This is a genomic window from Bacillus sp. NTK074B (assembly GCF_017303375.1).
GTDB lineage: Bacteria > Bacillota > Bacilli > Bacillales > Bacillaceae_B > Rossellomorea.
On sequence record NZ_JAFKOH010000009.1, the window covers coordinates 1 to 115,343 of the forward strand.

Consider the following 115,343-nt stretch of genomic DNA (forward strand, 5'->3'; position numbering starts at 1 on the left):
GAATAGCTCTTTAAAAATAAATCTAGAATTAACGTTGACGTATTGTCTTGTTTTGTTCAGTTTTCAAGGTTCAATGTTTGTCCACTCCTTAAAGAAGCGACTTTATTAATTTAACACATCATTCACTCTCGCGTCAATAGCTTATTTCATTTATTTTTTCAAGATGTAATTTGCTGTATCAGCGACGTTTATTAATATAACACGCTGTTAATGCTATTGCAATATATTTTTAAGGAAAACTTTAAAAAATTAATAAAGTATCGTCATGTTCTGTGAAACGGTCCCACTTCATATATATAGGATTACTACGCATATCTGAGAGGAGATCCCACTACATGCTTCCAGACGTTGCATTATTTCTATCTTTCATTATGGCTGTGTATCTATTTGCGTATTCCTATGTACAAGCCCTCATCATCTGTGAAAGCACAACTCCTGTAAGGGGAATGACTTTTATCATGTCAGTTGTCATGGCATTTGTATTTTCCGGTTTTACATACGTATTTTCATGAATATCCTGATGTATTAAAAAAAGAGTAAGGAGCGCGACTCCTTACTCTTTTTCCTTCAGGTTCAGTAGCAAACCTTCTTCCTGATGAAGTTCATTTCCTATCTTTAATTTCTCTTCTTTCACCAATTCAGGTTTGTATCTGTAATAAAAATGCTTTGAGGGGTTTTCTTTCAGCACCCATATCCACATAGAATTGAATCCCTGCTTTTTCAGCTCTCTGATGGCTATTTCAAATAATTTCTCTCCAATCCCTTTGCCTTGATATTCCTTTAAAAGGTAGATCGCATACAACTCGCCTTCGTATTCACCTGAACGCTCTTTCCCGATTGAAACAAAACCGGCGATTTTATTGTCTTCGATCACACAGACATACGTGTCGTGAGCTCCTGAGAGAATTCGCCCCCACTTTTCTTCTTTTTCTTCAATGGATAGGGATTGGAGATATGATTCGGAAACGATTCCTTGATAGGTCGTTCTCCAACTATGAACACGGACGAACGCCAACCCCTTCGCGTCATGCAACTCAGCCTTTCTAAAGTGCATCTGTATTCACCTTACCGACATGTTGAACCATCTTCTTAAGTCTCCTTTCTTCTATTAGGAAGAGAGTGACACCGATGATGATCACGATCCCTCCTATTACTTGAGTCACGAGTACTTTTTCCCCTAAGAGCCAGTAAGCAAGGATGGAAGCACCAATTGGCTCAAATAGGATGGCCATTGATATGGTTGAAGTGCTTAACCATTTTAACGACCAGTTGAATAATGAATGCCCCAGAAGGGTTGGGATGATGGCAAGAAGGAGGAAATAGATCCAATCCTCTTTAGGGTATGGACCTAGGCTTTCCGAGCGGGCAAGGGCATAAATGAATAAGACGATTGAGCTGATGACATATACCAGATAAGTATACGTAATAAGGGACAACCGCTTTCTGATTGCCTGACCGAATAAAAGGTATCCCGTCACGAGGGCACATGCCGCCAATGCTAATATATCACCCCAAAGGGCACTCCCGCTGATCCGGAAGTCCCCCCAGCTGATAATGAAGCTGCCAACCACGGCTAAGACAGCAGATAGAAGAGCTTTCCCTGTCAACTTCTCCTGAAAGAATAAGTAAGCTCCGATAAATGCAAATAACGGCTGTAACGTGACCAGTACAGTGGAACTAGCCACCGAAGTGTATTGCAAAGACTCGAACCACAGTATAAAGTGAAAAGCCAGAAATACTCCCGCCAGAATTGAAAACATCCAATCCTTCAGAGTAATAAGTTTCAATTCCTTCACATACTTTAAGAAAAATACCGGGGACATTAAAAGAACTGTGAAAAACAGTCGATAAAATGCCAATACGCCTGCCGGTGCACTCGATACCTTCACTAAAATGGCAGACGTAGAAACGGAGATGACTCCAATAGCAAGTATGAGGTAAGGGTTAATCTTTGTTTCTGTCATGGTAGACCTCCTGATCTGTGGTACTCATTGCTCTTATTTTATAATCAGTCAGGTCTAATTACTACAGTTTTTTCCGGGAGAAGGCTTAGAGGACTGGAGGGGAACGGATGGAGCTATTGGATACGACCTTTATGATAAAACTTGGCGTGTCGGCCGTTTTAGGATTGATCATCGGCCTCGAGAGAGAATTAAAAAGAAAGCCTGTGGGTCTGAAGACCTCACTGGTCATTTGTATAGTGAGCTGTTTGTTGACCATTGTGTCCATCGAATCGGCCTACTTGGCTGAGGGATCTGACAAAGTGAATATAACCATGGATCCACTTCGTTTGGCCGCCCAGATTGTTTCAGGAATTGGATTCCTAGGAGCGGGTGTCATTCTCAGGAGGGGGAACGACAGTATTTCCGGATTGACTACAGCAGCCATGATCTGGGGAGCCGCCGGTATTGGGATTGCCGTCGGTGCGGGCTTTTATATCGAAGCAACTGCCGGGGTTATCCTCTTGATCGTTTCGGTGGAAGTGGTACCAATTATCATCACCTATTTGGGGCCAAAACGCCTGAGAGAGAAAGAATTATCCCTAAGAGCCACCATTTTAGAAAAACGGGAAATCAAATCCATCATTGAAAGAATCAAAGCCGAAGAGATTGCCATTGAAAACATTAGAATTAAAGACTTAAAAAATCAGCAGCACCTATTGGAGTTAAAAATCATTGTCGACTTTAGGAAAAAGACGGTGGACATCTACTATACCATTTCTGATATTGAAGGAATAATAGATGTGGAGATTGAAAGTCTATAGCTTGAAAACGGGAGGGCCTTTATCCTCCCGTTTTTCATTTTTCAGTAAGACTCTGCCTCTCCAAGTATCTCACTAAACATAGAAGAATCAGGTAAACATAGGTTCACCTGGTTCTTTGCGTGCTTATTTAATCGGTTTCTTTAAAAGCCCGACCATAAGTGCTGTGATCAATGACCCGACCAGCACCGCCAGAAGATATAAGAAAGGATTTCCTTCTACAACCGGAAAGACGAATAATCCGCCATGTGGTGCAGGCAGCCCGATCCCAAAGAACATGGTCAAGGCCCCGACAATCGCTGAACCTGTTACAATGGATGGAATTACCCGGAATGGATCGGCTGCAGCGAATGGAATCGCTCCTTCGGTAATGAAAGATGCCCCCATAAAGTAAGCCGCAATACCTGCTTTTCGCTCACTATCATTGAATTTATTCTTGAATATTGTCGTAGCCATTGCCAAGCCTAAGGGAGGAACCATCCCTCCTGCCATGATCGCTGCATGGGGAGCAAGGTTTCCACCTTCAATCATGGCAATACCAAAGGTAAATGCCGCTTTATTGATCGGTCCTCCCATATCGACGGCCATCATTCCACCAAGAATTAATCCAAGCAAGATCAGATTCCCTGTTCCGAGACCGTCCAGCCAGTTCTGTATGCCGGTATTGACGGCACTTAAGGGTTCCACGAGGAATTGGAGCATGATGAATCCAGTGATGAAGATACCGAGTAAAGGGTAAATCAATACGGGCTTGATCCCTTCCAGTGCCGGAGGGAAATTATGCGTCAACCGCTTGATTCCAAGTACCACATAACCCGCCAAGAAACCGGCGATGATTCCACCTAAAAACCCACTTTGACCTGTGGCTGCAATTAACCCGCCAACCATACCAGGAGCGAATCCGGGCCTGTCAGCAATACTCATGGCGATGAATCCTGCAAGGACAGGAACCATCAGGTAAAAGGCATTACCTCCCCCGATTGTATTCAAGATAGCAGCAAATTCATTGTATTCCGAAGAATCGGGATTGGCTGACTGTATTCCGAATAGGAATGAGATCGCAATCAGTATCCCTCCCCCGACAACGAAGGGAAGCATATTGGATACACCATTCATCAGATGCCTATAAAATCCGGACTTTTGCTTCTTCTCAGGCCCCTCATTGGTTTCTTTCCCTTGATTCCCCCCGTTATATAGAGGAGCATCCTTATTCACCGCTTTATTCAATAGTTCTTCAGGACGTCTGATCGCTTCTGCCACCGGTACTTCTATGACGTGTTTTCCTTTGAACCGGTTCATTTCCACTTTTGTATCAGCTGCGACAATGATGGCTGTAGCCCTTTCAATTTCCTGTGAAGTAAGGACACTCTTTGCCCCACCTGAACCATTGGTCTCTACCTTTAGTTTCAAGCCAAGCGTTTTTGCCTTGGCCTTTAGGGCATCTGCTGCCATATAGGTATGGGCAATACCAGTGGGACAGGCGGTTACCGCAAGGATCATTTCTCCAGTGTCTGCCTGTTCAAGTGGAGCTTCTTCTTCATCTTCATCGTGACGGTTAATGATCTCCAGGATTTCTTCTTTCGATTTTGCCTTAAGAAGTCCTTGACGGACGTTCATATCCATCAGCATGGATGAGAGCCGGCTTAATGCTTCAAGATGGGTTTGATTCGCTCCCTCTGTCGCTGCAATCATGAAGAATAGATGGGCAGGTGCACCATCAAGGGATTCGTAGTCTACTCCCTCCTCTGATTTACCGAACGCAATGGCCGGAGACTTAACAGCAGATGTCTTCGCATGAGGAATGGCGATTCCTTCCCCGATACCTGTCGTGCTTTGGGCTTCACGATTCAAAATTGCTTTTTTAAATTCTTTATGGTCTTGCAGTTTACCACTCTTATCTAAAACGGATACCAAATCATCGATGACGCCATCTTTCGTCCGAGATGATAGATCAAGCTGAATCGTCTCCTCCGTCAGCAAATCAGTAATTCTCATCTGTGATTCCCCCTCTATATTTTCGTAATCTGAATTTCTTCAAATAAGCTTTCCACTTTATCAGCTGAACAAAGCCCAATGGAATAAGCGGTCGCTGATCCGGCTGACGTTCCTAATCGGAAAGATTCTTCAACACTCCAGCCCCTCGACAGGCCGGCAAGGAATCCTGCAACGGTTGAATCCCCAGCACCTACTGAACTTTTCAATTCTCCTTTTGGTACAGAAGAATAAAATACTTCGTTCTCCGTTAGTAAGAGCGCACCTTTTTCAGCCATGGAGATCATGACATTTTCCACCCCATATTCCCTAAGTTTCTTACCGTAATGAACCGCCTTATCAATGGTAGCGATTTCAGTGTCAAACATCTCTCCAAGTTCATGATGATTGGGCTTAATGAGAAATGGCTTCAAGCCAAGAACCGGTTGAATCAAGTTTTTTTCAGCATCGATGACCACTCTCGTCCCTTGCTTTTGACATTGAGCGGCAATCTCCTGATAAAATGTTTTAGGTACTGATCCTGGAATGCTTCCTGCCAGTACTACCATGTCATCCGATGTTAAGGATGATATCTGATCGAGAAGCCGTCCGATATGCTCCTTGGTAATGGAAGGCCCCCTGCCGTTGATTTCCGTCTCATCGTCCGCTTTCACCTTTACATTGATGCGTGATGCTTCGTCTACCTCCACAAAATCGGTGCGTACGTCATCCTTGTCTAAAAATCGTTTAATATACTCACCGGTAAATCCTCCTGCAAACCCTAGAGCCACGCTACTGACATTTAATACGTTCAAGACACGTGAGACATTGATTCCCTTCCCCCCTGGAAGGGCACTTTCCATCCTACTCCGGTTCAGACCACCTTTTTGAAAGGAGTCCAGTTCCATAATATAATCCACAGATGGATTTAGCGTTAATGTATAAATCATGGTGTCACAACCTTTATCGTCGTTTGTTTCATCATCGTTGTGCGGTGCTCGTCATCCATTCCGTTTGTGATGATCATCGCTCTATCGAGATTCACAATCTTGCTGAAAGCAATTTCTCCAAATTTTGTCCCGTCTGTAAGAAACATGGCTTCCCTCGCCAACTCAACCGCCACGCGCTTCACCTGTGCCTCTTCCGGGTCAGGTGTTGTAAAGCCATATTGTTCATGGACGCCATTCGCCCCCATAAAGGCTTTATCAAACCTGTATTGACGAAGAGCATCGATGGCTCCACTTCCAACCATCGCTTTTGTTACCGGCTTAATGCATCCTCCGATCATATAGGTTTTAAAGCCTTTTTGGATTAAGGCTTCCCCATGGGTCAACCCATTTGTGACCACAACAATATCACTTTCAGGTAGATGGTCGATGAGAGTCAGCGTTGTTGTTCCAGCGTCCAGATAAATGCAGTCTCCTTCTTCCACCAGAGAGGCTGCGTATTGACCGATTACCTGCTTTTCATGAAAGTTTCTGGATGATTTTTCAGAGACGCTCAATTCTTTCAGCTTTCCTTGAAGCCTGGATGCACCACCGTGGACCCGTTTAAGGAATTTCCCCTCCTCCAGCTGAGTTAAGTCCCTGCGAATCGTTGACTCGGAAGCATTTGTAGCATCCACGATATCCTGAATCTTAATGGCTTCCTTCTCTTTCAACAAATCTAAAATGATTCGATACCGTTCCTCGGTTAACATGGTATTTTCCCTCTTTCTCCGCTTGTTGTTATCCTTATTATAATGATAACGCTTGCAAAAATCAACCAAAAATAATCATTTTCGGTCAATATCTGTTAAATAACAGTCATAAGTGATCATCGTATCTTGCGTGTCCTTTGTGTACCTGCTGTTTTTGAAGGATATTCAGCTGGTGAATTCCGTGGTGTATGTAGCAGGTGAGATGGCCTTAGAAATTCGGCAGTCTCACTTCCTCTATATTTCAGCAGCTGATTCCCCACAAATAGTCAGCAGCTGAACCCCCAGCCTCATTAAGCCCACAACAAAAAAGCCAGCCCTCCGCCATCATGGCGAAAAGGGCTGGCTTGTGATTGCCAAAATTACTCGTGAGAGCCTTCCTGATTTGCCTCAGGATTCTCTGTGCTCTTCGGATTCGGGTTTATATATTGATAATCTGAACGATCGATTTGTTTATAACCTTCAGGCTTGTAGAAGCGTAACAGGTCTTCATATACGACCTTGTCTGATAGTTCCAGACGCTTATTAGCTTCCTTCGTCACATCTTCACATGCGTTGCTTCCTTCTTCAACAGGTTGACCTGTTTCGTTATCATAACATACTCCTTTAATTTCAGAGTATTCAGGTGTAATGACGTCACCGTTACGGAACGGTACAATCTGCTTACGTTCTTTTGACAATAAGTCTTGACCGAAGCTGATGTAGTCTTTGTTATCCACACCAAGAAGGTTGAATAACGTTTCACGGACGTCGACTTGACCACCATATGTGTGGTTGACTTCACCCTTCACTCCAGGAGCGATGATGAATAAAGGAACACGTTGAAGCTGGGCATTTTTAAAATCTGTGATTTCTTCGCCTGTGACTTGTTCCATTGCTTTGTTATGATTTTCGGAGATACCATAGTGGTCACCATAAAGGACGATGACGGTATCATCATATAAACCACTTTCTTTTAAATCATTAAAGAATTGCTCCAAAGCGGAATCCATATAATTGGCCGTTTGGAAATAACGGTTCACAACTCCATCTCCATATTGCCCTGGTTCGAAGTCCGTATCATTTTCATGACGGTCGAACGGGAAGTGATTGGAAAGTGAGATGAATTTTGTATAGAAGGGCTCTGGTAATTTCTCAAGCATCGGCATGGACTCTTCGAAGAAAGGCTTATCCTTCAGTCCATACGGAAGCTGTTCTTCAGGTTTACTCATATCATAATACGTTGCATCGTAGAACTCATCATATCCCATCGTGCGATACATTTCAGAACGGTTCCAGAAAGTCTTATAGTTTCCGTGGAACGCCGCTGACGTATATCCTTCACCTTTTAAGATCCCAGGCGCTGATTGCAATGTGTTATTGGCATTCGTCATGTAAACGGCACCTTGAGGTAAACCGAATAATCCATTTTCCATGATGAATTCAGCATCCGATGTTTTCCCTTGACCCGTCTGGTGGAAGAAGTTATCGAAGTAGATCGCATCTTCTTTTTCCACTAATGAATTAAGGAATGGCGTTACTTCTTGACCATTGACTTCTTTCCCAATGACAAAGTTCTGAAGGGATTCCATTGAAACATAAATGACGTTTTTCCCTTTTGCTTTACCGAAGTATTCAGGATTTGGTTCCACTTTGTTTGCTTTTACATAGTTTTCTACTTCTGAAACTTCATTACTGTCTGCAAGGGCACGCTTAGCAGACGTCTTGGAGTTCTGGATGACATCGTAGATCGTAAAGTTGTGAGTACCAAGATACTTCACAAGATAGTTACGGTCAAAGCTTCGTGTCAATAGTTCTGGACGGTCGATTTCCGCAAGGCCAAGGTTCAGCAGGAACACCAGGACTGCCGATGTCATAACCGCAAATACTGAACGGAAGCGCAGCTTTTCCTGCGGTTTAACTTTCTTCAGGACCATCAGTCCGATGATTATGAACAGGTCAGAGAAATACAGGATGTCGACAGGATTCAAGAGTTCAAGTGCACTGCCGCCAAGTCCGTTATTCGTCTTCGCCTGAAGTAATACCGGTACTGTAATAAAGTCATTAAAGAAACGATAGTATACGACGTTTGCATACAGGACAAAGGACATCAGGAAGTTAATGACGATGAATGCGATATACCGCCCCTTGCCTTTCCAGAATAATGCGATGGCAAAGAATAAAAGTGCCGAACTTAACGGGTTTAGAAATAAAAGAAAATGCTGAAGCGCATTTTGTATTCCCAGGTTGAATTCAGCTAAATATACTGCATAGGTCTTAATCCAAAATAATACTACGACTGTAAAGAAGAACGATAACTTCCCAGTGCGCATATCTTCAAATTGTCTTTTAAAGAAGTTCATACTTCATCACCTTTTTACTTTTGTATTTAAGTTAGAGCATCTATGAATGTAAATTCATTAAGAAAATGTTCAGCAAATGTAAATTCATTTGAATCAACAACGAGTATTATAACAAAAATTAATTTCATGTGTATAACAATTTGCAGTAAATGTAACAAAAATATTTCATGGAGATTCGACAATCCCTGCCGTTAATGACGCAGATACCTTGTCCTGAAAGGATTATCAGGATATTTAAAAATTGAACAACGAGTGAACTGTCCAACTATTCCCATTTTCGGGGGCTGAACATGAAAACCGGCGCTTTGTTTACTCAGTGTAAACTTATTCCCCATATCCATTTACATGAAACATTTAGAGTGAATGAATTTTTTACCAATATCTTACGTTGCACCCATCCTTTATTATGCTCCATTCTTTCACATATTTATCTTCTGAAAATCAGACTTATTCAATTGTCTCATCTCCTTTTCCTTCACGGGGCGATAAGCCGCTTTGAATTTCTCTCTGTAATGAGACCGCCCGTTCGTTGTCTGTACATACCCTTCAATCATGAGGGAAACGGATAACATAGTAGCTGAAAAAAACAGGATCGGCGTCAGGGGGATCCATGGTGCCCCTTGAAGGTAGCGGAAGGAGTCCCCTATGAGACCGGACCATTCATACGTAATCGACCTGGGTGGGTCGGGAACCAACTGATAGTCCACATCGGTACCGCCAAGGAACAATGTGAGTAACCCCAGATGAATCAAAATAATGAGTGTCTGCATGAATTGTTGTCCTAACAATAGGAAAAGCTTCTCTTTCATTGAGGGCAGGATATGTTTGAAAATGATTCTCCATTTTCCGGCACCAAGGGTTTTGGCGCTCATAATGAATTCCTGTTTATACAATAGTGACACTTCATTCCCTAGAAGAGTAGACAGAATCGGTACGATAAGTAGGGTCAGAATGAGAATTTCGATGACGAAACGCTCCGCGATGGAATTGGAAAACCCGTCAAATGGCTCCCAAAGGACCGGGAACAGCAGGAAATAAGCGAGAATCGTTAACGGAATGTAATGGAAGGAATCAATCCAACCGTTGATATATTTTTTATATCTCATCAGGTACGTTCCCAGTATCACCCCTAATGGAATCGCCAAGAATACCCGTAAGAAGGCAATGACGAATGCCGTAAGAATCGTATACTTCGCACCGATGATGATTTTGCCGAACATATCCAGTCCCTGGGCATCGGTCCCGAATGGAAATAGCCACTTAGGGGAAATCGGGGAAGACTCCACGACAGATCCTTCTACAGAAATGAAATACAGCCTGCGAACCTCGTTGCCCCATACCATGGAATAAACGATGCTTGACACGATCATTACGGCAATGAAGGTGAATCCAATAAGAAAGAACGGATTTCTCCAGACACTTTTCTTCATACTAAATCTCCTCCCCTTTATTGGCTTTTTTCGAGAGTACCCTTTCTCCCACCGTATAAAATATAAATAGAGGAATGAAGATTGAAAGGATGGCGATCGTAAACATTTTCGGCTGCAGTGTCGACTTCAGGAAGCGGGTAATCCCGGCAATATTAAACAGCAGTTCCAGAACGAATAAGTTCGACAGCATGAACCACACCGTTTTCTTCGATTGAAAAAAGACAGATATGATGGCATTTCTTAATATGTGGAAAGTTAAGATCGTGAGTTTCCCCAATCCGATTGATTGAGCCAGCGTCACATAGTCTTTTCTTTCTTCATTTTCAAATGAAAGAATCGAAACCCTGAATAGCTGAACCGTCGGTATAACCGCCAACACTATGATAGGAAGGAGATAGATTTTTTCCGTCGCGACAGACGCAATTTCAAAAAATAGGATCCCTGTCTTTTTGTACAGGGTTAGGATGAGGATCTGGGAAAGTAAAATCACCAGAACATCTGGAATCGATTCAAAAAGGTAAAAGCAGAACTTGATCCGGTTTCGGATCTTTTGGGAAAACAACATGGTGAGGATCGTGAAGAGAATACTTAAGAAGCTTGCGAGAAGAAACGCGGAAAATAGAATGATCAGTGAATAAATGATCGGTTCCCACAAATACGGAAATAAATCTCTTTCCTTTTGTCCACCAATCACCATATAGGTCAAATCCCCTGTATGAAACAAGGCATAGACGATTTCCATTATGGACTGCCAGTACTCACTTATTCTTAATTCACGGTCTCCGATACCCGAGAGCAGCACGGGCAATCCCCCTATAAAGATGATCCCTATCACGGAAAATAAAAATGTAAGCAGTATTCCTCCTATAACTTTCAATAGCCTGTCCTCCACTTAATGGTTTCTATTAATAGTATCATAGATCGGATCATTATATACATTTTTTCCCTTTTATTACACAGCAGACAAAAAAAGACCGGAATCCCCCAAAAGGGTTCCCGGTCACCAACTCATCATCAAACTCTGGATAATTGATTCAGAACAAATTTTTCAACGACTTCCGCTACGCCATCTTCCATATTTGAAGTTGTGACATAGTCCGCCTTTTCTTTAATATCCTGCGGTGCATTTCCCATTGCGACCCCGAGGCCGGCAAATTCAATCATCGTGAGATCGTTATAGCTGTCCCCTATGGCTATTACTTCTTCTGAAGCAATCCCCATAGGCTTGATCAGGTAATCGAGGCTTGCTCCTTTTGTTACACCAAGCTGGGTGAATTCAAGGAAGAACGGCTTCGATCGCATCACACTCAGTTCACCGTCAAGTTCGGTTTGAAGTTTTTTCTCCACATCCACCAAGCGGTCCGCTTCTTTTAGCATAAGGGCTTTAACAACCGGTCCTGTGATGGCTTCCTTAAAATCAGGGACGATCTTCACCGGAAGTCCTGTAAGATCACTTTCTATAGAAGCAAATGGATTGGTTTCTTCTACTATAATGGCGTCTTCTGCATAAGTCAGAATACCTACATTTTCACGCTTACTTATATCGTATAAGCGATGTACCGTTTCAGGTGAAAGTGTGCGACTGTATTTTTCCCCGTTTGTCTTGCAATCTATGATTTTTGATCCGTTAAAGGAAAGGATATAGCTGCCATATTGATTCAGTTTCAATTCTTCCGCTACCCACCGCATTCCATAGGTAGGACGGCCGGATGCCAGGACGACCTTCACCCCTGCTTCCTGAGCTTGAAGGAGAGCATCCTTTGTACGATCTGAAATCGTTTGGTCATCTCTCAATAATGTATCATCTAAATCCAGTACGATCATTTTATAGGTCATGATGAAAAAATCCTTTCATGAAATCCGTTTTATATTATCTTACTATACCATCTATCATGACTGATGAAAAAGGAAATAGACTGCCAGAGCGGCAGTCTACTATTAGTTTACATGTTTCAAATTCCATTTTCGAATGGTAAAAACAGCCTTATGTGACGCTTCAAATCGAACCGTATCATTGTTAGGTGATGGGTAGAACCTGGCTGTGAAGGTTTCCTCTCCTTCATTGACGAATACTTCAATGGAAGACGTGTCGACAAACACCCTTAGTGAATGCAAATTCTTCACTGAACATTGACGCTTCTCGACCACTCCATTCACATAACTTTTGCGCTCAAGTGTCACAATCCGCTCCCCGGCAGAAAAAACAAGCCTGATCCCACCTCCAATAGTAATATCAAACCAACCTTCAGTAATAGACAGATCCGTCATTTCCAATTCTAACGCTTTTCCCTTCACTCCAATGAGTTCCCGGGTTTCTTGATACAATTCTACCTTGTGCTCGATCACTGTTCCGACTCTTAAATCCTGCATTTCTTTAAGGGGTACCTGCCTCACCTTCCCCTCGACAAGTTTCAACTCACGGGGGATCGTCATCGTATGAAGCCATTTATGTGCAATGGTGGGATGATCCTGTTCATTCTGATCAGGTACACTCATCCAGGCGAACAGGATACGGCGTCCCTGACCGTCGACTGTCGTCTGTGGGGCATAGAAGTCAAAGCCCCGGTCCAATTCTTCGAAATCCCCGTGTTCAAAGGTTCCGGCAGCTGAATCAAAGCGTCCGGCAACATAGCCTGCCTGATACACATTTTGATACTTCATTCCGGCAGGTTCTATTCCCTGGGGTGAGAAAACAAGGATATCTTGATCTCCCAGCTTAAAAAGGTCAGGACACTCAAACATATAACCGAAGTCGGCAAGCCTGCCTTCCCCTCCGCCTGCAAGGACACCCCGGTATTCCCAAGCCATTAGATCCTCAGAGCTCAGCAATGCGACGGCTCCTTTTACCTCTTTCGTCTGTGCACCTACCACCATATGAAATGCCCCATCCTGCTCCCACACCTTCGGATCGCGGAAATGAGCGGTAAATCCTTCAGGAAGGTGAACGACGGGACCTTTTTTGTCAAAATGAATGCTGTCTTCTGAAAGGGCCAAACACTGGTAGGTTTCACGATTCCCTTCCGCATCCTTCACGTTCCCAGTATAGTACGCATAGATCTTCCCGTCATGTTCGATGGCGCTGCCGGAATAACAACCGTTTTTCTCAAACCATTCTGATGGAGTAAGGGCGATTTCTTCATGTGTCCAGTTCACTAAGTCCCTTGACGAATAATGGCCCCAGAATTTCGCACCATGTCCCGTTTTAAAAGGCATCCACTGGTAATAAAGATGATAGACCCCTTGGAATTGGATGAATCCGTTCGGGTCATTCAATAATCCAACAGGCGGCATCATGTGATAATGAAGACGGTAGGGATCCTGTTCCACCATTCCCTTGTGCTTCTTCATCTCTTCATAGGCTTGTCTGCGGAGCTGTTCATCATTTGTCATCGTCTCTCACCTTTCTCAAGATGATGGTTTACTTCTTCTAAGGAAGGAAGAGCGGTCATCGCCCCTTTGGTGGAGGCCGCAAGCGCTCCTGATACGGCTGCAAACCGGGCCATGCTCGCTGCTTCTTCGATTGATAAGGATTCAATGCTCCCTTTGTATTCGTGAATGGAATGGAGGATACCGGATACAAAGGCATCCCCTGCACCTGTTGTATCCACCGCTTTCACCTTCATGGCCGGTACATACTCACGGTCTCCACCAACATACACATAGCTTCCTTCTGAGCCCATCGTGACAATCAAGAAAGGGATATTATACGTTTTTAGTTTCACCACACCCGCTCCAATTTCTTTTTCACCGGTGATGAATTCGAGTTCTTCTTCAGAGATCTTCACCACATCCGCTTGAGAGAGCATGCTCTTGATCGTTTCCCGGGCCTTCTCCTCGGAATCCCATAATCCCAAGCGTAAATTGGGATCATACGACACCAATAAACCATTCTCTTTGGCTACCTTCACCGCATGATGTGTCGCTTCCTTCGCAGGGGAGCTGATCATGGAGATAGAACCGAAGTGAAGGATCCTATGGGAAATGAAATCTTCTTCATCTATATCACTCTCTTGGAGGAACCGGTCGGCACTCGGGTCGATATAAAAGTCGAAGCTGCGCTCCCCGTCTTCTCCATTTGTTACGAATACGGCACCTGTACGAACGTCAGGAATCAGCAGCATTTGATTGGTCCGGACACCATATTCCTGAAGAGTATTCTTCAGGAACTCCCCTAATACGTCCTCTCCCACTTTCCCTAAAAAGGTAGACCTCGCGCCCAGTCTGGCCAGGCCGACAGCCACATTGGCAGGAGCTCCGCCAGGACTTTTTTGATAAGTCATATTTTGATTGTCCAACGGGATGAAATCGATCAGCGCTTCACCCAGTGAAATAATACCTTGTTTCATGTGTGTTCCTCCTCTTCCCATGAGAGTTTCTTTAAATATAGCAAATCCTTACCAGAGGGGGGCGCTGGTAAGGATAAAGATATCTATTTTGCTTCTTCTTTCCAGCCCAGCAATAAGGTTGCTGTAAAGGCACCTGCTACAGCAATGATAAATCCGATTCCATAATTCAGCGGATCTTGAGCAATCGCAAACATCGGGATGCCCGTCAGTCCGATGCCATTGGCCGTCACATGTGTGAATACCACGTATGCACCTCCAAGTGCTCCCCCGATGGCTGCCCCGATAAACGGACGGCGGTGCTTTAAGTTAACCCCGAAAATGGCCGGTTCTGTAATGCCCAGGAAAGCAGAGACAGCTGCAGGTACTGCAATTTCTTTCGTTTTCTTGTTTTTCGTTCTAAAGAAGACAGCAAGTGTGGCCCCGCCTTGTGCAACATTGGCCATGGCCCATATTGGAAGCAAATAGTTTCCTCCTATATTCGATAACAGCTCAGCCTCAATGGCGTGGAAACTGTGATGCACGCCCGTTAATACAATGGTGGAATACAATCCACCGAAGATGAGTCCGGCAATTGGTCCGGCCGTATTGTAGACAACATCCAGAACCGTGGTGATACCGTTACCGAGGACTCTTCCAAGTGGTCCCACAATAAGTAAGGCTGTAAACCCTGTAAAGATGACAGTCAAGAAAGGTGTCACCAATAAATCTATGGCATTCGGTACTATTTTCCGTAATCCCTTTTCAACCTTTGCCATCACAAAAACCGTTAATAATACTGGGATGACCGTTCCCTGATAACCAAGCATTTCAACACTGAATCCGAAGAAATCCAGTGTGGATGGCTGTGCATCTGCAAGCCCCCAAGGGTTCAGTAATGCAGGATGTGTCATGATTCCGCCGATCACCGCACCTAAGTAACCATTCGCGCCAAATTCCTTCGCCGCACTCATCCCGATAAGGATCGGTAATATGATAAAGGCTGCAGAAGAGAACATATCGAGCATGACGAATAGACCGCTTTCAGGATCGACCCATTCATACGTTTTCATCAGGCCAAGTAATCCCATCAACATACCAGCCGCTACGATGGCCGGGATGATCGGAACAAATATGTTGGAGAGTGTACGGGCAAAGCGGGCAAACGGGTTCATCTTCCGTTTCGCTGCATCACTGTGTGTCTCACCTGTTGGTGACTTATCATCAATCGTTGCTCCGACAAGCGGTGCAAAATGTTCAAATACTTTGTTTACATTCCCAGTCCCGAAGATGATCTGGAACTGTCCGGAGCTTGAGAATGCCCCTTTCACACCATCCAATTCCTCGATGGCGCCCTTTTCTATCTGACTTTCGTCGTCGATGACAAGACGCAGACGTGTCGCACAGTGAGTGGCACTTACCACATTACTCTTACCGCCCAATAACGGGACAAGCTGTTCTGCAACTTCACGATAGTTCATCATGAATTCCTCCTGTTTTAAAAATTTCAATAAAAAAAGACCTAGTATCCCTAAAAAGATAGAGGTAGGTCAAAGTGAGACGCTTACCAGTATCGTCTTAAAGATTCTAGGTCTTGCCTGCATAATCAGTAACAATCCTACTGTATGAAATGGATGAGTTCATTCTACAAGATGAAAGCGATACCGTCAACCCATTCACTTTAACAAACGCTGAATATGGAGAGCGATATACGCGACCTCTGATGGCGGGAACTGAATACCGTATTCTTTTTCCAGGTACCCGGCGATTTGTTCAGAACATTCATATGCCCGTACATACTTCACCTGAATGAGATCAAGCATATCCTCATCAATGGGGTCAAACTGGTCCCCCTGTTCGATCCTGTTCAAGGCAAAACGAAGGTGGGTGATCAAGCGTTGATAGTTAATGCTCGACTCCTCGACCTCTATGGACAAGATGGACTCTACCTGTTCCACAAAGTCTCTCAGGATCGTCGCCTGCTTCAATGATTCACTCATGGACGATGCATCCATCTTCGCCGTATGGATGTGGAGGGCGATGTGAGCAGCCTCATCATCGGGTATTTCGATGCCCAGTTTCTCCTTGATTTCCGTCTTTGCCCATAAGCCCACTTCATACTCTTTCTTATAAAGCAGCTTGATTTCGTTTAACAGCTTATTTTGAATGGGTATTCCTTGCTGAAGTCTTTCCAGAGCAAATGAAAGGTGATCCGTAAGGGCTATATGAATATGATCACTTAAAGGGGCATTCAGATGACCTTCTGCGTGGCTGATGATGTTTTCAGCGATCTCAATATGTTCTTCAGGCAATGTGGCCAGGAGCTGCTGGAATTTCTCGGATGAATGCTCATGAAGGACAAAGATTTTCTCAATTTTATTCTTTGGAATAATATCGTTCCTCTTTTTCCGGAAAGCGATCCCGCTTCCCATCACGATCTTCTCCTGAGGTCCGTCCACCACTACGACAGCATTATTGTTCAATATTCTAAAAATGCGCATACATATCCTCCGTACTATTCATTACCTATTATGTTACCACGAGTTGTTGGAAAGTGAACCAGTTAAGTGTGTGGATTCAGGATTTTCATGTTACATATGATATGCTGAGAGAAAACAAGGAAAGCGGGACCATCATGATTTCTACCTATTTTGAAAAAGTCCAGGAAAAGCTGAACATTGTACAAACAGAAGAAGCTGACAAATTGGTGATACTCGCCCAAAAAATTTCTTCTTGCATTCAAGAAGATGGCATCATCCACCTCTTCGGGTGCGGTCACTCTCACATCCTCTCTGAAGAGGTTTTCTACAGAGCAGGTGGACTCGTTCCAATCAACCCGATCCTGATTGAGCCCCTCATGCTTCATGAAGGAGCCGTACGATCCTCACAATTAGAAAAATCGAAAGAATATGCGGGTACATTCATGGAAGGACAGGATATTCAGCAACATGATATGGTGATTGTCATCTCCACTTCCGGGAAAAATCCTGTTCCCATCGACGTGGCTCTTCACGTTAAAGATATCGGTGCTTATGTGGTATCCATCAGTTCCTTTGCCTACGTTGAAAGTGAAGCATCAAGACATGGAAGCGGAAAATTTTTGAGTGAAATAGCGGATCTTGCCATTAATAACCACTCCATTGTGGGTGATGCTGTCCTGGAAGATGAACGGGTGGCCGTTCCATTCTCCTCTTCATCGACCGTCATTGGAGCTGCGATTTTGAATAGCGTCATGGCCGGCGCCATCGAACATATGGCGGAAGTAGGATTTGCCCCCCCTATCTTCAAGAGCGGAAATGTAGATGGGGCAGAGGATCATAACGAACGGTTGATTGAAAAGTACCGCAGGAGAATCCCACTGCTAACCAAAGGGCTATAAAGACTAAAAAGAGCAGGAGCCCTTATAAAACGGGTTCGCTAGCCTCCTGCTCTTTTTTTACAGTCTATTCAAATTGATTTTAAACTTATATTTATCTGCACGGTAAACGGAGCGTACCAATTCAAAAGGGGTACCGTCTTCGAGGAATGAGTCCCGTTGAATGAAAAGGACCGGTTCCCCGCTCTTCACCTTCAGATGCTTCGTGTCGGCATCCGACACAGTCGCCGCTTCCACTGATTGGGTGGCATGGCTGATATGAAGATTCAGTTCGCTTTCGATGTAATGATACAGTGATTTCCCGAGTATTTCCTGATTCAACCCAGGAAGCAGTCTCACAGGTATATAACTCGTTTCCAGAGCCATCGGTTCCCCATTGGCAAGGCGGATCCGCTTCATAGTATACACAAGTTCATCTTCCTCTAATGAAAGAAGTTCCCGGATCTCATCTTCTGCTGGCGAAACCTCAAAGTGCAATAATTTATTCCCAGGTTCAAGCCCCCGACTCTTCATATCTTCACTGAAGCTTGTCAATCCTTGAAGACTTTGTTCAATCTTTCGATGGGAGACGAATGTCCCCCGTCCTTTTTCTCTATATAAAACATTTTTATTAACAAGATTGGTAATCGCCTGTCTCACGGTCATCCTGCTGATCTTAAACGATTCTGCAAGCTCTCTCTCAGACGGCAAGGCATCTCCTGGCTTAAGCTCTTCAGACTGTATTAATTGTTTAAGATGTTCTTCCAACTGATAATACAAGGGAAGAGGAGAATTTTTATTAACCACGAACTGTTCTCCTTTCGATATAACGGATGTATGTTCTATTTTATTATATTCCCACTGTTTATAACAGACTATTATACGGTGTCTATAGAAAAAGTCCGACGGGTCTTCCCCCCGTCCTCTTCATTCAGTGTAATTTCCTCATCTCATCTGCGACAAATTCTACATCCGTTCCTACGATGACCTGAAGGTTTTTATCATTCACCTTCATCACACCTTTTGCTCCGTGAGCCTTTAATGCCTTTTGATCTACAAGGGTGACATCATGAATCTTCAAACGTAAACGTGTGGCACAGTTATCGATCGCTGCCAAGTTCTCTTTTCCGCCGAGATCTTGAAGAAAATGGGAAGCCATGGTTTCGTATTTACTATCTCCCCTTAAATTCTCTGCTGGAACCCCTTCTTCATCCTCTTCACGGCCAGGGGTCCTTAAATCGAATTTTCTAATTAAGAACGTGAATAAGAGGAAGTAGGTGATTCCATACAGGATCCCTACTCCTAATAATATCCAAGGTTTTGACTTATACTGAAGTTCAAGAAGTAGTCAATGGCACCTGCCGAGAAACCGAAGCCATGATGAATGCCGAGCACGTAGGTAATGACCATGGCACTCGCCGTCAGAACCGCATGGATTCCATAAAGGACAGGAGATAAGAACATGAAGCTGAATTCAATCGGCTCGGTGATCCCTGTTAAGAAGGAAGTAACGGCGAGTCCGATTAACATACCCGCTACATTGGCACGCATATGTTTTTTTGCTGTCACGATCATGGCAAGACAAGCAGCAGGAAGACCAAACATCATGATTGGGAAGAATCCCGTTTGAAACGTCCCTGCTGTTGGGTCTCCTGAGAAGAATCGAGGAATATCCCCCTTCACAACTTCCCCTGCCGCATCTTTGAAAGTCCCGAATTCAAACCAAACAAGTGTATTCAATACATGGTGTAACCCAACCGGAATCAGAAGGCGGTTCAATAGTCCGAACACACCGACTCCCGTCGCCCCGGCACCGATGATCCATTCACCGATGGAATTGATTCCGCTCTGGATCGGCGGCCAGACAATCCCGAATATACCTGCAAGAATAACCATGAAAGCAGCCGTCACGATGGGAACGAAACGTCTTCCCCCAAAGAAGCCGAGCCATGACGGAAGCTTAATATCATTGAAGCGGTTGTATAATAGCCCCGCAACGACCCCTGAAATGATTCCGCCGAATATCGCCATACTGGCATCAGGGTCCAGAGCCTTTAATCCTCCCGTTAATACGAGATAACCGATGGCACCGGCTAACCCGGCTGTACCATTTCCATCTTTTGAAAACCCGATGGCCACCCCGATGGCAAAGATTAAGGGTAAATTTTTAAATATGGCATCTCCTGCTTCAGACATGAACGCGATTCCCATTAGATCATCCTGACCCAGGCGCAACAATAAGGCTGCTGCCGGAAGGACCGCGATGGGAAGCATGAGTGATTTACCGATTCGTTGCAAAAAACCTAACATACTATTCTCTCCTTAGTTTCAATTGAAAGCGCTTAGGCAGAATCATATCATTAAAAAGGAATAGATGTCTATACCAATTTTATGCATAAATTTTTACTCTCACAAGCACATTATCGCTTATTACACTAAAAATATATATCCCCATCCCCGAATTGGTATAGACAACTATACTCTCTGGTGGTATTGTTAGAAGAGTAATGTACTCGAAGGAGTGATATCAGTGACCTTATATACAGAAAAGCTGCTTATTCTAGGCGGAGACATCTATGCAGAAGATGACGTCTATGAAAACGGATTTATTAAAATAGAAAATGGACTGATCACCGAAATCGGTGACCTCTCCCAGTTAACACATTCAGATAAGTATAGAGAGCTAAACCTCCCACATGGATATAGTGTGATCCCGGGAATGATCGATATACACATTCACGGAGTAAATGGAGCCGACACTATGGATGCATCAGAGGAAGCACTTGATACAATGACAAAGACGCTTCCGAAAGAAGGAACCACAAGCTTTCTCGCTACGACCATGACAGAAGAATCCGGTGCAATCGAAAAAGCATTGAAGGCTACTGCAGACTATATGTCATCGCGGCAAAAAGATGGTCAGGCAGAAATTCTTGGCATCCATCTAGAAGGCCCTTTCATCCATCCTGGCAAAGCAGGGGCACAGCCCCTCAACCAGATCCAAAGGCCCAGTGTCGATACATTTAAACATTGGCAGGCCATATCCCAAGACCAAATAAAGGTAGTCACATTGGCTCCTGAACTGGATGATGAATATGAATTGATCCAATACTTAAAGGAACATGGGATTATTTCTTCAGTCGGACATTCAAGCGCAACCTTTGATGAAGTCGGGGAAGCCATCAATGCCGGATTGTCTCATGTGACCCACCTGTTCAATCAGATGTCGGGGTTACACCATCGTGAGCCCGGTATTGTCGGTGCCTCCTTCTTACGAGAGGAATTAATGGTGGAATTGATTTCAGACGGCATCCACGTCCGACCGGAAGTGATTCAGCTCGCATTCAATCAAATTTCAGATGAACGCTTAATCCTGATTACCGATTCTATGAGAGCAAAATGCTTGAAGAACGGTCAGTATGATCTCGGCGGTCAGATGGTGACGGTCAAGGACGGAAAGGCTTTATTGGATGAGGACACATTGGCAGGAAGCGTCCTGAAAATGAAAGATGCCTTTACAAACATTCAAGAATTCACAAAGGCCGATATGAAGAGTGCCATCAAAATGACCTCAAAAAATCCGGCCAGGCAATTACATGTCTATGACCGAAAAGGAAGCCTTGCTCCCCTTAAAGATGCAGACATCGTGATACTGGACGAAAACAAAGATGTGTATACAACGCTCTGCAAAGGAAAAACAGCCTATCTTCGAGAGGATGATACTCATGAAACTAATTGAAGTAAAAGACTACCAGGAAATGAGTCATGTCGCGGCAGACTATCTGTTATCCAAAGTGAAGAAAAATAATAAAATTACACTGGGATTAGCCACAGGTGGCACACCACAGGGTCTTTATCAAGCATTGATCAATGACCATCAGGAAAATAAGACGTCCTATCAGCATGTGTCTTCCTTTAATCTGGATGAATACATCGGGCTGTCCGGCAACCATCCCAACAGCTATTGTCATTATATGAAAGTGAAACTGTTCAATCATATTGATATCCCTTTAGAAAACACCCATATTCCTTCAGGAAAAGCCGCTGACCTCGACGGGGAATGCGAAGCGTATGATGTGAAAATCCAATCAGAGGGAGGAATCGACCTTCAGGTACTCGGAATTGGAAGCAATGGACATATCGGATTTAATGAGCCGGGGACTTCTTTTGATTCACCCACTCATATTGTAGAGCTTACACCATCCACACGTGAGGCCAATGCCCGTTATTTCAATTCCATTGACGAAGTTCCGACACATGCCATTACGATGGGTATCGCAACTATTTTGAAAAGTAAAGAAATCCTTCTTCTCGTCTCGGGTCATTCTAAGCAGGAGGCTATGAAAAAGTTAGTGGAAGGAACCATTTCAGAGGACTTTCCCGCTTCTGTCCTGAACCGTCATTCCAATGTGACGGTGATTGCCGATGAAGAAGCGGTGACTTTGGTGAAGAATCATAAATTATTGGCTAGATGAAAGGGTTAGAATGTAAAATAGAGCATAAAGAAAAAGCGGTGAACAATCCAATGTTCTCCGCTTTTTTTCTTCATGCAAACACCATTTGTACCCAATAGAATAACAGAAATAGAGAAACCACCGTTGCAGCTGGGATAACGATCAAGGATACACTTAAGTAATCCTTCCAACTGACTTTAATATGGTTTTGTCTGAGGATATGCATCCAAATAAGTGATGCCAGGGTGCCGATCGGTAACAGTAGGGAACCGATGTCACTGCCGATGACATTGGCAAGATAAATCGTCTTGAGCGTAATGGGATCCAGCCCCATTTCCGTCAGTGTAATCGTTCCGACCATGAGTGCCGGGTGATTATTAAAGACATTCGAAAGAATTGAAACCAATCCCCCCATGGTGAAGCTCGCCTGCAAGAGTCCCTGGTTGACGATCGGTTCACAGAATGCAACCAGCATATCCGTCAGCCCCGCATTATGCAATCCATAAATGATGACGTACATGGAAAACGCAAAGATCAGGATATGCCAGGGTGTTTTCTTCAAAATATCCAACGGGTTCGTGCCCAAATGGTACCATCTCCATAACAGGAGCACGATTGACCCAAGTACCGCAACCAATTCAATTGGAATTGCGAAGAAGGAAGCGACGAAGAGGAGACAGCGCATGATGAAGACAAACAGTAACACTTTCAACATGAAGGCTGTCCTCTTTTTCTTTGTTTCGACGGAAATTGCCCCTTTTAATGGATGGAAATTTTTCGTGAAAAATCGCTCTTCCACATCATAACTGGATTTGGGTAATGTCTTCGGCAGCTTATTCTTTAACACGAAAAACATCAGCAGTGACATGAACACCAATCCCAATGTCGCAGGTACAAACATCATGGCAGTATGCATGTAGAGGCTCATATGAACAATCTCCAATGCAATCAGATTCACAATATTACTTACTCCGATCGGAGCGCTCGAAGCAGTGGCAATCAGGGCACCACTCAATAGATACGGAATCATTTCATGTGGTTTGAGTCGAAGATTTTTAAGAAGCAATATCAAGATGGGGGTTGTAATGAGAATACTGCCGTCATTATTGAATAGCAGGGTCATAGTGAAACACAGCAATTGAATGTACCAATACAAACGATATCCTGAGTATTTAGACAACTTCACCATGCGGGCAGCCACCCAATGAAAGAAACCGAAGCTTTCTAAAATGACTGCCATGACAATGGTTGCCATAATCGTAATGGATGCCCCCCCTATTTTATCAATGATATCGGTAACGTCAGATAAGGATACAATCCCCATCATAAAGATGACCAACGCGCCTATGGCTGCCGGCCATGCCTCATTCATTCCACCGGGCCTCAAAAAAATCACTACCATCGTCATCACGAATACAAATATCGTCATTCCTATCGTGAAAGACATATTTATTCTCCTTTCTAAATGATTGGCATGCACGGTTGCATGTCCCATTCCCTATATGTATATTCACCCCTATGGAAGTGGACTGGTTTTTCACCTAAATCTAGCAAAATGTATGTTTGTCACTCTAGTATATTTGCCGGTCCGTGACAGGTGCGGAGGAAACTTGGGGATACAATCTATTAATGTAACGCCACTTTAAAGTGCCGGGTAGGCTCTGGTTTGAACGAATGTAAATTCTCCAGCGGAAAATAAATAATATTCCCAAAAAGGGATTGACGGATGGCATTACTTTTCATATAATAAATCTTGACCGATTCACGGGGCATTAGCTCAGCTGGGAGAGCGTTTGGCTGGCAGCCAAAAGGTCAGCGGTTCGATCCCGCTATGCTCCATACCGAATACATAAAAAAAGACGTCCTTATTTGCGATAAGGACGTCTTTTTTTTATGTTTACCTTTGGTTGTTTTCGCAAAGATTGTTGCTATCCGTATACAAACTAAGATTTACGATGCTTGTCATTTAGGTAGTAGTGCAGGAGGGTGAAGGGAACTGCGGGCACCACTGGCTACATCCAAGAACAACAATGTATACGAAAACACGTAACTTCAATTTGTAACAGCATTTCTCCATGCTTAATGGGGTTATTGTCATGGTCCAAAGGGTAGTAGATAAAAAGTAAATTTATGGATAAAACAGGACACTGCAGAATGTTAGAGAAAGAAGGCGAAGGTTATGAAACAATTGAAACCATTATTCCACTTAGCCCTCCTTTTCATCCTTTTAACTGGATGTCAGGATGCTTCAGAAAAGGCATCCACAAAGGATAGATCCCCACAGGAGCCGGACAGTTCGACCACGGCATCAAAGAAAGTGGACGTATCGGGCATCCCGCCGGAAGAATGGATCCGTTCTGACCCGGGAGAACTCTATCAAACTTACATAGAAAAGAAAAGCTGGACCAAAGAACCCAAAGCATATAAGGATGCTACCGGCAAAGCCATCGATGACTATATGGAACTGGCGGGCAAAGAAGGAACAAAGAAATGGACTGAACAGGAGTTGGCACACTCCATTCTCTCCCACCTCCAGACCGGATATGGAGACATTGCCTCAGAGCTTGAAGAATATGAGGTTGTGTACGATGAATTGAAATTGCCGGATGGACGACTCCTGCAGGATATGGAAATGGATGAAATCACCCAAAAAAAAGACAAAGGGATCAATGTTGCTTTATTGATCGACTCTAGTGGGAGCATGAAGGCCGAGGTGGACGGTGAAAGCAAGATGTCCCTTGCCAAGGAGAGCCTGGATCGTCTTGCAAAGGAACTTCCCGAATCCGTGAATGTTTCCCTGATTGCGTTCGGTCACAAGGGGACAGGAAGTGATGCAGACAAGGACATGTCATGTAAGGCCGTTGAAGCATTATACCCCCTTCAGCCATATGACAGATCCGCTTTCTCACAATCACTTTCGACATTCAACCCAAAAGGCTGGACCCCGCTGGCATCGAGTATCGAATTAGCCAACGAACAGCTCTCCTCCCAAAGTGATGAGAATACGGAGAACTTCATCTATGTGGTGAGCGATGGAATCGAAACCTGTGATGGCGATCCGGTGAAGGCCGCTCAAAAGGTGAAGAACGATAACACCAATGTCAACATCAATATCATCGGATTCGATGTAGACACAGAAGCAGATGAACAATTGAAGAGAGTTGCAGAAGCAGGCGGTGGAGATTACTCTTCAGTCAAAACGAAACAGCAATTATCCGAGATTGAAAATGTCTGGAAAGAAGCGATCAATAAAAATACTTGGAGATGGTGGGCGGTCAACCGGTTCAGCGACAATGTGTGGACGACCGTCGACCACTACAATGCCATAAGGGGAATCTTCTCCACTTATCAAAGCATGCGACAAAATGAGCAAAACAGGCTGACACAAATACTCAACAGCCTGGAAGAAGAGAAAGTCATTGATTCTGAAAAACGGGAGGCCATCTCTGCTCTCTTTGATGAACGTCAGGAGAAAATCAGAAACTACATGAATGACCTGGAATCAAAGAAACGGGAAGAAGTGAAAACCGTGTCTGACGAGCTTGAACAGAAGTTGGATGCGATTGAAGATCAAGTTGGGATATAAGCGGAGGAGTCCGGTCTTTAGAATCTGGCTTCTTCCTCTTTTAATTGATTGACTATTCTGTATAATGACGTTACGATTTTCTTATAAAAGGACAGCCCGCCGATGACACACGCTTCCTTTTTACTATCTGCACCACCGCGGCATACATAGAAAGGAGACGAAATCAATGAATCAATATGGAAATACAGTCCAAAATGAAATCTATCAGGGTAAAGTCCGTCCCTCCATCCCATTCCGGTTTGAAGAACTTGAACAGCGGGCCAGGGAAAAGCTTGAGGACGGTCCTTTTTATTATGTAGCGGGTGGGGCCGGCGGTGAGGAGACGATGCGTGCCAACCGGAATGCTCTTGAGCGATGGCAGATTGTTCCCCGCATGCTGAGGAACACGGAAAATCGTAACCTCCAAGTGTCTTTATTTGGAGAATACTATCCCTCCCCCCTTTTGCTGGCTCCCATCGGCGTGCAATCCATTGTTCATCCTGAGGGGGAGCTGGCATCTGCACGGGCGGCCGCTTCCATGAATGTACCGTTCATCGCGAGCTCCGCCTCTACCTTTTCTTTGGAAGAAATCGCTTCTGTCATGGGCGATGCCCCCAGATGGTTCCAGCTTTATTGGAGCAGGGAACCGGAGATAGCAGCCAGCATGCTTCGCCGGGCAGAATCAGCAGGATACTCAGCCATCGTCGTGACACTGGACGCTCCGATGATGGCATGGCGTGAATCAGATTTGGAAAATGCCTATCTTCCCTTCCTTTGGGGAGAAGGGGTGGGGAACTATGTGAGCGATCCTGTATTTCGCTCCATGTTGAAAGACCCTCCTGAATCGGATAAGAAGGCAGCGGCTTCCCTATGGGCCAGGGTATTTGGCAATGCAGCGTTGACATGGGAAGACCTTGGGTTTCTCCGGGAACATACCCGTCTCCCGATCCTGTTGAAAGGAATCCTTCATCCCGATGATGCACAACTGGCTATCGATCATGGGGTGGATGGGATCATCGTTTCCAATCACGGCGGCAGACAGGTAGACGGGGCAATGGGTGCCTTAGACTCATTGCCTTTGATTTGTCAGGTTGTGAACCATCGAATCCCTGTACTATTTGACAGCGGTATCCGTCGGGGAGCGGATGTGGTGAAAGCACTGAGCCTTGGAGCAAGTTCGGTTCTCCTGGGAAGACCCTATATGTACGGGTTGACTCTCGCTGGGGAGCAGGGTGTTAAAGATGTGATCCGGAATGTCCTGGCAGACCTTGATTTGACAATGGCTCTCTCCGGCCAGACATCCGTTTCCGCGTTGAAACGGTCTCTTTTGATCAATATGAAAGACTCTCAATGGCAGAAAGCATAATCTTCGGGTATAATTTCTATACGAGAAAGCTTCTGTCCATCGGGACAGGGGCTTTTATTCTCTTCTGGATTAGTCTCCTTCACGATACTTCCTCAAAAAAATGATCTCAAATGAAAGGGGGAATCTATGAAACTTTCTACTCTCCCCATAATCATTCCATGATATACTTTCATTCACGAGGAGTTGATAATTTTGGAAAAATACCCATTATTTGAAACAGAACGATTGATTTTAAGACAAATTACCATGAAAGACGTCGATTTCCTATACGAGCTCTATACTTCTGAGGAGGTTCTTGCCTATTTTGGGATGAGTCCCATTGAGTCAAAAGATGTGGCAATCACCATGGTGGAGAACTATAAAAAGCATTTGGAATCAGGCGGTCCGATGCGCTTTGCCATCGTGGAGAAAGAGGCTGACAGGATGATCGGGACCTGCGGGTTCCACGCCATCTCCAAGGCATATAAACGCTGCGAGATCGGATACGATCTGACACCCGATCAATGGGGTAAAGGAATCATGGGTGAGGCACTTTCCCCGCTACTCAGCTATCTCTTTACGGATAAAGGCATGAACCGCGTCGGTGCGGTTATCGTTCCTTTTAACAAAGCTTCTTCAAGAGTGGTGGAAAAGCTTGGTTTCAAGCAGGAAGGGCTTCTGAGGGAATATATCCTTCAGGATGGCCATGCATATGATGCCAATATGTACAGCTTATTGAAGAAAGAATGGCTTCAATAGTTATGAGACGATCCTGAAAAGGAAATAATGGTCAGTGCAGGTGAAAAAGGAGCTGGTAGAATGGTACAGCAATTGTTTCATGGGTTCTTGCGCTGGCCCTTAGTTATACGGATATTCATGATTGCCATCACGCTGATGCTGTCATTTGGCACCATCATTCATTTCATAGAACCTGATACCTTCCCATCTTTATTCGACGGGATCTGGTGGGCCATTATTACGACCTCCACGGTTGGTTATGGAGATTTTGTTCCACTAACAATAGAAGGAAGACTGCTCGGTATTGTGCTTATCCTGGTTGGTGCCGGCTTTCTTTCCACCTATTTTGTCACTCTTGCAGCGGAAACCGTCATGACACAGAACGCTTACCTTGAAGGGAAGGCTACTTTCAAAGGAAGAGAACATGTCGTGATCGTAGGCTGGAATGAGCGTGCACGGGAAGTGATCAATCAGCTTACCTCCCTTCAGGCAGGGTGTGATATCATCTTGGTGGATGAAACCCTCCAGAAGAACCCTTATAACAATCATCATATTCATTTTATAAAGGGAACCCCTTTCAAGGACGCGATCCTGAAAAAAGTCAATTTGCATGAAGCATCGATAGCCGTCATTACCGCCGATCAAAATAAAGATGAAGTCACATCGGATATGAATTCTGTCTTGACGCTCCTTGCCATCAAAGGAAACCATCCGGAGTTGTATACGGTGGTTGAAATTCTTCAGAAAGATCAGGTGGCGAATGCGAAGCGGGCTGGGGCCGATGAGGTCATCCAGACGAATATGCAGACAAGCTATGTGATGATGAACAGCATTATATCTCAAGGAATGTCTAAAACCATTTTAAAGCTGTTGAACCACCTTAAAGGAAATAACCTGAAACTGGTCCCTGTTGCAGAAGAGTATATCAATGAAAATTTCCACTCTCTCAGTGGGCATCTTCTCAAGCACAACGTTATCCTTTTAGGCATAAAAAAAGGAGAAAACACAACTGTGAATCCTCCTTTAACAACTATCGTTGAAGCATCAGACGAGCTTCTTGTAATTTCTAACTAGAGAACAGCGTATTCTCAAGTTCTTTCACAAGCTCCTTCCCTACGGCAATGTACTCTTCAGGAAAGCTTGCATCGGGATCCTGGGGCTCCGAGAATTGATTGACCGAACCGGAGAAGCTTCCGGTTGACGCAAAATCATCCAAACCGATTTGATATTTATGGGAAAGAAGAAACGGTTTACCGAATTCAACGGTAGCCCCTCTTGAATCCAATTGCCCGTCTACTGAGGTAAACGGCACCCTTAAAAATTGATAGCCTACCTCGTCATCAATTTTGTAGTCGAAATAGCCATGGTCGTAATCCCAGTTACCGCCAATCGAATACCCAAGCGGCTTTAAAAGCTGTTCAAGTTTATACAGTTGATAATGTTTTCCTTCTATAGTCGATGAAAGCTCAATCACATGGATGCATCCCCTTTCTTTTAGGGATAGTTTCTCCCAAAGGGAAAGAAAAATGTAAAAAGAGCACCGTTTCAACCTCGGTGCTCTTTTTGTAATTATTTAAGGCGTTTTTCAAGCTCGGCTTTCTTCTCTTCGAAACCAGGTTTTCCAAGAAGGGCAAACATATTCACCTTGTACGCTTCCACTCCCGGCTGGTCAAATGGGTTCACTCCAAGGAGGTATCCGCTCATGGCGCATGCTTTCTCGAAAAAGTACACAAGGTAACCGAATGTGTATGCATCCATAGCAGGAATTTCTAAGATGAGGTTAGGTACCCCTCCATCTGTATGGGCAAGCAGTGTACCCTCGAGCGCTTTATTGTTCACAAAGTCCACTGTTTCGCCAGCCAGGTAGTTCAGGCCATCCAGATCGCTGTCTGCTTTCTCGATCTTCAGCTCGTGGCGTGGCTCTGAAACTTTGATGACTGTTTCAAAAATATCACGGCGACCTTCCTGAACATATTGTCCAAGAGAATGAAGATCCGTAGAAAAGTTGGCAGAAGAAGGATAAATTCCTTTCTGGTCTTTTCCTTCACTTTCACCGAACAATTGCTTCCACCACTCAGCAAAGTATTGTAACCCAGGCTCATAGTTGATGAGCATTTCGATTGTTTTGCCTTTGTTGTAAAGGGCGTTACGAACCGCAGCATACTGATATGCAGGGTTTTCGGTAAGCTCGGATTTACCGAAATCTTCACGGGCCTGAGCTGCACCGTCCATCATCGTCTCAATTTCCACTCCGCTGACGGCGATCGGAAGCAATCCTACTGCTGTCAGAACAGAATAACGTCCGCCGATATCATCAGGAACGACGAATGTTTCATAACCTTCATCCGTTGCCAGGGTCTTCAAGGCACCCTTTGATTTATCCGTAGTCGCGTAAATACGCTTACACGCTTCTTCCACTCCGTACTTTTCTTCAAGCATATTGCGGAAGATACGGAAGGCAAGTGCCGGCTCAGTCGTTGTACCGGACTTTGAGATCACATTAATGGAAAAGTCTTTTCCATCCAGAAGATCCATTAAGTCTCTCATATAGGTGGAGCTGATGTTTTGTCCTACGAATAACACTTGCGGTGTTGAACGCTTATCCTTCGGCAGGGCATTATAGAAGCTGTGGTTCAGCATCTCGATCGCTGCACGTGCACCGAGGTAAGACCCGCCGATACCGATGACAAGCAGAATGTCAGAATCTTTTTTAATCTTCTCAGCAGATTTTTGAATACGGGAAAATTCCTCTTTGTCATAATCTACAGGAAGGTCGACCCAACCAAGGAAGTCGCTCCCGGCTCCTGTTTGTTCATGTAGTGAATGATGAGCAACCTTCACAGCATCACTTAAGTATGTAAGTTCGTGTTCTCCAAAAAACGATAACGCTTTTGAATAATCAAAACGAATGTGTGTCATAACCATCCTCCGATTAAATAATTATTTTCTTCTATCTCACTTTATCGAAAGCGGACCCGAGAATCAAGAAAGCCCTCTTCATGTAAGCGTGTGCATCTTAAACTTTTTATTTACCACTGGCCTCACCCGCTTATGTTCCCCTAATTCCTGGCAGGAAAACCGCCTAACATCAGATTATAAAAGGAAATATTCAATTCTTTCGGTTTCGGCAGGATTCCCCGCGCCTTTGCTGAGAACCCCATCAAAAAAGAGGGACGGACCTTGTGACAAGGTCCGTCCCTCCCAAACTTTCTTAAAGTGAAGCTCTTAAGATGGCAAGTACGTCTTCTTTGTTCAGTTTGTTGAAGTTACCGAATTCTCCGTTCACCATTGCTTTGTCAGCCATAAGGTCGATCTGGCTATCATCAATGTCGTAGTCCGCCAGGCGTGTTGGAGCACCTAGGCTTGACCAGAATTCACGAAGCTTGTCAATTCCTTCAAGGGCCACTTCCTCTTCCGATTTACCGGCTGGATCCACATTGAATACACGTTCTGCCAGCTGAGCAAATCGAGAAGGATTCACTTTCAGATTATGCTTCATCCAGTTCGGGAACAGGATCGCAAGTCCACCTGCATGAGGGATGTCATATACAGCAGACACGGCATGCTCGATGTTATGACTTGCCCAGTCACCGTTGTAACCCATTTGCAGCATTCCATTAAGCGCGATGGTACCAGAGTACAGAATCGTTTCGCGCAGCTCGTAGTTTTCGAGATCATTGATCAACTTAGGAGCCGTTTCGATCACTGTATTCAGTACAGATTCACACATACGATCTTGAAGTGGTGTGTTTGTAGCATTATTGAAGTACTGCTCAAACACGTGACTCATCATATCAACCATTCCATATATTGTATGATCTTTCGGTACTGTGAATGTATTTTCAGGGTCAAGGATGGAGAATTGCGGGAATGTAGCAGGGCTTCCCCAGCCGTATTTTTCATTTGTTTCCCAGTTCGTGATGACCGATCCGGCATTCATTTCAGAACCGGTGGCAGCAAGGGTAAGAACCGTTCCGAATGGAAGAGCTTCTTTCGCAAAAGCCTTCTTCGTTACAAGATCCCAAGCATCTCCGTCATATTTTGCACCGGCGGCGATCGCTTTTGTACAATCGATGACGCTACCTCCACCAACCGCCAGGATGAAATCGATGGACTTTTCTTTAGCGATTTCCACTCCCCGTCTCACTGTAGACAGTCGCGGATTCGGTTCCACTCCGGATAGTTCGAATACTTCACTGTCAATTCCCTTAAGAATTGACATGACCTGATCGTAAAGGCCGTTTCGTTTGATGCTGCCGCCGCCATAAACGACAAGCACCTTTTTACCATATTGAGGTACCAATTCTTTTAATTGTTCTACTTGTCCTTTACCAAAAATCAATTTAGTCGGATTATAAAAAGTAAATTCATTCATTATTTGTTACCTCCTTGTATTTAATGAGGGCTGACTTCTTTCGTAACCCAAAATGTTTTGAACACATTTTCTATTATCGAATATATCATCCCCAAATTGCAAAGAAACTGCACAAGGAAATTTTATTATGAACACATTGAATAGGAATGCTCACTAAGGGAAAGTTATATATGAGCCATTGAATAGTAGGAGGAAAACATCATGAGTGGAATTCAACGTATTGCATTGGTTCTTACGATCATCGGAGCCGTCAACTGGGGACTTATCGGTTTCTTTCAATTTGATCTTGTTGCAGCCATCTTTGGTGGTCAAGATGCCGCTTTATCCCGAATCGTTTACGGTTTAGTAGGAATTGCAGGCCTCATAAACCTTGGTCTGTTATTCAAACCGACGGAAGAGCTTGAAAGAGAACCACATACAGAACCAACGAGATAAATGAACGCAAAGAGGCTGGAACAAAAAGATTTCAGCTAAAGGAAAATCCGAACGAGTGATTTAACTAAAAATCATACTCGTTCGGATTTTTCATTTTTAGTGCTAAAGCTTAATCCATTTATCAATCAGGTTCTGGCTGTTGATTGGAGTGCAAGGCGAAGACTCCTGGGAGAAAAGCGGAACAGGTGAGACCCCTAGAGGAGCGAAAGCTGGGAGGAGGTTAGCCTTCCGCCCGCGGAAAGGGAAGTCATGCACGGTAATTAACAGCGGTGTATCACGTGATCTTAAAAATATTCATAGGCTGTTCGTCTTTAGAGCATATGGATTTAGTTATGTCCCAACCTTTTTCCTATTTCAACAACTTTTTGATGATCTGCATACCGAATCGCGCACTCGGATATCGGAAGCTCATATCGAATTTCGTCGTCTGTTTCAAGATGCTCTTGTAATGAGAGAAGGTTGAAAAACTTGATTCTCCATGATAATTCCCGATACCGCTTTCCCCAACACCGCCAAAAGGAAGATAAGGCGTTACGATGTGCATAAGTGTATCATTTACACACCCTCCCCCATAGGAAATCGATCCGTTGATCTTCTCTTCTGTAACCGGGTTGCTCGTGAATAAATATAATGCCAGAGGTTTCGGCCGTTCTGTCACAAAGTCAATGACTTCGTCGAGTTCCTGGAATTCTATCATTGGAAAAACAGGGCCGAATATTTCATCCTGCATCACAGGTACCGAAAAATCTCTTGGCTTCATAAGGGTTGGCTCTATTTTCAAACTTGCAGAATCCACATTCCCTCCCAAAAGGATTTCCCCATCTTCCAAATAACTGGTCAAACGATTGAAGTGTCGCTCGTTGACAATCCGTCCGAATTTATCACTTTTCAAAGGTTCTGTTCCATAGAAGTCAATCACCGTTTTCTTAAATTCCGTTATGAATTCATCCTTCTTGCTGCTATGGATAAATAGATAATCCGGAGCAATACAGGTCTGACCTGCGTTCGTCACTTTCCCAAAAGCAATCCTCTTGGCGGCAAGTGCGATATCTGCCGTTTCGTCCACGATGCAAGGGCTTTTTCCGCCCAATTCAAGGGTGACAGGTATTAATTGCTTTGCGGCAGCTTCCATGACTACTTTCCCAACAGGTACACTCCCGGTGAAAAAGATATAATCGAATGGTTGCTTCAGAAGCGACTGTGTCGTCTCCACTCCGCCTTCAATGACAAAGAGCTGTCTTGGATCAAAGTGGGTGTTAATCATTTGAGCCAGTAACGCAGAAGTGGTAGGAGTGAGCTCTGAGGGCTTTATGATGGCCGTATTCCCTGCTGCGATCGCTCCGATGACCGGTGCAAGTGCCAACTGAATCGGATAGTTCCATGGCGCGATGATCAAAGTGACTCCGTAAGGCTCCGGTACCGTGTACGCTTTTGAACCAATATGGGTCTTCGCTGTTTTCACTTTTTTCGGTTCCGCCCACTCGTGGATATGCTTCAGGACGAATCGAATTTCCTCCAGCAGGATACCAATCTCTGTCGTATACGTTTCCATCTCTGATTTATTCAGATCTTTTTTCAGTGCATCAATCATCTCTGCTTCATGGTTTTTGATGACGGTGGAGAACTTCTCCAACACTTCTTTTCTGTATTCAATAGGCCTTGTCACCCCGGATTTGAAGAATTGCTTATGTTGTTGAAGGCTGGATTCTATCGCTTCAGGCGAAGCTTCCTCTATGAATAATTCAGTAGACATTTGGTTCCCTCCGAATTTTTAATGTTTAACGGTTTAAACACAAGAACATACGTATCGTACGATGAAAATACCTCTAAGTCAATTTCAATGATTTTACCCACAATGTACGCTTTTTAATCATTTCTACATTTTTATCCAAATTCCTTTAAAGACAAAAAAGAACGCACCTCATATAAAAAAATGAGAATACGTTCCTTCATCATGCGATCGTTATACCCAACCTCTAAATCTTGAGGCTTCAGCCATTTTGCGTGCGCCGACCATGTATGCGGCTAGTCGCATATTCACCCGACGATTCTGAGATGTTTCGTATACATTGTTGAAAGCTTCAACAAGTTTAGCATAAAGCTTCTCGTTTACTTCTTCTTCCGTCCAGTAGTACCCTTGATTATTCTGAACCCATTCGAAGTAAGAAACCGTCACTCCACCGGCACTTGCAAGGACGTCCGGTACAAGGAGGATTCCTCTTTCAGAGAGGATTCGTGTTGCTTCAAAGGTAGTCGGACCATTTGCAGCCTCTACCACAATGGATGCTTTAATATCATAGACATTCTCTTCCGTAATCTGGTTTGAAATCGCAGCAGGAACAAGGATGTCACATTCAAGCTCAAGTAATTCCTTATTTGAAATCGTGTTTTCAAATAACGTCGTGACCGTACCGAAGCTATCACGGCGGTCCAACAGATAGTCAATATCCAGACCTGCCGGATCATGGAGGGCTCCATGGGCATCGGAAATCGCGATTACCTTGGCACCTGCATCATGCATGAATTTCGCTAAGAAACTGCCGGCATTTCCAAAACCTTGGATAACGACTCGAGCACCTTTAATATCAATGCCACGTTTCTTCGCTGCCTGATCGATACAGATCGTCACACCTTGAGCCGTTGCCTTTTCACGGCCTTGTGAACCACCAAGGACAATCGGCTTCCCTGTAATGAATCCTGGTGAATCATTTTCACGGAGACGGCTGTATTCATCCATCATCCAAGCCATGATTTGAGAATTTGTGTATACATCAGGAGCCGGGATATCCTTTGTCGGTCCGACAATCTGACTGATGGCACGGACATACCCGCGACTCAGCTTCTCCAGTTCAGTGAAGGACATCGTTCTTGGGTCACAGATGATCCCACCTTTTCCCCCGCCATATGGCAGATCCACAATGCCGCACTTCAAGCTCATCCACATGGATAAAGCCTTTACTTCCTCTTCATCGACTTCAGGATGAAATCGTACGCCACCTTTGGTAGGGCCTACTGCATCATTATGTTGAGCACGGTAGCCTGTAAATACTTTGATACTGCCATCGTCCATTCGAACCGGGATACGAACGGTCAACATACGAATCGGCTCTTTCAGAAGTTCATACATTTCTTCCGTATATCCAAGCTTTGATAAAGCATCATTGATGACATGCTGTGTAGAAGTAAACAGATTAAGGTTTTCTCCCATTGTAAACATTCGCCTCTTTATTATGTGATCTGAAACGTTGTAATTGTAACATATTACCGTATCTTAAACCATTGACTTAGGAAAGAAATAATTTTTATTTTCCTGCGTGTTTTGACCCAATTCAGGAAAAAATCTTCTTACCCGAACACGTATTAAGACAATACTTTTTTGATTCTCTCGATTGCCCAGTCCAGGTCTTCTTGTGAGATGACAAGCGGTGGAGCGAAACGAATCACTGTGTCATGCGTCTCTTTACAAAGCAGTCCTTCTTCTTTCAGTTGTTCACAGTATTTACGAGCCGGTTCATTTAGCTCCACACCAATGAATAAACCGCTGCCACGAACTTCCTTAATCATAGGATTATCTATCTCACGAAGTTTACTCATAAAGTATTCTCCCATTTGAAGAGAACGCCCTGCAAGATCTTCATCAATCAACACATCAAGGGATGCAACAGATACCGCACAAGCCATTGGGTTTCCTCCGAAAGTGGACCCGTGTGACCCTGGATTGAATACGCCCAGTACTTCTTTATCCGCTACAACACATGAAATCGGGAATACTCCGCCTCCTAGTGCTTTACCCAGAATGTACATGTCAGGATCGACATCTTCCCATTCACAGGCAAACATTTTACCGGAGCGCGCAAGACCTGCCTGGATTTCATCGGCAATGAACAGAACGTTATTTTCTTTACATAGTTCATACGCCGCTTTCATGAACCCTTTAGGAGGGAATACGATCCCCGCTTCACCCTGGATCGGTTCAATGAGGAAAGCCGCTGTATTTGGAGTGATTGCTTCTTTCAAAGCTTCCAGATCACCGTAAGGAATCAGGTTGATCCCTGGTAGCATCGGACCGAATCCGCGCTTGTATTCTTCTTCTGAAGAAAGGGAAACAGCTGTCATCGTTCTTCCGTGGAAGTTTCCATTGCATGCGATGATTTCTGCACTGTTTTCTGCTACACCCTTCACATCATATGCCCAGCGACGAGCCGTCTTGATTGCCGTTTCCACAGCCTCTGCACCCGTATTCATTGGAAGAGCCATGTCTTTACCTGTCAGCTGACAAATCTTTTCATACCAAGGAGCTAATTGATCATTGTGGAACGCACGCGAAGTTAATGTCACACGATCTGCCTGATCTTTTAACGCCTGGATGATCTTTGGATGACGGTGACCCTGGTTTACTGCTGAATAGGCGCTAAGCATATCCATATATTTATTTCCTTCAGGATCCTTCACCCAGACACCTTCCGCTTCTGAAATAACGATTGGTAGTGGATGATAATTTTTTGCACCATATTTTTCCGTTTGTTCAATAATTGAATGAGTACTAACTGACATGAAAGGTTCCTCCTTACGTAATAAAAAAACAATTAAATATTTAAATACAAGGATAGAGCTAATGTTTCGATAGGCTCCTCCTGTTTCCACTCATACACCGGAGTGAAAAGGTCCATTAACTGATATGCAAAAAAAATTTGCATTTAGAAAACCCTTACACTTATAATAATGCAAAAGATAGTTGCGTTTTTCAAGAGTTTTTTTAAAATTTTCTATTATCCCATTCTTTTTCAAAAAATTAACCTGAACTGACCATAAAGCCGCCGATACATTTGCACCAAATGGAAACCTCCAGACATTCCATTTGCAGTTAGAATCCATGATTATGAAGAGGAGAGAGACCGTATGCTGGAATTTGAAAGACGGTTGTATATGTACGAAAAAGTCGCCGAACATCTTGAAACAGGCGTTCATGTCATCGACTCGACAGGAAGGACCATCATCTATAATCGCAAGATGCGGGAAATTGAAGGGATGGAAATCGAAGACGTCCTGGATAAGAATTTGCTGGATGTCTTCCAGTTTCACTCTGAGGAAGAAAGCACCCTTTTAAAAGTCTTGAACACAAAGGAACCCACCCTTAACGTGAAGCAAACGTATTTCAATATGAACGGCATCGAAATCACGACGATGAATGATACCTTTCCGATTTTTCACGGTGACGTGCTGATTGGAGCCATCGAAATTGCAAGGGATATCACCAAGCTTGAAAAAGTGATGAGAGATCAAGTACATAGAAAGCCAAGCAGCTTTTTCACCTTCGACAGTATCCTCGGGCATCACCCCCGGCTCTTGGATGCCGTAGAAACCGGCAAGCAGGCCACAAGAACCTCTTCCCCCGTATTGATTTGCGGTGAAATCGGGACCGGGAAGGAATTGTTCGCTCAAAGCATTCACAACGAAAGCGCCAGGGCCAATCGTCCTTTCGTCACTCAGAATTGTTCTTCCTTGAGTGATGACATGCTCGAAGAAGCGTTATTTCAGGATCAAAGAGAACGAGGCAATTCAGAAGACCACCGCCCCTCCCTCTTCCACCAGGCTGACGGAGGAACGCTCCTGTTAGACGAAATCAACTCATTAACTCCTTCCCTTCAAGAGAAGCTATTGAACTTCTTCACCGAAGGGACTGACCTTCCATTTGACGTCCGGGTGATGGCGACTGTGAACGAAGATCCCATCGATGCCATTGCAGATGGCCGTCTGTTGAAGGATCTTTATTATCGCCTCAGCATCGTGTCGGTCTTCATCCCTTCTCTCCGTTCGAGAAAAGGCGATCTGCCGGAGCTTGTGGACTATTTCATCAATCAGTTTAACCATCATTTTGCGATGAACATTAAAGGGATATCCGATGAGGTGCAGGACATTTTCCAACAATATGACTGGCCGGGTAACGTCCGGGAGCTTGAACATGTCATAGAGGGTGCATTTCATTTGGTCAGGTTCGAGGAGGAAATAGGCTTCAGCCACCTTCCATTTGGATTCCGGCAGAGGATTCATCATACAGCCGGAGGGGAAGAAAGTCAGGATGAATCGGAGTTCCTCTACCAATCGGGGACCGAAATCAAGCCATTGGAACTATTTATGGAGGAAGCGGAAACCTATTATATACAGAAAGCATTGAAATACCATGAATTTAATATCACCAAAACCGCGAAATCACTTGGAATGAGCAGACAGAATCTACAATACAGGATACGGAAGTATAGGATTGAACGGAATTCATTTTGATTGGTTGCAGGCTTCTTTCTCTCTTATTTTGGGGGGAGTGGTCTTTTTGCGGGGGTGGCTTTGGCCGAGGGGGATGGTGGGCGAAGTTTGTAGTTTTGTGTAGAGTGGTCGATATCTTAAAAACTCACCTGAACCACAAGCCGGAGACTTCTCACACCGCAGAAAAAGAGACAACCAGGAAAACAGGCTGCCTCTAAAAGTGCAGTATCTTATACTTTCATCAATTTAGAGTCCGTAATGAATCGTACACCTTCCGTGGATTCAAGGGAGAACACTCCTCCTCTTCCTTCTCTTACATCCAATATGATTTTGAAATGCTTCCAATACTCATATTGCTGTTCGTTCATATAGAAAGGACAGTCGGCTACAGTACCTACCAATACATCACTGTCACCGATGATCAAATCATCTTGACTTAAACACATAGGGGAACTGCCATCACAACATCCTCCAGACTGATGAAACAAGAGGGTGCCGTGCTTACCCTTTAGCGTTTCAATCAGCTGAAGTGCCTGTTCTGTCGCCTCTAGTCGCTGTTCCATCTTAGAAGAATCCTAACGCTTTAGGACTATAGCTGACAAGTAAATTCTTCGTTTGTTGATAGTGTGATAGCATCATTTTATGATTTTCACGACCGATTCCGGACATTTTGTAGCCTCCGAATGCTGCATGTGCCGGATATTGATGATAGCAGTTTGTCCATACGCGTCCTGCCTGAACCTCCCTGCCGAAACGGTAGGCCGTGTTCATATCACGTGTCCATACCCCTGCTCCAAGTCCATACAGTGTGTCATTGGCGATTTCGAGTGCCTCCTCTTTCGTTTTGAACGTTGTAACAGAAACAACCGGACCAAAGATTTCTTCTTGAAAAATACGCATTTTGTTGTTTCCTTTGAATACCGTCGGCTTCACATAGAAACCTGTTTCCTGATCCCCGTCCAGGGTATTTTGCTCACCGCCGATAAGTAATTCCGCTCCTTCTTCTTTTCCGATTTCAATATAAGAGAGGATCTTATCCAATTGTTCTTGAGAAGCCTGGGCACCCAGCATTGTATCTGTGTCTAACGGATTCCCCTGTTTGATTTGTTTCACGCGTTCGATTGCGCGCTCCATGAACTTATCATAGATCGATTCCTGAATCAGTGCTCTTGAAGGACATGTACACACCTCTCCTTGATTCAGCGCAAACATGACGAAACCTTCTACCGCCTTATCCAGGAAGTCATCATCCTGATCCATTACATCTTCAAAGAAGATATTAGGTGATTTACCACCAAGCTCCAATGTGACAGGGATGATATTTTGGGAAGCATATTGCATGATCAGACGCCCTGTTGTCGTTTCACCCGTGAAGGCTACTTTACCTACACGCTTACTTTGAGCCAGAGGTTTCCCTGCTTCCACACCAAAGCCCTGTACTACATTCAATACGCCTTTCGGCAGCAGGTCTTCTATCAGTTCAACAAGGACCATGATGGAAGCTGGTGTCTGCTCTGCCGGCTTCAATACCACGCAATTCCCTGCAGCAAGGGCAGGAGCAATCTTCCATACCCCCATCAGAATCGGGAAGTTCCAAGGGATGATCTGCGCAACAACCCCAATCGGCTCATGGAAGTGATAAGAAACCGTATCATGATCAATTTCTCCCAATGATCCTTCCTGGCCTCTGATACATCCAGCGAAGTAACGAAAATGATCAACCGCTAACGGTAAATCTGCCGCCATTGTTTCACGGACAGGCTTTCCATTATCCCACGTTTCAGCTACAGCCAGCATCTCCAGATTTTCTTCTATACGGTCCGCAATTTTATTCAAGATATTTGATCTTTCTGTTACAGAGGTTTTTCCCCATGCTTCTTTCGCTGCATGGGCAGCATCCAATGCTTTTTCAACATCCTCTTTGTTCGATCGGGCGATTTTTGTAAAGACCTTCCCCGTTACCGGTGATACATTTTCAAAGTACTCTCCGCTTGCCGGTGGTACATATTCCCCTCCGATAAAGTTCTCATATTTGTCTTTAAATTGTACCAATGACCCTTCAGTGTTCGGATTATTATAAAGCATCTAAAATCCTCCTGTTTTTTATGTATTTTTTTAGTTAAGCGCTTTCATTTTCCATTATAGGGCATTTATGAGGTACGGACAAGATTATTGTGTAAACATTCTATATTTTTAGTCAATTTAAGACAACTTGTTCCATGGACCATCAATCCCCCTCCTCTATCAAAAAAAGATGATCCTCATTGAGGACCATCTTTTTTCACTGACTATATATTTTTGAGGTTGAAATATCTTTATCCGACATTAGATGACCGTGATTTTTCTTTAGGGATTCTTCCAGTTGATCCGGCATTTTCTCTGAGTCGTAAGCACAGACAACGGTCAGATTGAGGTTGTGGACCACCCGGTCGGTTTCGTTCTCGAACCAATCAACGATAGAGCAAGGATCATCCAAAGTCCCCCACTCCACATTTGTCCAGGACCTAAAGGCAACCCCATTCTCAATAAAGGGGGTGATGGTATTCATTAATTGCTCATAAATAGCTGGAGGATGATAACTTCCACTTGATTGATAAAAGTCAAAGTTACTAATAGCGTGGACCCTTTCCAATTGATCACTTGTTAATTGGGTGTTTAACTCTATAAATAATGCGTTCATGTTTCTCTCGTTCTCTATTAGAATGATGTGTTCCCCAATTTCAATCCCTTCAAGAATGTAGGTTATGGTATTTTTCAAATACTTTCCCCTATCCTGGTAGGCATAAAGAACATGAGCACATTCATTGCCGGCTATAAGATCACTTATCTTCTCTTTCAATTCTCGCCACCTCCAATCTATCATATTGTATCACTTATTCTATAATATAGTTGTAAAATCCTCTTTTATAAGGGGATTCTACAGAATTAGACGTTTACATTAACCCATAAAAAAAGACTGTCCGCAAAAGGACAGCCTCATTTAAATGATCTTATTTCTTGATAAGATCTTCACGTTCTGATTGCTCGATCCACTCTTCAAGCTTGTCTTTAAGTGTATTGAAACCTGCTGGTGTTGTTTCTTCGTTTGCTTGTTTCACACTTCCTTGACCTTGACGGCGAGGCTTTTTCGCTGCTGCAGGTTTAGCTTGGGGTGCTGCTGGAGCTTCCTCTGTAGCACGGATGGAAAGGCTGATTTTACCAGCTGCTTCGTCCACTGACAAAACTTTAACCTTTACTTCGTCGCCTACTGAAAGGTGCTCGCTTACATCTTTAACGAATCCGTGAGTGATTTCAGAGATGTGAACTAATCCTTGTGTTTCTTCGTCAAGTGCAACGAATGCACCGTATGGTTGAATGCCTGTAACTTTACCTGTTACAACAGAGCCTGTTTCGAATTTTGTAGTCATGGTAACACTCCTAGTATATATATTATTTTTCGTCTTTACACGCAATTGTAGATTATATCATAGAATCGCAATTTCGGCAAAGATATTCTTTGCCTGCCATGAACATCCTATCGTAATCTATAATTGCATTCTCACTAGTTATGCTTCCCCAATTTCCACATAATTAAAACAGTGTAAGTATAGCATTCATCAGGGTTTTTCAAGCTAATCTCTGTTTTTTAAACATTGCCTTAAAATAACATTTTCTAAATCATATTCTATTATGTAATATTTTCCTTTTAGTTTAACAAAAAAAAAAGCCCAACCCTATACAAGAGGGACTGGACTAAAAATTCCTGACAGTCGTTGATCTTTTTTTCTTTTGTTTTTGAATGAATGGGACAGCATATAACATGAAGGCTGAGATATGTGCGAAAGCAAGGTTTGCAACAAATAAGCTCCACAGGGTTACATGTCCCCAGCCACCTAATTCCGGTACGGCTATATAGTAGATAAATACTGACCATAACGCTATAACGAATGGGATGTGAAGAACAGCCCATTTACGATGCTCGACCCAAAGAAAAAGCGGTGTTGCCGTTGCGACGAATAGGTATACAAGAAAGACATCCATTTCCATTCCTCCAATCCTTTAGTAAACGCTTTCAATTGTGGCGAAAAAAAGAATAATTTGTGAACGTTTTGTTACAATTAGTATACTACATCTTGAGAAAATTTCCAGCCTATTTAACATCTTTTTGACTACTTTTCTAATAATTAGTTAAAAAGTAATGAAAAAAAACGTTTTCACACATAATAACTGGAAATTCAAAACGACTGGTTACATACCTTCCCTTCATTCATCTATTTCCTACCCTATACCCTATTTATTGAAAATTTAAAAATCCGGTGTACAGGGCATCTAAAACATAGTACGATTGAAAAATCTTATTTTTTGAGAGGAGGCTTTCAATATGGCCAAGAAAGATCAATGGACTTCTAAGATTGGCTTTATTCTGGCAGCTGCAGGATCTGCCATCGGCCTGGGTGCCATCTGGAAATTCCCTTACATGGCCGGCGCGAATGGCGGGGGTGTTTTCTTCTTGCTCTTTATTCTATTTACTGTCTTAATCGGTACCCCCATTCTTCTCGCCGAGTTTGTCATCGGAAGGCGCGCTGGAGCAGATGCTGTCACTTCGTATAGAATACTGGCCCCGAATTCGAAATGGCACTGGATCGGATACTTGGGAACAGTGGTATCTTTTATTATCCTATCCTTTTACAGTGTGGTTGGGGGATGGATTCTTTCCTATTTATGGAGGAGTGTGACGGGAACTCTGATCGGCAAGACGCAACAACAATATGGGGCATTATTTGAAAGTATCATAGCGAATCCCAAGGAAGTGCTAATCGCACAATTCGCCTTTATTGTTCTTACCGTTCTTGTGGTTCAAGGCGGGATTCAAAAAGGCATCGAACGTGCCAGTCGCTATATGATGCCGGCATTATTCATCTTATTTATCATTTTAGTGATCAGGTCCCTAACGCTTGAAGGAGCGATGGAAGGTGTCCGTTTCCTGTTACTTCCTGATTGGAGTTATCTGAATGGAGAGACGGTGTTACTTGCTCTGGGACAGGCATTCTTTGCATTAACCGTGGGTCTGTCCGTCATGGTGACATATGCCTCTTATCTGTCGAAGAATGACAGTATGCCAAGGTCAGCCATCAGTGTATCAGGACTGAATATCTTTATCTCGCTACTTGCAGGATTGGTCATTTTCCCGGCTGTATATGCCCTGGGCTTTCAACCCGATGAAGGTCCCGGGATTGCTTTTGTCGTCCTTCCTGCCGTTTTCAATGAAATTGCATTCGGTGGCATATTCTTAACTGTGTTTCTAGTACTGTTACTCTTTGCCACACTGACCTCTGCTTTTTCCATTCTTGAGATTGGGGTCGCTGCCCTGTCCAAAGGAAATCAGAAGAAACGGATGCCCTTTACTTGGCTGATCGGGATCCTTGTATTCATCGCAGGGATTCCAAGTGCACTCTCGTTCGGTGTATTCAATGAATTCTTGATCGGCGGGAAGAACTTCTTTGACTTAGCCGATTATATAACGAGCAGTTTCGGATTACCGATAGGCGCACTTCTTATCTCGATATTTGTATCCTATCGTTTAAAACGCGAAGACGTCTGGAGCGAACTACAATCCGGTTCGTCCATTTCCGAAGGTCTCTTTAACAGCTGGATCTTCCTTCTCCGCTACATCGTACCAATCGCCATCGTACTCGTTTTCTTAACGTGAACACCGGAGGTCCGTCCCTCACAATTGAGGGACGGACCTCTTATTTATTTAACATTTTGTTCACGTGTTTCCGGGCTAATTTTTTCCAAATGGTGATAAACTAGAGATATAAGGAAGGTCATTTAAGAGGAGGGACTTTAGTATGTCACATTTTGGTGAGAATCTGAAAAGGGTAAGAGAAGAACGGAAATTATCTCAGCAGGAGCTTGCATTGCGGGCCCGGTTGGGGACGAAAACGATTGAGAAATATGAGTCTGATCTGCAGATCCCTGATACACAAACGATCCTTAAACTCTCTACCGTTCTTGATATCCCCGCTTCCGAACTCATGGAAAGAGAAGTGAAAGAGCATCCTCCGGCAGGGGTAGATGCAGAAATTGAACAGCTTATTAAAGAAATCGGTACGAAGCGAACAAAGCTAATCCTTCGTAAAGCCAAAGAATTCACGGAAGAAGATTTCCTGCGTGTGATGCAGATGTTATACGAATTGAAATACGAAACAACCGAGTCATAAAAGATTTTCGTAAAATGATGTATAAAAAGAAAAAAGAGCGGTCATACTGAAAATAAGCTTTCTAAGTATTCCCCCTTTTGTTTTCATTTGTTGGACGATCACTTGGATCGTCCTATTTTTTTGCTTTTATAAGGGTCGCGGGGCATCCATTCGCGATGGATGCCCCGCGACCCTTTATTTTCTCTTAAGCGTGATTTTTCACAAACCGCTTGATCCGTTTCACAGCTTCCTGCAGCTGTTCCATGCTTGAGGCATATGAGCAGCGGATATACCCTTCCCCGCCCATACCAAACACATTACCGGGTACAACTGCCACTTTCTCTTCCATAAGGAGTTTTTCTGCAAATTCCTCTGAAGTCATCCCGGTTTTTTGAATGGAAGGAAAAGCGTAGAATGCTCCCCCAGGGGTGTGGCATGTTAATCCGCTTTCGTTCAGGGAATCGACGAAATAGTGTCGTCGATGACGGTAGCTCCTCTTCATTTCCAGTACATCGTCCATTCCTTTATCGAGGGCCTCCACTGCGGCGTATTGAGCAGGTGTGGACGCACACATCATCGCGTACTGATGGATCTTCAATAGGGAAGATGCGATTTCTTCAGGTGCACATATGTACCCCAGTCTCCAGCCCGTCATGGCAAACCCTTTCGAGAAACCGTTAATAACGATGGTTCTGTCCCTCATGCCATCTAAAGATGCAATGGATACATGGTGATGATCATAGGCAAGTTCGGAATATATCTCATCCGAGAAGACGACGAGATCATGCTTTTTGATGACCGTAGCCAGACGTTCCAAGTCTTCCCTTTCAAGGACCGTCCCCGTTGGATTATTAGGGGAGCAAAGGAGTACAGCCTTTGTCCTTGGCGTAATGGCTGCTTCCAGTTCTTCAGCTGTGACCTTAAAGCCATTTTCCGCCTTGGTTTTCACCCGCACAGGTACTCCCCCCGCTAGTTGTACAAGAGGTACATACGAGACGAAGCCCGGTTCCACTACAATGACTTCATCCCCCTGATCAATGATTGCACGCATACTGATATCAAGTGCTTGAGAGGCTCCAACTGTCACGATGATTTCCGTTTTCGGGTCATAGGTGACGGAGTACCCGTTTTTCATGTATCGGGAGATTTTTTCTCTCAGCTCCAGTAGCCCTGCGTTCGCTGTATAGGAGGTATACCCCTGCTCCAAAGAGAGAATCGCTGCTTCCCGCACCGTCCAGGTAGTAATGAAATCCGGCTCCCCCACCCCCAGAGAAATGACCCCTTCCATATTGGCAGCAAGGTCAAAGAATTTCCTGATTCCGGAAGGCTTCAAATTTTTCACGGATTGAGCTATGTACGATGTCTTCGTGGTCATGGTGACACCACGATTCTTCTATCTTCTCCATGATCACCGAAGATCGTTCCATCATGCTTATATTTTTTTAACTGAAAATGAGTGGTTGTAGATAAAACAGAATCCAGGGTAGACAGTTTTTCCGAAACGAATGTAGCCACTTCGTGCATTGATCGTCCTTCTACTGTCACTGAAAGATCATATGCCCCTGACATCAGGTAGACGCTCTTCACCTCTTTATATCGATAAATCCGGTGAGCCACTTCATCAAATCCCACTCCCCGTTTCGGAGCTACCTTCACGTCGATCATGGCAGTCACCCCTTCATGTCCTTCCACCTTAGACCAATCGATGACCGAACTGTACCTGACCAGGACGTGTTCTTTTTCAAGCTTTTCAACCGCCTCTTCAATTTCCTTAGTTGGTACTTGTAGCATTTTCCCTAAATCTTCAACAGACATTCTCGCATCCTTTTGTAAAATCCTTATTAAATCAAGCTCCATTTCTCTCAGTTGCATGCCAATTCCTCCTCATCGCCACTAAATGGTTTCATTATATCAGAAGTCACACATAAGAAAAGAGGTAAGGTTATTTTCTCCTTTGCTCTCATGGGATATGTTAGAACTTTCGAAACGAGGTGTTAATTGCAAAATTACGGGTAAAATATCTGTACACTGACAAGAAAGGAGAGACTGGGAATGAAAGAGCAGGATTTTGCCAAAGTGGTTGAGGTCAACGGGGCTAACGTGTACTTTGAACATTATCCACACCCTACAGCGACTGAAACCTTCGTCCTTCTTCACGGATTTCTTTCTTCAACCTTTAGCTTCAGGCGGCTTACCCCTTTATTGAAAGAAAATTATAACGTCATTTCCATCGATCTCCCTCCCTTTGGGAACAGTGGGAAGAACAATCGGTTTATATACTCTTATGATAATTTGGCCAACACAGTCATTGCCTTGCTTCATCAGCTGAAGGTCAGCAATGTTCATCTGATGGGTCATTCCATGGGTGGCCAGATTGCCTTGAACGTAATGAAAAAAGCCCCTTCCCTGGTCGAAAAAGGCGTTCTTCTTTGCAGTTCGGGATATTTAAAAAGGATGAATTGGCCCGTCACGCTTTTAAGCCGCATGCCATTTTTCCACCTTTATGTGAAGCTGTGGCTAACAAGGTCTGGGGTTCGGAATAATCTTGAAAATGTCGTGCATGATGCTTCCATGATTGACGATGAGATGATGTTCGGCTATCTGAAGCCATTCCTTGAAGACGATATCTTCAAGGCATTGACGAGGATGATTCGGGACCGTGAAGGAGATCTATCCGTAAATCAACTGCATAACATTCAAACTCCCTGCCTTCTCGTTTGGGGTGAGCATGACAGAGTGGTGCCTTTGTCAACAGGTCTCAGGCTCAAACAGGATATCCCAAACTCTAAACTCGTAGTACTGAAAGAAACGGGGCATCTTGTTCCCGAGGAAAAGCCTTCGGAAGTCTTAGAGCATATTCACGCGTTCGTCTCTGAAACGACAGAAGAAGTTACAGGGGACACTCCTACAGAGCCCCTATTTCAAAATGGACTCTCCCACACGCTTATTTCTGAAACGTAGGGAGAAGTCCCTTTTTCATTTTCTAATGACTCTAACATACAGAATATACCTTTTCCACACAATAGACCGGCTTCCATCCTCTCCCTTTTGCTTTATGTCCATACGTATATTCTTTGTTGACGTTTAACGTTTGCACACCCGTTTTTTCACCGGATGCTTCCGATTGCTCCTGCTCAATTCCGCACGGACCAATAAACATATCATTTTCATCTTTTTCGTATCCATCATATGATAAGACTATCAAGTACATAATCGAAAGGGGAAAAATCAATGAACAAGTTTGAAGAAATCATAGACCGGAAAGGTTCGTCCTCCGTTAAATGGGACCTTACAAGTACTGTGTTTGGCAAAGACGATGTCCTGCCTATGTGGGTGGCAGACATGGATTTCCTTCCTCCAGAGGACGTGTTAAAGGCTTTAGAAACCAGATTGAAGCATGGAATCTTTGGGTATACCTTTGTTGGGGATGAGACTGCAACTAGCATCAAAGACTGGGTACAAAAGCGCCACGGCTGGCAAATTGAGACGTCCTGGCTGCAATACAGCCCTGGGGTCGTTCCTGCCATTTCAACCATCATCCAGGCATTGACCATCCCGGGGGACAAAGTGCTTGTTCAATCACCGGTCTATACCCCATTCTTTCATTTGGTGGAGGATAACGGACGGGAGATCGTGAATGCTCAATTGGATTATCATGATGGAAGCTATTCCATCGACTTTCAAGCATTTGAAGAATCCCTTCAAACCGGCGTGAAACTCTTTCTGCTCTGCAACCCGCACAATCCAAGCGGACGGGTATGGAAGAAGGAAGAGCTGACGAAGATGGCTGAACTGTGTCATAAGTATGATGTGGTGATTGTGTCCGATGAAATTCATTCCGACTTGGTGTATAAAAGCCATTCACACATTCCACTGGCATCTCTGCATGAAACATACAGAGATAGGACGATCACTTGTATTGCCCCTAGCAAAACGTTCAATCTTGCCGGATTACAGGCTTCTGCGATGATTACATCCAACGCAGCTATTCGTGAAAAAATTGCTTCCGTCCATAAGAAACAGGGTTTCTTCACCCTCAATACATTCGGGATCATCGGAATGGAAGCAGCTTATCGCCATGGAGAACAATGGCTGGAAGAAATCCTCGGGTATCTAGAGGAAAATGTAAGAGTGACCGAGGACTTCATAAAAGAGCAGCTTCCTCACTTGAAGCTTGTAAATCCTGAAGGCACTTATTTACTATGGATCGATTGCAGGGAATTAAACCTGCCCGATGAAGAGTTAAAGAGCCGTCTGCTGAATAAGGGGAAACTTGGTCTAGAACCAGGCCCGAAGTATGGCCCCGGAGGAGAAGGATTTGTGCGGATGAATATCGCTTGTCCACGCCAGACGCTGCTGGACGGATTGGAAAGATTAAAAGCCGCACTCCAATAAAAGAATGGTTTCTGACAAGAAGAAGGTACCAGGTGCAGATCCGCACCTGGTACCTTCTTCTTATTTGCACGCTCTATTTCTGATCACTCTTAATCTCACCACATGCAATGCGTTTACCCGAGTCACCAGAAGGCTGCGTCATTCCATCATCTTTGTTTTCGTCTATGATGAGCGAAGTGCCTTCTTTAGTGAACAACGACGTTTTCCCTTTTGAGAGAGTTACCATTGGCGCCATGAGAGTCACCTTTACAGTCCCGTCATCCCCTACAATGAGATTGGGAAGATCCCCTCCATGAGCACCTTCAGGATGAAGAAGTCCATGTTTCGTGTCATCCGGATTGAAGTGATTACCCGCCGATACAAAATCCGGCCGTTTGCATACGGCTTTTTCATGTATATGGATGCCATGTTCACCCGGTGGCAGTCCCTCTAGATCCAACCCGACTTCCACTCCATCGGATTGCTCTTGAAGAGTGGCTTTGCCTAATGAATCACCGGTTTCGTTTTTCATTTCCACTTCCAGCTTTTTGGGGTTTTCAATGGCACAGCCACTTGTCAGGACTAAGATCGTGATTATATATAATAACGTTACTTTTTTCATATCGCCTTTTCCTCCATATCTGAATGCTCTTTCACCATTGTTGACTCCCGAGGTGAAAAATATTCCTAATTGTATAAGGCTGTTTCAACAAACATAGGGATGTTGGAATAAGCGGGCATTTGATGAAGGACCATAGAAAGAAGAACTTCCATCAGACAAAAAAAACACGCTCCAAGGCGTGTTCGATAATCGTCATTCAGTTCTCTTATGGAACCTGGCTTCCTCTTCCAATCTCTTTGTTTTCAATTCTTCACGCTTTGAAATTTTCTGGATGATCCGGAAGGTCACCAGGGCAGCGATCATGAAGATGGCCATTGTGATGCCGGCGGGGATATATTCGGACTTATCTTCAGGAAAGTAGAGAAATAAGTTTAATACAAATGAAGAAAGCATCATAAGCTCCTTTCGAAAATCAAACTCTTGGTCCATTATAACAACACTGTAAGAGACAAACCAACTTCAATTCGTCCCGTTTTTAACGATTGTTGAACGTTCATCCGACAATTTCCGAGGAAATACTCATTCATTCATTCTTTCTTTCTAAATGAAAGAGCTGCGAACAATGTTCACAGCTCTTGAACGATTATTTTATAACTTTGATACTTTCAATCATAATATCTTCTTTCGGAAGGTCGTTTGCACCGACTTCAACGTTTGCGATTTCATCTACAATGTCCATACCTTCGACCACTTGTCCAAACACAGTGTGCTTCTGGTCAAGCCAAGGTGTCCCGCCGTTTTCCATGTAGGCGTCGATGATTTCTGCCGGGAATCCTGCAGATTTCATTTGATCTTCCAATTGAGGGTCAATGTCACTCTTTTGCACGATGAAGAATTGACTTCCATTTGTATCAGGGCCTGCATTGGCCATAGAAAGAGCACCACGAAGATTGTATAATTCCGGTGAAAATTCATCTTCAAATGATTCACCATAAATGCTTTCTCCACCCGTTCCGTTTCCGTTCGGGTCTCCACCCTGGATCATAAAGTCTTTAATGACACGATGGAATTTCAATCCGTCATAATAGCCTTCTTTACTGTGTGTGATGAAGTTCTCCACGGTTTTTGGAGCCTGTTCAGGGAAAAGCTTGATTTTAATGCTTCCCATGGATGTTTTCATTTCGACTAATTTTTCATTTTCAGCAACTTCTGTTGTAAGCTGGGGATAGGTCATGTTTTCATCTCCTTTGGTTTCTTCTGCAGTCTTCTGATTCTTGTCTTCCTTTGTCTGTTCTTTTGTCGTATCTCCCTTTTCTGTTTGTCCACAAGAGGCAAGAACTAAACCCAGGAGACATAGGATGACGATCATTAAACGCTTCATATATGTACCTCCACATGTTACCTTTATAGTAGTTAATTCAAAAGTACCATTCTGTATTCATTATAATAGAGTTTGATGCAATAAAGGAGGCTTTTTATGAAAAACATTCAAATTGGTGATTATGTCACGGCTTTTTATAAGACCGGGAAGTACGTAGGGGAAATCACAGGGGAGCGGCCCGGCGTCTATGTAGTAAGAATCCTTGCTGTCTTAAAGCATCCCAGACAGGGAGATTTGCACAATCCCAAGGAAGTGGACGTTCCTTTGTTTCACGAACGTAAAGCCCTCGCCAATGGTGAGAGAGCCAATATGCCAGAGAAAACAGTCAAACCATATGAAGGTGAGGTCCCTGATTACAATGCATCATTAATCGATTCCTACACGGCATTAAAGGAAGAACTGGCAAAGGACGCTTCCCCCCATGCACAAAAAAGTCTTGAAACACTGAAATCCATCCAACGGGAATACGAACTGATGTATAACCTTACATTTTAAATCAAGACGGGGGACGGACCTTCATGTTGAAGGTCCGTCCCCCGTCTTGTCATGCGAGCTGGTTATAGAATTTGGAGAGGTCGATTCGATCCCCGATGGTGGTGGGCTCTGCTTTATCGAGGTATTTTTTATCCTTTTCTACGAGATTGTAGATGTGATGGGTGGTGAGGGCATCATCTAATGCTTTATGGTGCTTTCCGACTCCCTCCCTCCCGTATTCCTGTACCGCTTTCCACAGACCCGTTTGGTTTTGATCACCAAAGAAGCGTTTGTATTCCATGGAGAGATCCACGAATTGAGCTTGGAACGGAAATGGAAATCCTGACTGTACACAGTTATCACGCAGTACCTTCATATCCATATTTCCCCACGTCACTACCTTCGCGACTCCCGCGGCATTTATCCCGTTAAAATAATCAATCAGGCTTTGAAACGATATCCCGGAGTCCACTTCATTCTGGCTGATGGATAAAAATCGTTTACATCGGTTCGTTAATTTCGGAAACGCAGTCGGCCTCACATAAGAGGAAAACGTATCAGACACTTTGCCATTCTCTACCACCACTACCCCGGCTTCGATGATTTCAGGAAAGAAACCTTTGGGGACTCTATGTCGTTCAGGCATAGAAAACTCAAAATCTATAAAAACCAGCTGTTCCGCTTTCACCACTTAAACTCCCTCCTCAAAATTCAGATAAAACCCCAATTCATCTATAATAAAAGAATTTTTTCACGATAATGGTTGCATTTCGCATTTTCCTTGCTTCCTCTGAATGTCAAACCCTACGCCTAGTGGACTGGCGCACATTTACTCCATACTTCTTATTCTTACATTATATCATGTTACATCTGGAAATTATGACTGATTCCCTGTTTTACCATGAATAAATGTCATTCGGTGGACTATGAAGGCAATCTTTAATAAAATGAATATTTAGGCATACGAAATAAAAATGATATAGAAGGTGTTAACCATTACAAACAAAAAGAAGAATCTGACAATCATGCTAATGGCCAATTTCTTAGTAGCGGCAAGTGCGACAATGGTGTTGCCGTTTTTATCTCTCTATATTGAAACCTTTGGCACTTACAGCCACGAATACGTACAGCGCTGGTCAGGGTTTGTCTTTGGGGTAACGTTCTTGACCGCGTTCTTTATTTCCCCTTTATGGGGCAGGATCGGGGATCGTTTTGGATATAAGCCGATTCTGCTCATCACGGGATACGGCATTGCCACCTCTATTTTTCTAATGGGTTTTATGGATTCTGTTTGGGGACTCTTCTTTCTGCGGATGATCATGGGTGCGGTGACAGGTTTCATCCCGACATCCATGGCGCTGATTTCTTCCCAGACCCCGAAGGAAGAAGCTGGCCGGACGCTCGGTACTCTTCAGATGGGAACTGTTTCGGGAGGACTATTCGGCCCCGTCATTGGTGGGCTTTTAGCCGATAATGTAGGGTTTTCCTATACATTCATTTTCACCTCCATCGCTATTGCTGTTGCGGCAACGGTCGTATTGGCAGGAATACATGAGGAGCGAAGCAAGGAACAGCGGGATCAACGGAACAAGTATTCCAGTAAACAAGTCCTTCAGCATATTTTCAGCCATAAGCTGCTCGTGACGGTGTTATTGCTTTCACTTATTATCCAAGTGGCGAACTTCAGCATCCAGCCGCTCCTTGCCCTGTATGTAGATGAGCTTACCTCTTCTAGTAATCTGGCATTTTTGGCCGGGATTGCCTTTTCGGCTACAGGTTTCGGGAATTTAATTGCAACTAGACGTTGGGGACAGCTGGGTGATGACATCGGCTATGAAAAGGTGTTATCAATCCTTCTCGTTCTTGCCTCCATTTTCATCGTTCCACAGGCCCTGGCAGTCGAACTCTGGCAGCTTGTCCTGTTCCGTTTCCTGTTCGGGATTGCCATTGGCGGTATGATTCCTTGCATCACAGCGTATATCCGTCAGGAAGCACCCTTGAGCATGCAGGGGGAAGTCCTTGGATATAATCAAAGTTTCCGTTTTCTGGGAAACGTGATCGGGCCGGCATTTGGCGGTATCGTCTCCGGATATATTGGCATTTCTTCCGTATTTTATGTAACAGGTGCTTTATTCTTAGGGGCATTTGGATTATTATGGTGGAGTATACGTCATTCTGGAACAACCAGCCATGTGAAAGATTACTAGAAAAGTAGAGTGAGATATGAGAGTTTTTGCAGGTTATATAACGGTGATCAGCTTTATGCTCATCTTTTTTACGACATTATTTTTTGCCACCGACGAATGGAATAAGGTACAAAGTTTCCAACAGGAATTGGAGCATGCGGTGAGCACGGATACGATCGATCTGAACCGCACCAGCCTCCTTCTCGACAAAGACGGCAAAGTGTTTTCAGAAGTAAATCGTCCTTATCGCCTCTATGTAGCGGATGATAAGATCCCTCCGTTTCTGAAAGATATCCTGGTCGCTTCAGAGGATCAGCATTTTTATGAGCACGTCGGCTTCGATGCAGGTGCAATCTTACGGGCCGTTGTGAAAAACCTGGTGTTTACCCATATCCAGCAGGGAGGAAGCACCATCACACAGCAATTGGCCCGGAATCTATATCTGGGCCAGGAAAAAACATACAATCGAAAATTGACAGAGTTATTCTACGCCCATGAAATCGAACAAACCTTATCAAAGGATGAAATTTTGGAATTATATATGAATGTCATTTATTTCAGTAATGGTGTATACGGGATCGAGACGGCGTCCCAATACTACTTTCAAAAAAGCGTTGCTGAGCTGAATCAAGCGGAGATGGCGTTTATCGCTTCAATCCCGAATAATCCGGAGAAATATGATCCCATCGACCATTTCGATCAAACAAAGGTTCGTCAGGAGCGACTGCTTGATATTCTTGTGAACACACAGAAATTATCCAAAGACGAAGCGGATCAATTAAAGAAAGTACCCATCTCCCTGAATGTCAGAAAGAAAACCGACCTTTATCCTGACTATGCCTTTTACGTTGAGAATGAGTTGAAAGATTTGATTGCGCGTAATGAAGGCTATGTGCTGGACCTGGAGAACGCTTCTTCTCCAGAGGAAAAGAAAGTGATCGGAGAGAAGCTCGAGGATCGATATCAGGAAGTGATTTCGTCCGGTGTCCGGATTCAAACAGCCCTGAACCCCTCTCTTCAGCAAAAGAGCATCAGAGCTTTGAATGAACAATTGAATGCAGAATTGCAAGGGGCCGCCGTCACTATCGACAATACGACAAGGACCATTGTCGCTTTATCCGGAGGCAGGAATTATAAAAAGTATAATTTCAATCATGCGTTTCAGGCTTTTCGGCAACCCGGTTCAGCTATCAAACCACTGCTTGTATACGGCCCTTATATCGAGAAATTCAAGGCCGGCATCAATGATAAGGTGAATGCCAATCAGTATTGCGTAGGTGACTATTGTCCGATCAACTATGGGGGAGCCCAGCCCGGAATTGTCACATTGAAGCAATCCATGTCACTGTCTTATAATGGATCCGCGGTTCGGCTCATGGAAAAAGTCGGCATCGAAGGAGCTTTTCAATCCATAGCGCCTTTTTCCTTTGAAAGGGTGATTGAGGAAGACAAAACCTACGCCGCATCAATCGGTGGATTCACATATGGGATGAGTCCCCTTGAATTGACGGATGCCTATACTTCTTTTATTGATGGAAACTACCAGAAGAGCCATGCCATCATACATGTGAAAGATAATAACGGAAAGATTCTTTATCATTGGAAAAATGAACCGAAGAAGGTATGGTCCTCTGATACCACTTCCAAAATACGCAAAATGCTCAATGAAGGAGCCACATCGGGTACCGGAAGAGCTGCGTACGTATCCAAGCCCTATGTTGGAATCAAAACGGGCACGACCAATAACTACCATGATTACTGGGTGATGGGCTTGACCGACACCCTTACGACAGGCGTATGGGTCGGCCACGATATCCCCCGTGACATGAGTGAAATCGAACGACAGCGGCCCGGTCATAAAATTTGGAAAGGCATCATGGAATAACCCCCTTGATCCTGTTAAAAAAGAGTCTGCAGCATGCTGCAGACTCTTTTCCGTTATAATTTCACCTTCGACATGATCGGCAAACTTGCCATCACTCCGTTATAAAGCTTCAGAAACACAAAGAAAATCGTCAAAAACAACGAAGACCAAGAAAACACCTGCAAACTCACCACTCCGAATATTCCCCATTTGGAGAGGGACGGACTTATTTTATATACAAAGTAGATAAAATAGGCTATGGAGCTTATGGCAAAGATGATGGATAATCCCAGAAAGGACTTTAAACTTACGACAGACACCAGGCCCCCCAAGAAATAAATCATGGACCCTGAACGAACAAGGTTGTATAATTCCCCATCCGAATCCGTCGCAAAGAACAGCATGGAGACGCCATTGATTGTCTCCGCAATCAGTTTAAGAGCAGCAAACACCATGAAAAAGGCGACCATCATCAAGATCAAGATGGCAAGCTTAAGCTGTATTTCTGATAAGAACTCCCTCATTCCGGGATAAACCCCTATTTTCTTAAATACATCAACGAATACTTCCACAGCATATACGGAAAAGGTAAGGCTGAATAATAAGATTGAAAAAAGTGGCAGATAACTTGTTAAGTATGTATTTTTCAATTAAAAACTCTCCCATAACGATTCTTCATCCACTCTCATCATAATCGTTTATGGAAATCTTGAAAAGGGTATAGAAACAGATGGAACAATGACAATAGGCCTATCCTGTCCTCTCGCACATAAACAATAAATGTCCCTTCTCTATTAAAAGAAAGGACATCCTTATTGCTGAAAATGGGAATGGGGAACGACTCTGATATATTCTCGTGATCCGAACGGTTGCCTTCTGCGGATGGGTTCTTTCGTCAACTCTTCTTCCACTTCTTCTGTCTCACTATATTGCACCGGCGTAATATTCATACTCGTCGGATCCTCGGTTTCAATGATACCGCGATTAAACCGGTCTTCGGTTTCAACCAGCCACGCAAAGCCAAAAAAAGCAAAAAATATGGTCGTAACCGCTACTGTTTTCTTTTTCATAACTTCACCACCTTATGGATAGGATTCACCAAATTGACCGAAACTATTCTGTAAGCGTCCGGACAAAAGTAGAAAATTCAACAAAAATTTTCAGCCCGCATTTCCGTCTGTCTTCATATTTAATACTTCTTGAAAGTTGTGATATGGATGGGATGCTGAGTAATGCAAGCATTTATTTTTTACGTTATAATGCTTTTTAGGGTTCAGCTTCGGTCAAGATTAAGTAGAATGTTGCCAGTTAATGAACAGTGTTGGCATATAGACCATGCCTGAGAATAAATGAATTTTACATAAGGGGGGTTTTACATGACTTTATTACATTGGGCAATCGTATCGCCTTTTTTATTTGCGATACTCATTCCATTTCTTTATAAAGCATTTCGGAATGTACATACCGGCTGGTTCGTATTATTGTTGCCAGTAGCTTTATTTACGTACTTTTTTCAATTCATCTCCATTACGAAAGCCGGGGATACCGTCAAGGAAACTTTGGAGTGGATGCCTTCTTTCGGGATCGACTTCATCGCCTATGTGGATGGCCTTGGATTACTGTTTGCCATGCTCATCACGGGGATCGGTTCACTGGTTGTCCTTTACTCGATTTACTATTTAGATAAGAAGAAGGAGCAATTACATAACTTTTATGTGTATTTAATGATGTTCATGGGAGCGATGCTTGGTGTTGTTCTCTCAGACAACTTGATCGTTCTTTATATGTTCTGGGAATTTACTTCTATTTCTTCATTCTTATTGATCGGTTACTGGTATCACCGGGAGCGTTCACGTTACGGAGCACAAAAATCCATGCTTATTACGGTCTTTGGAGGACTCAGTATGCTTGGAGGATTCCTGCTTCTTTATCTGATGGGCGGTACCTTCAGCATCAGGGAATTAATCATGCAGACTGATCAGCTCATGACACAGGCACTTTTCCTTCCTGCTTTGCTTCTGGTTTTGTTGGGGGCTTTCACGAAATCAGCTCAGTTCCCGTTTCACATCTGGCTGCCTGATGCCATGGAAGCACCTACGCCGGTCAGTGCGTATCTGCATTCTGCCACCATGGTAAAAGCCGGGATCTACTTGGTTGCCCGCTTGAGTCCTGTTTTCGCGGAATCCAGCGTTTGGTTATGGCTTGTTGGCGGTGTGGGGATCTTCACTTTATTCTGGGGTTCCTTCAATGCCGTGAAACAAACGGATCTAAAAGGAATCCTCGCCTTTTCCACCGTCAGTCAACTCGGTCTCATCATGTCCTTGTTGGGAGTGGGAGCTGCGGCTCTTCACTACACAGAGCTGGATGATAATATTTATATGGTGGCAACACTCGCCGCTGTATTCCATTTGATCAACCATGCAACGTTTAAAGGAAGTTTATTCATGGTCGTTGGAATCATCGATCATGAAACAGGTACCCGGGATATCCGGAAGCTTGGGGGGCTCATGAACTTCATGCCCATCACGTTCACCGTTGCCATCATCGGAGCCTTCTCCATGGCAGGACTTCCTCCATTTAACGGTTTCCTTTCCAAAGAAATGTTCTTTACGGGAATGGTCAGGGTACTTGAAATGGATATCTTCAACCTGGATACATTCGGCATGATCTTCCCCCTTCTTGCTTGGGTGGGAAGTGTGTTCACGTTTATATACAGCATGATCCTGGTATTCAAAACCTTTACAGGGAAGCACCAGCCCGAGAAGCTTGAAAAGAAACCTCACGAAGCACCTCTCGGCATGTTGATTTCACCGATCATCCTGGCTTCTCTCGTCATCATATTCGGTTTCTTTCCGAATATCCTGTCAGAACGGATCATTGCTCCTGCAGTGGCCGCTATCACGCCAAGTCTGATTCAGGAAGGACATGCCGTTGAAACGCATATTTCATTCTGGCATGGATTTACCCCTGAGTTATTCATGACCCTTGGTGTTATTCTTTTCGGAGTCCTGCTGTATCTTCTCCTTCCTTCATGGAAAAAGGTATACACATGGATTCCTGAACGCATGACGCTGAACTCTTTCTATGATGGAGGTTTGATCAAGAGTGAACGCGGTGCCAAGAACTTTACGAGCGGTTATATGACAGGATTCATTCGAACGTACCTGGTATACATCTTCTCGTTTTTGATCGCCATTTCCCTTTTTGCCCTATGGTTTAAAGGCGCTTTCGCCATCAATACGAAGGAACTGGCTCCGGTCGGGGTGTATGAGATTGCCATCGCCCTTCTTCTCGTAATCAGTTCGGTTACCATACTATTCGCGAAATCACGTTTAACATCGATCATTTCGCTTGGAGCTGCCGGCTATACGGTTTCACTCTTTTTCGTCTTATTCCGTGCGCCGGATCTGGCCCTGACACAGCTGGTCATCGAAACCGTGTCAGTGGCCCTTTTCCTCCTTTGTTTTTATCACCTGCCTCAACTTAGCAGGCATGAAGAACGGATGAGGTTCAAACTGGGGAATGCTCTGATCTCCATCGGAGTAGGAGTGGTGGTCGCGTTGTTTGCCATTTCGTCCTACAGTTCGAAGATGTTTAAATCCATTTCGAAATACTATATTGAAAATACCCATGATAAAGCAGGCGGGGAAAACATGGTCAATGTCATCCTCGTAGACTTCCGTGGGTTTGATACCATGTTTGAAATTTGCGTCCTTGCCATTGCGGCACTCGGTATATTCTCAATGATCAAATTGCGCCTTACAAGGAGGGATGAAGGATGAAAACAAAAGTAAAAACGAATGATGTCATCCTGCAAACCGTTACCAATGTGGTCGCATTCATCATCATCCTGTTCTCCTTACGACTCTTCTTCTCGGGCCACTACACTCCCGGGGGAGGATTCATCGGGGGCTTGATGACGTCGGGAGCCATTGTGCTACTGTTACTGGCGTATGATATCAAAACCGTTGCCACCATCTTACCGGTGGATTACAAGATCATCACAGCCATCGGTCTGTTATTCTCCGTGGCGACAGGGGCAGGGGCTTTAGTATTCAATGTCCCTTTCCTTACTCATGCATACGATTATTTTTACCTTCCCCTTTTAGGGAAGACATCCTTGCATACAGCTGTGCTTTTTGACACCGGGGTGTACCTGGTTGTCATCGGGGTCACCATGACCATTATTCAAACGATTGGGGTGAGTGAATAATGGAAATCATTATGGCCGTTGTGGTCGGAATCCTATTTACAAGCGCCGTATACTTAATGTTATCCAAGAGCTTACTCCGGATCATCATCGGGACAGCTCTATTAAGCCACGGTGCCCATTTATTGATCCTTTCTGTGAGTGGTCTTAAAGGGGGAGCCGCACCTCTACTCGGGGAGCATGCTGAACGGTATGTAGATCCCCTTCCCCAGGCTTTGATCCTGACGGCGATCGTAATCAGTTTTGGAGTGACCGCTTTCTTCCTTGTTCTCGCTTATCGGGCATATCAGGAACTTGGCACGGATAATATGGATCAGATGAGAGGTAACGAAGGAAATGACTAACTTATTGATACTACCGATTCTAATCCCGTTATTCACGGCGATTATCTTAATGTTTATAAGCAAATACGTGAAAGTGCAACGAGGGGTTTCAGTCCTATCTACCCTGCTTACCGTCGTAACATCCCTGATTTTAATCAACACAGTACACCAGGAAGGAATCCAGACGGTTAACTTGGGGAGCTGGGCCGCTCCCTTCGGAATCACCCTTGTTTCGGATATGCTTTCGGCATTACTCGTGACGACGACAAGCATCATTACGTTTGTTGTACTGCTCTATTCGTTTAAGTCAATCGGAATTGAACGGGAAAGGTTCTACTACTACCCCGTCGTTCAATTCCTGCTCGTTGGCGTGAACGGGGCCTTCACCACTGGGGATATCTTCAACCTTTTCGTGTTTTTCGAAGTGATGCTGATGAGTTCCTACGTGCTATTGGTTCTGGGAGGAACGAAGGCGCAGCTGCGTGAAGGAATCAAATACATTCTCGTCAATGTCATTTCTTCCGCACTGTTCGTCATTACCGTTGCATACCTGTATTCCGTTGTGGGAACGCTCAACATGGCGGATATTTCAAGAAAGATAGCCCAGGTGGATCAGCCGGGGATCCTGACGGCCATCGCCATCCTGTTCCTATTGGTCTTTGGTCTTAAGGGCGCGATCTTCCCCCTATACTTTTGGCTGCCAGGCTCTTATTATGCGCCACCGACACCGGTTTTGGCGTTATTCGGAGCTCTGCTTACGAAGGTCGGGGTCTATTCGATTCTAAGGACGTATACCTTATTTTTCTATCATGATACCGGATTTACCCATGAGATCCTCGCGATGCTTGCCATCCTGACCATGATCATGGGATGCATCGGCGCCATAGCCTATTGGGATGTCAAGAAGATCATCATCTATAACATCATCATTGCAGTCGGGGTGATCTTGTTCGGCGTATCGACCATGAATCCTGAAGCGTTAGAAGGTGCCCTGTATTATCTTGTGCACGATATGATCATTAAAGCCGCTTTATTCCTACTCGTTGGTGTTATGATGGCCATCACCGGCACGGCCAACCTAAAGAAAATGGGCGGGTTGATAAAGGACTACCCTTGGCTCGGTTGGACGTTTCTCGTCGCGGCATTCTCCCTTGCCGGAATCCCTCCTTTAAGTGGATTTATCGGCAAATTCTTAATTGTACGGGGAAGTTTTGCAGCAGAAGCCTATTTAGGGGCAGGAATTGTTCTTGCTTCCAGTCTGTTGGTACTCTATTCAGTCATTAAGATCTTCCTAAACGGCATATGGGGAACACCGAAGGAATACAAGGGTATATCAAAAGGAGATGCGCGTTATCTGTGGATGACTTCAGCCATACTCGTTGTGCTGGCAGTATGCTACGGCCTTGGAGCCGAAGCGATGCGCCCTCTCTTTTCACAGGCAACCGAAGTACTGGTGAATCCGGAACTCTATATAGACGCAGTGTTAAAGGAGTAATGTAGAATGGCATTTCAAATATTATTAAACTTTTTCCTGGCCTTTGTCTGGATGTTTCTCTCGGTATCCTTTACTTCTCAGTCATTCATCATTGGCTTTTTACTAGGATTGCTTGTTATCTTTGCATTCAGAAGATTTTTCAGTTCCCGGTTTTATTTATTGCGGGTGGCTGCCGTGATCAGCTTATTCTTTTTATTTATGAAAGAGCTGATCCTTGCCAACATCGCTGTATTAAAAACCATTCTGCGGCCGAAGCTGGATTTCCAACCGGGGATTTTCGCTTTACCGACCGAATTAGAGACCAATTGGGAAATTACGCTCTTAGCAAATCTTATTACACTGACACCGGGAACACTCGTTATGGATGTTTCGTATGACAATAAGATTCTTTATGTTCATGCCATTGATATTCCGGATGTAGATGAAGCCATCAATGAGATTAAAGGTTCCTTTGAGAAAGCCATCATGGAGGTGAGCCGCTAATGTTACACATTATTTTTCAAATTACGTTGCTATGCGTCTCCCTGTCCATGCTGGGCCTGGTTTACAGAGTGGTAAAAGGTCCTACGACGCCGGACCGGGTCGTGGCACTGGACGCAATCGGAATTAACCTGATTGCCATCATTGCCCTTGTGTCCATGATGCTGGATACGTACGCATTTCTCGAAGTCATCCTGCTTCTCGGGATCCTTGCTTTCCTCGGGACCGTTGCCTTTTCAAAGTTCTTAGAGAAAGGGGAGATCATCGAACGTGAGCGAGATCATTAGATTTCTAATCGGATTTTTCTTAGTCATTGGAGGGTTTCTGAGCCTGGTCACAGCTTTCGGCTTATTGAGACTTCCCGATGTATATACGCGGAACCATGCTGCTTCAAAAAGTGCGACGCTTGGGGTCATGTCGATTTTGCTCGCGACTTTCCTTTATTTTTATCTGGAGCACGGACATTTCAATTCACGACTGATTCTTGCGATTGTATTCATCTTTGTCACAGCACCTGTCGCCGGACACCTCATTTCAAGAGCTGCCTACAACTCGGGCGTAAAGCTTTGGGATAAAAGTGTACGGGATGACCTAAAGGATAAAGAGCATTACGAACGTCAGAACAGTTCATCATAAACAACCTAAAAAAGGCTTGTCCCAATTTACATTAGGGGCAAGCCTTTTTAAATTACCTATCGCTGGTACAAGTGGTCTTCCACACTTCCAGCCTGCTTATGCACGACCAGTGTACCGGAGTGATCCGTCACATAGTCCTTGGCCTTTGAAAGGAGCTTTTCCTTCGTATCCTCGACCAGGATGGCCCTCTTGCCGTCTGCCTTTTTTAGCTGCCAGCCTTCGTCATGGGGAGTGATATGATATTCAGTCTTTTCACTTGAGCTTCCCTCTTCCGATTTATGGGCTTGATCAGTGGCAATAGCAATCGCCCGTCCCTCTTCATATCCCTCATCCAGAAGGGCATTGGCGATTTCTATCGCTTTATTCCGTACACCCACAGGCAGGTTCTTCAGTGAATCAGGGTAATCCTTTTTAGTCCAACTCATTGGGTATTGGCCTCCTAATTGTTTGATTAGTAGTTGATTTCCCAATTTTTCACTGTTTAAACCTTACCTGGACTATCGTTTCGGAACGACTGCCATTGTGCATCGTGATACACAGATTAATTGATCTTCCTCATCTGTGATCTTAATATCCCAAACCATGGTTGTTCTTCCTTGATGCATGACGGTCCCAGTCGCAGTGACGATTCCTTCACGTTTTGCTTTAATATGGTTCGCATTGATTTCAAGGCCGAAGCAAATCTCTTTATCAAGGTCGATCAATTGTACCGCTCCAACACTTGCTACCGTTTCCGCAAGGGCAACAGAAGCCCCGCCGTGAAGAAAACCGAACGGCTGCCTCGTGTTTTCATTCACAGGCATCGTCGCTATGACTTTTCCTTTTCCTAATTCCACAAGTTCAATCCCTAACGCACCGATTAATGTATTCTCTGTATTCACATGAATCACCTCGTATTATTGTCTTCTCTACTATCTGTTCGGGAAAGACGGTGAAAATCCTCTATTTTCCCTGTCTGAAAAGCCATCATGAATATTCCCGTGCCCAATTTCATACATTTCCTTAGAGCATTTCTAAAGAAAGGGGTTTTTGTTATGTATCGGTACCATCCTTTTTATCCGCCTGTTCAACGCCCCTACTCACCTGTCCACTCCCGGGCACAACCAATACCCTCATATAATCGGAACTATCCACCTGTGGAAACCAAGACGTTCATGTCTTCGGCAGGTAAAACTTTGCGTCTAATGGGTGATGCCCAGAAAGTACTTCAAAAAATCAACACGTCCAAAGAATTCTCTTCGAAATTCATGAACGCTGCACAACAATCGAACTTACCTGAAGTACATAAGCTACTTCAAACCATCGGTACCAGGGTACAGCCGATTGTTTCATTCAATCCGGATGGCGTTCGCCTTGTCTTTGATGAGAAACTGGGGCAGGTGGACTGCTGTCATTTAATCGTGATTGTTCGGTGGATGTGAAAGAAAGAGGCACTCCAATCAACAGCTAGAACCTGCTTAATACATGGATTAAGCTCTAGCATTAAAATTAAAAATCCGAACGAGTGATGGTAATAAAAGGCTTACTCGTTCGGATTTTTCTTTAGCTGAAACCCTTTTGTCCCAGCCTCTTCCATTTATAAAATGATCGCTGCAATCCAACCAAACAGGATCAGAGGGATATTATAGTGTAAAAAGGTCGGGACGCATGTATCCCAAATGTGGTTATGCTGCCCATCTGCATTCAATCCGGCTGTGGGTCCAAGCGTACTGTCGGATGCAGGAGACCCTGCGTCACCAAGAGCACCCGCTGTCCCGACAATCGCGATGGTGGCAAGGGGACTGAATCCCAGCTCCATGGCAAGAGGGACGAAGATGGCTGCAATGATCGGAATCGTCGCAAATGAAGAACCGATTCCCATTGTGACGAGAAGCCCCACAACCAGCATGATGAGAGCAGCTATTGCCTGGTTACCTCCAATGACGTCCGCCGTCGCCTTCACCAGTGTTTCGACATCTCCTGTTTCTGATACTACTGCGGCAAAACCTGAAGCGGTTATCATGACAAAACCGATAAAGGCCATCATTTTCATTCCTTCATTCAGTAACCCATCGGCCTCTTTCCATTTAACTGATCCTGAAATATACAGGACGGCAATACCGGCCAGTGCCCCAAAGATCATAGATTCCAGCTGAAGCTGGACGTATAAGGCAACTACGATGGAAATGAGTGCGAAAATCATCGCCCTTTTATTGTAAACGACCTTTTCCTCTGCAACCACTTCTTCTGCCTGACTGTAGTCTCTTGGTTTCCGGTAACTGACAAACACGGCAATCAGCAACCCGATCACCATTCCTCCCACCGGGAGAAGCATCGCTTTCGGAATATCACTTAGATTGATTTGCATTCCGCTTGAAGCCATGTTTTGAGCGATGATTTCGTGGAACTGCAATCCGAATCCTACTGGTAACAGAATATAGGGAGCCGTCAATCCGAACGTAATCACGGTCGCGATTAAACGTCTATCGATACGCAACTCTGTCATCACCTTCAATAAAGGCGGGATCAAAATCGGGATAAAAGCGATGTGAATCGGAATCACATTCTGTGAAAAACAAGCCATGATTAAGATGGATAAAACAATAAGTGCTTTCGATAAGGCTGCTTTTCTTGAATCTCCCTTTTTCCCAACGACTTTCAACACCCAGTCAACAAGCAGATTCGGGATTCCTGTATAGGAAATCGCCACTGCAAATCCACCTAATAGTGCATAACTCAAGGCGATACTTGCCCCTCCGCTGATTCCTTCAGTAAAGACGGATATGGTATCGTCCAGTCCAAGCCCGCCGGTAATTCCCCCTACTAACGCACCTGTGATCAGGGCGAATACAACGTTCACTCGCACGAGACTCAGTATGAGCATGACAAGAACCGCTATAACAACCGCGTTCATAACTACTTCCTCCTTACATGATCAATATATCAAATCGATATTTTACTTTAGTTCGCTAAATTGGTAGAGTAATAAAATAACGATTTCAACTTTAACAAGATAAAGAGCGTTTGTCAATACTTTAGTAGGATGAAAGACGGGTGGGGACTTTTATTATAATGAGGGGGTGTGTTTTGGTGGTTGGCTGTATTTCTATTCATGATAATAGACTGGATGATTAGTCGTTTCAGCTGGATCCGGTCCAATTTTTGCTGGATTTTTTTCGTTTCGGCCTGCTTTTAACCATAAGCAGCCGTATTCTTTATCATTCAGGTTCTATTCTCTTCACCTGACGCGGATTCCCAGGGCTGGGTTTTACATGTGAGTTTAGAATAGGTTTGGGTACGTGGGAAGTGCGTCATTTTCTAGAGTGATTGCGTCATTTTTCCATTTATTGCGTCATTTTCTAACTTAATTGCGTCATTCCCAGACCTAATTGCGTCTCTTACTATTTATTACCAAACCAAACCACACCCCATTCCCACATACCACCCCCTCCATCTACTAATCTCCCGACAAAAAAAAGCCCCCTCCCAGCGCCCCCTTGCACAGGCACTGAAAAAAGACTCTTCCATCGTACTTATTTCTTTAAAGGCTCAAAACGTTCGACCAGTAGTGCAAGCGTTCTCGCCATGACGCCGGTTGCGCCTGAAGGACCCAGATCATGACTTCCTTTTGTCGTGGCGGTCCCTGCAATATCGAGGTGTACCCAAGGCAGACCTTCGGCAAATTCTCCTACGAAGGCTCCTCCCATGATGGCGTGTCCAGCACGGCCAGGTGAGTTGTTCAAGTCCGCAATATTACTTCCCCTTACACGCTTTTTATCATTTTCCGTATAAGGCAGCTGCCAAATGTATTCACCTGACTCACCCGAAGCTTCCAACACCTGTTCGAAGAATGCTTCATTATTCGTAAGGGCACCCGTTTTATCTTCGCCGAGGGCAACAATGACTCCACCTGTCAATGTGGCAACATCAACTAAGTAGTTCGCTCCCTGGTGCTTCGCATAGGTCATGCCGTCAGCAAGCGCCAGACGGCCCTCAGCGTCGGTATTTAACACTTCAATGGTTTTACCGCTCATGGATGTAATCACATCGTCAGGCTTGAATGCAGCGCCACTGACCATATTGTCCGTTGAAGGGATGACGGCCACCACATTTTGTTCCGGTTTGATTTCACCGATGATTTCCATGGCACCGAGTACGGCTGCTGCGCCACCCATGTCGGTTTTCATTCCGACGATACCATCCTTTGGTTTAAGGGAGTAGCCACCTGTATCAAATGTGATCCCCTTTCCGACTAATCCGATCACATCTTTCCAATCCTCTTTCCCGTTGTACTTAAGGACGATCATTTTCGGAGGTTCCACTGATCCCTGGTTTACAGCGAGAAGGGCCCCCATTCCAAGGTGCTCCATCTCTTCCTTGTCCAGTATTTCAACCTCAAAGCTATATCTTTCGGCTAATTCCAGGGCATATTCTGCCAACTTTGTAGAGGTTAATAGATTCCCGGGTGTGTTCACCAGTGTACGTGCAGAGTTTACTCCATTTCCAAATGCGGAGCCAATGTGTAATGCCGTCTCTATTTCTTTGGAATCTCCAGTTGTAAAAAATTCGATTGCTTCTACATGTACTTCCGGTTCATTCGATTTCTTCTTATAGCCATCGAACTCATAAGTGGACATCGTAAATGCTTCCATGAATGCGTGGGCCACATCCGTTGCCAACATTTCTTCAGATACAAATGTCTCCAGTGCGACAGAAAAGGACGATACTTTCATACCCTTTACTACTTTCGACGCTGTTCCCAATGACTCTTTTAAGCGATCAAACGTTAATTCTTTCTGCTTTCCAAGACCTACGAATATCACTCTTTTGGCTTCTATCTTTCCAAACGTATGTATCTTTGACACTTTCTTATGCTTAGAAGAAATATCTCCATCTTTCACAAGCTGAGTAAGATAGCCTTCAAATCTTTGATCGAGTGCTTTCAGCTCACCTTCAAATGTTGGTTGATGGTAAATGCCCACAATCAGGCATTCCCCATTTGAAGTCGTTACTTCATTTTGATTAATAGAAAATTTCATGTTTACCGACACCTCCACTCCTTATTATAACGGAGATGTCCCATTATTTCGACTTTCTAACAATCTCCCATTTGAAGTTAAACCGGCAGTCATTAGGGTATGATATAATGAGAACATTATTTTTATTCAATCAATTGAAAGGGTGGCATTTCACAGCATGGAAGTACTGTTTAATTTTCCCTTATGGGCCTCTTTATTTTCCATCTTTTTCGCTCAATTTGTTAAAGTACCCATACAATTTATCGCGACAAGGGAATGGAATTGGTCATTGATCACATCGACTGGCGGGATGCCGAGTTCTCACTCTGCAGCCGTAACCGCATTATCCACGGGAGTCGCCCTTGAAGTGGGACTCTCTTCCCCCATCTTCGCCGTGTCCGCCATGTTTGCCATCATCACGATGTTTGATGCAACGGGTGTCAGAAGACAGGCTGGTGAGCAGGCCATCGTTATCAATCAATTGATGGTGGACTTCCAGAGATTCATGTCAGAAGCAAAAGGCTGGCAAAATAAGCCTGAACAGGAAAAGCGCAAAGAGCTGAAGGAATTACTGGGGCACAAACCCATTGAAGTATTCTTTGGCGGACTTTCTGGTATCATCCTGACGCTTCTTCTTCATTATTTCTTTATTGTCTAGGAGTGTGATCATGAGAATCGTTTCCATTTGTCCCAGTAATACAGAAATTATCGATTACCTTGGATTGACACCTGCCCTCGTAGGCGTCGATGATTATTCCGATTATCCAGAGGAGGTAAAGTCCCTTCCGCAGCTTGGACCTGATTTGTCCATTAACATGGATAAACTGGAGTCATTGAGGCCGGACCTGGTGCTTTCGTCATTAAGCGTACCCGGGATGGAGAAGAATATAGCAGAACTTGAAAAAAGGAATATCCCTCATATCACGCTAAACCCTCAGAGTTTCACTGATATTGCAGATGATCTTTTAACGGTGGGGAGAGCGTGCGGAATCGAAGAACGCTCCATAGAGTGTCGCCACGAATTCATGAGTACTGTAGACCGCTTAAAAACCCTCGGTGGAAAGGTGTCACATCCTCCTTCCCTTTATTGGGAATGGTGGCCAAAGCCCGTTTTCACCCCTGGAAAGATCAACTGGCTAACCGAGTTAAGTGAAATGGTCGGTGCAAAGAATATGTTTGATGATGTTGAATTGGCAAGTGTCCAAACCGATTGGGATGACGTAGTAAAGCGCAACCCGGATTATATATGCCTTGCCTGGGTGGGGGTCCGGCAAGACAGAGTGAAGCCGGAGCTCGTGAAGAAACGTCCTGGCTGGAATGAATTAGAGGCTGTACAGCGGGATCGGATATTTGTGTTGGAAGAAGCCCTCTATTGCAGGCCATCCCCCCTTCTTTTAAAAGGAGCTGTAAAACTTGCAGGCTTGCTGCATCCTGATTTATATCACGGTTAATTCCTATATTAATAAACATGCCTGCTCATTCTTCAGAGGTGAGCAGGCATGTTTTTTTATGAAACGATCCATTTCTACTTCTTATGGACCGACGCATCATATATGGAATCAACAGCTTTCTTCAACGCTTTATCAAATTCTTCCTGAGATTGATTGGCATTCAAATCAGCTGCCAATGCCCGGGAGAAGCTTGCAATCACGCCGTCATTGTCTTTCAGCTTCTCATTTGCTTCTTCGCGGGTGTAGCCGCCTGAAAGCGCCACGACACGTACAACGCGAGGATGGTCGACCAGTTGTTTATACGCATTCGCTCTTGTTGGAATGGAAAGCTTCAGCATGACGTTTTCCTCTTCTGATAATTCATTCAGATGTTTCATTATTTCACTACACAGTATTTCCTCGGATTCTACCTTTTGTTCACTGTGAATATTCACTTCAGGTTCAATGATTGGGACTAAACCGGCCTCGATAATGCGTTTTCCGATTTCGAATTGTTGCTGAACTACTTCTTTAATCCCGCTCTTATTGGGCTCATGTATGACGGAGCGCATTTTCGTACCAAAAATCCCCCGTTCATTGGCGCGACGGAGAATATCTTCCAAATCGGTAATCGGCTTCATAAGCTGAACGCCATTTTTCTCTTCCGCAAGTCCCTTATCCACTTTCAAGAAGGGGACGATGCCTTTTTCACTGAGATAATCCGCTGTATATTTTCCTTCGATTTTGCTATCCATCGTTTGTTCGAAAAGGATGACCCCCAGGATACTGTCAGGGCTGAAGGACGGGGATGTGATGATTCGCGTCCGCATTTCATGGACCTTATCAAACATTTCCTCCTCACTGGAATAGGAATCTTCAAGCACACCGTATGCAGCCAACGCCTTCGGAGTACTGCCGCCGCTTTGGTCAAGGGCCGCGATGAATCCATTTCCGTTCTTCATTTTGTCTAATTGACTTTTGTTCATACAATCCACTCCTCTTAGTTTCGAATCTAATTCTACTCTTCCCCTTTTTAAGATGTTCAAACACTGTTGCAAAGTGCAGGCTAATCGAAAAAGGCACGCTGTTCACAATGGAACTGCGTGCTTTCGTCTATTCTTTTTCAGGTGATAGGATCTGTTGCCTGAACACCTGCATGGACTTATTCTCATTCAGGGCCGTTAATTGCTGTTCCGATAGTTCACCTGAACCCACCTGGATCACGTATACGTCCAGTGTCTGCTTGCCCCATTCATTATAGACATCGTCCACGGTTTCATAGTAAAGATCCAACTTATTCCCTTTAATTGCGCTCCCAGTGTCTGCAACAACCCCATATCCATAATGGGGGATAAACAGGATGGTACCGATAGGATAAACGGAAATGTCGGCTGCAATCGTGGAATACAGATCACGCTTCACTTTCACTCCTGAATATGTAATACCATAGAGGGGATGTCCCGGGTCTTTCCCCGTCGATTCGACACCGGCAGTATACCCCGTCGCCACAACCGTATGTTTCGTATATTGATCCCAATCCACGGATTCTTCCAATGTAGCAGGTTTTACAGAAGAACTCGCTGACACCTTTGTCTCATATCCTGTAAACCTTTTAAGAAATTTAAATGACAAGCTTAATGGACTTGTCCTATGCTCTTTATAATCCAGAGTTGTTTGATCAGCTTTACCCTTCTCCATCATCCAGGTCTTTAGTGTCTGCGCCTCTACACCAGATACTGATTGAAAAGTCGTTGCAAGTGCAAGGGTAAACAAACTGACCATTACGAACCTCTTTGTCCAAATTTTAAACAGATTCATGCATTCACTCCTCCCACCCTTAATACTTCCCATTGGTGAGGAGATATATGCATAAATTGATAAAAAAATCGAATAGTTTCAATATTTGGAAATTAATTTGGTATTTCATTTGGTGAAATACGCCTTTAAAAAATTGGCCATTCCTTACATTCCTTAGTATGTTCAACTTCTAAAATACTTACATAAAAAAACGAAGAGTTTCGTTTATATCGGTGGTTGCGTGAATATAAGGACCGTTCCTTTCCGCTCCAGGCACAAGATTCTCGCGGGGCGGGCGTTGAGCCTCCTCGGCTTCGTGCTATTCCCGCAGGAGTCAAGTGCCTTCCGCTTCCATCCACTCTGTGGTTTGTACAGTGAGTGTATAAAAGGGTATCCAAACACAAAAAAATTCCAATGAGATTCTATATTATGACTTATTCAAACTGCAATCCACCTTTTATTATCCTCACATGTATAAAAATATTCATAGTACTCTTTCCCTTAAAGTCAGGAACCCTTATGCACTGTCGGCGTAAAAAAACCGTTCAACCCAGGAATAAATATCCGGGTCAAACGGTTGGTGTTAAAACATGCGATATCCTTTGGCTCTTAGGATTCTCATGACGATACCGGAAAGGATGGCACCGGCGAGACCGCTCCCTAATATGACGAGGTCTGCGACTGCCAAATGGGTGAGTCTTGTCCCTAACTCGGAAAAAGATTCTCCTGCATTTCTGAAATAATCTATAAAACGAACTTCGTCCACGATAAATATGACCACGATCGGATAAATGATCGCCATGATCCAGGTCATACGCAATAACATATTCAACAAAAAGCCTATTCCGAAAAATAGAACAAAAAATAGCAGCATTGAAATAATCATTACATGTATAGGCATTTGATCAATTGCACCTCCATAAACACTAAGTAATAGTGTACCTCGAGGGAAATGTAAGCGTCAATATTTTCAGGAAAGATTTGTAGCTCATTCACAAAATAAACTTATTTTTCCTACGTATGTAAAAAAGCAGACCCTTAAACAGGTCTGCTTTCATGATCGATCCTATCAGGCTTATTTTTGTTTCCCGCTGCCTCCGCAGCATGGACACGTTTCAGAACCACCCAATACTAACTGAAAGTATCCTTTTCCTGAACAGTAAAGACAATATTTCGTTTTAGCACTTGCAGTAGCTCTCATCATTCCCTCTCCCTTTTCTTTAATTTCTTAATTTTCTGATAATATATCATCTATCTCACATAAAGAAAAGGGACACTAAAGGGGATGTACCTCTAAGAAAGCGAATACATTTATGTTTTTCTTTCATTATCTCTTTTTTTCTTAAAATTTACAGAATTTTATAAAAATAAGTTGTAGCGCGTGTATGCAAATTGATCTCCCGGATTGATGCCTTCAATCATATTTAACCCGTGCTGAGATGACACTCGTTTGATCATCTCATGGACCATGACGGATGTTTGATCATCTTTCAATAATTCTTGAGGTGATTTCCACCCAACATCCCACAATTCTTTTTCTTCGATTTCGATTGAAGAAATTCCCTTGTTTTCCAACAAAAAGATCATCATATTGTCGCTAATATCATGTTGGATGACCCCTGACCGAACCCCTACAATTCCCTTGATGGTCGTATGTAACCCCGTCTCTTCATTCACTTCTCTCACTACCGCTTCGTCCACTGTTTCTCCTGGATTTACAAACCCCGCAGGCAGTGACCACATACCCTTTAATCCGCTGTATTTCTTTTTCACCACAAGCCATTTACCATTTTCATCGATGATCAGCCCCGCAACGGCCAACCAAACTTTTCCCCTTTTCACCATAAGCACCCCCACTTCATTTTCCCATAATAAAAAGCAGAGTGGAATCCACCCTGCTCTTCATTCTGAACATTTATAGCTTAAAAGAACTTGAACTTTCCTTTTTTGAATACAAGGGATGGTCCACCAACCATGAATAAAGCACGGTTATCGACGACCTTCTTCATGAAGGAAGCTTTTGTTCCAGTGATCTTCTTACCATAAACGACACCGATTGCATCATCTTCGCCAAGTGAACATACTGTTCCTTTAATGTCTGGAGTGAATAATTCAAGCTCTTCTTTACCGTGAAGTAAAGCAGCGATGTTACGGGCACAAACTTCACCTTGCTGCATCGCGATTTGTGCAGTCGGAGGGTATGGACGCTCCGTTTCTTCATTGATCATAAGTGAACAGTCACCGAGGATGAAGATATTGTCATGTCCTGGTGCGCGAAGATCTTTGTTGATCTTGACGCGGGCACGCATGTTTTCAATTCCGGCTTTTTCGATGATGGAGTTCCCACGGACACCTGCAGCCCATACGATTGTACCCGCTTTGATTTCTTCCACTTCATCTTCGCCTTTAGCGATGAGTACGCTGTCTGCCTTAGCTTCTTTAAGTGGAGTTCCGATATGGAATTCAACACCCTTTTTCTCAAGCTTGGCGCGAGCATATTTTACCAATTCAGGATCAAATCCCGGAAGGATCATTGGCGCAGCTTCTACACACACGATTCGTACTTTCTTACGATCGATATCATATTCATGGCAAAGCTCAGGAACACGGTTACCTAGTTCACCCAAGAATTCGATTCCAGTGAAACCAGCTCCACCAACAACGATTGTTAAACGCTCATCGTTCTTTTCTTCTTCATTTTTATAAGTAGCAAATTGTAACTCAATGTGCTCACGGATTTGACGGGCAGAGTTGATGTTTGAAATCATGAATGCATGCTCATGAAGACCTTGGATGCCAAATGTTTCTGATTCTGCACCCAGTGCGACAACCAGGTAATCGAATTCTACTTCGCCGTCACCTGTGATGACCTTCTTCTCTTCCACTTTGATGTCTTCAACAGTAGATTGTAAGAAGTTAACTTTGCTCGTATTGACAACATCTTTCACATCGTAGCGTACACGATCGTGATGAAGAGTACCTGCAGAAGCTTCGTGTAACCAAGTGGTTTCGTAGTGATAATCATTCTTATTAATCAAAATGATTTCTGCTTCATTTGTACCTAATTGTTTTTGAAGACGGGTAACCGTCATTAATCCACCATAACCTGCACCTAATACAACGATTCTTGGCTTTCTCAACTGAATCACATCCACCTTTTTTGATAAATTTGCTTTGGATACTCTTAGAGTCCTCCACATCATGCGTTTTTATCCCGTTCAATCTGATGCTATTATCTTTTTCCCTATAAAAAAGGAACTAAAACAAATCAAACGCGATGTTTCCCTTCAGTTATCGAGGAAAATATTGTATAAAAAATATAAAAACAAAAGTATGTGACGAATTTCACGAACTACTCCATAGTTATGCGAAAATTGTCATAAATTCTTAACAATATGTCTACATTACATAATATTCTTTTTGCCTGGTATTTTCAAGATATATATAGGAAATTAAACTCTTAAGAATATTTAAAAAATGTGGGTCTCAAATCATTCAAAAGTCGCAGGCTCTCTCATAGATAAGTCTGATTTATCTGAACTTATCAGACCTATCACTGTGAAGAATCAAAAGCTGTGTGATAGAATAAAGTAAATTGAAGCATACCTAATCGGTTGGAGGGATCAAATTGAAGGAAGATCAGAAAGTGTATGATATCACGATCATAGGCGGCGGTCCTACGGGATTGTTCACGGCGTTCTATGGTGGTATGAGAAAAGCATCGGTTAAGATCATCGAAAGCTTACCACAACTTGGTGGCCAACTGGCTACTTTATATCCTGAAAAATACATATATGATGTTGCCGGTTTTCCTAAAGTGAAAGCCCAGGATCTTGTTAACAATCTCAAGGAACAAATGGCGAAATTCGAAGCGACAATCTGTCTGGAGCAGGCGGTGGAAGGTGTAGAGAAACAGGCTGATGGCATGTTCAAGCTCACAACGGATAAAGAAGTCCACTTTTCAAGAACCATCATTATCACGGCAGGAAACGGTGCTTTCCAGCCACGCAGGTTGGAACTCGAACATGCACGTGAGTTCGAAGGAAAGAATCTTCATTATTTCGTTGATAACCTGGAACACTTCCGGGATAAGAAAGTCGTCATATGCGGCGGCGGTGACTCAGCCGTCGACTGGGCCCTGATGCTTGAGCCGATCGCAGAAAAGGTTTACCTCGTACACAGACGTGATAAGTTCAGGGCACATGAGCATAGTGTGGAGAATCTTCACAACTCAACAGTTGAACTGAAAACACCGTTTGTCCCTTCTGGATTGGTCGTCGATGAAGATAAAATCAATCAGCTCGTACTGGAAGAAACGAAGGGGGACGAAAAGGAAATCATCGATCTTGACGAGTTAATCGTAAACTTCGGATTTGTTTCATCCCTCGGCCCGATAAAAGATTGGGGACTTGAGATTGAAAAGAATTCAATCGTCGTCAACTCCCGGATGGAAACAAATATCCCCGGCATTTATGCTGCTGGTGATATCAGTACGTATGACGGGAAAGTCAAGCTCATAGCGAGTGGATTTGGTGAAGCCCCTACAGCGGTCAATAATGCGAAAGCATATATGGATCCAAAAGCAAGGGTGCAGCCGATGCACAGTACGTCCATGTTTACAGATTGATCAACATGCTCTTATTTAAGGGGGCTCGGGAATTGATTCCTGAGCCTCTTCTTCATTAAAAGGAGAGGATTCCATGTACATCCCGAAAGAGTTCATCATTCATGATAAAGAAACGCTATTTTCAATCATCGAGGAAAATAGTTTCGCCATCGTTTTTTCTCAGCATAGTGGCAAGCCTTTTGCTACCCATTTACCTCTCTTGTTAGATAGGGAAAACCAGTGTCTTTATGGACATTTCGCCAAAGCGAATCCCCAATGGCGTGAAAGCGCCGGTAAGGATTTTCTCATTGTCTTCCAGGGGCCCCATGCTTACATCTCCCCTTCTTGGTATGAAACCGACCAAACCGTTCCTACCTGGAATTATGTGGCGGTACATGTATATGGCAATCTTGAGCTGCTGAAGCATGAATCCGATACCATTGATTCCCTTTCGTCACTTGTAAAGAACTATGAAAAACCCGATAGTCCATATTCATTGGACGAAGTCGATGAAAAGGTTCAAACCGGTCTAAGAAGAGGGATTGTCGGGTTTAAAATCCCCATCCGATCTCTTGAAGGAAAAGCCAAGCTGAGCCAGAATCACCCTTTGGAAAGACAACAGCGCGTAATCAAGCACCTTGAACAAATCCAACAAGATAACAGCCGTGGAATTGCCTCTTATATGAAGAAGAATATCCAACCAACAAATTAATGGATTTTCCCAGTACTTCATCCTCCCTGACCCACTGTTTTGTTTATTTTCACTCTGGATGGGTAGACCAATAATAGGATAAAAATTTTGGATAAAGGATGATGAAGAAAATGAATGTATTAGTAATAGGAGCAAACGGCAACACTGGCCGTCATATAGTGAAAGAACTTTCGAACAGCAGTCAGCATTTCGTAAGGGCTATGATCCGCAAAACGGAACAGGCGAAGGACATGGAAGATTTAGGAGCAAGACCGATAGTTGCAGATCTTGAGCAGGATTTCTCATATGCCTTCGAAAACGTTAATGCCGTCATTTTCGCAGCCGGCAGCGGTGGATCGACAGGTGACGACAAAACACTTGCCATCGACCAGGAAGGTGCCAAAAAAGCAGTGGACTATGCGAAGAAAATGGGCATTGAGCGTTTTGTGATGCTTAGCTCCATGGGTGCAGATAACCCTTCAAGCGGCCCGGATGAATTACAGTTCTACTTAAAAGCCAAAGGTGCTGCGGATGCCCACTTGAAAGAGAGCGGCTTAAATTACACCATCGTCCGCCCTGGATCCCTGTCAAATGATGACGCAACAGGAAAAATCGAAGCAGCTTCAAGCATCGAAGATAAAAGCCGTGATATCGCCCGTGGCGATGTCGCCAAAGTGCTTGTGGACTCCTTGACCATTGAAGAAACAAATCATAAAGTATTTGAGATCTTAAGCGGCGATACGCCTGTCGAAGAAGCACTGAAAAAAATCCATTAATCTTGAAAAAAGGGACGGACCTCACATTGTGAGGTCCGTCCCTTTTTAAGTTTAGCAATTCTCAGGTGTTCCCTTATTCGTCGCTGTCACGAAAGATGATCCACATCCGCATGAAGCGATGGCGTTCGGATTGTCGATGGTGAATCCGCCGCCCATCATGGACTGCTTATAATCTATTTTCGTGCCGTTCAAGATGGGCGCATCCTCTTTCGCCACGACCAGCTTGATTCCATGCTGCTCCGTCGTGGTATCCCCATCCTGCAGGTCATGTTCGAATCCCATACCGTAAGAAAGGCCGCTGCAGCCTCCCCCTTTCACCGCTACACGTAACATGGCATTTGTTTCGTCATGCTCCTTCATCATATCTTTTATCTGAAGGGCAGCAGCTTCTGTTAGAATGACAACTTCACTCATTCATTACACCCCCAACTTTTTCATTTCTTACTACTTAGTATACTCCTTTCTATTTTACTACTCAACCAAAGGAGCTTTGGTGAACGTTTGGAAGAAAATAGTCAAGAATATTCAAACGAATCGTGACCTTTTGCTTAAAAACACAAAAAAACAGTGGTCCCCCCACCTTTCACCAAGGTATAATGAGGTAAATAGTCCCTATTGCGAGGTGATATTCATGACGGTTGTGACACCCTTTTATGATAAAAAGACACAGTGTCTCTCTTGTAAACACTCATACAGCACCATACGGATCCGGTCACGCTTTGTGAAATTGTCTGGGTACGATACCGACTTTTGTCCCTTGTATGAGTCCGACGAAGTGAATCCTCTGCTCTATAACGTGTCGGTTTGTCCCGTCTGTGGATTTTCATATACAGATGATTTTACGTCATACATTCTCCCTGTCCTCAAGGCAGAATTGGAAGAGAAAATCAGTCTGCACTGGAAGCCACAGGATTATGGAAAGATCAGATCATATGAAGATGCGATCAACACCTATAAGCTGGCAGCCTATTGCGCTTTGATCAAGAAAGAGAAAAAGATGACCATTGCAGGATTATACCTTCGAACAGCATGGCTTTATCGCAAAATCGGAGAAAGAGATCAGGAAAGACGCTTCATTAACCTGGCTACACATGAATACATAGACTCCTATTTGACTGATAATGTATCCGGATCTTTGATGTCAGAAACAAAGCTTCTTTATATCATCGCTGAATTACTGAGGAGGCAGGATAAAATCGATGAGTCGGTTGCGTACCTATCCCGGGTGATCAGTAAACAGCATCTCTCAACCGAACCAAACATCATCGAAATGGCCAGAGACCGGTGGTACGAAATTCGCGAAGGGTACAAAGAAACCAAGTCCATGTAAAAAAACTAGTGGAGTGTCCACTAGTTTTCTTCATATATTCCTGGACAATATGCCTCGAGGATATTCCCCTCTGGATCATAGAATTTAAAATGACTGAGATGTCCGGGATTTGGCTCCACCCGAACTCCTTTTTCCACGGGGGTCTTATAAAGAACATCCTTGTATTGTTCAGATATTTGTAAAACCGGATAAGTGACTCCACTAATGACCCCCTCGCCTGTTTCAATCAAGCAAAGAGCAGAGAACATTTATTGTAAAAACCCTCCAATAAAACAAAAAAATAAGCCGGCTATACCGGCTTTACATTAGAACATCGGATTGTCTTCAAGGAATTGATAGATCTCATTCACGAGTTCTTCAGGCGTATCGCCTGTTACGACCTCCCCATTGACGAGAGCATAAAAGGATTGGGCGCATTTTCCGCAGTAACCCAGGCATCCGTACTCAATGACGTCAAGGTTCGGGTCTCTTTCTAATATCTCAAGCGCCTTTTGCGCACCGCTAGCAAGATTGCTTATACAAAATTCAATAATAGGTTTCAATTCCATCACCTCACTACTCTTTGTTATGCTACCTTTTTTTATGATACTCGTCAATGATTTGCATTCCATGTAATGGTATAACAGATTGTGAACATTTTCGCTTATTTCTGTTGTGAAAACACCTGTATTTCGATATACTTTTAATGTTAATAGGTTTATTTATGTAGAATTTGATCGAATTATGTCTAATATTGAAAATGCTTACTTTGTCAGGACCCGCTTCGGCGTGGATGTCCTTTGAATCCTGTCCCTTATCATTCTGGGATATAAACCATATACAAACACTATTTCAACAATAATGTAGAGTGCAAAAGGGGAAATTACCATGAAACAATTAGTGCTGCTTGGCGGAGGATACGGCAACATGCGCGTCCTTCTTCGCTTATTACCCAACCAATTACCTGAAGATGTATCGATTACCCTGATTGATCGAAATCCTTATCACTGTCTTAAGACAGAATATTATGCTTTGGCTGCAGGTACGATTTCAGATCAACATGTACGCGTATCCTTTCCGGAACATGCCCGTTTATCCTATGTATACGGAGATATCTCAGCAGTTGATATGGAGAATAAACTCGTCCGGATGAAGGATCAGGATCCCGTACCCTATGATGACCTGGTCATCGGTCTAGGATGTGAAGATAAATATCATAATGTCCCTGGTGCTGATGAACATACTTTCTCGATTCAAACAATTGAAAGATCCCGTAAGACGTATCAAACGCTGTGTAACCTTCCTGCTGGTTCCATTGTCGGAATCGTCGGAGCCGGTTTAAGCGGTATTGAACTTGCCAGTGAGCTGCGAGAAAGCCGTTCGGATCTGAAAATAAAGCTATTCGATCGTGGACCGCGTATCCTCAATGCCTTCCCGGAACGTCTGAGCTCTTACGTTCACGGCTGGTTCGATGAAAACGGTGTGGAAATCGTGAACAATTCCAATATCACGAAAGTGGAACCCAACACGTTACATAACCACGAAGAGCAGATTTTCTGCGATGCCATCGTTTGGACTGCGGGAATCCAGCCAAGCAAGGTCGTGCGTGACATGGACGTAGAGAAGGATGCAAGCGGTCGCGTCACCCTGACAAAGTATCATAACCTTCCGCAGGATGAACATGTATACGTGGTCGGGGACTGCGCAAGCCTTCCTCAAGCCCCAAGTGCCCAACTGGCTGAAGGACAGGCAGAACAAATTGTGATGATCTTATTGAAACGGTGGAATAACGAAGAGCTTCCTGCAGAATTACCGAAGATCAAGTTAAAGGGAATCCTGGGCTCACTCGGAAAGAAACACGGTTTCGGACTGGTAAATGACCGCTCCATCACTGGGAGGGTCGCCCGTTTGTTGAAATCCGGTGTGTTATGGATGTATAAATATCATAATGGATAATCAAAGACCCCCTACTCTCAACAGTAGGGGGTCCTGTTTTGTATCATTACTTATACGTTTATCTCAAATTGGCTGCTTCAAGGTTTAAACCGCCTTATACCCATGCTTCTCAAGCTCTGAGTATATTGTCTTCAAGCGGGGATTTCCTTCTCCAACAATATTCCCTTCCAACAATACGACTGGATAGAACATATCCTCCTCAATCACCCTTATGGCAAACTGTTTGACAGATTCTTCTTCTGGTGGATTGTGAATATCCACATATTTAATCATAAATGGCTGATTTGGATATTTTCTGCTCACAGCAGCCTCCAGCCATTCATATGTTTCTTTCGATGATGGCAAGTTTACACAGCTTGGACAGAGTATTTCCGCCCCATATACGTAAAGTTCAACCGGCTTACGCTCCATATGAATCTCCCCTTCGTTTCCTCTTTTGTTTATTTTACAAAAAAAGCACAAAGGTTGGAACCATATAATAAGATTTTCTCTGCATGGGAAACATTTCTTGAAAAAGATGCGCCCAATCGTTTGCAGGTTGATAGATTTTTTTCGAATATGTCATTATAATAGATAATAAGGAAAGGAGTAGATAATTATGGCTGAAAACGAAATGATTGCACCCGTTCAGGAAGTATTAGATAAATTACGTCCGTTCCTACTTCGCGATGGTGGAGACTGTGAACTTGTAGACGTTGAGGATGGCATTGTGAAATTACGCTTACTTGGTGCCTGTGGAAGCTGCCCAAGTTCAACCATCACACTAAAAGCTGGAATCGAACGCGCACTAGTGGAAGAAGTTCCTGGGATCGTGGAAGTAGAGCAAGTATTCTAATGCATGTTAAAAGCCTGAAATCCCTTCAAGGGATTCAGGCTTTTTTTTTATTTCACCGCTGTTTTGGGCTGATCTCCTTTTAGTACGGCATGAATGTTGTCTGCACAAAGGGTCATCATATTATACCGTGTATCCTGAGAAGAGCTTCCGATATGGGGAAGCGCGACCACTCGATCGAACGTTAGAAGAGGATGATCTTTACTGATGGGTTCCATTTCAAATACGTCCAACCCGGCTCCTCTGATGTCTCCCCTTCTTAATGCCTGTACGAGGGCATCTTCATTGACGATGGGTCCCCGCGCTGCATTGATGAGAATCGATGTTTCCTTCATTCTGTTAAACTGTCCTTCCTGAAACATCCCTTCTGTGTCAGCATTTAGAGGTGCCAGGATCACAACAAAATCTGATTGAGCAAGAAGTTCTTCGAATGGGGCATACTTTACTCCCATGGCCTGTTCTGCTTCGTGCTTCCGGGAGCGATTGTAGTAGAGTACCTCCATATTGAACCCTTTCGCTCTTCTTGCCACAGCTTCACCGATACTTCCCATACCGACAATCCCCATGGTTTTGTGATGAATATCTGAGCCAGCGAGTAAAAGAGGCGACCAGCTTTTCCAGTTTCCTTCTTTTACATAACGGTCAGCTTCAACGACCCTTCTTGCAACAGCCAGCAATAGGGCAAACGTCAAATCCGCCGTTGTTTCTGTCAATACATCCGGCGTATTCGTAATGGTGATTCCCTTTTCCTTTGCTGCCTCAAGATCGATATTGTCATAACCGACAGCCAGATTGGATACGACCTTCAAAGATTCCGCTCTCTGTAAGAGCTCCCCGTCGACCTTGTCCGACAGCATGGTCAGTAACGCTGACGCTTTCTCTGCTTTATCAAGGAGGATATTCCTCGGAACAGGTTCATCCTCCCGATCCCACATCTCCACTTCGTAGTTTTCCCGCAATGGTTCGATGACGGACTCCGGAAGTTTTCTTGTGATATAGATGTATGGCTTCATATGTATTCCCCACCTTCACTTCTTTTTTTCAGTTTAGCATAAAAGTGAAGGTCCCACTCATTTCAGGACATGGGGTTATAACCAGGCGATAAGAGGGATTCCCCATTTCTTAACAGGGACCTCCGACATATGATAAAAGTCAGACAGGAACGCTTCATATTGATGGGAATTTTTTAAGTATCTCTCGAGTTTCTCCTCAACCGTCTTTTTCTTCTGCTCCGATTGTGAAATATAATATTCCTCTACGCACTCGAAATAGTGAAGCGGGAATAATAGCCGGGAATACAGCAGCCTCCATGAAAACGGCGAAAGTGGGGTAAACGATTCATACTCTTTCATAAACTCCTGAAGCTCTGGATGAAACGTCTGGCTCCTCATAAAATACCGTTCCCTCACCCACTCTGCTATGTCCCGGGTACAGTGATCGAATACCCATTGAAACGGAAAATGAATGCACACTTCCGTCCCCCACGTGGACTCGAGGAACCGTTCATGACAAATCGTCCCTGCATCTTCGGGCGTGGGTTCTTCATCCAGCTCCGTGTCGACGAGATACTGTATGGCGTTTTCGGTCAATGCGCTGTAATACGGATAGCTCTCCACAAACCGACGTTCAAATTCATCAACGGGCTGGTCCTGAATGACCTGATAATACGCCTTTTCCAACTGGGCCAGCCTCTTTTCCCACAGACCCTTCCACTCCCCCATGCGATTAATCTTTTCTACCTTTTCTTCAAAGGTCCGTCCCCTGTAATGAAACTTACTGAGCTTTCTACCAAGCTTCCTGTCAGGTGGGGACTCGAGACTTTCATTCCTGAGGACGACATAGTCTTTATCCTTTTCCACAACGAGGAATCTTCCCTCGTTACTCTGGACAAAGGTAGCGACATGGCGATCTCCGGCACTTTTTAGATGCTCAGCCAATTTGTAAAGTTCCACAAGGGTTTCCTGTTCCATATTCGATACGCCTACAATACTATATACTAATCCCCCGACCATGTATCGATCCATCATTCCATCGTAGAATGCCCGCTCAGGATGCAACCCAAAATGTTTATTCAGAATCTCTTGAGACATACAGACCTCTCCTATCTATAATGACCGTTCTTTTTCGCCATTCGTATATAACCTTCACTCTATATAGTTGGAGAACGATTAAACCAATCCATACATGAATATCCAAAACGAGAGATGGGCAAGAATGAGAATAGAAGCTATTATTATGTCTATTTTCCAAAAGGGAATCATATGAGTAAAACAAGGCTTCGTCTAATCGAAATAGGGGTTATATAATCTTTCAAAGAAAAAGGTGAATAGGATGAAGGATAAGGAATCAATGGATTTATTAGAAAGTACAGCGCGTAAATGGCTGCATGAAAGAGGAGTGGAAATTGAAGATATCGCTCAATTAGTCATGTACCTTCAACAAAAGTATCATCCTGATCTTGAACTTAAGGAATGTATTTATAACGTTGAGCGTGTATTAACGAAGCGTGAAGTACAGAATGCGATCCTGACAGGTATTCAACTTGATATATTAGCTGAGAAAAAAATGCTGATGGAGCCCCTGCAGGCGATTGTTGAAGTGGATGAGGGATTATACGGTGTGGATGAAATCCTGGCCTTTTCCATTGTGAATGTATATGGTTCCATTGGATTTACAAACTACGGATATATCGATAAGCAAAAACCAGGGATACTGGAGGAATTGAATGATAAGTCTTCCGGTAAGTGCCATACTTTCCTTGATGATATTGTCGGCGCCATCGCAGCAGCCGCTTCAAGCCGTTTAGCACACAGGGCAAAATGTTCGGAATGAAAGACATAAGTATCCAAATCAGACGACAGGGTCGTCTGATTTTTTAGTGATAAAAAAAGTATTCAAGGTAAATGATACAATCTGCCCAAAATGACTATACAGTTAGAATGATGAGATCCATTTAACTCACTTAATGATTGCATATCAATGAATATTTTTATATAATTACAATTATAGTTGTAATTATATTCAATATAATTGTACCCATCACATACCAAAAAAATATACACACCGAATATAGGCTCTCACTACTATGAAGTATACAAGTTTCCCCCATCATACATACGTTTGAAAATAATCGAGGTGAAATCATATCCGGCTCCTGAGTGACAAAGCCCTAATCGATGCCTATGAAAAAGCAAAACAGTTAAAACTCAGTAATGAATTCATCATTCTGATCGAACAAGAAATTAAAAAGAGAAAATTAGTTCATTAAAGAATCGTTTGATTGTAGATGTCTTCGTGTTCCTCACAAGTCGGCATAATGTCTTCCCACTGAACGTCAAGAGCACATACAATGGCATTCAACTTGTTCAGGGAAGGGTTTGCCTCTCCCTTTTCGATCAACGAAATATAATTGACCGTCAATCCACATTTGTGGCTTAATTCTTGTATGGTGATTTCTTTCGCTCTTCTATGGTGCCTTATTTTCTTTCCGACAAGTCCTGTAACTGTAATACTCATTACCTCACTACCCTTTTAAAAATTCTTTAGAAATGACGTGGAATGTTTCGAAAATCAAGCTAAGAAACAGTGACTTTCACTCTTAAAGTTGTTTGCATTCGTAAAGAATAGTTAGAAATTGAAAAGGTATCAATGCTAATAGTCCCCTACTACCTTTGATGTTTACCCTAGTTGAATACCTTTACACTTAATTCCGAAATATTTTCTAAAAAAATTGAAAAAATCTTTACTTTCTCTCTTCAGTTTCTGTTTCCTGGTCGTTCTGAGTACTCAAATATTGGAAAAATTAATTAAAGTTCGTTAGAGGAAAACCGCATAATACAATAGGAGTATAATTTACGTTCTTACTACCATACTTTCAACAATAGCTATAGAGGCGAAAATATTGTTCATAAAAAGGACCGTGACAAAAGTCCCCTGAAGTATAAATAGTATTTTGCTTACTTCTTTTTACACTAGTTCTATTTTACTTATACAGACGTGTATTGTCCATTATGAATATGCTTCTAATTCAAGATATTTTTCTATTTGAGTACTCGCCAAGGGCTGATAAAGAGGGAAAGGCTGCCGTACCTTCTCCATTATTTTACTAAATATCCCATTGATCCAAGGTGTCAATTGTATAGGTTGGCTTAACATGCTTTTTGCTTAATGTTTCTTTCGTGGTCACTCCTGTATGAACAAGCAAGGTATCGAGCCCTGCATTTATTCCAGCCAGAATATCTGTGTCATAGTTATCCCCAACCATCAACGTATCTTCCTTTGGCACCCCTAATACAGATAATGCTTGTTCCATAATGATGGATTCAGGCTTTCCGATAAAGACCGGGTCTGTCTGAGTTGAGACGGTCACGACAGATGTCAGAGAACCATTCCCAGGAAGCAGTCCCAGCTCAGTGGGAATCGCTATGTCCCCATTCGTTGATATGAACGTTGCCCCATTTCTTACTCCTAAGCAAGCGAGTGATAACTTCTCGTAATTGATTTCCCTGTCAATTCCCACTACGACGAAATCAGGGTTTTCTTCCTGAAACGTAATGCCATTCTCTTCGAGTGCGGAGCGAATTCCTTCCTCACCGATGACATAGGCTGTGCCATTCGGCTTTTCCTTTGCCATGTACTGGGCAGTCGCCATGGATGTAGTAAATACCTGTTCCTTCGTCGCAGGGATATCAAATGAACGAAGCTTTTCAGCAACTTGCTCAGGTCTTCTGGAGGAATTATTCGTCACGAACAAATAGGGTAAGCCCTTCTCCTGCAATCGTTTAACGAAATCTCCCGCTTCTTCGATCTTCTCTTTTCCTTTATACATCGTCCCATCGAGATCGATTAAGTATCCTTTATATTCTTTCATTTTATAGTACCTCCTTAACGTTATGCTTAGTATGACCATTAGTTAGTATGGCATTGAATGAAAAATAAGACAGCGCCCCTCAATAGAAAGCGCTGTCAAATACTCTTAATTTTTAAATGCCGATACAGGACCCAGTTCGTTTTCCAGGTAGTCTCGGACCTGTGTTGGGAATTGGACCAGCGTTTCAGACACTTCATGTAAGATGGTATGTAACTTTTCGTGATCAACACATGTGTAATCCTGGACAAGTGGTTTACGCTGCTCCACGAGACGTTTAAGGTCTTCACTCATGTTGTCAGTGATCACCTTCTCATCAAGGAGAATATCAATGATGTCCTCATAGCTGCCGGGATCCCTCATGATAAATCCATCGATCATACTGTTTCCTACATCCAAAATGGATTCAATGATTACGTGGGCAACCCGCTCAAGGGCCAGCTTTTCTAATGTGGATCTCCACTGCTCCTGACGACTGACAATCGTAAGTTGCCCGCTCATATAGACCAGAATTTCTTCAATCTTTTCCCTGTCTACAAAATACATGATGCACACCTCTTTCTAAAACAAAATCCTCACACTTTATTTTAACATAACTTCAGCATCATACAGATACATCCTGCAATTCCCGTTTTAGTTTGATATGATGTAATGAGCAGAAAAAGAGGAGGGCATCGTGATGAATGAACGATTTTATTTGTATGACGATATGGAAAACACCAAAACCCGGTTTGTAAGTTTCATGGGGGAAAGTCAACGATACGACCTGGCCATCACTCAGACGGAACGTTATTACGGGAAATCATTAGTACTGGACCTTCAGGGCAACCGATTTGCCATTATGGGAAGAGATGACCTGGATGAACCCGGCTATATAGAAAGTGTATTTAAATTAACAGATGAAGAAGCAGAAGAATTAAGGGACTTTTTAGGTGAAATTATTCTTTAAATCAAGGATACCAAGAGAATGAACTCCACCTCCCCCTCACATACTACTGGTATGAAAGGTGGGAGATCAATTGAGTAAAAAGAGTAACTACGATAAAGAAGAAGAAGTATACAGTGACTTTTCAAATGTAGAGACGTACCGTAATTTCATCGTACCTGAAACCCTTCCCGAAGGTCCCTATGGATCACCAAGAGGAAAGCATGCCCCTGTCGAAAACAAAAGCACCCCATGGGAAAAAGGCCAACGTTATTATAGTGCTTTCAATTATGAAAATAAATCCCTCCATCAGGATATACCGCGACAGGAACCCGGTTCACACCCTGTTCATGCTGACCCTGATGTAAACGAAGAGCCGCCTTATACTGAAAATAAGTAAAAAAAGGAACAAACGGTCACCGTTTGTTCCTTTCTTCATCTTTATTTATTGACTTTCTTAACGAGAAAATAAGCACATCCGAAATTACAGTATTCATATAAATAGTCCTTATGAGTGCTTACCTTTGTATCAAAAGAAGCCTTCTGGTTGTGATCTTCAAAGAACCCCTTCAGCCTCAGCTGTCCATATCCCCAATCACCGAGGATATAATCGTATTTGCTTAAAATATCGCTATATCTTTCCTTAAATGCTTCTTCGTTGAAACCGTCTCTGAATTCATCGACGATTTCATAGCATGTATTCTGCACGCAAATCACCTCTGTCCACCCACTTTCGTTTCCTTATCTTAAATTATAACGGATTGTCCATTAATTTCTATGAAAAATTACCATACAAGATGGTCACCCTATCAAATAGGGGGTGTTTAAGTTGAATAAATTAATTTTAGGTACGACGGTACTGAGCATTACGCTAATCGGAACTGCCTGTAATGGCATTGACACGGCCAATGAAGAAATGTTCCACGATAACGGAAATACGATCAATGTTAGGGACAGGGAAGACCTGTATAACGAAGACAGTTGGACCAAAAAAGGAGCCCACAGAGGTGAAGACTTCGGTTATGTCAGACAGCAGAAAAGTCCTACCGGTGGTCAGAACATCTCCACGAAGGATATGTATAGCATCAACCGGGAGCAGGTAGCTGACAGCATCAGCAAGATGAGTGTCGCCCTTCCTAACGTGAAGGATTGCTCTACGCTAGTGACAGACGAAGAAGTGCTTGTCTCCTATGTGACCGACAAAAAAGATAAAAACGGACGCTTTGAAGTAGCCGATCAGGTAAAGAAAACAGCCATGTCTGTCATCCCACGTTGGTATCATGTCTATGTAACCGATGATAAATCGTTGATGCGCAATGTCGAAAACCTGGCCAAAATGGATAGCGACAGTAAAAACGTCAATACAGCGATTGACGACACCATCAATCTTATGCTGAAAGACTCTCCTCAAGGAAGAAATGTCGACTCGGGAGAGAATGCCAACGGCGAAATGACATCTGATCAATACGAAATGCGTGACGACGACACCCATAAAATCAATATGGACCGCCAGAAACGCAACGATTATACCGACAACAATAACATGATGGAATAAAGAAAAGCGGAGGCGGCTTGGTCAGAGGCGACAAGCATAAGATGAATGGGCCACGAAGGCGCCCTTTGCCTTCTTGGTCCATTTAGCTTATGACCTCGAGCCTCTAGCCGCCGCAGCTGGACATCAAGAAAAGCGGAGGCGGCTTGGTCAGACCCGACAAGCATAAGACGAATCAACCGGAAAGGCGCTCTTTGCCTTTTTGGTTGATTTGACTTATGACCTCGAGGGGCTAGCCGCCGCAGCTGGACCTCGAAGAAAACCATCTGTTACAAAAAGGACTGACCGTTAGAGAGCATCTCCGACACGTCAGTCCTTTTCTTGTTATGTGAAATTATGCATTTTGAACTTCCTGCTCACCTTTGGCTTGTCTTGCTTTTGCAGCTGCGTTCACCTGCTCGTCGGCATGGTAAGAAGAACGTACAAGCGGACCTGCTTCACAGTGGCTGAAGCCTTTTTCCATAGCTGCTTCACGAAGTTCGGCAAATTCGTCTGGATGGTAATACTTTTGAACCTTCAAATGTTTCTTCGATGGTTGCAGATATTGCCCCAGTGTCACAATATCAACATGATTGGCGCGAAGATCATCCATCGTTTCAAGGATTTCTTCCTTCGTTTCCCCCAGACCAACCATGATGCTTGATTTTGTCGGGATCTCAGGATTTAGTTCCTTTGCACGGCGCAGGAATTCCAATGTACGATCATAGGTCGCACGGGCACGAACTCTTGGAGTAAGGCGGCGGACCGTTTCAACATTGTAGTTCATGATGTCAGGCTTAGCGTCCATCAACGTCTTAATGTTATCGAAGACTCCCCCCATATCGGAAGGCAGCACTTCAATAGAAGTGAACGGACTCTTACGACGGATGGCGCGAACGGTTTCAGCAAAGACTTGTGAACCGCCGTCTTTCAAGTCATCACGGGCAACAGCTGTAATAACCACGTGCTTAAGATTCATCATTTGTACAGAATCTGCAACACGTTCTGGTTCTTTTAGATCTAATTCAGTCGGAAGACCTGTTTTTACCGCACAAAAACGGCAGGCGCGTGTACAAATATCCCCGAGAATCATGAAAGTAGCCGTACGTCTTGTTCCCCAGCACTCATGAATATTCGGACAGCGGGCCTCTTCACACACAGTATGAAGATTGTTCTCACGCATCATTTTTTTCAAGCCCATATAATTATCGTTCGTATTCAGCTTAATCTTAAGCCAATCCGGTTTACGAATATGTTCATCTTTCTTGCTCATACCCCTCATCTCCAATCCTAAATAATCTGACTTAGGCAAAGAGTGAAACGCTGTATCGTTCATCCTATGTAAACAAGCCATCATCAATATACTTCTTTTGTCACTTTATCATACTAAAAAAGTGAAAACAAGCATGCGATACCCTATTACCATTTATTGATGATTATGAATCCCGGTGAACGATACAAACTACAAATAGGCCCCTAAAAATGGAGGGATTATTTTGTACAAACGATTGGTCTTACTCATTGTTCTTTTCTCCTTCGTGATAAGCCCAACCCAAGGCTTTGCAGAAGAAAAGCTTACGGATGAGCAGATTCACACCAAAAGAATGGAATTGTTTCAGAAGAGCGAGGCTTTGACTCATATTCCCTGGTACTACTTAGCTGCCGTTGATCAATATGAACGAAGTCTCCGGTTCGCCCGTAAAGATAGAGAAAAGCCATCTTCTTATATCTCGATTTTTATGGAATCCGAAAAGTGGATTGGCCCTCTGAATCCACACTCTGATGATGAGAACCCGGAAACGATTGCGCTTTTCAATGGAATCGGTCGGGACGGGGACCTGGACGGGAAAGCCAGCTTGAAAAGTGATGAAGATGTCCTAGCTGCCTTAACGGACTTTATACTGAGATATGGTATCGATCGTGATAACTTCAAGTTGGCCCTTTGGGATTATTACAAACGGGATAAAACCGTCAGTATCATCATGGGAAATGCCAAAATATATAAACAGTACGGAACAATTCACCTGAATAAAAAAGCCTTTCCACTCCCCTTGAGATTTAACTATAGTTACCGGAACACATGGGGAGATGCCCGTGGATGGGGTGGAAGACGAATCCATGAAGGGACGGATCTATTCGCTGACTACGGCGTACCGGTAAGAGCCACGTCCTACGGTATCATTGAAATGAAAGGCTGGAACCGTTATGGAGGTTGGCGCATCGGCATCCGTGACATCAATAATACGTATCACTACTTTGCTCACTTGAGTGGTTTTGCGAAAGACCTTCATGTAGGACAGGTGGTTGAGCCGGGCATGGTGATCGGCGGGGTCGGAAGCTCAGGTTATGGACCACCGGGAACGTCAGGGAAATTCCCTCCCCATTTGCATTACGGTATGTATAAGGATAACGGCCTGACAGAATGGTCCTTTGATCCGTATCCTCATCTAAGAATGTGGGAACGCCAGGACAGAATGGAAAGCAGGAAACATTAAAAAAGCAGACAATGGAGGATCCATCGTCTGCTTTTTCCTTTTATACCTGTTTTTTTGATTTGGAAACAGCGTTCATGATACTAGCTGCTAATCCACCCCAGATGACGATCACTCCGACCACCATCATTGCAATTGCGCTACCAGACATGTTAGCTTACCTCCTTATAGCTATCAGCATTCGATTTGGCATGCCAGCGTTTGAATCCGAAGGCTACTCCTGCCAGGATGGCAAATGCCGCTACAAACCATCCACTGTAAAGGATGAAAGTATCTGAGTAGCCACCGTAGTTTCCAGTTTCATTTTCAAATTCTTTTAGTAAATTCATCTTGAACAAACCGAACATCATCCATCCCAGGACGATTGGTGTAATAACGCCTAAGCATACTTTCCACCATGCTCCAAGCTGGATATCTGAAATTCCATTGGCATGAGACTGGAATGCTCCCAGTTTACGAAGGAACCAGGCAATCACAACTACTTCCACCAATCCTACAAACGCCACTCCAAATTGGTTGATGAAGTAATCAGCTACATCCAGGAACAATAGACCTCCCTGTGTGGCAAAAAGGATGGAGATAACGGCTGAAAGTCCTCCACCGAATAGAACAGCTTTGTTACGGGAGATTCCGAACTTCTCAGAAACCGCTGCTACATATGTTTCCGAGATCGATATTAACGATGACAGTCCGGCAAGGACCAGAGAAGCAAAGAACAAGAAACCAAATACTTCGTTGAATGCCGGGAATTCGTTAATGATCTGCGGGAAGACCACAAACGCCAGTCCCACTCCTCCACTTACAACATCCTGAACAGCAACTCCCTGTGATTGAGCCATGAAACCTAGTGCTGCAAATACCCCAATACCAGCCAATAACTCGAATCCCGAGTTACTAAATCCTGTAATGAACGCATTGTTCGTAATATCCGATTTCTTCGGCAGATAACTTGAGTACGTAATCATGATCGCAAAGGCAATGGATAAGCTGAAGAAAATCTGCCCGTAGGCCGCTACCCATACACCAGGATCAGCGATTTTGCTGAAGTCCGGTTTGAAGAATGCATCCAGACCTTCCATCGCTCCAGGTAAAGTTAAAGCGCGAACAACTATAATTAAGAATAATATAACAAGTGCTGGAATAAAGATTTTATTCGCTACTTCGATCCCTTTCTTTACACCCTTGAAAAGAATACCGAGCGTCACGGCCCATACGATCACAAGGGGGATGAATACCCCTGGAACCACACTGCCCGTCTGACCTGCATCAACTGAAAGCTTTAAATAATCGCTGAACAGGAAGGATTCTGTATCCTTTCCCCAACCTAAATTGAAAGAAAAAACACTGTAGGACATCGCCCAGGCGATAATGACGGCATAATAGGTGGAAATAACGAATGCAATTAATACCTGCCACCATCCAAGCCATTCTGTTTTCTTATTAAGACGGAAATAAGATAACGGTGCTGAACCACGGTACTTATGACCAATTGTAAATTCAAGTACTAATAATGGAATTCCTGCTGTCAGAAGAGCGAATAAATAAGGAATGAAGAATGCTCCCCCGCCATTTTCATACGCTACTGCCGGAAAACGCCAAATGTTCCCTAGTCCGATTGCCGATCCGACAGCAGCCAGAATAAATCCTGCTCGTGTACCAAACTGTGCACGATTTTCCATGCTGTTCCCCCCTAGTTCTTTCCAACTACCTTTCAAGAGGTATTTGAAATTTTTATATTTTCAGATTATTTATAATCTAAAGTCAGTATAGCTAGTTCCAGGACAATTGTCAAAGCTTTATTTTAGTGAATCAGTGAGAATATTATAAAATGCCTGCAGTACTATTTCACTATAAGAAATTTGTCGGTTTTTAGGGAATGGGAGGAGATAGAATCATGCAGCGGATTCAACTTCCAATCAAGAAAAAAAACCAGAAGCGGGTTAGCTCCTGGTTTTTCAATTCCATTATTCTGCAGATGCTGGCTTTGCTTTTTCACCGAACAGTAAAGCGATTGCCATGATTAATATGATGACAACCACGAGTCCGAGGATGGTGCTTCCAGTGAATCCTAATACGAGGTATCCGATTGCGGCTACAACCGCACCGATGATCGCATATGGAAGCTGGGTGATGACGTGATCGATATGATTGCTTCCTGCACCTGTAGAGGAAAGGATCGTCGTGTCCGAAATCGGCGAGCAGTGGTCACCCAGCACTGATCCTGCAAGGACCGCTGCCATGGCAGGAAGTAAAATGCTGACATCCGATGCTGCTGCAATTTCTCCGGCGATCGGCAGGAGAATCCCGAACGACCCCCAAGAAGTTCCCGTTGAGAAAGCCATAATTCCGGCGACCAGGAATAAGATGACCGGCAGCGCCTGCACTGGTAAGCTCGATTGTTCAACCAGTCCGGCAAGATATGTACCGGTTTGCAGTTGATCAATCAGTGTTACGATGGTCCAGGCAAAGATTAAAATATAAACAGCCGGCAGCATTGACTTGATTCCTTCCAGTACAGCCGTTCCAAGAGCACTGCCTTCAATTCCTTTCAGGCTTACTTGGCGAAGGAAGAAAATCAGGGAAATCACCAGTCCGAATAATCCACCGTATAATAGCGATTTAGTAACATCTGTATTTTCAAAGATCGGCAGTAGATCAAAAGATCCCACCGCTTGATATCCAGTCCATAGCATCATGGAAACTGTACCGATGACAAGAGCCACAATCGGCCAGACAAGATCACCCACAGATCCTTTTGAACTGACAGGAAGATCATTTTTCAATTCACCGGGAATTTCTTTGCCGGGATCATAAAGATCTCCGGTTTCAATGGCACGCACTTCATGCTCTTTCATTTTACCGAAATCAAGTCCCTTATAAGCAACCATGACAACAAGCAGGACCGCTGCCCACACATATAGGTTCATCGGGATCATTTGAATGAAAGCTGAAAATGCCGTGTACTCCGTAATACTGTGAGCAGTAAGAATGGAACCGATGATTCCGATAATATATGCTCCCCAGCTCGAAATCGGTGAAACGACACAAATCGGAGCAGAGGTTGAATCGATGATATAAGCTAACTTTGCACGTGAAATTCTATGACGGTCCGTGATGGGTCTTGAAACCTGTCCGACAGCAAGGGCATTAAAATAGTCGTCAATAAATATGATGATACCTAATACCGCAGCCAAAAGCTGTGCACCCTGCCTTGTCTTCACTCGTTTCATCGCCCATTCACCGAACGCGCGGCTCCCGCCTGAGATATTCACAAATGCCGTGATCACACCGAGAATGAGTAAGAAGAAAATGATGTAGACATTCCAAGTATTCAGGCCGCCATCAGCGACAAAGATGCCCTTAAAGGCGTCCCATACAAAGCTGAATGTTTTAGGAATGGATAAATCCGCCAACAGAAAGGCAGATGCGACAATTCCTACTCCCAATGAAAGCAGGACCCGTCTTGTGAGTATAACCATAAGAATGGCTAAAAGGGGTGGTAATAATGAGTAAATCGTGTTTTCCATAGTGTCCTCCTCCTATTTGATAGGGGGGAACCATCGTAGCATGACAGAGGATAATAAAAAAAGGCAACGATAGAGAAACTATCATTACCTTTGTTAGTAACGTAAGTGCTCCATCACGATCTGTAGCTCCCCATTATAGAGATTTCCCTATAATGACAGTGTTATCCTTCTTCAAGACAACCCCAGTAAATAGACCTTTGACAAGCATATTTACTTCGGCAAAGATTCCCTTTCATCTGTTTTCTTCGTTGTCATCCTCGAACAGATTACTCTTGAACCCTGCGCCTCTACCCCATCGGACTGATGATGTGGTGTGTTATAAAATTTTCTTTATTAATATAACAAACTATCATTCTTTTGACAACTTTTTTCCCGGACTAATTTGTGGGAAATTCAATGGAAGGACTCGATCCCCCTCCACCATTATTATAAAATTGCGGTACATCCAGATGAACCGTCCCCATCGCAACCAGGATATCCTGCTTGATCGTTTCGGTTTTCGTTGCAAACGGGATGATGATTTGTACATTTACTTCAAGCTCCACAAACACCTTCACTACTGCGTTATTGATTCCAAACTGCTCTACCGTCGTTTTCACATCGGAACGTACGTCACCGATGGAATGAAAGCGAATGGGGATTTTCGGCCCCAAGTTCCCGAGCAAAACGTTGTTCGTAGCCTGACCTAGAGGTACGGAATACGTAATGCCCTTCGCAGTCTTCGATTTGCCTTTATCAATTTCCACCTCTGTGAGAAACTCAAGATTTTCAATATTCCCGGCCTCTGCTTCCTGAAGATTCTGCTGGACCAGATTCGTGATTTCTGCCTGGACCCTGTTGATGGTCTGCGTATTATATTTGAACGAAACAATATCGCCTTCCTGGTTCTTCACTTCTTCGGTTATATCCGAAATATCCAGAACATCGGCAATCTTTTTATTGATCGCTTTATTAATCACCAGGGTACCGATCCTGCTCGTCTGTGTCTCGGCATAAGCAAGAAGGGTCGGTTTTAACCCTTTGTTAATGATCCATAATCCAAATCCAGTGGAAATCATAAAGAACAGAAATGTAATGATCATAACATGTCGAAAAGGCAGTGGACCTCCTCTTCGGGGTTTGTAGGTTTTGAACTTTGACAAAAAAATCCCCCCTTACAAGCTATTTGTATGCTCTGTAAGAGGGGATTAACGCAAAAATTTATTTAATCTTAAGAGATTGGGGTTCATAATCCGGATCAAAACCTGTAATCACCTTGTCCAATTCCCTGCTTAAATCGAGTGGATAAGGAGTGTTCAGTTCCCTGCCACCCTCTTCAATGATCCGGATGACCGGCCGATCTGTCACCCCTTTATTTTGGTCTGTGACAATCCCTTTCCGTCCATCATTCAGTTCCACGATCATGCCATTTGGATAGATCGCCACCGATGAGCGGAAGGCTTCAATTACATGTGGATCGAATAGGGAGCCAGATCCCGCATACAATACCTCTAAAGCCTGATGGGGGAGCATCGCTTTCCTGTACACCCGATTTGAGGTCATGGCGTCAAACACATCAGCAACAGCAATGATCTTTGCAAATGGATGAATGTCTTCCCCCTTAATTCCCCGTGGATAACCGGAGCCGTCGAGCCTCTCATGATGCTGATACGCACAGTGGGCGATGATCAGGGACACAGAATGAAGCTGCCTAAGTATTTCAAAGCCGTGCTCCGAATGCTTCTTGATTTCCAAGAATTCATCTTCTGTAAGTTTCCCCGGCTTTAGTAGGATTTCCTCCGGCACAAGCATCTTACCGATATCATGCAAAATCGCTCCCACCCCGAGCTGCTCCAGCTGCTTCTGTGACAGCTTGAGTTCAAGACCGATGGACAGCGTATATAACGTTACATTAAATGAATGGTGAAAAATATAGGAGTCGTATGTAAACACGTCCGTCAAAATGGTGAGAAGGTCATGATTCGCCTTTACTTCTGACAGGACGACATTGATCACCTGCTTCAATTGCCTGGCGCTGTCTTCAGTCATCAGGACACCGGGTGATGCATCCGATGCGCTTAATTGATTGAAGGCCTTCTCTATATCATTGACCGCCTGCTGTCTCACTTTACTCGAAACGGTCCCTTTCACATGGATTCCACTGGAAAGAGAGTCTTCAATATAGACATACTGAATACTAAGCTCTTGCAGCCTGAAAATCATGCGTTTTGTAATAGGAACATTATCATGAATCAAAGCTTGACCTCTCATATTATATACCGTTGTAGCTAGAACCATGCCGGGTTTTAAAGCCCGTGTTGATATAAGCCTCATAGAATTCTCCTATGTAATTCTTTCATTTTTCGACAAAATTTCCTAGTATCTCCATTATAAAGCATAAAAGTGATCTTGCAAGGTGTATTTCGTTAAATATTCATGAAAGAATATTGAAGAAAACAAGGGTTTTGAGTGGAGTTTTTTGGGGTGCTTGCATGGTAGAAGATTAGATTTCTTTTTTTAAAAAGGTTGTTTTCGTAAACATTGTTGCTTTTGGATGTAGCGAGTGGCGGTTGATTTCCGCTACAGGTGCTCGCTTTCCGCGGGGCGTGAGTTGAGCACCTTCCGCTCCAATCAACTAGACAGACGAAAAGTATGACAATCACAAAAGAAATGTGGAGATTGCGTATGCCTGCCACTGCTTTTTCATTCGGTGCAGTGACTGATTTTATTTAATAGTCCGTTACTCTTTTTAAACGGATGGTCACAAACTAATTTGCTAGTCACCTACTTACTACTTTAGAGGGTGAAGTGAACTGTGTAGACTCCTACGGAAAACGGGCGTGCCGAGACCCCGGAAGCGGTTTTTGCTGAGGAGGCTTGGCCGAACGTCCGTGGAAAGCGGGACTGTTCCCTTCACCCTCTTGCACCACAACTTAAATGACAGAGCATCGTAAATCTTAGTTGGTATGCGAATAGCAACAATCTTTGCGAAAACAGCCTTTTAAAAAAACGCAATTCCATTTGGTTTTGAAGCGAAAAATCAAAAAATGACGCAATTCCTCCGAGTTTCGACGCAATAGTCAGGAGTAAAAGTCATGGAAGAAAAATAAATACGGTTTAAAATGCCGGAACAGTCCATTTTATATCCAAATGCCCTGTAAAAGTATTTTTATTTCTCGTAAATCTCCTCTCCCCTCACAAAACAAAGACCAGATACTCCCTAATAAGCACTGGTCATACTCAACGTTTATATCATCTTTAACAAGGCATCCCTGCCAGCCATCCCTGTATGGATACCGAGATTCGCAGCTTCGTAGGTGATGGACTCAAGTGGCGCATCCAGTAGCTGATCAATGGTTTTCACACCGACCGCTCTTCCAGCGATGATCTTCCTGTCCTTTAACTTCTCATTCAGCAGCGCAACATCAAGTGCCCCACACATAATATATCCTTTTTCACTCGTCACGACGAGGAGATTCGTTTTCGGAAGTTCAACAGAAATGGCTGTAAAAGTATGTCCCCCAATGGTAATTGGAGATACATTCATCATATTTCATCGCTCCCTTCACTCATATGTATGTTATGAGTAAGAAAACGGTGACCTATTTACTGTTTTAATTTCCACTCCAAAACGTCTCGCAAAAACTCCGGCATAAAGTACTTTTTCTCGAGCCTTTGAAGATCTGGAAAGAAGTGGCCGAAAGTGAACATATCAGGTAGCGCGAGTTTGTACATCCTTAAAGGCTCGATTGGGGAGTCCCCAATGAGGATTTCATGGTTATGAAAGTGAATATTGCAATAAACAAATGTCCCCATCACTTTTCCCCTGAACCCAAGGCCCTTCACCTCAAGATTCGGCCAATCCTCATTGAGAGTCTGCTTAATGATTTCCTTCAGCTCAGACCCCTTCATCCGGATCAAACAGGGGTTGATGGGGTGGGGAAGGATGCGGTGCAGATCCTGCTTTGTGACCGCACCCTCATGAAGGCCACTCATGAGCAGACCTGCATTCAGGAATCCGCAATCTGCACCACACCATTCTACAAGTGCTGCACAGAGACGATACGGAAGGGGGGACGCGTGAAACCAATCGACTGGAAGAGGTGCTTTCAGCCGGGTAATTTCCTGCTCTAATAATCTTTCCCCCTTGCGGTTCCAGCTCAGAGTCTCCTCTTCTTCCCCATCCACTGACGGAAGTTCATGCTGTTTATAAAGCCGTGCCTTTTTTCCTGCGATTTGTTTTGTGACCGTATCCATTTCAATGGCCATATGACCGACGTAGTGACCATATTTCCCGGCAGCACCCAGCATGGTTCCCTTAACCAATTTGCCCTCGGGTAATACATGGTGGGTATGGGCACCGAGGATGACATCAATCTCAGGGAATTGCTCTCCAATCATTTCGTCATCCCTGATGCCTAAGTGAGAAAGGAGGATGATCATATCCACTTGGGGATGAAGTTCGTGAACCAGTCTCTTCAGCTCCTCCAAGGGTGAGGTGACATTCCAGCCGAGAGCTTGGTAAAAGGGTTTGAAATAGGCCGTTAACCCAATGACACCCACCTTTCCTCCATTCCGGGACTCATAAATCCGGTGAGTATCTATCCAGTTCGGACGCTTGGATGACCGGTCTAACAGGTTCCCGACAATCACATCAAATTCAGCTTCTTTATATAGGTTGTTTAAATCATCATAATCCAGGGTGATTCCTTCGTTATTGCCGATCGTGACAGCATCGTACCCCACTTCATTCAATAACTCCACATTCCCGAGTCCCAGCGTCGCTTCACTTAAAGGGTGCCAGCGGTCAATGTGATCTCCGATATCGAATACATAAACCGTTTCTCCGTCTTTCTCATGCTGCTGTTTTCGCCGTTTGAGGAAATCCCTTATTCTCGGCCAATGTTCCAAGTGACTGTGAAGATCGTTCGTATGATAAATATGAATGGTTTCTCTCATAAATCGTTCACTCCTATAGGAGGTATATTATCCTGTCATTCCTTGATAAATCAATCGAATTCCAATTAAAATCAATATAATTCTCAGTACGCTCACCAATACTTTTGATTCGAGCTTCGTATTGATAAAGGCCCCGATCTTTGCCCCGAACCAGGCTCCAGGGATGAGAGCCAGCGCGTACAGCCATTTCACATTCCCGAACAGGACATGTGTGCCGGAACTTACGATTGCCGACAGAAAAATCATGAACATGGACGTTGCCACGGCCACATGAGGGGGGAATAAGAAGATCAGGATCATGGCAGGAACCATCAATGAACCTCCTCCGATGCCGAATAAACCGGATGTAAATCCGACCACAAAGGCAATGGCTGCGCCCAATAAAGGAGGGTATCCGTAGCGGAAAGTCATTCCGTTCGGATCGGTAAATTGCCGCTGGAAGGAAGCATTCCTGAATTTTTCAATGGGCTTCAATTTATTCCTCACCATCAGAATGACGGCAATCAATATCATAAAAATTCCGAAATAAAGATTAAAGGTCTCCATATTCAATCCTTTATTCACCCAGGCACCGACAATCGAACCGGGTCCGCTCCCTGCAAAGAAAATCAAACCGCTTTTATAATCGACGGTTTTATGCTTTAAGTAGGCAAGGGTGGACGATAATCCCGTAAAGATCATAATGACCAAAGATGTACCTACAGCCGTCTGAGGGTTCATGCCATCTATCAAGGTTGTATATGTACCAAAGTATATCAAGGCAGGTACAACGATCACACCACCGCCGAGTCCGACGAGGGAACCGATTGCCCCTGCTAAAAGCCCAATGGATAGAAGAACAATCCATTCCATCTATCTTTCATCTCCTGTCATTAAAAAAGATCCAGCTGCTTCGGTGCAAGCCCGTCATATTTAATGCCTAATAATTCTATCAGCTCTTTCGCATTTGCTGCGGCGTCTCCTCCAGAATTATTGTTGAATAAAATATATAAATCTTTCGAGTTCTCATGGAAGTGATGAATGTAAGGAATCCATTCTTCCAGTTCCGCGCGATTGTATCGATAGAGATAGCGAACCTCACGCCAGTCTTTCCCATTCGGTTTATTCCATCCGTACACATTCCTGCCGTGAAACCGAATGAGCGTAGCCTCTTTGTGAGTGGATTCGGGTACCATGGGGATTGATCCCTCTCCTGCCTGTGGTTCATCGCAAATACTGTGGATCCAGCCTTCTTTTTTCATGAAGGATAGGGTTTTTTCCCGATACTCTGGTCTGAACCAGCTTTGATGACGGAATTCTAGTGCAAGGGGGAAGTCCTTCAATTGCTCCCTGCAGTACCGGATATATGCAACATGCTCTTTTTTACAATCGTACCATGGTGGAAACTGAAGCAGGACCATGGCTAATTTATCCGCATTCACATATGGCGCAAGGGAATCCTTGAATGCAAGGAACATTTCTTCCTTTGTTTCAAAGGGAATTTCTCCACGCTGATGCCCGGTGATTCCCTGGTAGGCTTTTACAATGAATTTAAAATTTTCCGGTGTTTCCCGCACCCATTTTTCACCATTACGAACAGGTTGAACAGCGTAAAACGCTGTGTCCACTTCTACGATGGGAAAGTGGGCTCCGTATTCTTTTAACTTATCACGTGGCGAGACATTCTCATAAAGGATATCATGATCTCCCCAACCTGTTACTCCTATGTATATCATCCGCATTCACCTGCTTTATTATGAACATGTCCATTTTATCATAAGGGCAATGGAAATTCTTATGTTTAGATCGATTGAGGTCACACCGTGGTATATTCCTGCTGGTTAGTAATGAAATATAAAATGATTGTTGTGCAATCTAATATGAAAGTGAATTTAAATTCACTGTGAAAGCAGGCTGCCTGAAAGTATGGGAGAATGACGTACTTTCAAAATATTGATCCCCATATAAAATAATAGAATTAATCCCTCGTGTCGTGTTTTCTTTAGATTAGCCTTTACGAATGAGTCCATGCCATTTTGAAAATGAAAAAACTCCCCTGATAATGATCCATCAAGGGAGTTTGTAAAGTATATTAACCGATTGAACCTTCCATTTCAAACTTGATCAGACGGTTCATTTCAACTGCATATTCCATTGGAAGTTCTTTCGTGAATGGCTCGATGAAGCCCATTACGATCATTTCTGTTGCTTCTTCCTCTGAAATACCGCGACTCATAAGATAGAATAATTGTTCTTCCGATACTTTCGAGACCTTCGCTTCGTGCTCCAATGAAATGTTATCGTTCAGAATTTCATTGTAAGGAATTGTATCAGAAGTCGATTGGTTATCCATGATCAGCGTGTCACACTCGATGTTTGAGCGTGCGCCTTCCGCTTTACGGCCAAAGTGAACAATTCCACGATACGTCACTTTCCCACCATGTTTTGAGATGGATTTAGAAACGATTGTAGAAGATGTATTTGGTGCCAGGTGAATCATTTTCGCTCCGGCATCCTGGTGCTGCCCTTTACCTGCAAGTGCAATGGATAGCGTCATACCACGTGCGCCTTCACCCTTAAGGATGACCGCAGGATATTTCATCGTTAGTTTAGAACCGATGTTTCCATCCACCCATTCCATCGTTGCGTTCGCTTCACATACAGCTCGCTTCGTAACCAGGTTGAACACGTTGTTCGCCCAGTTTTGGATGGTCGTATAACGGCAGTACGCATCTTTCTTGATGATGATTTCAACGACTGCAGAGTGAAGTGAATTCGTTGTATAAACCGGTGCTGTACAACCCTCTACATAGTGAACGCTCGCGCCTTCATCAACGATGATCAACGTACGCTCGAACTGACCCATATTTTCAGAGTTAATACGGAAGTAAGCTTGAAGTGGAGTATCCACCTTTATCCCTTTAGGGACATAGATGAAAGATCCACCGGACCATACTGCTGAATTCAAGGCAGCGAATTTATTATCCGTTGGAGGGATAACCTTCGCCCAATGCTCACGGAATAGCTCTTCATTTTCTTTAAGGGCGGAATCTGTATCTTTGAACACGATTCCCATGTCTTCAAGATCCGATTGCATGTTGTGGTATACAACCTCTGATTCATACTGTGCAGATACCCCTGCAAGATACTTTTGCTCAGCTTCGGGGATACCTAATTTATCAAACGTTTGCTTGATCTCTTCAGGTACTTCATCCCAGCTGCGCTCAGATCTTTCAGATGGCTTTACATAGTAAGTGATTTCATCAAAGTTCAATTCCTGCATATCTCCGCCCCATTGAGGCATTGACATATTGTAAAAATGCTCAAGTGATTTCAAACGGAAATCAAGCATCCATTGAGGTTCTTCTTTCATGCGGGAGATTTCTTCCACAATTTCACGGGTCAAACCACGTTTCGAGCGGAAAATGGAAACGTCTTTATCGCTGAATCCGTATTTATAATCCCCGATCTCAGGCGCTTTCTTAGCCATGTTGATTCCTCCATTCTTTGGTAGTGACGAGGGAGAGCATTAGTCCTGCTCTTCCTCTGACACTCCTTTTTCCATCGCTTTCCATGCCAATGTCGCACATTTGATACGGGCAGGGAACTTCGCGACTCCTTGTAATGCTTCAATATCTCCTAAATCCACATCATCATCATATTCATTGCCTTGCATCATATCAGAGAAGATCTTGGAAAGCTTGAGGGCTTCTTCAATTTTTTTCCCCTTGACCGCCTGAGTCATCATGGAAGCAGAAGCCATGGAGATAGAACAGCCTTCTCCATCAAACTTTGCATCCTGAACGACACCATTTTCAACCTTCAATGTCAGGTGAATGCGGTCACCACACGTAGGGTTATTCATGTCGATGGTAAAGCTTCCATCCTCTAAAGAACCTTTATTACGCGGATTTTTGTAATGATCCATGATGACTTGTCGATACAACTGATCTAAATTATTAAAAGACATCGCTGAAAAACTCCTTTGTCTTCACCAGGCCTGCAACCAGTTTATCAATATCTTCTTCTGTGTTGTAAAGATAGAAACTGGCACGTGCTGTTGCCGATACGTTCAACCACTTCATCAGCGGCTGTGCACAATGATGACCAGCGCGAACGGCAATCCCTTCAGCGTCAAGTACAGTCGCTACATCATGGGGATGAACATCATCAATGTTGAACGTCACAAGACCGGCACGTTGACCCGGGTCATTTGGTCCGTAGATTGTCATCCCTTCTACTTCACTCATCTTGTTCAAAGCATAGGCGGCAAGCTTATGTTCATGTTCTTCAATGTTATGAAGTCCGACTTGTTCAAGAAAGTCGATGGCAGCACCCAGTCCGATGGCACCGGCAATGATCGGTGTACCCCCTTCAAATTTCCAGGGAAGTTCTTTCCACGTGGATTCCTGAAGGCCGACAAAGTCGATCATTTCCCCACCGAATTCGATCGGTTCCATTTTATTCAGGTGCTTTTTCTTCCCGTAAAGAACTCCGATCCCTGTAGGACCTACCATCTTATGACCGGAAAAGGCAAAGAAATCGCAGTCCAAATCTTGCACATCAATTTTCATATGTGGAGCTGCCTGAGCTCCGTCCACTACCATGACGGCTCCATTTTCATGAGCGATCCTGGTCATTTCTTTGATTGGATTCATTGTACCAAGTACATTTGAAACCATCATGATGGAGACGATTTTCGTTTGAGGTGTTACGGTTTCTTTTACATCCTCAATCGCAATCGTTCCATCTTCCTGAAGTGGAACGTATTTTAACGTCGCACCGGTTTCTTTGGCCAACTGCTGCCAAGGAATGATATTGCTGTGATGCTCCATATGTGTGATCACAATTTCGTCACCCTCGGCGAGATTCGCACGACCGTAGCTTGCTGCAATGGTGTTGATTGCGGTTGTCGTCCCACGGGTGAAAATTACCTCTTGAGTGGAAGATGCATGGATGAAATTCCGGACCTTTTCCCGGGCCCCTTCATATCCATCCGTCGCTCTCGTCCCAAGGGTATGCACTCCGCGGTGGACGTTGGAATTGTATCCCCGATAGTAATCGTTCATCGCCTCAATCACGGAAACCGGCTTTTGAGATGTTGCGGCACTATCAAGATACACCAGTGGATGGCCATTTACTTCCTGGTCGAGAATCGGAAATTGTTTACGAATCTCTTTTACATCCATTAGTTTACTTTCCTTTCAATAACCTCAACAAGCTGTTTCTTGACTCCTTCGATTGGTAATTGTTTTACCACCGGAGCAAGGAAGCCGTGAATGACTAGACGTTCTGCTTCGTGCTGTGGAATTCCGCGGCTCATCAGGTAGTAAAGTTGTAATGGATCTACTCGGCCAACAGATGCAGCGTGACCTGCTGTTACATCATCTTCATCAATTAGAAGAATTGGGTTGGCGTCTCCGCGTGCCTTTTCGCTAAGCATTAACACGCGTGACTCCTGCTCTGCATTTGCCTTGGATGCTCCATGTTCAATTTTACCGATCCCGTTGAAGATGGAAGACGATTCATCTTTCATTACTCCGTGCTTGAGGATGTATCCTTCAGAGTTCTTACCGTAGTGAACAACCTTCGTTGTAAAGTTTTGTTTTTGTTTCCCACGTCCGACAACAACCGTTTTCGTATCGCCATATGAGCCATCACCCATCAGGTTCGTCACGTTTTCAGAAACGGTGTCACCGTCGTTCATTAATCCTAAGGCCCATTCGATGCGTGCATCTCTTGCTGCCACACCGCGACGATTAACATATGTCGTAGTACCGCTTGAAAGATTATCTACTGCACCGTATGCCACTTTAGCATTATTGTTTGCCAACACTTCGGTGACAATGTTGTAAACACCGTTCTCTACATCAGTTGTAGAGATATAGTTTTCAACATATGTGACAGAGCTGTTATCTTCAGCGACAACCAATACGTGGTTGAACATAGCAACTTCTGCATCGTCGTGAACATAAACCGCTTGAATCGGTTGAGAGAGTTCCACGTTCTTCGGAATATAAAGGAAGGCTCCTCCATTCATCAACGCTGCGTGAAGGGCTGTAAGCTTATGCTCATCTGTTTTTACGCCTTCAGTCATGAAGTACTTCTGTACAAGGTCACTGTGTTCTTTCACAGCTGTAAAAATATCCGTAAAAATAACACCATTGTCTTTTAATTCGTTTGATAGTGAATGAAAAGCAGGTGTATTATTCCGTTGAATATAAAGGCTTTGATCTTTGTTTTCTACATCAACTAATGCTTTTACTTCTTCAGGCAGCTCGCTCAATGATGAAAACGCGTCACTTTCCACTGAATGCTTCTGGAATTGAGTAAAATTCCAATTTGTGATCTTCGTTTTATCTGCAACAGGAAGGCTAAGATCCTTTACTTTATCAAAGGCATCCGTACGAAGGGTTGTTAACCATTCTGGCTCTCCAAGTTGTTTTGAGTAGGAGCTGACATAGTCCTGATCTACTGGTAGTTTCGTTTCTACAGTCATTTTCATCCCCCTAACACTTACGCTTCTTGGCCGACAGTTTCGTCTTTGATTCCTAACTCTTCTTTAATCCAGTCATATCCTTCTGCTTCAAGGCGTTGAGCTAATTCTTCCCCGCCAGATTTCACAATGCGTCCTTGCATCATTACGTGAACATGATCAGGAGTGATGTAGTTAAGAAGACGCTGATAGTGAGTGATGATCAGGCAACCGAAATCTTCCCCACGCATCTTGTTGATTCCTTTGGAAACAACTTTAAGAGCATCGATATCTAGACCTGAATCAATTTCGTCAAGGATAGCGATCTTAGGTTGGATCATCATGAGTTGAAGGATTTCGTTACGTTTCTTCTCTCCGCCTGAGAATCCTTCGTTCAGGTAACGTTGAGCCATGTCCGGATCCATCTCAAGGTATTCCATTTCGGAATCCATTTTACGGATGAACTTCATAAGTGAAATTTCTTCGCCCTCTTCACGACGGCTGTTGATGGCTGAACGTAAGAAGTCCGCGTTCGTTACGCCACTGATTTCACTTGGGTATTGCATTGCAAGGAATAGACCTACACGAGCGCGCTCATCCACTGCCATTTCAAGGACATCTTCACCGTCGAACGTGATGCTTCCTTTTGTCACTTCATACTTCGGATGACCCATGATCGCAGAAGATAAAGTTGATTTACCTGTACCATTTGGTCCCATTACTGCGTGGATTTCTCCACCTTTAATTTCAAGGTTAACCCCTTTCAGGATTTCCTTTCCTTCAATCTCTACATGAAGATCTTTAATTGTTAAAGTAGAACCTGCCATGTGTATTTACCTCCGTGACTTTATAATGAATTTAAGAATACAATTCTTTAATCATTCTCAATTTATTCTCATTACAATCTTATAACAAATAAAAGCTATTATCAACTTTTTCAAGTTGTCAGTTCATGTTAATCGAACAACAGAATCCCTATCTATTGTTGTCCTAAACCGGTGGGAAAATGTAGGATGTCGAAAGATAGCGAGCGTTTTGATTTCCGTGTGCCCGTCTTCCGCTCGCGGTCAATCTCCTCGGGGCCTTGAGCTGCAGGGTCCCGCCAGTCAAGCATTTTCCGACGGAGTCGAGCACCTGGAGCTTCAATCCTAAAATATATTTCTCCATGAACGGAATCGATCTAACTACATTTTCATATTCCAGTAATCGATAAACAACAAAAAACCAGTGCATCCTCTACACTGGTTTCCTGTTTTCTTCCTTATTATATATTAGCGTGCACTCTTCGATCAAGTGCCGCAAGCATTCTTCTGCTTTCCTTGTATTCCCGCTCTCTCTTCTGCTCTACTTGCATCCTGACATCATGCTTTCGTTTGTACACTTCATAACCAATCCCATGGGCTCCATGCATAGCCTTTTCCATTTCACTTGTGTACGACATACTCTCAAGAGAGTCGATAATGAATCATTCCTTTCAGGTTTTTAATTACTTTACAACTATACTACCCCCTCGTTCACAAGACAAAACCGGTATTTCATCATTTTTTCACAAAAATGACCCTCACAATCTTTCCCGGGGGTTACTCTTAAGTTTTCACAAAATTCCGCCACTATACTGCCAATTAATAGCTTATCAACGGAAATTTATTAATTGCTATGTATATTTATTAGGTCCTACCACCTTATTCACATTGGTTGGATACAATACTGCATCTCAATATAAAAAAGAGAAGGATTTCTCCCTCTCCATTAGATTATTGCTTTAATTGATTCAAGTCTTGAATCGATTGCTGAACCAGTGTCACTGCCTGGCTCATGACGGCTCCTCCACCGAACGCAGCTGTTACACCGATGGCTTCGAGGATTTCTTCTTCCGAGCACCCTTGATCAAGACAACCTTTCGTATGGTAGATGATGCAGTATTCGTCCTGTGAGTAAAGGCTGATTCCCAGGGCAATCAATTGCTTTTCTTTTTTTGAAAGTAACCCTTCTCTGAAGCAATGCTCGGTAAATGTATTATACTGCTCTGCAAGTTCAGGCATTTTCTCTGTGAAAATTCCAAGTCCCATTTTATAATCATGAAGGGCCGCTTCTGTTGTATTTCTGGGTTCCATCTGCATTTCATTCAACTCCATTTCAAAATAGATTCATCGGAAATAGTATGAGCCAATTAGGAAATGATTATGTTATAAAATTTCGGGGAAAAGCCAGACGAAAAAACCCGGTGCCGGAAAACGACCGGTATCGGGTTTTACATTCTTACATAGATATTATTCTGTTACCGGTACTACCGCTCCATCCCATTCTTCTTTGATGAAGTCCTGAATTTCTTTTGAGCGCAATGCTTCAACTAAAGCTTTTACTTCCTCTTTCTTTTCATCGCCTCTGTTCACTGCAATCACATTTACATATGGTGAATTACTATCTTCAATGGCGATTGAATCTTCGAGGGGCTTCAATCCTGCGTCGATGGCATAGTTAGAATTGATGACGACCGCGTCCCCTTCTTCGTTTTCATACATTTGTGGAAGCAGGGCTGCTTCATACTCATAATCGAATTTTAGCTTTCCAGGGTTTTCTTTAATATCTTCTAGTTGAGCCTGTGTATTCTCAACACCGTCTTTTAATGTAATCAGACCCTTCTTCTCTAATAATGTAAGGATGCGTCCATGATCGGAAACAGAGTTACTCATCAGGATCGTTGCTCCTTCAGGAAGGTCCTCCAGGGACTTGTACTTTTTTGAGTATACTCCAATAGGTTCGATGTGAATTCCGCCTGCGTTGACGAAATCATACTCATTGTCTTTCATTTGTAAGTCCATATACGGTGTGGTTTGGAAATAGTTCGCATCCAGTTCTCCACTGTCCAGGTCCTTATTCGGAAGGATATAGTCTTGATAGGTATCAATTTGAAGATCGATTCCCTCTTTCTCTAGAATCGGCTTTACTTGTTCAAGGATCTCTGCATGAGGTACATTCGATGCTCCAACGACTAATTTCTTCTCGTCACCGCCACCTGAACCTGAATCACTCCCGCATGCTCCTAAACCAAAGATACTCGTCGCTGCAATCATTCCTGCTATCCATTTCTTCATTATCATTCTCTCCTTTTTATCGTTTATCTAATTTATTTGTAAACAAATCCCCAATTAATTGAATGGCAAATACGACAAGTAAAATCATGATCGTTGCTGCCAGTGTTACATCTTCCCTGCTTCGCTGGAACCCATCCAGGTAGGCAAGGTTCCCCAATCCTCCTGCTCCGATAACCCCTGCCATCGCCGTATATCCAACAAGGGCGATAGCCGTTACCGTGATCCCTGAAATAAGAGCTGGTAAGGATTCCGGGATCAGTACTTTCCATATAATCGTGCTCGTTTTGGCACCCATTGCTTTCGCTGCCTCGATGACGCCTTTATCCACTTCTCTCAGAGCGATTTCGACCATACGGGCATAGAATGGAGCTGCACCAATAATCAGTGCAGGAAGCGCTGCGTTCGCTCCGCGTATTGTATCCAATAAGAATTTAGTGAAGGGGATCAATAATACTATCAGGATAATGAACGGAATGGAGCGAAAGACATTGACCACTGCACTTGTAATGGTATAAGTGAGTTTGTTCTCCCATAAATTCTCCTTGGATGTCAGAAATAACAGAATCCCAAGGATCATCCCCAATACAAATGTAATCATTACCGACATCCCGGTCATATAAAGGGTTTCAATGGTGGCTTCCCACATCTTCTCCCAATCCACATTCGGAAATAAGTTTTCCATCATCCTCTTAGCACCTCCACCTTAACCAACTGCTCTTCGGCAAACAGAACGGCTTCTTTAATGGTTCGTTCTTCCCCGTCCAGATGAACGAATAGTGTTCCATAAGCCCCTTTTTGTGTTTGCGAAATCTGTCCCTGAAGGATATTGACCTCAAGATCGTATTTTCTGATCAAGCTGGTTATGAGCGGCTGCTCAGTCGATTGGCCCACGAATGTGAATTTTAGTACTTTTCCTTTCGGATAGTGTGCTAATAGGTGCCCGACCGTTTCTCCCGTATCCTCTCTTTGGGATACTTCCTTCACAAATCGCTTCGTCACCTGCTCCACCGGGTTCCGGAACACTTCCAGAACATCACCGATTTCGACAACCTTCCCCTGCTCCATAACAGCAACTCGGTGACAGATTTTCTTGATTACGTGCATTTCATGGGTAATCAAGACAATCGTAATCCCTAATCGTTGGTTGATGTCCACCAGCAAATCAAGGATGGAATCGGTTGTTTGCGGGTCTAAAGCAGAAGTAGCCTCATCGCATAGAAGGACGTTTGGGTTATTTGCAAGGGACCGCGCTATTCCGACTCTTTGTTTCTGTCCCCCGCTCAGTTGGGATGGGTATGCGTCCCCTCTGCCTTCGAGTCCGACCAACTCCAATAGTTCATTGGCTCTTTGGACTCTTTCCTTCTTCGGTACCCCCGCGATTTCCAAGGGGAACGTAATATTCTGTAGAACGGTACGGGACCAGAGGAGGTTAAAGTGTTGAAAAATCATTCCAATGGACTGCCTTGCCTCGCGCAATTTTTTCCCTTTCACCTTGGAAATGGTCTGTCCATTTACATCGACGCTCCCTTCTGTAGGGACCTCCAGTCCATTAAGCATACGGATCAATGTACTTTTACCTGCTCCACTAAAGCCGATCACCCCAAATATTTCTCCCTGTGCAACGTCAATATTGACGCCGTCAACCGCTGCAATCGATCCTTTTTTGGATGGATAGATTTTTTTAACATCTGTAATGGTAATCATGTTGTCGCCACCTTCTTTCTAAGTAAAACCGTCGTTTTAATCAGGATAATAACTGCCCTTTCCTGGCAACCTATCGCAGGCTTTCATGATAATAAATAAAAAATGCCTTCCTGCGATAAGCAGAAAGGCATAATCATATATAGGACTATCCTTTCTCTCATCTTTCAAAGCAATCGCTTTGAGTGAATTGGCACCATTTCAATTTTCATTGACGGTTGCCGGGCTTCATAGGGCACGTCCCTCCACCTCTCTAAATAAGAGTAAAGTATTAAGTTATTTAATTATGTTAGCTAAAGACTCTGAAAATTTGCTACAAGAGAGATTCTATCATCGGATAGAGAAAGGTGTCAATTCTTTTTTTTCTTTTATTACACTTCAACCGATTCCCTTATCTTGGACCTTGTCAGCCAGAGCACGGACTCCACAAATAGGAGCGGACGGTAGCCCCCCCTGATTTCAAGAAGCCCTCTTTCAATCAACTGGGATAATCGTTCTTCCCCTGTCAGCAGAGAAATCATATCTTCTTCTACTCCCTCGATAACAAAATGGGCTTCAGGCATTACATCTTCTAATACTAAACATTGCCTGTTCGAAATGGAAATTCCGTAAGTTTGATTCCTGCATTGAAAATGAAGAATAAATGGACTGTCTGGAAACAAGAATCGCAGGTGATATCTTGAATGACACTGATCTACTAATTCCTCTAAATATATTCGCATGAATACCCTCCCAGTGAAACTTCTATATACTTACAATTCCACTTCAGGTGATCATTCCCTTTTAAACATTCTCGACATGTTTTGAACGTATGTATCAAATTTGTCGAACAGTAAGAATTTGGATGTTCTCCAGTCAAAAAATGAGGGGATTCGAACTATTTCCCGAGAAATATGTCTGCGAATGTAGAACGAAAAACCGCTATACTATTCAAAGAAAAAACAAAAAGACCCCGTCCAAAAAGGTCTTTTATCCCTCTAAGCATTCTTAGTGATGGCCTCATAGATGAAAGGAACGGATTGAAAGGCATAAATCCTTTCTTGTTCCACACCTTCCTTTAAGAGGAGCAGGCAGGGCACACTTTCAATGGAGTGCTTTTCTGCAAATTCCGGCAAGTAGTTCAAGTTTGCTTTCACAAAATGGAACGACTGGGGGAGTTTCTCCACAACGTCCATCATTTTCCCTGCAACCTGGCATGTACCACACATTGGTGTATAAAGGTAAACGGCTGCTAACGTATGACCATCAATCGATTGCTTTAATGCTTCTGTATTGCTTACCTCGATCAAAACTAGATCATCCTTTTTCCAAGAAATTGTTTATGCACATCAATATTTGCTCCGATCAGAACAGAGGCAAGGTGATACTCAGGTGCTGCGGCCACTTCTTTGTACATCCGGTCGATGTAAAGATGTTCAGCCTCAGGAAATTCACGCTTAAACTGTTTACGTAACTTCTCTCCTGCATCATCGGCATCCACCAGGATATACACATCCCTTTCAAACAGTTCGTCAATCAGTTCGTCCATCTTTGTAATGCTGATTGTTCCATTCGTGCAAATGATTTCAATCGGTTCTTTAATGATGTCTTTTACTTTCCTCTTATCGGTTGTTCCTTCAACGATGATTACTTTTTCGTCAAGTTCCATCATGATCATCACCTTATCTTTCAGAAATAAGATTAGGATAGTATATTCAGATAACAAGAGATGATGTCCACTTTCTACTCATATTTTCTCATGTTTACAAAAAATAGTGCAAGTGGTTTGTTTCATTGCTATAGAAATGATGCCAGATTCAATAAAGAATCTGGCACCGTGAAGATCTAACACCAACCACCTTCATCACAATCCGTATATCTGGCGTCATGTCCTTCAGTGGAGGTATAGCTTTGATAAATTTTATTTTCCTTTGCTTCAAAGTTCGGTTCAAGGGTCAATCCTTCTAGAGGCATGGCCATTTTGCCGATTGGTTGATTATCAAGGTATAATTCAACTTCACCATTTTTCAGTTTACCAGTCACTCTGCCTGTGACTTCCATTTTCTTCGGTTCAAGCACCATTTGTCTTCATCCTTTCTTTTTTTACATACTTATATGATGCCCAAATCGAAAAAAAAACACCTTGAGAAATCTTCAAGGTGTCCGGGTGGATATTATCCTTCATTAATCATTTCGTCATACTGTTCAGATGTCATCAGCTTGTCTACTTCTCCAGCATCTGAAGGTTCGACAACGACCATCCATGCCTTTTCATAAGGTGATTCATTCACGAATTCAGGGCTGTCAGACAGCTCTTCATTCACTTCTACTACCTTACCTGAAACAGGGGCATATAGTTCAGAAACGGTCTTAACCGATTCAACACTGCCGAATGGTTCATTCGCTTTGATTTCATCGCCAACCTCAGGTAACTCGACGAATACGATATCGCCCAGTTCGGATTGTGCAAATGATGTGATTCCCACGCGTACATTTTCCCCTTCAACTTTGACCCACTCGTGTTCTTCTGAATAACGAAGTTCTTTCGGTGTACTCATTCTCTATCCCTCCAAATGCTAGTTATACAACCTAATATTGACACACTTTTCATTGAAAAAGCAAGAAAACCAAGTAGGAATAATGAAACTTTTTCATTGTCCATCATTCAGGAAATGAAGGACTTTCATTACTTCCATGTATCTGCAAATGTTTCTTCTTTAAAACCAACTGTTACCTGGTTTCCATCTGTGGTAATCGGACGTTTGATCAGCATTCCATCTGATGAAAGGATTCCGAGTAATTCTTCATCAGAGGCTGAATTCACTTTATCTTTTAAGCCAAGTTCACGATATTTTTTTCCACTTGTATTGAAAAATTTCTTAAGAGGATATCCGCTTTTTTCATGAAGGCTCTTAAGTTCCTCTTTTGACGGGGGATTCTCAACGATATGTATTTCATTCAAAGCTATGCCTTGGTCTTCCAGCCACTTTTTAGCTTTGCGGCATGTACCGCACTTCGGATAAGAATAAAAAGTCAATGACATCATTCCACCACCTTTCGATTTCATTTAAGGACGGGGAAATATCCCCGTCCCGCTCATCAATCTATTTCTTACATTCGACAATATCCGTTAGTATCCTTCTTTTACGGAACATTACCCGCACTGATTTTCTACCGTTTCAACCAGCTCTTTAAGCAGGACTTTCGCATTATCCAATTCAAGAGAATAGAATCGCTGCGTTCCTTTCTGTTCCATAGATACTAATCGCTGATCCCGCAGGATTTTTAAATGATGAGAAACAGCCGGCCGGGATAGCGTCAGATTTTCAGTTATCTCATTGACCGTAAGAGGTTCTTGTTCGGCAAGAAGTAAAATGATATCTTGACGATAAGGATCGCTCAGCGCTTGAAACAATGGTATACAAGCACGAAATGTATCGATTGCTTTTTGACCCATAGTGTTCTCCCTTCAAACTCATTCACTATTAATTATACCCGTTCTTGTACCTTGCGAACAATACTCGTGACCATTTTACGCGGCATGAATCGAATCGACTGAGTAAGGATACGGTTTTTCATGCCCGGCACGATAACCGTCTTAGTAGTGGTCATCATCTGTCTATACCCTTCCTCCACAACGTCCTCGACACTCATCACGCCTGATTGGAACAGTTTGGAGGACTGAAGTTCCGCCGCGTCACTGAAACCCGTTCTGGTGGCTCCCGGACACAGTGCGGACACTTTCACCCCATGTGGTGCCCACTCATTCGCTAGAGCTTCTGATAAAGACAATACATATGCTTTGGTCGCATAATAGACCGCCATTAAAGGTCCCGGCTGAAAGGCAGCAGTTGATGCAACGTTTAATATTTGTCCGCTTCTTCTCATGACCATTTCTTTCCCGAAATACTTACTCAACTCTGTAAGAGCGGTGATATTTACTTGAATCATGTCGAGTTCTTTTGACATCTCTGTTTCCTCAAATTCTCCAAACAGTCCAAACCCAGCATTATTGATGAGTATGTCTACGTGTATTTCTTTTTCTTTCACTTCTTCATATAGCTTCTTTGGTGCTTCTGGATTGGAAAGATCAGAAGTAAAGACGTGGGCTTTCACACCGTATTTACTCTCTATTTCATGGGCCAGATTCATCAGTTTTCCCTCACTGCGGGCTACAAGGATCACATCATGACCGGATCCTGCAAATTTATGACTGAAGTTTA

At 43.7% G+C, this 115,343-nt stretch carries 122 protein-coding genes, 1 tRNA gene, 1 pseudogene and 2 riboswitches (1 of these 126 running past the window's edge); of the genes and pseudogenes, 41 read left to right on the forward strand and 83 right to left on the reverse strand.

Going from position 1 to position 115,343, the window contains the following annotated elements; translation table 11 throughout:
• Positions 1 to 335: 335 nt before the first annotated feature.
• Positions 336 to 512, forward strand: coding sequence for a hypothetical protein (locus JI667_RS15160; RefSeq protein WP_206856665.1), 177 nt, complete (start codon positions 336 to 338; stop codon positions 510 to 512).
• A gap of 41 nt (positions 513 to 553) precedes the next feature.
• Here JI667_RS15160 and JI667_RS15165 read toward each other — a convergent pair whose 3' ends face one another.
• Both JI667_RS15165 and JI667_RS15170 read right to left on the reverse strand, forming a co-directional pair.
• On the reverse strand, positions 554 to 1,054 hold the full coding sequence (locus JI667_RS15165) for a GNAT family N-acetyltransferase (RefSeq protein ID WP_206856667.1): 501 nt from the start codon (positions 1,052 to 1,054) through the stop codon (positions 554 to 556).
• The gene (locus JI667_RS15170) at positions 1,044 to 1,964 is read right to left on the reverse strand and encodes a DMT family transporter (RefSeq protein WP_206856669.1); all 921 of its coding nucleotides are present in this window, start codon (positions 1,962 to 1,964) and stop codon (positions 1,044 to 1,046) included. The genes JI667_RS15165 and JI667_RS15170 overlap by 11 nt, the downstream gene beginning before the upstream one ends.
• A gap of 107 nt (positions 1,965 to 2,071) precedes the next feature.
• Between JI667_RS15170 and JI667_RS15175 the strand changes: the two genes are divergently transcribed.
• On the forward strand, positions 2,072 to 2,764 hold the full coding sequence (locus JI667_RS15175) for an MgtC/SapB family protein (protein WP_206856671.1): 693 nt from the start codon (positions 2,072 to 2,074) through the stop codon (positions 2,762 to 2,764).
• 123 nt (positions 2,765 to 2,887) lie between these two features.
• On the opposite strand, the gene JI667_RS15180 is transcribed toward JI667_RS15175, so the two are convergent.
• The 11 genes from JI667_RS15180 to JI667_RS15230 all read right to left on the reverse strand — a co-directional run bounded on the left by JI667_RS15180 (position 2,888) and on the right by JI667_RS15230 (position 17,023).
• Positions 2,888 to 4,756, reverse strand: coding sequence for a PTS fructose transporter subunit IIABC (locus JI667_RS15180; protein WP_206856672.1), 1,869 nt, complete (start codon positions 4,754 to 4,756; stop codon positions 2,888 to 2,890).
• A 14-nt stretch (positions 4,757 to 4,770) separates the two neighbouring features.
• Entirely contained in the window at positions 4,771 to 5,682 is a 912-nt protein-coding gene (gene pfkB / locus JI667_RS15185) for a 1-phosphofructokinase (protein ID WP_206856673.1), read from the reverse strand.
• Positions 5,679 to 6,431, reverse strand: a complete 753-nt coding sequence (locus tag JI667_RS15190) for a DeoR/GlpR family DNA-binding transcription regulator (protein ID WP_206856674.1) — start codon at positions 6,429 to 6,431, stop codon at positions 5,679 to 5,681. The genes pfkB and JI667_RS15190 overlap by 4 nt, the downstream gene beginning before the upstream one ends.
• Before the next feature lie 359 nt (positions 6,432 to 6,790).
• Positions 6,791 to 8,770, reverse strand: coding sequence for an LTA synthase family protein (locus JI667_RS15195; RefSeq protein WP_206856675.1), 1,980 nt, complete (start codon positions 8,768 to 8,770; stop codon positions 6,791 to 6,793).
• Positions 8,771 to 9,189: 419 nt separating this feature from the next.
• Complete coding sequence (locus JI667_RS15200) at positions 9,190 to 10,200, reverse strand: ABC transporter permease subunit (RefSeq protein WP_206856677.1); 1,011 nt, start codon at positions 10,198 to 10,200, stop codon at positions 9,190 to 9,192.
• A 1-nt stretch (position 10,201) separates the two neighbouring features.
• Complete coding sequence (locus JI667_RS15205; RefSeq protein WP_206856678.1) at positions 10,202 to 11,077, reverse strand: ABC transporter permease subunit; 876 nt, start codon at positions 11,075 to 11,077, stop codon at positions 10,202 to 10,204.
• Positions 11,078 to 11,214: 137 nt separating this feature from the next.
• Positions 11,215 to 12,036, reverse strand: coding sequence for a Cof-type HAD-IIB family hydrolase (locus JI667_RS15210; RefSeq protein ID WP_206856680.1), 822 nt, complete (start codon positions 12,034 to 12,036; stop codon positions 11,215 to 11,217).
• Positions 12,037 to 12,138: 102 nt separating this feature from the next.
• On the reverse strand, positions 12,139 to 13,590 hold the full coding sequence (locus JI667_RS15215; RefSeq protein ID WP_206856688.1) for a glycoside hydrolase family 32 protein: 1,452 nt from the start codon (positions 13,588 to 13,590) through the stop codon (positions 12,139 to 12,141).
• Entirely contained in the window at positions 13,587 to 14,546 is a 960-nt protein-coding gene (locus JI667_RS15220) for an aminoimidazole riboside kinase (protein ID WP_206856697.1), read from the reverse strand. Before JI667_RS15220 ends, JI667_RS15215 begins: the two co-directional genes overlap by 4 nt.
• Before the next feature lie 83 nt (positions 14,547 to 14,629).
• A complete protein-coding gene (locus tag JI667_RS15225; RefSeq protein WP_206857042.1) occupies positions 14,630 to 16,003 on the reverse strand; it encodes a sucrose-specific PTS transporter subunit IIBC in 1,374 nt (457 codons plus the stop codon).
• Between the two features lie 195 nt (positions 16,004 to 16,198).
• Positions 16,199 to 17,023 (reverse strand): PRD domain-containing protein, encoded by an 825-nt coding sequence (locus tag JI667_RS15230; protein WP_206856698.1) that lies wholly within the window; start codon positions 17,021 to 17,023, stop codon positions 16,199 to 16,201.
• A 134-nt stretch (positions 17,024 to 17,157) separates the two neighbouring features.
• Here JI667_RS15230 and JI667_RS15235 point away from each other — a divergent pair, with 134 nt between their 5' ends.
• Complete coding sequence (locus tag JI667_RS15235; protein ID WP_206857044.1) at positions 17,158 to 17,901, forward strand: SIS domain-containing protein; 744 nt, start codon at positions 17,158 to 17,160, stop codon at positions 17,899 to 17,901.
• Between the two features lie 57 nt (positions 17,902 to 17,958).
• Here the strand turns inward: JI667_RS15235 and JI667_RS15240 are convergent, their stop codons facing one another.
• Both JI667_RS15240 and nagE read right to left on the reverse strand, forming a co-directional pair.
• Entirely contained in the window at positions 17,959 to 18,684 is a 726-nt protein-coding gene (locus JI667_RS15240; protein ID WP_206856699.1) for a GntR family transcriptional regulator, read from the reverse strand.
• Positions 18,685 to 18,808: 124 nt separating this feature from the next.
• A pseudogene (nagE, locus tag JI667_RS15245) lies at positions 18,809 to 20,187 on the reverse strand (N-acetylglucosamine-specific PTS transporter subunit IIBC).
• A 220-nt stretch (positions 20,188 to 20,407) separates the two neighbouring features.
• Between nagE and nagA the strand changes: the two are divergent.
• Both nagA and nagB read left to right on the forward strand, forming a co-directional pair.
• Positions 20,408 to 21,616, forward strand: a complete 1,209-nt coding sequence (nagA, locus tag JI667_RS15250) for an N-acetylglucosamine-6-phosphate deacetylase (RefSeq protein ID WP_206856702.1) — start codon at positions 20,408 to 20,410, stop codon at positions 21,614 to 21,616.
• A complete protein-coding gene (nagB, locus tag JI667_RS15255) occupies positions 21,603 to 22,352 on the forward strand; it encodes a glucosamine-6-phosphate deaminase (RefSeq protein ID WP_206856703.1) in 750 nt (249 codons plus the stop codon). The genes nagA and nagB overlap by 14 nt, the downstream gene beginning before the upstream one ends.
• A gap of 70 nt (positions 22,353 to 22,422) precedes the next feature.
• On the opposite strand, the gene JI667_RS15260 is transcribed toward nagB, so the two are convergent.
• Entirely contained in the window at positions 22,423 to 23,778 is a 1,356-nt protein-coding gene (locus JI667_RS15260) for an arsenic transporter (protein WP_206856704.1), read from the reverse strand.
• A 319-nt stretch (positions 23,779 to 24,097) separates the two neighbouring features.
• Here JI667_RS15260 and JI667_RS15265 point away from each other — a divergent pair.
• From JI667_RS15265 to JI667_RS15285, 5 genes are all read left to right on the forward strand, one after another.
• Positions 24,098 to 24,170 (forward strand) — tRNA-Ala (locus JI667_RS15265).
• 340 nt (positions 24,171 to 24,510) lie between these two features.
• On the forward strand, positions 24,511 to 25,917 hold the full coding sequence (locus JI667_RS15270; protein WP_206856705.1) for a vWA domain-containing protein: 1,407 nt from the start codon (positions 24,511 to 24,513) through the stop codon (positions 25,915 to 25,917).
• 166 nt (positions 25,918 to 26,083) lie between these two features.
• Positions 26,084 to 27,262, forward strand: a complete 1,179-nt coding sequence (locus JI667_RS15275; RefSeq protein WP_206856706.1) for a lactate 2-monooxygenase — start codon at positions 26,084 to 26,086, stop codon at positions 27,260 to 27,262.
• A 192-nt stretch (positions 27,263 to 27,454) separates the two neighbouring features.
• Complete coding sequence (locus JI667_RS15280) at positions 27,455 to 28,000, forward strand: GNAT family N-acetyltransferase (protein WP_206856707.1); 546 nt, start codon at positions 27,455 to 27,457, stop codon at positions 27,998 to 28,000.
• Positions 28,001 to 28,060: 60 nt separating this feature from the next.
• Positions 28,061 to 29,053, forward strand: coding sequence for a potassium channel family protein (locus tag JI667_RS15285; RefSeq protein ID WP_206856709.1), 993 nt, complete (start codon positions 28,061 to 28,063; stop codon positions 29,051 to 29,053).
• On the opposite strand, the gene JI667_RS15290 is transcribed toward JI667_RS15285, so the two are convergent.
• The 3 genes from JI667_RS15290 to JI667_RS15300 form a co-directional block, all read right to left on the reverse strand.
• Positions 29,046 to 29,453 carry a YugN-like family protein gene (locus JI667_RS15290; protein ID WP_206856711.1) on the reverse strand — a complete coding sequence of 136 codons (408 nt, stop codon included), beginning with the start codon at positions 29,451 to 29,453 and terminating at the stop codon, positions 29,046 to 29,048. The two genes, JI667_RS15285 and JI667_RS15290, sit on opposite strands and share 8 nt — an antisense overlap.
• A 95-nt stretch (positions 29,454 to 29,548) precedes the next feature.
• A complete protein-coding gene (locus JI667_RS15295) occupies positions 29,549 to 30,898 on the reverse strand; it encodes a glucose-6-phosphate isomerase (RefSeq protein ID WP_206856713.1) in 1,350 nt (449 codons plus the stop codon).
• Positions 30,899 to 31,190: 292 nt separating this feature from the next.
• Positions 31,191 to 32,354: an iron-containing alcohol dehydrogenase gene (locus JI667_RS15300; protein WP_206856714.1), complete on the reverse strand. Its 1,164-nt coding sequence runs from the start codon at positions 32,352 to 32,354 to the stop codon at positions 31,191 to 31,193.
• 201 nt (positions 32,355 to 32,555) lie between these two features.
• Here JI667_RS15300 and JI667_RS15305 point away from each other — a divergent pair, with 201 nt between their 5' ends.
• The gene (locus JI667_RS15305; protein WP_098350129.1) at positions 32,556 to 32,789 is read left to right on the forward strand and encodes a DUF378 domain-containing protein; all 234 of its coding nucleotides are present in this window, start codon (positions 32,556 to 32,558) and stop codon (positions 32,787 to 32,789) included.
• Positions 32,790 to 33,138: 349 nt separating this feature from the next.
• Here JI667_RS15305 and JI667_RS15310 read toward each other — a convergent pair whose 3' ends face one another.
• The 3 genes from JI667_RS15310 to JI667_RS15320 form a co-directional block, all read right to left on the reverse strand.
• Complete coding sequence (locus JI667_RS15310; RefSeq protein ID WP_206856715.1) at positions 33,139 to 34,542, reverse strand: aldehyde dehydrogenase; 1,404 nt, start codon at positions 34,540 to 34,542, stop codon at positions 33,139 to 33,141.
• Positions 34,543 to 34,752: 210 nt separating this feature from the next.
• Positions 34,753 to 35,997 carry a Glu/Leu/Phe/Val family dehydrogenase gene (locus JI667_RS15315; RefSeq protein WP_206857047.1) on the reverse strand — a complete coding sequence of 415 codons (1,245 nt, stop codon included), beginning with the start codon at positions 35,995 to 35,997 and terminating at the stop codon, positions 34,753 to 34,755.
• Positions 35,998 to 36,149: 152 nt separating this feature from the next.
• The gene (locus JI667_RS15320; protein WP_206856716.1) at positions 36,150 to 37,343 is read right to left on the reverse strand and encodes an ornithine--oxo-acid transaminase; all 1,194 of its coding nucleotides are present in this window, start codon (positions 37,341 to 37,343) and stop codon (positions 36,150 to 36,152) included.
• Between the two features lie 345 nt (positions 37,344 to 37,688).
• On the opposite strand from JI667_RS15320, the gene JI667_RS15325 reads away from it, so the two are divergent.
• Positions 37,689 to 39,071 (forward strand): sigma-54 interaction domain-containing protein, encoded by a 1,383-nt coding sequence (locus tag JI667_RS15325; protein ID WP_206856719.1) that lies wholly within the window; start codon positions 37,689 to 37,691, stop codon positions 39,069 to 39,071.
• Positions 39,072 to 39,280: 209 nt separating this feature from the next.
• On the opposite strand, the gene JI667_RS15330 is transcribed toward JI667_RS15325, so the two are convergent.
• The 5 genes from JI667_RS15330 to JI667_RS15350 form a co-directional block, all read right to left on the reverse strand.
• Entirely contained in the window at positions 39,281 to 39,613 is a 333-nt protein-coding gene (locus tag JI667_RS15330) for a DUF779 domain-containing protein (protein ID WP_206856721.1), read from the reverse strand.
• A 1-nt stretch (position 39,614) separates the two neighbouring features.
• On the reverse strand, positions 39,615 to 41,135 hold the full coding sequence (gene adh / locus JI667_RS15335) for an aldehyde dehydrogenase (protein ID WP_206856722.1): 1,521 nt from the start codon (positions 41,133 to 41,135) through the stop codon (positions 39,615 to 39,617).
• 196 nt (positions 41,136 to 41,331) lie between these two features.
• Positions 41,332 to 41,889 (reverse strand): MEDS domain-containing protein, encoded by a 558-nt coding sequence (locus tag JI667_RS15340; RefSeq protein ID WP_206856723.1) that lies wholly within the window; start codon positions 41,887 to 41,889, stop codon positions 41,332 to 41,334.
• Between the two features lie 151 nt (positions 41,890 to 42,040).
• Complete coding sequence (gene yugI / locus JI667_RS15345; protein ID WP_206856724.1) at positions 42,041 to 42,457, reverse strand: S1 domain-containing post-transcriptional regulator GSP13; 417 nt, start codon at positions 42,455 to 42,457, stop codon at positions 42,041 to 42,043.
• A 325-nt stretch (positions 42,458 to 42,782) separates the two neighbouring features.
• Positions 42,783 to 43,070 (reverse strand): spore morphogenesis/germination protein YwcE, encoded by a 288-nt coding sequence (locus tag JI667_RS15350; RefSeq protein ID WP_206856725.1) that lies wholly within the window; start codon positions 43,068 to 43,070, stop codon positions 42,783 to 42,785.
• A gap of 340 nt (positions 43,071 to 43,410) precedes the next feature.
• Between JI667_RS15350 and JI667_RS15355 the strand changes: the two genes are divergently transcribed.
• Positions 43,411 to 44,739 carry a sodium-dependent transporter gene (locus JI667_RS15355; RefSeq protein WP_206856726.1) on the forward strand — a complete coding sequence of 443 codons (1,329 nt, stop codon included), beginning with the start codon at positions 43,411 to 43,413 and terminating at the stop codon, positions 44,737 to 44,739.
• Between the two features lie 142 nt (positions 44,740 to 44,881).
• Positions 44,882 to 45,253 carry a helix-turn-helix domain-containing protein gene (locus JI667_RS15360; protein ID WP_206856727.1) on the forward strand — a complete coding sequence of 124 codons (372 nt, stop codon included), beginning with the start codon at positions 44,882 to 44,884 and terminating at the stop codon, positions 45,251 to 45,253.
• A gap of 184 nt (positions 45,254 to 45,437) precedes the next feature.
• Here JI667_RS15360 and JI667_RS15365 read toward each other — a convergent pair whose 3' ends face one another.
• Positions 45,438 to 46,607, reverse strand: a complete 1,170-nt coding sequence (locus JI667_RS15365) for an aminotransferase (protein WP_206856730.1) — start codon at positions 46,605 to 46,607, stop codon at positions 45,438 to 45,440.
• Entirely contained in the window at positions 46,604 to 47,104 is a 501-nt protein-coding gene (locus tag JI667_RS15370; RefSeq protein ID WP_206856731.1) for an Lrp/AsnC family transcriptional regulator, read from the reverse strand. Before JI667_RS15370 ends, JI667_RS15365 begins: the two co-directional genes overlap by 4 nt.
• 180 nt (positions 47,105 to 47,284) lie before the next feature.
• Here JI667_RS15370 and JI667_RS15375 point away from each other — a divergent pair, with 180 nt between their 5' ends.
• Positions 47,285 to 48,193, forward strand: a complete 909-nt coding sequence (locus JI667_RS15375) for an alpha/beta fold hydrolase (protein ID WP_206856732.1) — start codon at positions 47,285 to 47,287, stop codon at positions 48,191 to 48,193.
• Between the two features lie 31 nt (positions 48,194 to 48,224).
• Here the strand turns inward: JI667_RS15375 and JI667_RS15380 are convergent, their stop codons facing one another.
• On the reverse strand, positions 48,225 to 48,392 hold the full coding sequence (locus JI667_RS15380) for a hypothetical protein (protein WP_206856733.1): 168 nt from the start codon (positions 48,390 to 48,392) through the stop codon (positions 48,225 to 48,227).
• Positions 48,393 to 48,463: 71 nt separating this feature from the next.
• On the opposite strand from JI667_RS15380, the gene JI667_RS15385 reads away from it, so the two are divergent.
• Complete coding sequence (locus tag JI667_RS15385; protein ID WP_206856736.1) at positions 48,464 to 49,627, forward strand: MalY/PatB family protein; 1,164 nt, start codon at positions 48,464 to 48,466, stop codon at positions 49,625 to 49,627.
• Between the two features lie 73 nt (positions 49,628 to 49,700).
• Here JI667_RS15385 and JI667_RS15390 read toward each other — a convergent pair whose 3' ends face one another.
• The 3 genes from JI667_RS15390 to JI667_RS15400 form a co-directional block, all read right to left on the reverse strand.
• Entirely contained in the window at positions 49,701 to 50,228 is a 528-nt protein-coding gene (locus tag JI667_RS15390) for a superoxide dismutase family protein (RefSeq protein WP_206856738.1), read from the reverse strand.
• Positions 50,229 to 50,420: 192 nt separating this feature from the next.
• Complete coding sequence (locus tag JI667_RS15395; protein WP_206857050.1) at positions 50,421 to 50,621, reverse strand: hypothetical protein; 201 nt, start codon at positions 50,619 to 50,621, stop codon at positions 50,421 to 50,423.
• A gap of 190 nt (positions 50,622 to 50,811) precedes the next feature.
• Complete coding sequence (locus tag JI667_RS15400; protein ID WP_206856739.1) at positions 50,812 to 51,549, reverse strand: peptidylprolyl isomerase; 738 nt, start codon at positions 51,547 to 51,549, stop codon at positions 50,812 to 50,814.
• 96 nt (positions 51,550 to 51,645) lie between these two features.
• Between JI667_RS15400 and JI667_RS15405 the strand changes: the two genes are divergently transcribed.
• Positions 51,646 to 52,044 carry a kinase-associated lipoprotein B gene (locus JI667_RS15405; RefSeq protein WP_206856741.1) on the forward strand — a complete coding sequence of 133 codons (399 nt, stop codon included), beginning with the start codon at positions 51,646 to 51,648 and terminating at the stop codon, positions 52,042 to 52,044.
• 49 nt (positions 52,045 to 52,093) lie between these two features.
• Here JI667_RS15405 and kapD read toward each other — a convergent pair whose 3' ends face one another.
• Positions 52,094 to 52,714, reverse strand: a complete 621-nt coding sequence (gene kapD / locus JI667_RS15410) for a 3'-5' exonuclease KapD (protein WP_206856750.1) — start codon at positions 52,712 to 52,714, stop codon at positions 52,094 to 52,096.
• A 304-nt stretch (positions 52,715 to 53,018) separates the two neighbouring features.
• Between kapD and JI667_RS15415 the strand changes: the two genes are divergently transcribed.
• Positions 53,019 to 54,230, forward strand: a complete 1,212-nt coding sequence (locus JI667_RS15415; RefSeq protein ID WP_206857052.1) for an MFS transporter — start codon at positions 53,019 to 53,021, stop codon at positions 54,228 to 54,230.
• Positions 54,231 to 54,246: 16 nt separating this feature from the next.
• Positions 54,247 to 56,094, forward strand: coding sequence for a transglycosylase domain-containing protein (locus JI667_RS15420; protein WP_206856751.1), 1,848 nt, complete (start codon positions 54,247 to 54,249; stop codon positions 56,092 to 56,094).
• Between the two features lie 53 nt (positions 56,095 to 56,147).
• Here JI667_RS15420 and JI667_RS15425 read toward each other — a convergent pair whose 3' ends face one another.
• Both JI667_RS15425 and JI667_RS15430 read right to left on the reverse strand, forming a co-directional pair.
• Positions 56,148 to 56,723 carry a DUF5366 family protein gene (locus JI667_RS15425; protein WP_206856752.1) on the reverse strand — a complete coding sequence of 192 codons (576 nt, stop codon included), beginning with the start codon at positions 56,721 to 56,723 and terminating at the stop codon, positions 56,148 to 56,150.
• 162 nt (positions 56,724 to 56,885) lie between these two features.
• Complete coding sequence (locus JI667_RS15430; RefSeq protein WP_206856753.1) at positions 56,886 to 57,143, reverse strand: hypothetical protein; 258 nt, start codon at positions 57,141 to 57,143, stop codon at positions 56,886 to 56,888.
• 306 nt (positions 57,144 to 57,449) lie between these two features.
• On the opposite strand from JI667_RS15430, the gene JI667_RS15435 reads away from it, so the two are divergent.
• The 7 genes from JI667_RS15435 to mnhG are packed head-to-tail and all read left to right on the forward strand — an operon-like array spanning position 57,450 to position 63,217.
• A complete protein-coding gene (locus JI667_RS15435; RefSeq protein WP_206856754.1) occupies positions 57,450 to 59,855 on the forward strand; it encodes a Na+/H+ antiporter subunit A in 2,406 nt (801 codons plus the stop codon).
• Complete coding sequence (locus tag JI667_RS15440; RefSeq protein WP_206856755.1) at positions 59,852 to 60,286, forward strand: Na(+)/H(+) antiporter subunit B; 435 nt, start codon at positions 59,852 to 59,854, stop codon at positions 60,284 to 60,286. Before JI667_RS15435 ends, JI667_RS15440 begins: the two co-directional genes overlap by 4 nt.
• On the forward strand, positions 60,286 to 60,627 hold the full coding sequence (locus JI667_RS15445) for a Na(+)/H(+) antiporter subunit C (protein ID WP_206856756.1): 342 nt from the start codon (positions 60,286 to 60,288) through the stop codon (positions 60,625 to 60,627). The genes JI667_RS15440 and JI667_RS15445 overlap by 1 nt, the downstream gene beginning before the upstream one ends.
• A complete protein-coding gene (locus JI667_RS15450; RefSeq protein WP_206856757.1) occupies positions 60,620 to 62,101 on the forward strand; it encodes a Na+/H+ antiporter subunit D in 1,482 nt (493 codons plus the stop codon). Before JI667_RS15445 ends, JI667_RS15450 begins: the two co-directional genes overlap by 8 nt.
• Positions 62,102 to 62,107: 6 nt before the next feature.
• Positions 62,108 to 62,584 (forward strand): Na+/H+ antiporter subunit E, encoded by a 477-nt coding sequence (locus tag JI667_RS15455; protein WP_206856759.1) that lies wholly within the window; start codon positions 62,108 to 62,110, stop codon positions 62,582 to 62,584.
• Positions 62,584 to 62,868: a Na(+)/H(+) antiporter subunit F1 gene (locus JI667_RS15460; RefSeq protein ID WP_206856760.1), complete on the forward strand. Its 285-nt coding sequence runs from the start codon at positions 62,584 to 62,586 to the stop codon at positions 62,866 to 62,868. Before JI667_RS15455 ends, JI667_RS15460 begins: the two co-directional genes overlap by 1 nt.
• Positions 62,852 to 63,217 (forward strand): monovalent cation/H(+) antiporter subunit G, encoded by a 366-nt coding sequence (gene mnhG / locus JI667_RS15465; protein ID WP_206856761.1) that lies wholly within the window; start codon positions 62,852 to 62,854, stop codon positions 63,215 to 63,217. Before JI667_RS15460 ends, mnhG begins: the two co-directional genes overlap by 17 nt.
• A gap of 56 nt (positions 63,218 to 63,273) precedes the next feature.
• Here mnhG and JI667_RS15470 read toward each other — a convergent pair whose 3' ends face one another.
• Together JI667_RS15470 and JI667_RS15475 are read right to left on the reverse strand one after the other, a co-directional pair.
• Positions 63,274 to 63,642 (reverse strand): DUF2188 domain-containing protein, encoded by a 369-nt coding sequence (locus tag JI667_RS15470; RefSeq protein ID WP_206856763.1) that lies wholly within the window; start codon positions 63,640 to 63,642, stop codon positions 63,274 to 63,276.
• 72 nt (positions 63,643 to 63,714) lie between these two features.
• Positions 63,715 to 64,098, reverse strand: a complete 384-nt coding sequence (locus tag JI667_RS15475; protein WP_206856765.1) for a PaaI family thioesterase — start codon at positions 64,096 to 64,098, stop codon at positions 63,715 to 63,717.
• Positions 64,099 to 64,251: 153 nt separating this feature from the next.
• Here JI667_RS15475 and JI667_RS15480 point away from each other — a divergent pair, with 153 nt between their 5' ends.
• A complete protein-coding gene (locus JI667_RS15480; protein WP_206856766.1) occupies positions 64,252 to 64,638 on the forward strand; it encodes a hypothetical protein in 387 nt (128 codons plus the stop codon).
• A gap of 155 nt (positions 64,639 to 64,793) precedes the next feature.
• On the opposite strand, the gene JI667_RS15485 is transcribed toward JI667_RS15480, so the two are convergent.
• Together JI667_RS15485 and JI667_RS15490 are read right to left on the reverse strand one after the other, a co-directional pair.
• Positions 64,794 to 66,110 (reverse strand): Na+/H+ antiporter family protein, encoded by a 1,317-nt coding sequence (locus JI667_RS15485; RefSeq protein WP_206856768.1) that lies wholly within the window; start codon positions 66,108 to 66,110, stop codon positions 64,794 to 64,796.
• A gap of 619 nt (positions 66,111 to 66,729) precedes the next feature.
• On the reverse strand, positions 66,730 to 68,235 hold the full coding sequence (locus JI667_RS15490; RefSeq protein WP_206856770.1) for a leucyl aminopeptidase: 1,506 nt from the start codon (positions 68,233 to 68,235) through the stop codon (positions 66,730 to 66,732).
• 157 nt (positions 68,236 to 68,392) lie between these two features.
• On the opposite strand from JI667_RS15490, the gene JI667_RS15495 reads away from it, so the two are divergent.
• Both JI667_RS15495 and JI667_RS15500 read left to right on the forward strand, forming a co-directional pair.
• Positions 68,393 to 68,872, forward strand: coding sequence for a divergent PAP2 family protein (locus JI667_RS15495; RefSeq protein ID WP_206856772.1), 480 nt, complete (start codon positions 68,393 to 68,395; stop codon positions 68,870 to 68,872).
• Positions 68,873 to 68,882: 10 nt separating this feature from the next.
• Positions 68,883 to 69,665, forward strand: coding sequence for a cobalamin-binding protein (locus JI667_RS15500; protein ID WP_206856775.1), 783 nt, complete (start codon positions 68,883 to 68,885; stop codon positions 69,663 to 69,665).
• A gap of 74 nt (positions 69,666 to 69,739) precedes the next feature.
• Here the strand turns inward: JI667_RS15500 and JI667_RS15505 are convergent, their stop codons facing one another.
• The 6 genes from JI667_RS15505 to JI667_RS15530 all read right to left on the reverse strand — a co-directional run bounded on the left by JI667_RS15505 (position 69,740) and on the right by JI667_RS15530 (position 74,581).
• A complete protein-coding gene (locus tag JI667_RS15505) occupies positions 69,740 to 70,630 on the reverse strand; it encodes a fructose bisphosphate aldolase (RefSeq protein WP_206856777.1) in 891 nt (296 codons plus the stop codon).
• A gap of 127 nt (positions 70,631 to 70,757) precedes the next feature.
• Positions 70,758 to 71,462, reverse strand: a complete 705-nt coding sequence (locus tag JI667_RS15510; RefSeq protein WP_206856779.1) for a 3D domain-containing protein — start codon at positions 71,460 to 71,462, stop codon at positions 70,758 to 70,760.
• 562 nt (positions 71,463 to 72,024) lie between these two features.
• On the reverse strand, positions 72,025 to 72,342 hold the full coding sequence (locus tag JI667_RS15515) for a YuiB family protein (RefSeq protein ID WP_244668351.1): 318 nt from the start codon (positions 72,340 to 72,342) through the stop codon (positions 72,025 to 72,027).
• Positions 72,343 to 72,516: 174 nt separating this feature from the next.
• Positions 72,517 to 72,642, reverse strand: coding sequence for a YuiA family protein (locus tag JI667_RS23075; protein ID WP_206857057.1), 126 nt, complete (start codon positions 72,640 to 72,642; stop codon positions 72,517 to 72,519).
• A 158-nt stretch (positions 72,643 to 72,800) separates the two neighbouring features.
• Positions 72,801 to 73,286, reverse strand: coding sequence for an NUDIX domain-containing protein (locus JI667_RS15525; protein WP_206856781.1), 486 nt, complete (start codon positions 73,284 to 73,286; stop codon positions 72,801 to 72,803).
• Positions 73,287 to 73,363: 77 nt separating this feature from the next.
• Positions 73,364 to 74,581, reverse strand: coding sequence for an NAD(P)/FAD-dependent oxidoreductase (locus JI667_RS15530; RefSeq protein WP_206856783.1), 1,218 nt, complete (start codon positions 74,579 to 74,581; stop codon positions 73,364 to 73,366).
• Positions 74,582 to 75,069: 488 nt separating this feature from the next.
• Here JI667_RS15530 and JI667_RS15535 point away from each other — a divergent pair, with 488 nt between their 5' ends.
• The 3 genes from JI667_RS15535 to JI667_RS15545 all read left to right on the forward strand — a co-directional run bounded on the left by JI667_RS15535 (position 75,070) and on the right by JI667_RS15545 (position 77,514).
• On the forward strand, positions 75,070 to 76,068 hold the full coding sequence (locus JI667_RS15535) for an NAD(P)/FAD-dependent oxidoreductase (RefSeq protein WP_206856785.1): 999 nt from the start codon (positions 75,070 to 75,072) through the stop codon (positions 76,066 to 76,068).
• 73 nt (positions 76,069 to 76,141) lie between these two features.
• On the forward strand, positions 76,142 to 76,759 hold the full coding sequence (locus JI667_RS15540) for an FMN-binding negative transcriptional regulator (protein WP_206856787.1): 618 nt from the start codon (positions 76,142 to 76,144) through the stop codon (positions 76,757 to 76,759).
• A gap of 110 nt (positions 76,760 to 76,869) precedes the next feature.
• Entirely contained in the window at positions 76,870 to 77,514 is a 645-nt protein-coding gene (locus tag JI667_RS15545) for an SDR family oxidoreductase (RefSeq protein ID WP_206856789.1), read from the forward strand.
• Between the two features lie 51 nt (positions 77,515 to 77,565).
• On the opposite strand, the gene JI667_RS15550 is transcribed toward JI667_RS15545, so the two are convergent.
• Complete coding sequence (locus JI667_RS15550) at positions 77,566 to 77,928, reverse strand: HesB/IscA family protein (RefSeq protein ID WP_206856790.1); 363 nt, start codon at positions 77,926 to 77,928, stop codon at positions 77,566 to 77,568.
• Between the two features lie 217 nt (positions 77,929 to 78,145).
• Between JI667_RS15550 and JI667_RS15555 the strand changes: the two genes are divergently transcribed.
• Positions 78,146 to 78,844, forward strand: coding sequence for a DUF2225 domain-containing protein (locus JI667_RS15555; protein ID WP_206856791.1), 699 nt, complete (start codon positions 78,146 to 78,148; stop codon positions 78,842 to 78,844).
• A 305-nt stretch (positions 78,845 to 79,149) separates the two neighbouring features.
• Here JI667_RS15555 and JI667_RS15560 read toward each other — a convergent pair whose 3' ends face one another.
• Positions 79,150 to 79,392: a YuzB family protein gene (locus JI667_RS15560; RefSeq protein WP_206856792.1), complete on the reverse strand. Its 243-nt coding sequence runs from the start codon at positions 79,390 to 79,392 to the stop codon at positions 79,150 to 79,152.
• A gap of 319 nt (positions 79,393 to 79,711) precedes the next feature.
• Between JI667_RS15560 and JI667_RS15565 the strand changes: the two genes are divergently transcribed.
• Positions 79,712 to 80,779, forward strand: a complete 1,068-nt coding sequence (locus JI667_RS15565) for an NAD(P)/FAD-dependent oxidoreductase (RefSeq protein ID WP_206856793.1) — start codon at positions 79,712 to 79,714, stop codon at positions 80,777 to 80,779.
• 84 nt (positions 80,780 to 80,863) lie between these two features.
• On the opposite strand, the gene JI667_RS15570 is transcribed toward JI667_RS15565, so the two are convergent.
• Positions 80,864 to 81,190: a YuzD family protein gene (locus JI667_RS15570; RefSeq protein ID WP_206856794.1), complete on the reverse strand. Its 327-nt coding sequence runs from the start codon at positions 81,188 to 81,190 to the stop codon at positions 80,864 to 80,866.
• Positions 81,191 to 81,377: 187 nt separating this feature from the next.
• On the opposite strand from JI667_RS15570, the gene JI667_RS15575 reads away from it, so the two are divergent.
• The gene (locus JI667_RS15575) at positions 81,378 to 81,614 is read left to right on the forward strand and encodes a NifU family protein (protein ID WP_034763763.1); all 237 of its coding nucleotides are present in this window, start codon (positions 81,378 to 81,380) and stop codon (positions 81,612 to 81,614) included.
• A gap of 47 nt (positions 81,615 to 81,661) precedes the next feature.
• On the opposite strand, the gene JI667_RS15580 is transcribed toward JI667_RS15575, so the two are convergent.
• On the reverse strand, positions 81,662 to 82,624 hold the full coding sequence (locus tag JI667_RS15580; protein WP_206856796.1) for a 2-hydroxyacid dehydrogenase: 963 nt from the start codon (positions 82,622 to 82,624) through the stop codon (positions 81,662 to 81,664).
• A 75-nt stretch (positions 82,625 to 82,699) separates the two neighbouring features.
• Positions 82,700 to 83,701 carry a spore coat putative kinase YutH gene (gene yutH / locus JI667_RS15585; RefSeq protein WP_206856798.1) on the reverse strand — a complete coding sequence of 334 codons (1,002 nt, stop codon included), beginning with the start codon at positions 83,699 to 83,701 and terminating at the stop codon, positions 82,700 to 82,702.
• Between the two features lie 241 nt (positions 83,702 to 83,942).
• Between yutH and JI667_RS15590 the strand changes: the two genes are divergently transcribed.
• Both JI667_RS15590 and sda read left to right on the forward strand, forming a co-directional pair.
• Positions 83,943 to 84,443: a phosphatidylglycerophosphatase A family protein gene (locus JI667_RS15590; protein WP_206856800.1), complete on the forward strand. Its 501-nt coding sequence runs from the start codon at positions 83,943 to 83,945 to the stop codon at positions 84,441 to 84,443.
• A 322-nt stretch (positions 84,444 to 84,765) separates the two neighbouring features.
• Positions 84,766 to 84,879, forward strand: a complete 114-nt coding sequence (gene sda / locus JI667_RS15595; protein ID WP_211201321.1) for a sporulation histidine kinase inhibitor Sda — start codon at positions 84,766 to 84,768, stop codon at positions 84,877 to 84,879.
• Here the strand turns inward: sda and JI667_RS15600 are convergent.
• From JI667_RS15600 to JI667_RS15610, 3 genes are all read right to left on the reverse strand, one after another.
• The gene (locus JI667_RS15600; RefSeq protein WP_098350080.1) at positions 84,876 to 85,127 is read right to left on the reverse strand and encodes a helix-turn-helix domain-containing protein; all 252 of its coding nucleotides are present in this window, start codon (positions 85,125 to 85,127) and stop codon (positions 84,876 to 84,878) included. The two genes, sda and JI667_RS15600, sit on opposite strands and share 4 nt — an antisense overlap.
• Positions 85,128 to 85,716: 589 nt before the next feature.
• Positions 85,717 to 86,481, reverse strand: coding sequence for a TIGR01457 family HAD-type hydrolase (locus JI667_RS15605; protein ID WP_206856802.1), 765 nt, complete (start codon positions 86,479 to 86,481; stop codon positions 85,717 to 85,719).
• A gap of 105 nt (positions 86,482 to 86,586) precedes the next feature.
• Complete coding sequence (locus JI667_RS15610; protein WP_206856804.1) at positions 86,587 to 87,024, reverse strand: DUF86 domain-containing protein; 438 nt, start codon at positions 87,022 to 87,024, stop codon at positions 86,587 to 86,589.
• Positions 87,025 to 87,157: 133 nt separating this feature from the next.
• Between JI667_RS15610 and JI667_RS15615 the strand changes: the two genes are divergently transcribed.
• On the forward strand, positions 87,158 to 87,427 hold the full coding sequence (locus tag JI667_RS15615) for a DUF3055 domain-containing protein (protein ID WP_206856807.1): 270 nt from the start codon (positions 87,158 to 87,160) through the stop codon (positions 87,425 to 87,427).
• 70 nt (positions 87,428 to 87,497) lie between these two features.
• On the forward strand, positions 87,498 to 87,803 hold the full coding sequence (locus tag JI667_RS15620) for a cytosolic protein (protein ID WP_206856809.1): 306 nt from the start codon (positions 87,498 to 87,500) through the stop codon (positions 87,801 to 87,803).
• 41 nt (positions 87,804 to 87,844) lie between these two features.
• Here the strand turns inward: JI667_RS15620 and JI667_RS15625 are convergent, their stop codons facing one another.
• Positions 87,845 to 88,120, reverse strand: a complete 276-nt coding sequence (locus JI667_RS15625; protein ID WP_206856811.1) for a YutD family protein — start codon at positions 88,118 to 88,120, stop codon at positions 87,845 to 87,847.
• Between the two features lie 103 nt (positions 88,121 to 88,223).
• On the opposite strand from JI667_RS15625, the gene JI667_RS15630 reads away from it, so the two are divergent.
• The gene (locus JI667_RS15630; RefSeq protein ID WP_206856813.1) at positions 88,224 to 88,958 is read left to right on the forward strand and encodes a YhcN/YlaJ family sporulation lipoprotein; all 735 of its coding nucleotides are present in this window, start codon (positions 88,224 to 88,226) and stop codon (positions 88,956 to 88,958) included.
• Positions 88,959 to 89,289: 331 nt separating this feature from the next.
• Here JI667_RS15630 and lipA read toward each other — a convergent pair whose 3' ends face one another.
• Positions 89,290 to 90,207 (reverse strand): lipoyl synthase, encoded by a 918-nt coding sequence (lipA, locus tag JI667_RS15635; protein ID WP_206856815.1) that lies wholly within the window; start codon positions 90,205 to 90,207, stop codon positions 89,290 to 89,292.
• Between the two features lie 220 nt (positions 90,208 to 90,427).
• On the opposite strand from lipA, the gene JI667_RS15640 reads away from it, so the two are divergent.
• A complete protein-coding gene (locus JI667_RS15640) occupies positions 90,428 to 91,429 on the forward strand; it encodes a M23 family metallopeptidase (RefSeq protein ID WP_414635246.1) in 1,002 nt (333 codons plus the stop codon).
• A 40-nt stretch (positions 91,430 to 91,469) separates the two neighbouring features.
• On the opposite strand, the gene JI667_RS15645 is transcribed toward JI667_RS15640, so the two are convergent.
• The 27 genes from JI667_RS15645 to JI667_RS15775 form a co-directional block, all read right to left on the reverse strand.
• Positions 91,470 to 91,577: a methionine/alanine import family NSS transporter small subunit gene (locus JI667_RS15645; RefSeq protein ID WP_206856817.1), complete on the reverse strand. Its 108-nt coding sequence runs from the start codon at positions 91,575 to 91,577 to the stop codon at positions 91,470 to 91,472.
• A 1-nt stretch (position 91,578) separates the two neighbouring features.
• Positions 91,579 to 93,105, reverse strand: a complete 1,527-nt coding sequence (locus JI667_RS15650; protein WP_206856820.1) for a sodium-dependent transporter — start codon at positions 93,103 to 93,105, stop codon at positions 91,579 to 91,581.
• A 285-nt stretch (positions 93,106 to 93,390) separates the two neighbouring features.
• Positions 93,391 to 94,953, reverse strand: coding sequence for a Na+/H+ antiporter NhaC family protein (locus JI667_RS15655; protein WP_206856822.1), 1,563 nt, complete (start codon positions 94,951 to 94,953; stop codon positions 93,391 to 93,393).
• 115 nt (positions 94,954 to 95,068) lie between these two features.
• A riboswitch (Lysine riboswitch) is annotated at positions 95,069 to 95,251 on the reverse strand.
• A 79-nt stretch (positions 95,252 to 95,330) separates the two neighbouring features.
• A complete protein-coding gene (gene yunB, locus JI667_RS15660; RefSeq protein ID WP_206856823.1) occupies positions 95,331 to 96,095 on the reverse strand; it encodes a sporulation protein YunB in 765 nt (254 codons plus the stop codon).
• 58 nt (positions 96,096 to 96,153) lie between these two features.
• Entirely contained in the window at positions 96,154 to 97,266 is a 1,113-nt protein-coding gene (locus JI667_RS15665; RefSeq protein WP_206856825.1) for an HD-GYP domain-containing protein, read from the reverse strand.
• Between the two features lie 913 nt (positions 97,267 to 98,179).
• Complete coding sequence (locus JI667_RS15670) at positions 98,180 to 98,482, reverse strand: YunC family protein (RefSeq protein ID WP_206856826.1); 303 nt, start codon at positions 98,480 to 98,482, stop codon at positions 98,180 to 98,182.
• A gap of 56 nt (positions 98,483 to 98,538) precedes the next feature.
• Positions 98,539 to 99,891, reverse strand: a complete 1,353-nt coding sequence (locus tag JI667_RS15675; RefSeq protein ID WP_206856827.1) for a bifunctional metallophosphatase/5'-nucleotidase — start codon at positions 99,889 to 99,891, stop codon at positions 98,539 to 98,541.
• Positions 99,892 to 99,918: 27 nt separating this feature from the next.
• Positions 99,919 to 100,743, reverse strand: coding sequence for a sulfite exporter TauE/SafE family protein (locus JI667_RS15680; protein WP_206856828.1), 825 nt, complete (start codon positions 100,741 to 100,743; stop codon positions 99,919 to 99,921).
• 20 nt (positions 100,744 to 100,763) lie between these two features.
• Positions 100,764 to 101,606 carry a DUF72 domain-containing protein gene (locus tag JI667_RS15685; protein ID WP_206856829.1) on the reverse strand — a complete coding sequence of 281 codons (843 nt, stop codon included), beginning with the start codon at positions 101,604 to 101,606 and terminating at the stop codon, positions 100,764 to 100,766.
• Positions 101,607 to 101,962: 356 nt separating this feature from the next.
• Entirely contained in the window at positions 101,963 to 103,360 is a 1,398-nt protein-coding gene (sufB, locus tag JI667_RS15690) for a Fe-S cluster assembly protein SufB (protein WP_206856831.1), read from the reverse strand.
• Positions 103,361 to 103,399: 39 nt separating this feature from the next.
• Complete coding sequence (sufU, locus tag JI667_RS15695; RefSeq protein ID WP_206856832.1) at positions 103,400 to 103,840, reverse strand: Fe-S cluster assembly sulfur transfer protein SufU; 441 nt, start codon at positions 103,838 to 103,840, stop codon at positions 103,400 to 103,402.
• Positions 103,830 to 105,059 (reverse strand): cysteine desulfurase, encoded by a 1,230-nt coding sequence (locus tag JI667_RS15700; RefSeq protein WP_206856834.1) that lies wholly within the window; start codon positions 105,057 to 105,059, stop codon positions 103,830 to 103,832. The genes sufU and JI667_RS15700 overlap by 11 nt, the downstream gene beginning before the upstream one ends.
• Positions 105,059 to 106,369 (reverse strand): Fe-S cluster assembly protein SufD, encoded by a 1,311-nt coding sequence (sufD, locus tag JI667_RS15705; RefSeq protein WP_206856836.1) that lies wholly within the window; start codon positions 106,367 to 106,369, stop codon positions 105,059 to 105,061. The genes JI667_RS15700 and sufD overlap by 1 nt, the downstream gene beginning before the upstream one ends.
• Before the next feature lie 17 nt (positions 106,370 to 106,386).
• Entirely contained in the window at positions 106,387 to 107,172 is a 786-nt protein-coding gene (sufC, locus tag JI667_RS15710) for a Fe-S cluster assembly ATPase SufC (RefSeq protein ID WP_098439173.1), read from the reverse strand.
• A gap of 437 nt (positions 107,173 to 107,609) precedes the next feature.
• On the reverse strand, positions 107,610 to 107,786 hold the full coding sequence (locus JI667_RS15715; RefSeq protein WP_206856839.1) for a hypothetical protein: 177 nt from the start codon (positions 107,784 to 107,786) through the stop codon (positions 107,610 to 107,612).
• Positions 107,787 to 108,099: 313 nt separating this feature from the next.
• Positions 108,100 to 108,465: a carboxymuconolactone decarboxylase family protein gene (locus tag JI667_RS15720; RefSeq protein ID WP_206856844.1), complete on the reverse strand. Its 366-nt coding sequence runs from the start codon at positions 108,463 to 108,465 to the stop codon at positions 108,100 to 108,102.
• Between the two features lie 150 nt (positions 108,466 to 108,615).
• Positions 108,616 to 109,440: a MetQ/NlpA family ABC transporter substrate-binding protein gene (locus JI667_RS15725; protein ID WP_206856845.1), complete on the reverse strand. Its 825-nt coding sequence runs from the start codon at positions 109,438 to 109,440 to the stop codon at positions 108,616 to 108,618.
• Between the two features lie 16 nt (positions 109,441 to 109,456).
• Entirely contained in the window at positions 109,457 to 110,125 is a 669-nt protein-coding gene (locus tag JI667_RS15730) for a methionine ABC transporter permease (protein WP_206856846.1), read from the reverse strand.
• Complete coding sequence (locus JI667_RS15735; RefSeq protein ID WP_206856847.1) at positions 110,122 to 111,144, reverse strand: methionine ABC transporter ATP-binding protein; 1,023 nt, start codon at positions 111,142 to 111,144, stop codon at positions 110,122 to 110,124. Before JI667_RS15735 ends, JI667_RS15730 begins: the two co-directional genes overlap by 4 nt.
• A gap of 154 nt (positions 111,145 to 111,298) precedes the next feature.
• Positions 111,299 to 111,405, reverse strand: a riboswitch (SAM riboswitch).
• A gap of 107 nt (positions 111,406 to 111,512) precedes the next feature.
• The gene (locus tag JI667_RS15740) at positions 111,513 to 111,863 is read right to left on the reverse strand and encodes an SCP2 sterol-binding domain-containing protein (protein ID WP_206856853.1); all 351 of its coding nucleotides are present in this window, start codon (positions 111,861 to 111,863) and stop codon (positions 111,513 to 111,515) included.
• A 255-nt stretch (positions 111,864 to 112,118) separates the two neighbouring features.
• Positions 112,119 to 112,427 (reverse strand): thioredoxin family protein, encoded by a 309-nt coding sequence (locus JI667_RS15745; RefSeq protein ID WP_206857061.1) that lies wholly within the window; start codon positions 112,425 to 112,427, stop codon positions 112,119 to 112,121.
• A 5-nt stretch (positions 112,428 to 112,432) separates the two neighbouring features.
• The gene (locus JI667_RS15750) at positions 112,433 to 112,792 is read right to left on the reverse strand and encodes a toprim domain-containing protein (RefSeq protein WP_206856854.1); all 360 of its coding nucleotides are present in this window, start codon (positions 112,790 to 112,792) and stop codon (positions 112,433 to 112,435) included.
• A gap of 173 nt (positions 112,793 to 112,965) precedes the next feature.
• Positions 112,966 to 113,202, reverse strand: coding sequence for a YusG family protein (locus JI667_RS15755; RefSeq protein ID WP_206856855.1), 237 nt, complete (start codon positions 113,200 to 113,202; stop codon positions 112,966 to 112,968).
• Positions 113,203 to 113,294: 92 nt separating this feature from the next.
• Entirely contained in the window at positions 113,295 to 113,678 is a 384-nt protein-coding gene (gene gcvH, locus JI667_RS15760) for a glycine cleavage system protein GcvH (RefSeq protein WP_206856856.1), read from the reverse strand.
• 128 nt (positions 113,679 to 113,806) lie between these two features.
• Positions 113,807 to 114,163: an arsenate reductase family protein gene (locus JI667_RS15765; RefSeq protein ID WP_206857062.1), complete on the reverse strand. Its 357-nt coding sequence runs from the start codon at positions 114,161 to 114,163 to the stop codon at positions 113,807 to 113,809.
• 111 nt (positions 114,164 to 114,274) lie between these two features.
• Complete coding sequence (locus JI667_RS15770) at positions 114,275 to 114,577, reverse strand: ArsR/SmtB family transcription factor (protein WP_206856857.1); 303 nt, start codon at positions 114,575 to 114,577, stop codon at positions 114,275 to 114,277.
• Positions 114,578 to 114,609: 32 nt separating this feature from the next.
• Positions 114,610 to 115,343, reverse strand: partial view of an SDR family NAD(P)-dependent oxidoreductase gene (locus JI667_RS15775; protein ID WP_206856858.1) — the 3' portion only. It continues 46 nt past the right edge of the window; only the last 734 of its 780 coding nucleotides appear in the window; its start codon lies beyond the right edge, outside the window — the gene reads right to left on this strand; its stop codon occupies positions 114,610 to 114,612.

Bases quoted from the DNA above. Each gene is read 5' to 3' on its own strand.
- JI667_RS15160 (WP_206856665.1), top strand. From the start codon at position 336: ATGCTTCCAGACGTTGCATTATTTCTATCTTTCATTATGGCTGTGTAT.
- JI667_RS15165 (WP_206856667.1), bottom strand. From the start codon at position 1,054: ATGCACTTTAGAAAGGCTGAGTTGCATGACGCGAAGGGGTTGGCGTTC.
- JI667_RS15170 (WP_206856669.1), bottom strand. From the start codon at position 1,964: ATGACAGAAACAAAGATTAACCCTTACCTCATACTTGCTATTGGAGTC.
- JI667_RS15175 (WP_206856671.1), top strand. From the start codon at position 2,072: ATGGAGCTATTGGATACGACCTTTATGATAAAACTTGGCGTGTCGGCC.
- JI667_RS15180 (WP_206856672.1), bottom strand. From the start codon at position 4,756: ATGAGAATTACTGATTTGCTGACGGAGGAGACGATTCAGCTTGATCTA.
- pfkB (WP_206856673.1), bottom strand. From the start codon at position 5,682: ATGATTTATACATTAACGCTAAATCCATCTGTGGATTATATTATGGAA.
- JI667_RS15190 (WP_206856674.1), bottom strand. From the start codon at position 6,431: ATGTTAACCGAGGAACGGTATCGAATCATTTTAGATTTGTTGAAAGAG.
- JI667_RS15195 (WP_206856675.1), bottom strand. From the start codon at position 8,770: ATGAACTTCTTTAAAAGACAATTTGAAGATATGCGCACTGGGAAGTTA.
- JI667_RS15200 (WP_206856677.1), bottom strand. From the start codon at position 10,200: ATGAAGAAAAGTGTCTGGAGAAATCCGTTCTTTCTTATTGGATTCACC.
- JI667_RS15210 (WP_206856680.1), bottom strand. From the start codon at position 12,036: ATGACCTATAAAATGATCGTACTGGATTTAGATGATACATTATTGAGA.
- JI667_RS15215 (WP_206856688.1), bottom strand. From the start codon at position 13,590: ATGACAAATGATGAACAGCTCCGCAGACAAGCCTATGAAGAGATGAAG.
- JI667_RS15220 (WP_206856697.1), bottom strand. From the start codon at position 14,546: ATGAAACAAGGTATTATTTCACTGGGTGAAGCGCTGATCGATTTCATC.
- JI667_RS15225 (WP_206857042.1), bottom strand. From the start codon at position 16,003: ATGAACTATCGTGAAGTTGCAGAACAGCTTGTCCCGTTATTGGGCGGT.
- JI667_RS15230 (WP_206856698.1), bottom strand. From the start codon at position 17,023: ATGCGCATTTTTAGAATATTGAACAATAATGCTGTCGTAGTGGTGGAC.
- JI667_RS15235 (WP_206857044.1), top strand. From the start codon at position 17,158: ATGATTTCTACCTATTTTGAAAAAGTCCAGGAAAAGCTGAACATTGTA.
- nagB (WP_206856703.1), top strand. From the start codon at position 21,603: ATGAAACTAATTGAAGTAAAAGACTACCAGGAAATGAGTCATGTCGCG.
- JI667_RS15260 (WP_206856704.1), bottom strand. From the start codon at position 23,778: ATGTCTTTCACGATAGGAATGACGATATTTGTATTCGTGATGACGATG.
- JI667_RS15270 (WP_206856705.1), top strand. From the start codon at position 24,511: ATGAAACAATTGAAACCATTATTCCACTTAGCCCTCCTTTTCATCCTT.
- JI667_RS15275 (WP_206856706.1), top strand. From the start codon at position 26,084: ATGAATCAATATGGAAATACAGTCCAAAATGAAATCTATCAGGGTAAA.
- JI667_RS15285 (WP_206856709.1), top strand. From the start codon at position 28,061: ATGGTACAGCAATTGTTTCATGGGTTCTTGCGCTGGCCCTTAGTTATA.
- JI667_RS15295 (WP_206856713.1), bottom strand. From the start codon at position 30,898: ATGACACACATTCGTTTTGATTATTCAAAAGCGTTATCGTTTTTTGGA.
- JI667_RS15300 (WP_206856714.1), bottom strand. From the start codon at position 32,354: ATGAATGAATTTACTTTTTATAATCCGACTAAATTGATTTTTGGTAAA.
- JI667_RS15305 (WP_098350129.1), top strand. From the start codon at position 32,556: ATGAGTGGAATTCAACGTATTGCATTGGTTCTTACGATCATCGGAGCC.
- JI667_RS15310 (WP_206856715.1), bottom strand. From the start codon at position 34,542: ATGTCTACTGAATTATTCATAGAGGAAGCTTCGCCTGAAGCGATAGAA.
- JI667_RS15315 (WP_206857047.1), bottom strand. From the start codon at position 35,997: ATGGGAGAAAACCTTAATCTGTTTACTTCTACACAGCATGTCATCAAT.
- JI667_RS15320 (WP_206856716.1), bottom strand. From the start codon at position 37,343: ATGTCAGTTAGTACTCATTCAATTATTGAACAAACGGAAAAATATGGT.
- JI667_RS15325 (WP_206856719.1), top strand. From the start codon at position 37,689: ATGCTGGAATTTGAAAGACGGTTGTATATGTACGAAAAAGTCGCCGAA.
- JI667_RS15330 (WP_206856721.1), bottom strand. From the start codon at position 39,613: ATGGAACAGCGACTAGAGGCGACAGAACAGGCACTTCAGCTGATTGAA.
- adh (WP_206856722.1), bottom strand. From the start codon at position 41,135: ATGCTTTATAATAATCCGAACACTGAAGGGTCATTGGTACAATTTAAA.
- yugI (WP_206856724.1), bottom strand. From the start codon at position 42,457: ATGACTACAAAATTCGAAACAGGCTCTGTTGTAACAGGTAAAGTTACA.
- JI667_RS15350 (WP_206856725.1), bottom strand. From the start codon at position 43,070: ATGGATGTCTTTCTTGTATACCTATTCGTCGCAACGGCAACACCGCTT.
- JI667_RS15355 (WP_206856726.1), top strand. From the start codon at position 43,411: ATGGCCAAGAAAGATCAATGGACTTCTAAGATTGGCTTTATTCTGGCA.
- JI667_RS15360 (WP_206856727.1), top strand. From the start codon at position 44,882: ATGTCACATTTTGGTGAGAATCTGAAAAGGGTAAGAGAAGAACGGAAA.
- JI667_RS15365 (WP_206856730.1), bottom strand. From the start codon at position 46,607: ATGACCACGAAGACATCGTACATAGCTCAATCCGTGAAAAATTTGAAG.
- JI667_RS15370 (WP_206856731.1), bottom strand. From the start codon at position 47,104: ATGCAACTGAGAGAAATGGAGCTTGATTTAATAAGGATTTTACAAAAG.
- JI667_RS15375 (WP_206856732.1), top strand. From the start codon at position 47,285: ATGAAAGAGCAGGATTTTGCCAAAGTGGTTGAGGTCAACGGGGCTAAC.
- JI667_RS15380 (WP_206856733.1), bottom strand. From the start codon at position 48,392: ATGTTTATTGGTCCGTGCGGAATTGAGCAGGAGCAATCGGAAGCATCC.
- JI667_RS15385 (WP_206856736.1), top strand. From the start codon at position 48,464: ATGAACAAGTTTGAAGAAATCATAGACCGGAAAGGTTCGTCCTCCGTT.
- JI667_RS15390 (WP_206856738.1), bottom strand. From the start codon at position 50,228: ATGAAAAAAGTAACGTTATTATATATAATCACGATCTTAGTCCTGACA.
- JI667_RS15395 (WP_206857050.1), bottom strand. From the start codon at position 50,621: ATGCTTTCTTCATTTGTATTAAACTTATTTCTCTACTTTCCTGAAGAT.
- JI667_RS15400 (WP_206856739.1), bottom strand. From the start codon at position 51,549: ATGAAGCGTTTAATGATCGTCATCCTATGTCTCCTGGGTTTAGTTCTT.
- JI667_RS15405 (WP_206856741.1), top strand. From the start codon at position 51,646: ATGAAAAACATTCAAATTGGTGATTATGTCACGGCTTTTTATAAGACC.
- JI667_RS15420 (WP_206856751.1), top strand. From the start codon at position 54,247: ATGAGAGTTTTTGCAGGTTATATAACGGTGATCAGCTTTATGCTCATC.
- JI667_RS15430 (WP_206856753.1), bottom strand. From the start codon at position 57,143: ATGAAAAAGAAAACAGTAGCGGTTACGACCATATTTTTTGCTTTTTTT.
- JI667_RS15435 (WP_206856754.1), top strand. From the start codon at position 57,450: ATGACTTTATTACATTGGGCAATCGTATCGCCTTTTTTATTTGCGATA.
- JI667_RS15440 (WP_206856755.1), top strand. From the start codon at position 59,852: ATGAAAACAAAAGTAAAAACGAATGATGTCATCCTGCAAACCGTTACC.
- JI667_RS15445 (WP_206856756.1), top strand. From the start codon at position 60,286: ATGGAAATCATTATGGCCGTTGTGGTCGGAATCCTATTTACAAGCGCC.
- JI667_RS15450 (WP_206856757.1), top strand. From the start codon at position 60,620: ATGACTAACTTATTGATACTACCGATTCTAATCCCGTTATTCACGGCG.
- JI667_RS15455 (WP_206856759.1), top strand. From the start codon at position 62,108: ATGGCATTTCAAATATTATTAAACTTTTTCCTGGCCTTTGTCTGGATG.
- JI667_RS15460 (WP_206856760.1), top strand. From the start codon at position 62,584: ATGTTACACATTATTTTTCAAATTACGTTGCTATGCGTCTCCCTGTCC.
- JI667_RS15470 (WP_206856763.1), bottom strand. From the start codon at position 63,642: ATGAGTTGGACTAAAAAGGATTACCCTGATTCACTGAAGAACCTGCCT.
- JI667_RS15480 (WP_206856766.1), top strand. From the start codon at position 64,252: ATGTATCGGTACCATCCTTTTTATCCGCCTGTTCAACGCCCCTACTCA.
- JI667_RS15485 (WP_206856768.1), bottom strand. From the start codon at position 66,110: ATGAACGCGGTTGTTATAGCGGTTCTTGTCATGCTCATACTGAGTCTC.
- JI667_RS15490 (WP_206856770.1), bottom strand. From the start codon at position 68,235: ATGAAATTTTCTATTAATCAAAATGAAGTAACGACTTCAAATGGGGAA.
- JI667_RS15495 (WP_206856772.1), top strand. From the start codon at position 68,393: ATGGAAGTACTGTTTAATTTTCCCTTATGGGCCTCTTTATTTTCCATC.
- JI667_RS15500 (WP_206856775.1), top strand. From the start codon at position 68,883: ATGAGAATCGTTTCCATTTGTCCCAGTAATACAGAAATTATCGATTAC.
- JI667_RS15505 (WP_206856777.1), bottom strand. From the start codon at position 70,630: ATGAACAAAAGTCAATTAGACAAAATGAAGAACGGAAATGGATTCATC.
- JI667_RS15510 (WP_206856779.1), bottom strand. From the start codon at position 71,462: ATGAATCTGTTTAAAATTTGGACAAAGAGGTTCGTAATGGTCAGTTTG.
- JI667_RS15515 (WP_244668351.1), bottom strand. From the start codon at position 72,342: ATGCCTATACATGTAATGATTATTTCAATGCTGCTATTTTTTGTTCTA.
- JI667_RS23075 (WP_206857057.1), bottom strand. From the start codon at position 72,642: ATGAGAGCTACTGCAAGTGCTAAAACGAAATATTGTCTTTACTGTTCA.
- JI667_RS15525 (WP_206856781.1), bottom strand. From the start codon at position 73,286: ATGGTGAAAAGGGGAAAAGTTTGGTTGGCCGTTGCGGGGCTGATCATC.
- JI667_RS15540 (WP_206856787.1), top strand. From the start codon at position 76,142: ATGTACATCCCGAAAGAGTTCATCATTCATGATAAAGAAACGCTATTT.
- JI667_RS15545 (WP_206856789.1), top strand. From the start codon at position 76,870: ATGAATGTATTAGTAATAGGAGCAAACGGCAACACTGGCCGTCATATA.
- JI667_RS15550 (WP_206856790.1), bottom strand. From the start codon at position 77,928: ATGAGTGAAGTTGTCATTCTAACAGAAGCTGCTGCCCTTCAGATAAAA.
- JI667_RS15555 (WP_206856791.1), top strand. From the start codon at position 78,146: ATGACGGTTGTGACACCCTTTTATGATAAAAAGACACAGTGTCTCTCT.
- JI667_RS15560 (WP_206856792.1), bottom strand. From the start codon at position 79,392: ATGGAATTGAAACCTATTATTGAATTTTGTATAAGCAATCTTGCTAGC.
- JI667_RS15565 (WP_206856793.1), top strand. From the start codon at position 79,712: ATGAAACAATTAGTGCTGCTTGGCGGAGGATACGGCAACATGCGCGTC.
- JI667_RS15570 (WP_206856794.1), bottom strand. From the start codon at position 81,190: ATGGAGCGTAAGCCGGTTGAACTTTACGTATATGGGGCGGAAATACTC.
- JI667_RS15575 (WP_034763763.1), top strand. From the start codon at position 81,378: ATGGCTGAAAACGAAATGATTGCACCCGTTCAGGAAGTATTAGATAAA.
- JI667_RS15580 (WP_206856796.1), bottom strand. From the start codon at position 82,624: ATGAAGCCATACATCTATATCACAAGAAAACTTCCGGAGTCCGTCATC.
- yutH (WP_206856798.1), bottom strand. From the start codon at position 83,701: ATGTCTCAAGAGATTCTGAATAAACATTTTGGGTTGCATCCTGAGCGG.
- JI667_RS15590 (WP_206856800.1), top strand. From the start codon at position 83,943: ATGAAGGATAAGGAATCAATGGATTTATTAGAAAGTACAGCGCGTAAA.
- JI667_RS15600 (WP_098350080.1), bottom strand. From the start codon at position 85,127: ATGAGTATTACAGTTACAGGACTTGTCGGAAAGAAAATAAGGCACCAT.
- JI667_RS15605 (WP_206856802.1), bottom strand. From the start codon at position 86,481: ATGAAAGAATATAAAGGATACTTAATCGATCTCGATGGGACGATGTAT.
- JI667_RS15610 (WP_206856804.1), bottom strand. From the start codon at position 87,024: ATGTATTTTGTAGACAGGGAAAAGATTGAAGAAATTCTGGTCTATATG.
- JI667_RS15615 (WP_206856807.1), top strand. From the start codon at position 87,158: ATGAATGAACGATTTTATTTGTATGACGATATGGAAAACACCAAAACC.
- lipA (WP_206856815.1), bottom strand. From the start codon at position 90,207: ATGAGCAAGAAAGATGAACATATTCGTAAACCGGATTGGCTTAAGATT.
- JI667_RS15645 (WP_206856817.1), bottom strand. From the start codon at position 91,577: ATGTCTGGTAGCGCAATTGCAATGATGGTGGTCGGAGTGATCGTCATC.
- JI667_RS15650 (WP_206856820.1), bottom strand. From the start codon at position 93,105: ATGGAAAATCGTGCACAGTTTGGTACACGAGCAGGATTTATTCTGGCT.
- JI667_RS15655 (WP_206856822.1), bottom strand. From the start codon at position 94,953: ATGGAAAACACGATTTACTCATTATTACCACCCCTTTTAGCCATTCTT.
- JI667_RS15665 (WP_206856825.1), bottom strand. From the start codon at position 97,266: ATGAGGCTTATATCAACACGGGCTTTAAAACCCGGCATGGTTCTAGCT.
- JI667_RS15670 (WP_206856826.1), bottom strand. From the start codon at position 98,482: ATGATGAATGTATCTCCAATTACCATTGGGGGACATACTTTTACAGCC.
- JI667_RS15675 (WP_206856827.1), bottom strand. From the start codon at position 99,891: ATGAGAGAAACCATTCATATTTATCATACGAACGATCTTCACAGTCAC.
- JI667_RS15680 (WP_206856828.1), bottom strand. From the start codon at position 100,743: ATGGAATGGATTGTTCTTCTATCCATTGGGCTTTTAGCAGGGGCAATC.
- JI667_RS15685 (WP_206856829.1), bottom strand. From the start codon at position 101,606: ATGATATACATAGGAGTAACAGGTTGGGGAGATCATGATATCCTTTAT.
- sufB (WP_206856831.1), bottom strand. From the start codon at position 103,360: ATGGCTAAGAAAGCGCCTGAGATCGGGGATTATAAATACGGATTCAGC.
- sufU (WP_206856832.1), bottom strand. From the start codon at position 103,840: ATGTCTTTTAATAATTTAGATCAGTTGTATCGACAAGTCATCATGGAT.
- JI667_RS15700 (WP_206856834.1), bottom strand. From the start codon at position 105,059: ATGGATGTAAAAGAGATTCGTAAACAATTTCCGATTCTCGACCAGGAA.
- sufD (WP_206856836.1), bottom strand. From the start codon at position 106,369: ATGACTGTAGAAACGAAACTACCAGTAGATCAGGACTATGTCAGCTCC.
- sufC (WP_098439173.1), bottom strand. From the start codon at position 107,172: ATGGCAGGTTCTACTTTAACAATTAAAGATCTTCATGTAGAGATTGAA.
- JI667_RS15715 (WP_206856839.1), bottom strand. From the start codon at position 107,786: ATGTCGTACACAAGTGAAATGGAAAAGGCTATGCATGGAGCCCATGGG.
- JI667_RS15720 (WP_206856844.1), bottom strand. From the start codon at position 108,465: ATGCAGATGGAACCCAGAAATACAACAGAAGCGGCCCTTCATGATTAT.
- JI667_RS15725 (WP_206856845.1), bottom strand. From the start codon at position 109,440: ATGAAGAAATGGATAGCAGGAATGATTGCAGCGACGAGTATCTTTGGT.
- JI667_RS15730 (WP_206856846.1), bottom strand. From the start codon at position 110,125: ATGATGGAAAACTTATTTCCGAATGTGGATTGGGAGAAGATGTGGGAA.
- JI667_RS15735 (WP_206856847.1), bottom strand. From the start codon at position 111,144: ATGATTACCATTACAGATGTTAAAAAAATCTATCCATCCAAAAAAGGA.
- JI667_RS15740 (WP_206856853.1), bottom strand. From the start codon at position 111,863: ATGCGAATATATTTAGAGGAATTAGTAGATCAGTGTCATTCAAGATAT.
- JI667_RS15750 (WP_206856854.1), bottom strand. From the start codon at position 112,792: ATGATGGAACTTGACGAAAAAGTAATCATCGTTGAAGGAACAACCGAT.
- JI667_RS15755 (WP_206856855.1), bottom strand. From the start codon at position 113,202: ATGGTGCTTGAACCGAAGAAAATGGAAGTCACAGGCAGAGTGACTGGT.
- gcvH (WP_206856856.1), bottom strand. From the start codon at position 113,678: ATGAGTACACCGAAAGAACTTCGTTATTCAGAAGAACACGAGTGGGTC.
- JI667_RS15765 (WP_206857062.1), bottom strand. From the start codon at position 114,163: ATGTCATTGACTTTTTATTCTTATCCGAAGTGCGGTACATGCCGCAAA.
- JI667_RS15770 (WP_206856857.1), bottom strand. From the start codon at position 114,577: ATGGGTCAAAAAGCAATCGATACATTTCGTGCTTGTATACCATTGTTT.